The 115,094-nt window shown below is 53.4% G+C and carries 113 protein-coding genes and 1 pseudogene (1 of these 114 cut by a window edge); 54 read left to right on the top strand and 60 right to left on the bottom strand.

Annotation, left to right across the window (positions count from 1 at the left end; translation table 11 throughout):
- Both N5923_RS24050 and N5923_RS24045 read right to left on the bottom strand, forming a co-directional pair.
- Positions 1-617 carry the 5' portion of a phosphatase PAP2 family protein gene (locus N5923_RS24050; RefSeq protein WP_267144240.1) on the bottom strand. 136 nt of this gene lie to the left of the window's left edge, so 617 of the gene's 753 nt are visible here — the first part of the coding sequence; the start codon lies at positions 615-617; its stop codon lies beyond the left edge, outside the window.
- Between the two features lie 231 nt (positions 618-848).
- Positions 849-2,537: an aspartate:alanine antiporter gene (locus tag N5923_RS24045; protein WP_267144241.1), complete on the bottom strand. Its 1,689-nt coding sequence runs from the start codon at positions 2,535-2,537 to the stop codon at positions 849-851.
- Positions 2,538-2,808: 271 nt separating this feature from the next.
- On the opposite strand from N5923_RS24045, the gene ybjM reads away from it, so the two are divergent.
- Complete coding sequence (gene ybjM, locus N5923_RS24040) at positions 2,809-3,183, top strand: inner membrane protein YbjM (RefSeq protein WP_267144242.1); 375 nt, start codon at positions 2,809-2,811, stop codon at positions 3,181-3,183.
- A 62-nt stretch (positions 3,184-3,245) separates the two neighbouring features.
- On the opposite strand, the gene N5923_RS24035 is transcribed toward ybjM, so the two are convergent.
- Positions 3,246-3,509 carry a GrxA family glutaredoxin gene (locus N5923_RS24035; protein ID WP_017802418.1) on the bottom strand — a complete coding sequence of 88 codons (264 nt, stop codon included), beginning with the start codon at positions 3,507-3,509 and terminating at the stop codon, positions 3,246-3,248.
- Positions 3,510-3,818: 309 nt separating this feature from the next.
- Between N5923_RS24035 and N5923_RS24030 the strand changes: the two genes are divergently transcribed.
- The 10 genes from N5923_RS24030 (at position 3,819) to N5923_RS23985 (ending at position 11,539) form a co-directional block, all read left to right on the top strand.
- On the top strand, positions 3,819-4,109 hold the full coding sequence (locus N5923_RS24030) for a YbjC family protein (RefSeq protein ID WP_267144243.1): 291 nt from the start codon (positions 3,819-3,821) through the stop codon (positions 4,107-4,109).
- Positions 4,093-4,815 (top strand): oxygen-insensitive NADPH nitroreductase, encoded by a 723-nt coding sequence (gene nfsA / locus N5923_RS24025; RefSeq protein WP_267144244.1) that lies wholly within the window; start codon positions 4,093-4,095, stop codon positions 4,813-4,815. The genes N5923_RS24030 and nfsA overlap by 17 nt, the downstream gene beginning before the upstream one ends.
- Positions 4,816-4,836: 21 nt before the next feature.
- Complete coding sequence (gene rimK, locus N5923_RS24020; protein ID WP_267144245.1) at positions 4,837-5,739, top strand: 30S ribosomal protein S6--L-glutamate ligase; 903 nt, start codon at positions 4,837-4,839, stop codon at positions 5,737-5,739.
- 88 nt (positions 5,740-5,827) lie between these two features.
- Positions 5,828-6,307, top strand: coding sequence for a YbjN domain-containing protein (locus N5923_RS24015; RefSeq protein WP_267144246.1), 480 nt, complete (start codon positions 5,828-5,830; stop codon positions 6,305-6,307).
- Between the two features lie 20 nt (positions 6,308-6,327).
- Positions 6,328-6,573 carry a hypothetical protein gene (locus N5923_RS24010; RefSeq protein WP_267145276.1) on the top strand — a complete coding sequence of 82 codons (246 nt, stop codon included), beginning with the start codon at positions 6,328-6,330 and terminating at the stop codon, positions 6,571-6,573.
- Between the two features lie 121 nt (positions 6,574-6,694).
- Entirely contained in the window at positions 6,695-7,804 is a 1,110-nt protein-coding gene (gene potF / locus N5923_RS24005; RefSeq protein WP_267144247.1) for a spermidine/putrescine ABC transporter substrate-binding protein PotF, read from the top strand.
- Between the two features lie 184 nt (positions 7,805-7,988).
- A complete protein-coding gene (gene potG / locus N5923_RS24000; RefSeq protein ID WP_267144657.1) occupies positions 7,989-9,122 on the top strand; it encodes a putrescine ABC transporter ATP-binding subunit PotG in 1,134 nt (377 codons plus the stop codon).
- Between the two features lie 12 nt (positions 9,123-9,134).
- The gene (gene potH, locus N5923_RS23995; protein WP_323372747.1) at positions 9,135-10,097 is read left to right on the top strand and encodes a putrescine ABC transporter permease PotH; all 963 of its coding nucleotides are present in this window, start codon (positions 9,135-9,137) and stop codon (positions 10,095-10,097) included.
- Positions 10,094-10,939: a putrescine ABC transporter permease PotI gene (potI, locus tag N5923_RS23990; RefSeq protein ID WP_267144248.1), complete on the top strand. Its 846-nt coding sequence runs from the start codon at positions 10,094-10,096 to the stop codon at positions 10,937-10,939. Before potH ends, potI begins: the two co-directional genes overlap by 4 nt.
- Positions 10,940-11,059: 120 nt before the next feature.
- Positions 11,060-11,539: a YbjO family protein gene (locus tag N5923_RS23985; protein WP_267144249.1), complete on the top strand. Its 480-nt coding sequence runs from the start codon at positions 11,060-11,062 to the stop codon at positions 11,537-11,539.
- A gap of 97 nt (positions 11,540-11,636) precedes the next feature.
- Here N5923_RS23985 and N5923_RS23980 read toward each other — a convergent pair whose 3' ends face one another.
- The 6 genes from N5923_RS23980 to N5923_RS23955 form a co-directional block, all read right to left on the bottom strand.
- Positions 11,637-12,368, bottom strand: a complete 732-nt coding sequence (locus tag N5923_RS23980) for an arginine ABC transporter substrate-binding protein (RefSeq protein ID WP_267144250.1) — start codon at positions 12,366-12,368, stop codon at positions 11,637-11,639.
- A gap of 126 nt (positions 12,369-12,494) precedes the next feature.
- On the bottom strand, positions 12,495-13,163 hold the full coding sequence (gene artM, locus N5923_RS23975; protein ID WP_267144251.1) for an arginine ABC transporter permease ArtM: 669 nt from the start codon (positions 13,161-13,163) through the stop codon (positions 12,495-12,497).
- The gene (gene artQ / locus N5923_RS23970) at positions 13,163-13,879 is read right to left on the bottom strand and encodes an arginine ABC transporter permease ArtQ (protein ID WP_267144252.1); all 717 of its coding nucleotides are present in this window, start codon (positions 13,877-13,879) and stop codon (positions 13,163-13,165) included. Before artQ ends, artM begins: the two co-directional genes overlap by 1 nt.
- 4 nt (positions 13,880-13,883) lie before the next feature.
- Complete coding sequence (artJ, locus tag N5923_RS23965) at positions 13,884-14,615, bottom strand: arginine ABC transporter substrate-binding protein (RefSeq protein ID WP_267144253.1); 732 nt, start codon at positions 14,613-14,615, stop codon at positions 13,884-13,886.
- A 14-nt stretch (positions 14,616-14,629) separates the two neighbouring features.
- Positions 14,630-15,358, bottom strand: coding sequence for an arginine ABC transporter ATP-binding protein ArtP (gene artP, locus N5923_RS23960; protein ID WP_267144254.1), 729 nt, complete (start codon positions 15,356-15,358; stop codon positions 14,630-14,632).
- Positions 15,359-15,572: 214 nt separating this feature from the next.
- The gene (locus N5923_RS23955) at positions 15,573-16,103 is read right to left on the bottom strand and encodes a lipoprotein (RefSeq protein ID WP_267144255.1); all 531 of its coding nucleotides are present in this window, start codon (positions 16,101-16,103) and stop codon (positions 15,573-15,575) included.
- A gap of 100 nt (positions 16,104-16,203) precedes the next feature.
- On the opposite strand from N5923_RS23955, the gene N5923_RS23950 reads away from it, so the two are divergent.
- Positions 16,204-16,524 (top strand): heavy metal-binding domain-containing protein, encoded by a 321-nt coding sequence (locus tag N5923_RS23950; RefSeq protein ID WP_267144256.1) that lies wholly within the window; start codon positions 16,204-16,206, stop codon positions 16,522-16,524.
- Positions 16,524-17,345, top strand: coding sequence for an N-acetylmuramoyl-L-alanine amidase (locus N5923_RS23945; RefSeq protein WP_267144257.1), 822 nt, complete (start codon positions 16,524-16,526; stop codon positions 17,343-17,345). Before N5923_RS23950 ends, N5923_RS23945 begins: the two co-directional genes overlap by 1 nt.
- A 78-nt stretch (positions 17,346-17,423) precedes the next feature.
- Here N5923_RS23945 and ltaE read toward each other — a convergent pair whose 3' ends face one another.
- From ltaE to cspD, 4 genes are all read right to left on the bottom strand, one after another.
- The gene (ltaE, locus tag N5923_RS23940; protein ID WP_267144258.1) at positions 17,424-18,425 is read right to left on the bottom strand and encodes a low-specificity L-threonine aldolase; all 1,002 of its coding nucleotides are present in this window, start codon (positions 18,423-18,425) and stop codon (positions 17,424-17,426) included.
- 60 nt (positions 18,426-18,485) lie between these two features.
- Positions 18,486-20,207, bottom strand: coding sequence for a ubiquinone-dependent pyruvate dehydrogenase (gene poxB / locus N5923_RS23935; RefSeq protein WP_267144259.1), 1,722 nt, complete (start codon positions 20,205-20,207; stop codon positions 18,486-18,488).
- Between the two features lie 135 nt (positions 20,208-20,342).
- Positions 20,343-21,242: a lysine exporter LysO family protein gene (locus N5923_RS23930; protein ID WP_267144260.1), complete on the bottom strand. Its 900-nt coding sequence runs from the start codon at positions 21,240-21,242 to the stop codon at positions 20,343-20,345.
- A 306-nt stretch (positions 21,243-21,548) separates the two neighbouring features.
- Positions 21,549-21,776: a cold shock-like protein CspD gene (gene cspD, locus N5923_RS23925; RefSeq protein ID WP_017802441.1), complete on the bottom strand. Its 228-nt coding sequence runs from the start codon at positions 21,774-21,776 to the stop codon at positions 21,549-21,551.
- A 319-nt stretch (positions 21,777-22,095) separates the two neighbouring features.
- Here cspD and clpS point away from each other — a divergent pair, with 319 nt between their 5' ends.
- Both clpS and clpA read left to right on the top strand, forming a co-directional pair.
- Entirely contained in the window at positions 22,096-22,416 is a 321-nt protein-coding gene (clpS, locus tag N5923_RS23920) for an ATP-dependent Clp protease adapter ClpS (RefSeq protein WP_017802442.1), read from the top strand.
- Positions 22,417-22,474: 58 nt separating this feature from the next.
- Positions 22,475-24,751: an ATP-dependent Clp protease ATP-binding subunit ClpA gene (clpA, locus tag N5923_RS23915; protein ID WP_267144261.1), complete on the top strand. Its 2,277-nt coding sequence runs from the start codon at positions 22,475-22,477 to the stop codon at positions 24,749-24,751.
- Positions 24,752-24,961: 210 nt separating this feature from the next.
- Here the strand turns inward: clpA and infA are convergent, their stop codons facing one another.
- From infA to trxB, 5 genes are all read right to left on the bottom strand, one after another.
- Positions 24,962-25,180, bottom strand: a complete 219-nt coding sequence (gene infA, locus N5923_RS23910) for a translation initiation factor IF-1 (RefSeq protein WP_002211347.1) — start codon at positions 25,178-25,180, stop codon at positions 24,962-24,964.
- A gap of 360 nt (positions 25,181-25,540) precedes the next feature.
- On the bottom strand, positions 25,541-26,233 hold the full coding sequence (gene aat, locus N5923_RS23905; RefSeq protein WP_267144262.1) for a leucyl/phenylalanyl-tRNA--protein transferase: 693 nt from the start codon (positions 26,231-26,233) through the stop codon (positions 25,541-25,543).
- Positions 26,234-26,269: 36 nt separating this feature from the next.
- Positions 26,270-28,000 (bottom strand): heme ABC transporter ATP-binding protein/permease CydC, encoded by a 1,731-nt coding sequence (gene cydC, locus N5923_RS23900; RefSeq protein WP_267144263.1) that lies wholly within the window; start codon positions 27,998-28,000, stop codon positions 26,270-26,272.
- Positions 28,000-29,769, bottom strand: coding sequence for a heme ABC transporter permease/ATP-binding protein CydD (cydD, locus tag N5923_RS23895; protein WP_267144264.1), 1,770 nt, complete (start codon positions 29,767-29,769; stop codon positions 28,000-28,002). The genes cydC and cydD overlap by 1 nt, the downstream gene beginning before the upstream one ends.
- Before the next feature lie 156 nt (positions 29,770-29,925).
- On the bottom strand, positions 29,926-30,894 hold the full coding sequence (gene trxB / locus N5923_RS23890; protein WP_267144265.1) for a thioredoxin-disulfide reductase: 969 nt from the start codon (positions 30,892-30,894) through the stop codon (positions 29,926-29,928).
- 512 nt (positions 30,895-31,406) lie between these two features.
- Between trxB and lrp the strand changes: the two genes are divergently transcribed.
- From lrp to N5923_RS23855, 7 genes are all read left to right on the top strand, one after another.
- A complete protein-coding gene (lrp, locus tag N5923_RS23885; protein ID WP_006118610.1) occupies positions 31,407-31,901 on the top strand; it encodes a leucine-responsive transcriptional regulator Lrp in 495 nt (164 codons plus the stop codon).
- Between the two features lie 119 nt (positions 31,902-32,020).
- Complete coding sequence (locus N5923_RS23880; RefSeq protein WP_267144266.1) at positions 32,021-35,347, top strand: DNA translocase FtsK 4TM domain-containing protein; 3,327 nt, start codon at positions 32,021-32,023, stop codon at positions 35,345-35,347.
- 130 nt (positions 35,348-35,477) lie between these two features.
- Entirely contained in the window at positions 35,478-36,089 is a 612-nt protein-coding gene (gene lolA, locus N5923_RS23875; RefSeq protein WP_267144267.1) for an outer membrane lipoprotein chaperone LolA, read from the top strand.
- A gap of 7 nt (positions 36,090-36,096) precedes the next feature.
- Positions 36,097-37,440 (top strand): replication-associated recombination protein A, encoded by a 1,344-nt coding sequence (locus N5923_RS23870; RefSeq protein ID WP_267144268.1) that lies wholly within the window; start codon positions 36,097-36,099, stop codon positions 37,438-37,440.
- A 103-nt stretch (positions 37,441-37,543) separates the two neighbouring features.
- On the top strand, positions 37,544-38,836 hold the full coding sequence (gene serS / locus N5923_RS23865) for a serine--tRNA ligase (protein ID WP_267144269.1): 1,293 nt from the start codon (positions 37,544-37,546) through the stop codon (positions 38,834-38,836).
- Positions 38,837-39,278: 442 nt separating this feature from the next.
- Positions 39,279-40,430 (top strand): MFS transporter, encoded by a 1,152-nt coding sequence (locus tag N5923_RS23860; protein ID WP_267144270.1) that lies wholly within the window; start codon positions 39,279-39,281, stop codon positions 40,428-40,430.
- Between the two features lie 136 nt (positions 40,431-40,566).
- Complete coding sequence (locus tag N5923_RS23855; RefSeq protein WP_267144271.1) at positions 40,567-41,472, top strand: LysR family transcriptional regulator; 906 nt, start codon at positions 40,567-40,569, stop codon at positions 41,470-41,472.
- A gap of 76 nt (positions 41,473-41,548) precedes the next feature.
- Here N5923_RS23855 and leuD read toward each other — a convergent pair whose 3' ends face one another.
- The 5 genes from leuD to N5923_RS23830 all read right to left on the bottom strand — a co-directional run bounded on the left by leuD (position 41,549) and on the right by N5923_RS23830 (position 47,374).
- Positions 41,549-42,160, bottom strand: a complete 612-nt coding sequence (leuD, locus tag N5923_RS23850) for a 3-isopropylmalate dehydratase small subunit (RefSeq protein WP_267144272.1) — start codon at positions 42,158-42,160, stop codon at positions 41,549-41,551.
- Between the two features lie 2 nt (positions 42,161-42,162).
- The gene (leuC, locus tag N5923_RS23845; protein WP_267144658.1) at positions 42,163-43,581 is read right to left on the bottom strand and encodes a 3-isopropylmalate dehydratase large subunit; all 1,419 of its coding nucleotides are present in this window, start codon (positions 43,579-43,581) and stop codon (positions 42,163-42,165) included.
- Between the two features lie 236 nt (positions 43,582-43,817).
- Positions 43,818-45,161 carry an MFS transporter gene (locus N5923_RS23840; protein WP_267144273.1) on the bottom strand — a complete coding sequence of 448 codons (1,344 nt, stop codon included), beginning with the start codon at positions 45,159-45,161 and terminating at the stop codon, positions 43,818-43,820.
- A 127-nt stretch (positions 45,162-45,288) separates the two neighbouring features.
- Positions 45,289-46,128, bottom strand: a complete 840-nt coding sequence (locus tag N5923_RS23835; RefSeq protein WP_267144274.1) for a fumarylacetoacetate hydrolase family protein — start codon at positions 46,126-46,128, stop codon at positions 45,289-45,291.
- 82 nt (positions 46,129-46,210) lie between these two features.
- Entirely contained in the window at positions 46,211-47,374 is a 1,164-nt protein-coding gene (locus tag N5923_RS23830; RefSeq protein WP_267144275.1) for a mandelate racemase/muconate lactonizing enzyme family protein, read from the bottom strand.
- Positions 47,375-47,576: 202 nt separating this feature from the next.
- Here N5923_RS23830 and N5923_RS23825 point away from each other — a divergent pair, with 202 nt between their 5' ends.
- Positions 47,577-48,506, top strand: coding sequence for a LysR family transcriptional regulator (locus N5923_RS23825; protein ID WP_267144276.1), 930 nt, complete (start codon positions 47,577-47,579; stop codon positions 48,504-48,506).
- Positions 48,507-48,543: 37 nt separating this feature from the next.
- Here N5923_RS23825 and pflA read toward each other — a convergent pair whose 3' ends face one another.
- The 4 genes from pflA to ycaO all read right to left on the bottom strand — a co-directional run bounded on the left by pflA (position 48,544) and on the right by ycaO (position 54,830).
- Positions 48,544-49,284, bottom strand: a complete 741-nt coding sequence (gene pflA / locus N5923_RS23820; protein WP_267144277.1) for a pyruvate formate lyase 1-activating protein — start codon at positions 49,282-49,284, stop codon at positions 48,544-48,546.
- 166 nt (positions 49,285-49,450) lie between these two features.
- Positions 49,451-51,733 carry a formate C-acetyltransferase gene (pflB, locus tag N5923_RS23815; protein WP_267144278.1) on the bottom strand — a complete coding sequence of 761 codons (2,283 nt, stop codon included), beginning with the start codon at positions 51,731-51,733 and terminating at the stop codon, positions 49,451-49,453.
- Positions 51,734-51,821: 88 nt separating this feature from the next.
- Positions 51,822-52,685 carry a formate transporter FocA gene (focA, locus tag N5923_RS23810; protein WP_267144279.1) on the bottom strand — a complete coding sequence of 288 codons (864 nt, stop codon included), beginning with the start codon at positions 52,683-52,685 and terminating at the stop codon, positions 51,822-51,824.
- 387 nt (positions 52,686-53,072) lie between these two features.
- Positions 53,073-54,830 (bottom strand): 30S ribosomal protein S12 methylthiotransferase accessory factor YcaO, encoded by a 1,758-nt coding sequence (gene ycaO, locus N5923_RS23805; RefSeq protein WP_267144280.1) that lies wholly within the window; start codon positions 54,828-54,830, stop codon positions 53,073-53,075.
- Positions 54,831-55,138: 308 nt separating this feature from the next.
- Between ycaO and serC the strand changes: the two genes are divergently transcribed.
- The 12 genes from serC to N5923_RS23745 all read left to right on the top strand — a co-directional run bounded on the left by serC (position 55,139) and on the right by N5923_RS23745 (position 69,341).
- Complete coding sequence (serC, locus tag N5923_RS23800) at positions 55,139-56,224, top strand: 3-phosphoserine/phosphohydroxythreonine transaminase (protein ID WP_267144281.1); 1,086 nt, start codon at positions 55,139-55,141, stop codon at positions 56,222-56,224.
- 135 nt (positions 56,225-56,359) lie between these two features.
- Positions 56,360-57,643 (top strand): 3-phosphoshikimate 1-carboxyvinyltransferase, encoded by a 1,284-nt coding sequence (gene aroA, locus N5923_RS23795; RefSeq protein WP_267144659.1) that lies wholly within the window; start codon positions 56,360-56,362, stop codon positions 57,641-57,643.
- Between the two features lie 226 nt (positions 57,644-57,869).
- Positions 57,870-58,559 (top strand): (d)CMP kinase, encoded by a 690-nt coding sequence (gene cmk / locus N5923_RS23790; RefSeq protein ID WP_267144282.1) that lies wholly within the window; start codon positions 57,870-57,872, stop codon positions 58,557-58,559.
- 126 nt (positions 58,560-58,685) lie between these two features.
- On the top strand, positions 58,686-60,359 hold the full coding sequence (gene rpsA / locus N5923_RS23785) for a 30S ribosomal protein S1 (protein ID WP_017802461.1): 1,674 nt from the start codon (positions 58,686-58,688) through the stop codon (positions 60,357-60,359).
- Between the two features lie 88 nt (positions 60,360-60,447).
- On the top strand, positions 60,448-60,732 hold the full coding sequence (gene ihfB / locus N5923_RS23780) for an integration host factor subunit beta (protein WP_017802462.1): 285 nt from the start codon (positions 60,448-60,450) through the stop codon (positions 60,730-60,732).
- Between the two features lie 215 nt (positions 60,733-60,947).
- Positions 60,948-63,209 (top strand): ComEC family protein, encoded by a 2,262-nt coding sequence (locus N5923_RS23775; RefSeq protein WP_267144283.1) that lies wholly within the window; start codon positions 60,948-60,950, stop codon positions 63,207-63,209.
- Between the two features lie 35 nt (positions 63,210-63,244).
- The gene (gene msbA / locus N5923_RS23770) at positions 63,245-64,993 is read left to right on the top strand and encodes a lipid A ABC transporter ATP-binding protein/permease MsbA (RefSeq protein ID WP_267144284.1); all 1,749 of its coding nucleotides are present in this window, start codon (positions 63,245-63,247) and stop codon (positions 64,991-64,993) included.
- Positions 64,990-65,979, top strand: a complete 990-nt coding sequence (gene lpxK, locus N5923_RS23765; protein ID WP_267144285.1) for a tetraacyldisaccharide 4'-kinase — start codon at positions 64,990-64,992, stop codon at positions 65,977-65,979. Before msbA ends, lpxK begins: the two co-directional genes overlap by 4 nt.
- Before the next feature lie 137 nt (positions 65,980-66,116).
- Entirely contained in the window at positions 66,117-67,334 is a 1,218-nt protein-coding gene (locus N5923_RS23760) for a winged helix-turn-helix domain-containing protein (protein ID WP_267144660.1), read from the top strand.
- A 34-nt stretch (positions 67,335-67,368) separates the two neighbouring features.
- On the top strand, positions 67,369-67,551 hold the full coding sequence (locus tag N5923_RS23755) for a Trm112 family protein (RefSeq protein ID WP_017802467.1): 183 nt from the start codon (positions 67,369-67,371) through the stop codon (positions 67,549-67,551).
- Entirely contained in the window at positions 67,548-68,294 is a 747-nt protein-coding gene (gene kdsB, locus N5923_RS23750) for a 3-deoxy-manno-octulosonate cytidylyltransferase (protein WP_267144286.1), read from the top strand. Before N5923_RS23755 ends, kdsB begins: the two co-directional genes overlap by 4 nt.
- 153 nt (positions 68,295-68,447) lie before the next feature.
- Positions 68,448-69,341 carry a YcbJ family phosphotransferase gene (locus N5923_RS23745; protein ID WP_267144287.1) on the top strand — a complete coding sequence of 298 codons (894 nt, stop codon included), beginning with the start codon at positions 68,448-68,450 and terminating at the stop codon, positions 69,339-69,341.
- Here the strand turns inward: N5923_RS23745 and elyC are convergent.
- Positions 69,321-70,106, bottom strand: coding sequence for an envelope biogenesis factor ElyC (gene elyC / locus N5923_RS23740; RefSeq protein ID WP_267144288.1), 786 nt, complete (start codon positions 70,104-70,106; stop codon positions 69,321-69,323). The two genes, N5923_RS23745 and elyC, sit on opposite strands and share 21 nt — an antisense overlap.
- 124 nt (positions 70,107-70,230) lie before the next feature.
- Here elyC and cmoM point away from each other — a divergent pair, with 124 nt between their 5' ends.
- The 7 genes from cmoM to N5923_RS23705 all read left to right on the top strand — a co-directional run bounded on the left by cmoM (position 70,231) and on the right by N5923_RS23705 (position 80,897).
- Positions 70,231-71,016, top strand: a complete 786-nt coding sequence (cmoM, locus tag N5923_RS23735; protein WP_267144289.1) for a tRNA uridine 5-oxyacetic acid(34) methyltransferase CmoM — start codon at positions 70,231-70,233, stop codon at positions 71,014-71,016.
- Positions 71,013-72,335, top strand: coding sequence for a chromosome partition protein MukF (gene mukF / locus N5923_RS23730; RefSeq protein ID WP_267144290.1), 1,323 nt, complete (start codon positions 71,013-71,015; stop codon positions 72,333-72,335). The genes cmoM and mukF overlap by 4 nt, the downstream gene beginning before the upstream one ends.
- Positions 72,316-73,047, top strand: a complete 732-nt coding sequence (gene mukE, locus N5923_RS23725) for a chromosome partition protein MukE (RefSeq protein ID WP_267144291.1) — start codon at positions 72,316-72,318, stop codon at positions 73,045-73,047. The genes mukF and mukE overlap by 20 nt, the downstream gene beginning before the upstream one ends.
- The gene (gene mukB / locus N5923_RS23720; RefSeq protein ID WP_267144292.1) at positions 73,044-77,519 is read left to right on the top strand and encodes a chromosome partition protein MukB; all 4,476 of its coding nucleotides are present in this window, start codon (positions 73,044-73,046) and stop codon (positions 77,517-77,519) included. The genes mukE and mukB overlap by 4 nt, the downstream gene beginning before the upstream one ends.
- 155 nt (positions 77,520-77,674) lie before the next feature.
- Positions 77,675-79,486: a L,D-transpeptidase gene (gene ldtD / locus N5923_RS23715; RefSeq protein ID WP_267145275.1), complete on the top strand. Its 1,812-nt coding sequence runs from the start codon at positions 77,675-77,677 to the stop codon at positions 79,484-79,486.
- Between the two features lie 186 nt (positions 79,487-79,672).
- A complete protein-coding gene (locus tag N5923_RS23710) occupies positions 79,673-80,221 on the top strand; it encodes a YcbK family protein (RefSeq protein ID WP_267144294.1) in 549 nt (182 codons plus the stop codon).
- Between the two features lie 46 nt (positions 80,222-80,267).
- On the top strand, positions 80,268-80,897 hold the full coding sequence (locus N5923_RS23705; RefSeq protein WP_267144295.1) for an MBL fold metallo-hydrolase: 630 nt from the start codon (positions 80,268-80,270) through the stop codon (positions 80,895-80,897).
- 81 nt (positions 80,898-80,978) lie between these two features.
- Here N5923_RS23705 and N5923_RS23700 read toward each other — a convergent pair whose 3' ends face one another.
- The 4 genes and pseudogenes from N5923_RS23700 to pncB all read right to left on the bottom strand — a co-directional run bounded on the left by N5923_RS23700 (position 80,979) and on the right by pncB (position 86,488).
- A complete protein-coding gene (locus N5923_RS23700; RefSeq protein ID WP_267144296.1) occupies positions 80,979-82,169 on the bottom strand; it encodes an amino acid aminotransferase in 1,191 nt (396 codons plus the stop codon).
- Positions 82,170-82,350: 181 nt separating this feature from the next.
- Positions 82,351-83,411: pseudogene (ompF, locus tag N5923_RS23695) on the bottom strand (porin OmpF).
- A gap of 303 nt (positions 83,412-83,714) precedes the next feature.
- On the bottom strand, positions 83,715-85,115 hold the full coding sequence (asnS, locus tag N5923_RS23690) for an asparagine--tRNA ligase (protein WP_267144297.1): 1,401 nt from the start codon (positions 85,113-85,115) through the stop codon (positions 83,715-83,717).
- Between the two features lie 167 nt (positions 85,116-85,282).
- Positions 85,283-86,488: a nicotinate phosphoribosyltransferase gene (gene pncB, locus N5923_RS23685; protein ID WP_267144298.1), complete on the bottom strand. Its 1,206-nt coding sequence runs from the start codon at positions 86,486-86,488 to the stop codon at positions 85,283-85,285.
- 260 nt (positions 86,489-86,748) lie between these two features.
- Between pncB and pepN the strand changes: the two genes are divergently transcribed.
- Positions 86,749-89,361 carry an aminopeptidase N gene (gene pepN, locus N5923_RS23680; RefSeq protein WP_267144299.1) on the top strand — a complete coding sequence of 871 codons (2,613 nt, stop codon included), beginning with the start codon at positions 86,749-86,751 and terminating at the stop codon, positions 89,359-89,361.
- A 161-nt stretch (positions 89,362-89,522) separates the two neighbouring features.
- Here the strand turns inward: pepN and ssuB are convergent, their stop codons facing one another.
- Genes ssuB through ssuE form a run of 5 tightly spaced genes read right to left on the bottom strand, consistent with a single transcriptional unit; the run spans position 89,523 to position 93,792 of the window.
- A complete protein-coding gene (gene ssuB, locus N5923_RS23675) occupies positions 89,523-90,311 on the bottom strand; it encodes an aliphatic sulfonates ABC transporter ATP-binding protein (RefSeq protein WP_267144300.1) in 789 nt (262 codons plus the stop codon).
- Entirely contained in the window at positions 90,308-91,099 is a 792-nt protein-coding gene (gene ssuC, locus N5923_RS23670; protein WP_267144301.1) for an aliphatic sulfonate ABC transporter permease SsuC, read from the bottom strand. Before ssuC ends, ssuB begins: the two co-directional genes overlap by 4 nt.
- Before the next feature lie 9 nt (positions 91,100-91,108).
- Complete coding sequence (gene ssuD / locus N5923_RS23665; RefSeq protein ID WP_267144302.1) at positions 91,109-92,254, bottom strand: FMNH2-dependent alkanesulfonate monooxygenase; 1,146 nt, start codon at positions 92,252-92,254, stop codon at positions 91,109-91,111.
- An 11-nt stretch (positions 92,255-92,265) separates the two neighbouring features.
- Positions 92,266-93,228, bottom strand: coding sequence for a sulfonate ABC transporter substrate-binding protein (locus N5923_RS23660; RefSeq protein WP_267144303.1), 963 nt, complete (start codon positions 93,226-93,228; stop codon positions 92,266-92,268).
- Positions 93,229-93,240: 12 nt separating this feature from the next.
- Positions 93,241-93,792 carry an NADPH-dependent FMN reductase gene (gene ssuE, locus N5923_RS23655; protein WP_267144304.1) on the bottom strand — a complete coding sequence of 184 codons (552 nt, stop codon included), beginning with the start codon at positions 93,790-93,792 and terminating at the stop codon, positions 93,241-93,243.
- Between the two features lie 258 nt (positions 93,793-94,050).
- On the opposite strand from ssuE, the gene pyrD reads away from it, so the two are divergent.
- Positions 94,051-95,061 carry a quinone-dependent dihydroorotate dehydrogenase gene (gene pyrD, locus N5923_RS23650; RefSeq protein WP_267144305.1) on the top strand — a complete coding sequence of 337 codons (1,011 nt, stop codon included), beginning with the start codon at positions 94,051-94,053 and terminating at the stop codon, positions 95,059-95,061.
- 195 nt (positions 95,062-95,256) lie between these two features.
- On the top strand, positions 95,257-95,802 hold the full coding sequence (locus N5923_RS23645) for a cell division protein ZapC (protein WP_267144306.1): 546 nt from the start codon (positions 95,257-95,259) through the stop codon (positions 95,800-95,802).
- Positions 95,803-95,850: 48 nt separating this feature from the next.
- On the opposite strand, the gene N5923_RS23640 is transcribed toward N5923_RS23645, so the two are convergent.
- A complete protein-coding gene (locus tag N5923_RS23640; protein WP_267144307.1) occupies positions 95,851-96,960 on the bottom strand; it encodes a YcbX family protein in 1,110 nt (369 codons plus the stop codon).
- Positions 96,961-97,108: 148 nt separating this feature from the next.
- Between N5923_RS23640 and rlmKL the strand changes: the two genes are divergently transcribed.
- The 6 genes from rlmKL to rmf all read left to right on the top strand — a co-directional run bounded on the left by rlmKL (position 97,109) and on the right by rmf (position 105,077).
- Complete coding sequence (gene rlmKL / locus N5923_RS23635) at positions 97,109-99,226, top strand: bifunctional 23S rRNA (guanine(2069)-N(7))-methyltransferase RlmK/23S rRNA (guanine(2445)-N(2))-methyltransferase RlmL (RefSeq protein ID WP_267144308.1); 2,118 nt, start codon at positions 97,109-97,111, stop codon at positions 99,224-99,226.
- A 5-nt stretch (positions 99,227-99,231) separates the two neighbouring features.
- Positions 99,232-101,142, top strand: a complete 1,911-nt coding sequence (locus N5923_RS23630; protein WP_267144309.1) for an ABC transporter ATP-binding protein — start codon at positions 99,232-99,234, stop codon at positions 101,140-101,142.
- A gap of 20 nt (positions 101,143-101,162) precedes the next feature.
- Positions 101,163-102,431 carry a membrane integrity-associated transporter subunit PqiA gene (gene pqiA / locus N5923_RS23625; protein ID WP_267144310.1) on the top strand — a complete coding sequence of 423 codons (1,269 nt, stop codon included), beginning with the start codon at positions 101,163-101,165 and terminating at the stop codon, positions 102,429-102,431.
- Positions 102,418-104,058, top strand: coding sequence for an intermembrane transport protein PqiB (gene pqiB, locus N5923_RS23620; RefSeq protein WP_267144311.1), 1,641 nt, complete (start codon positions 102,418-102,420; stop codon positions 104,056-104,058). The genes pqiA and pqiB overlap by 14 nt, the downstream gene beginning before the upstream one ends.
- Positions 104,058-104,627 (top strand): membrane integrity-associated transporter subunit PqiC, encoded by a 570-nt coding sequence (pqiC, locus tag N5923_RS23615; RefSeq protein WP_267144312.1) that lies wholly within the window; start codon positions 104,058-104,060, stop codon positions 104,625-104,627. The genes pqiB and pqiC overlap by 1 nt, the downstream gene beginning before the upstream one ends.
- 279 nt (positions 104,628-104,906) lie before the next feature.
- Positions 104,907-105,077 (top strand): ribosome modulation factor, encoded by a 171-nt coding sequence (gene rmf / locus N5923_RS23610; RefSeq protein ID WP_071590539.1) that lies wholly within the window; start codon positions 104,907-104,909, stop codon positions 105,075-105,077.
- 89 nt (positions 105,078-105,166) lie between these two features.
- Here rmf and N5923_RS23605 read toward each other — a convergent pair whose 3' ends face one another.
- Entirely contained in the window at positions 105,167-105,520 is a 354-nt protein-coding gene (locus tag N5923_RS23605) for a hypothetical protein (protein WP_267144313.1), read from the bottom strand.
- 565 nt (positions 105,521-106,085) lie between these two features.
- Here N5923_RS23605 and N5923_RS23600 point away from each other — a divergent pair.
- On the top strand, positions 106,086-107,330 hold the full coding sequence (locus N5923_RS23600; protein WP_267144314.1) for a tyrosine-type recombinase/integrase: 1,245 nt from the start codon (positions 106,086-106,088) through the stop codon (positions 107,328-107,330).
- Here N5923_RS23600 and N5923_RS23595 read toward each other — a convergent pair.
- The 19 genes from N5923_RS23595 to N5923_RS23505 all read right to left on the bottom strand — a co-directional run bounded on the left by N5923_RS23595 (position 107,300) and on the right by N5923_RS23505 (position 113,790).
- Complete coding sequence (locus N5923_RS23595; protein ID WP_267144315.1) at positions 107,300-107,551, bottom strand: helix-turn-helix transcriptional regulator; 252 nt, start codon at positions 107,549-107,551, stop codon at positions 107,300-107,302. The genes N5923_RS23600 and N5923_RS23595 overlap by 31 nt on opposite strands.
- Before the next feature lie 83 nt (positions 107,552-107,634).
- On the bottom strand, positions 107,635-108,111 hold the full coding sequence (locus N5923_RS23590) for a class I SAM-dependent methyltransferase (RefSeq protein ID WP_267144316.1): 477 nt from the start codon (positions 108,109-108,111) through the stop codon (positions 107,635-107,637).
- Positions 108,108-108,323, bottom strand: coding sequence for a hypothetical protein (locus N5923_RS23585; protein WP_267144317.1), 216 nt, complete (start codon positions 108,321-108,323; stop codon positions 108,108-108,110). Before N5923_RS23585 ends, N5923_RS23590 begins: the two co-directional genes overlap by 4 nt.
- A 14-nt stretch (positions 108,324-108,337) precedes the next feature.
- Positions 108,338-108,556: a hypothetical protein gene (locus tag N5923_RS23580; protein WP_267144318.1), complete on the bottom strand. Its 219-nt coding sequence runs from the start codon at positions 108,554-108,556 to the stop codon at positions 108,338-108,340.
- Positions 108,557-108,714: 158 nt separating this feature from the next.
- Positions 108,715-108,981: a hypothetical protein gene (locus N5923_RS23575; protein ID WP_267144319.1), complete on the bottom strand. Its 267-nt coding sequence runs from the start codon at positions 108,979-108,981 to the stop codon at positions 108,715-108,717.
- Positions 108,978-109,181, bottom strand: a complete 204-nt coding sequence (locus N5923_RS23570; protein WP_267144320.1) for a hypothetical protein — start codon at positions 109,179-109,181, stop codon at positions 108,978-108,980. Before N5923_RS23570 ends, N5923_RS23575 begins: the two co-directional genes overlap by 4 nt.
- On the bottom strand, positions 109,178-109,570 hold the full coding sequence (locus N5923_RS23565; protein WP_267144321.1) for a hypothetical protein: 393 nt from the start codon (positions 109,568-109,570) through the stop codon (positions 109,178-109,180). The genes N5923_RS23570 and N5923_RS23565 overlap by 4 nt, the downstream gene beginning before the upstream one ends.
- Positions 109,567-109,728, bottom strand: a complete 162-nt coding sequence (locus N5923_RS23560) for a hypothetical protein (protein ID WP_267145274.1) — start codon at positions 109,726-109,728, stop codon at positions 109,567-109,569. Before N5923_RS23560 ends, N5923_RS23565 begins: the two co-directional genes overlap by 4 nt.
- 1 nt (position 109,729) lies before the next feature.
- Positions 109,730-110,143 (bottom strand): hypothetical protein, encoded by a 414-nt coding sequence (locus tag N5923_RS23555; protein ID WP_267144322.1) that lies wholly within the window; start codon positions 110,141-110,143, stop codon positions 109,730-109,732.
- 10 nt (positions 110,144-110,153) lie between these two features.
- Complete coding sequence (locus N5923_RS23550; protein WP_267144323.1) at positions 110,154-110,504, bottom strand: hypothetical protein; 351 nt, start codon at positions 110,502-110,504, stop codon at positions 110,154-110,156.
- Between the two features lie 20 nt (positions 110,505-110,524).
- The gene (locus tag N5923_RS23545; RefSeq protein ID WP_267144324.1) at positions 110,525-111,139 is read right to left on the bottom strand and encodes an ERF family protein; all 615 of its coding nucleotides are present in this window, start codon (positions 111,137-111,139) and stop codon (positions 110,525-110,527) included.
- The gene (locus N5923_RS23540; protein ID WP_267144325.1) at positions 111,126-111,284 is read right to left on the bottom strand and encodes a hypothetical protein; all 159 of its coding nucleotides are present in this window, start codon (positions 111,282-111,284) and stop codon (positions 111,126-111,128) included. The genes N5923_RS23545 and N5923_RS23540 overlap by 14 nt, the downstream gene beginning before the upstream one ends.
- The gene (locus N5923_RS23535; RefSeq protein ID WP_267144326.1) at positions 111,281-111,475 is read right to left on the bottom strand and encodes a hypothetical protein; all 195 of its coding nucleotides are present in this window, start codon (positions 111,473-111,475) and stop codon (positions 111,281-111,283) included. The genes N5923_RS23540 and N5923_RS23535 overlap by 4 nt, the downstream gene beginning before the upstream one ends.
- Entirely contained in the window at positions 111,472-111,648 is a 177-nt protein-coding gene (locus N5923_RS23530) for a hypothetical protein (RefSeq protein WP_267144327.1), read from the bottom strand. Before N5923_RS23530 ends, N5923_RS23535 begins: the two co-directional genes overlap by 4 nt.
- Before the next feature lie 20 nt (positions 111,649-111,668).
- Positions 111,669-112,673 (bottom strand): hypothetical protein, encoded by a 1,005-nt coding sequence (locus N5923_RS23525; RefSeq protein WP_267145273.1) that lies wholly within the window; start codon positions 112,671-112,673, stop codon positions 111,669-111,671.
- A gap of 112 nt (positions 112,674-112,785) precedes the next feature.
- Positions 112,786-112,971 (bottom strand): hypothetical protein, encoded by a 186-nt coding sequence (locus N5923_RS23520; protein WP_267144329.1) that lies wholly within the window; start codon positions 112,969-112,971, stop codon positions 112,786-112,788.
- Between the two features lie 21 nt (positions 112,972-112,992).
- Positions 112,993-113,265 (bottom strand): hypothetical protein, encoded by a 273-nt coding sequence (locus tag N5923_RS23515; protein ID WP_267144330.1) that lies wholly within the window; start codon positions 113,263-113,265, stop codon positions 112,993-112,995.
- Positions 113,262-113,420, bottom strand: a complete 159-nt coding sequence (locus tag N5923_RS23510) for a hypothetical protein (RefSeq protein WP_267144331.1) — start codon at positions 113,418-113,420, stop codon at positions 113,262-113,264. Before N5923_RS23510 ends, N5923_RS23515 begins: the two co-directional genes overlap by 4 nt.
- 217 nt (positions 113,421-113,637) lie before the next feature.
- Positions 113,638-113,790 (bottom strand): hypothetical protein, encoded by a 153-nt coding sequence (locus N5923_RS23505; protein ID WP_267144332.1) that lies wholly within the window; start codon positions 113,788-113,790, stop codon positions 113,638-113,640.
- 149 nt (positions 113,791-113,939) lie between these two features.
- Here N5923_RS23505 and N5923_RS23500 point away from each other — a divergent pair, with 149 nt between their 5' ends.
- Entirely contained in the window at positions 113,940-114,104 is a 165-nt protein-coding gene (locus N5923_RS23500) for a hypothetical protein (RefSeq protein WP_267144333.1), read from the top strand.
- Here the strand turns inward: N5923_RS23500 and N5923_RS23495 are convergent, their stop codons facing one another.
- Complete coding sequence (locus N5923_RS23495; RefSeq protein WP_267144334.1) at positions 114,105-114,266, bottom strand: hypothetical protein; 162 nt, start codon at positions 114,264-114,266, stop codon at positions 114,105-114,107.
- A gap of 2 nt (positions 114,267-114,268) precedes the next feature.
- Positions 114,269-114,529 (bottom strand): transcriptional antitermination N peptide, encoded by a 261-nt coding sequence (locus N5923_RS23490; protein WP_267144335.1) that lies wholly within the window; start codon positions 114,527-114,529, stop codon positions 114,269-114,271.
- Positions 114,530-114,907: 378 nt separating this feature from the next.
- Here N5923_RS23490 and N5923_RS23485 point away from each other — a divergent pair, with 378 nt between their 5' ends.
- On the top strand, positions 114,908-115,084 hold the full coding sequence (locus tag N5923_RS23485; RefSeq protein WP_267144336.1) for a hypothetical protein: 177 nt from the start codon (positions 114,908-114,910) through the stop codon (positions 115,082-115,084).
- The last annotated feature ends 10 nt before the right edge of the window (positions 115,085-115,094 follow it).

Here is a 115,094-nt window from a genome sequence, read left to right as displayed (position 1 = left end):
TGACCAAAGCCCATCAGCAATCCCAGCAGCACCGCGACAGACCAGCAACTCCATGCCAGCCTGGCTCGTTGCGGGCGGAACAGAAAAAACAGCGCCATCAGACTAAAACCGCTGGAGGCATGACCGCCGGGAAAGCAACGGCCGGGTCCGCTGTTTTCCGGTACCTGACCAAACAGCGGATAAGAGAACGCCTGACCGCCAAATTCCACCAGATCCCACGGGCATGAATGGGCGCTGCTGGCTTTTAGTACACCGACAGCCAGTGAGCCAACGCCAATCAGCAACGCCACCAGAATCAGTTGTGGCTGGCGGCGCAACAGCCCCTTGAACAGCAACATCACACCAGTCGCGATCACCAGATATTTCAGCAGGCGATGGTTGATCACATCCAGCCAGAGGCTCTCTTTCCACGGAAACTGCCGGGTGATGGGATCAAACCAGATACGTGTCAGCATCATGTCCAGCGTTTCGCTGCGTGAGAACCAGGTAAACAGCACGGCAAAAAAAGCCAGCAAAACGAACTGGATAGCGTAGAAGCGCGGTGGTAACAGGTAAATGGAGTTTGTCTTAATCGGCAAGCACGTTGTGCTTTTGTTTAACTTTGATGTCAGATTCATGACGTTTTTATGCGCAGGGGGAACAATAAGGGTAATGATGAAAGGTTTCGCTTAAGGAAACATTAAGTGGAAGCGAGGGTAAATAATAAGAAAACGAACGCTTTCAGCATAAAAAAACCCGCTAATCATAAGATTAACGGGCTCCACAATTGGGGGATTTCAAAGAAAAGCAGTGGCATTAATTAAGACTGTGACCCTGAATAAAAGTTCTGAACAATTAATAATTATTTTCTAGCTATGTAAAATTGGCCAGATAATCACAATCAGGGTGCCGGCGAGGGTCAGCAACACATTGGCAATGGCATAGGTTCCGGCATAACCCAGCGCCGGGATATTGCTGCGCGCGGTATCACTGATGATCTCCATCGCCGGGGCGCAGGTTCGTGCGCCCATAATCGCGCCAAACAGCAGGGCGCGGTTCATCCGCAGTACCCAGGCGCCAAACAGGAAGCAGATTACTACCGGCACCAGACTGACCGCCAGCCCGGCAACCAGCATCTGCCAGCCCGCGCTGCCGAGGCCATGCGTAATGCCGCTACCGGCACTCAGCCCGACGCCAGCCATAAATACCATCAGGCCAAACTCTTTCACCATGGTCAGCGCACCCTGCGGAATATAACCAAAGGTCGGATGGTTGGCGCGTAAGAAGCCAAGCATAATACCGGCAAACAGCAGACCCGCCGCATTACCGATACCAAAACTGAAGCCGCTAAACTGGAAGGTGATCATGCCGATCATCAAACCAATAATAAAGAAAGAGCAGAATGCCAGCAGGTCGGTAAGCTGACTGTGGATCGAAATAAAGCCGATGCGGTCAGCGACGGTTTTTACCCGGCGCGCTTCGCCGCTGACCTGCAGCACATCACCCTTATTCAGCATAATGCTGTCATCGATCGGCATCTCGATCTGGCTGCGGATCACCCGGTTCAGGAAGCAGCCATGGTCAGTCAGCTTTAACTGGCTCAGGCGTTTGTTCACCGCATTGTTGTTTTTAACCACAATCTCTTCGGTGACGATACGCATATCCAGCAGGTCGCGATCGAACACCTCTTTACCGTTACGGAAACTGGTATCCAGTCGCGAATGGGCATCCGGGTAGCCGACCAGCGAGATCTCATCGCCTGGCTGCAGTACGGCATCACCATCCGGGCTGGCCAGAATACCGTTGCGGCGAATGCGCTCGATATAGCATCCGGTCGCGCGATAAATTCCCAGCTCGCGCAGGTTTTTGCCATCGGCCCAGGCCACCAGCTCCGGGCCGACGCGGTAGGCGCGGATCACCGGCAGGTAGACTTTACGTATGCTGTCGGTATCCAGACCGCGTTCGCGCGCAATCTGCTGCGCGCAGGTGGGCAGATCCTGATGTTGCAGCTTTGGCAGATAGCGCGCGCCAAAGATCAGGCTGACCAGTCCTACCAGGTAGGTGAGGGCGTACCCGAGGCTGAGGTTATCCTGCATACGGCTCAGGGCTTGCGGATCGCTGATGGTCTGACGCAGGGTATCGCCGGCGCCCACCAGTACCGGGGTGGAGGTCATCGAACCTGCCAGCATTCCGGCGGTTAAACCGATATCCCAGCCCAGCAGTTTGCCGAGGCCGAGCGCCATTATCATCGCGCTGAGCACCATCACCACCGCCAGCATCAGATAATTTTTGCCGTCGCGGAAGAAGATCGAGAAAAAGTTAGGCCCGGCTTCTACGCCGACGCAAAAAATAAATAACATAAACCCGAGATTAAGCGCCTCCGTATTTATTGAGAAGTGTTGTTGCCCCAACAGCAGAGAGACCACCAAAACGCCAATGGAATTACCCAGTTGTACAGATCCTAAGCGTAACTTTCCTAAGCACAGACCCAATGCCAATACTACAAATAATAACAGGATGTAATTCCCGCTTAACAATTCGGCGACGTTTATGTTCACGGATTAACTTCTTGTTTACCAGCAAGTTGTTGATAGAAATAAATTTATGCGCTAACGTTTATCTGACTGTAAGCGAACGCGACGCGGCTTTAGCGCCCGGTAGCGGAATGTATGCAGGGATAAATTAAAGCGGGAATATTTTAATCACTTATTTATTTTTCAGCCAGTAAAAACAACGCGTTTTTAAATTTTTGGCACACTCTTTTTTTTGAATTAATACGCTGGTTAATTCAACGGCAGGCTATCGAACTAAATCAGCTGAGGACCCGCTATGTTGTTACAGGGCGTCCGATTATCGGGCGTATTGACTTGTGTCATGGTGTTTTGTGCGGTGTTTATCATCGTACGTTTCGGTATGGCCATGGATAGTCCCGGCGAAATCCGGGTTCAGCCCGGCTTGCTGCTGTTTATGCTTCCCGGCGTACTGGCCGGTGTCACCGCCCGTGAGGCACCGCTCGTGGTTGCCCTTGGTGGCGCGTTGCTGTCAATCCCGCTCTGTCTGCTGTTGTCGCATACGCGCTTTATTGTTGCAGCGAGTTTCTGGCAGGAGCTGGCGTGGTATGCCAGTGCGCTGTTCTGGTGTGGATCCGGCGCGCTGGTGGTGATGCTGTGGCGGGCAATGTTTGGTCCCCGGCCACGCTCATAGTGGAATGACAGCCATAAAAAAACCGGGTATCGCTACCCGGTTTTTTTTGTCTTACGCCTGAATTACTGAAACAGATTCAGGTTTTCTTTGGCATAAGCTTCAAAATCAGTGCAACCGCCGATATGTTTCTGATCGAGGAAAATCTGCGGCACGGTTTCCACCGGTTTACCCACGGTTTTCTCCAGGTCAGCTTTACTGATGCCTTCAGCGTGGATATCGATATAGCGGAAGTTAAAATCTTCACGCTCTTCGGTCAGTTTTTCAGCCAGCTCTTTTGCGCGCACACAGTAAGGGCAGCCCGGACGTCCAAAGATCACTGCAAACATAGGTAACTCCTCAAAGGTTAGATTCTGTTCTGTGATTAACATCACAGTTTATCGCTCAATGGGCTTATGATGCCCGCTTCGTTTGCTGAAAGGAAGAAGGAATTGCCTGTTAATCTGATTTGCACAGACTATGCAGAAGGAGGTTGATTAGGCTTTAATATGTGGCCGCCGACAAGAACGCCGCTCCGATGTTTCCTTTGTAGGGGAGCCGTTATCGGCTCCCGTCCTGATGGCTGGCACGGGCGGCGAGAACGCCGCCCCTACACTAAGAGGGACGTCGTTATTGGCCCTCGCGTAACGGAGATTAACATGCGTGCTTTTGCTCAATTACCTAAAACGGTGCTGGTACTGGAAGTGCTGGGCATTGTACTGCTGGTGCTGGCGATGCTGTCGGTGAACCAGTGGCTGATGCTGCCCGTCTGGCTGAGTGGCAAAGCTGCCGCTACGCTGATGTTTTTTGCCGGTGTATTGTTAATGCTGCCCGCAGCCGTCACATTGATGTGGCGCACCGCGCAGGCGCTGGCGCCCCAGCTGCTGGGCAGCGGCAGGCACCAAAACAAATCCACCAAAACCGGAGATTCTGATGACGCCGACCATTGATTTATTGCGTTCACATCGCTCGATTCGTGCTTTTAACGAACAGCCGATTACCGACGCACAACGCGAGGCGATTATTACCGCCGCGCAGTCGGCTTCGACCTCAAGTTTTTTACAGTGCTCGTCAATTATTCGCATTACCGATCCTGAACTGCGCCAGCAGCTGGTAGAGCTGAGTGGCGGCCAGAAGTATGTCGCGCAGGCGGCGGAGTTCTGGGTATTCTGCGCTGATTTCCATCGCCATCTGCAGATTTGTCCGGATGCGCAGCTGGGGCTGGCGGAACAGCTGCTGCTGGGCTGTATCGATACTGCCCTGATGGGGCAAAACGCGCTGGTCGCGGCCGAGTCGTTAGGACTGGGCGGCGTATTTATCGGCGGCATCCGTAACAATATTGCGGCAGTCAGTGATTTACTTGAAGTACCCCAGCATGTGCTGCCGCTGTTTGGACTGTGCCTCGGCTGGCCGGATCAGCAACCGGATGTGAAGCCACGCATGCCGGCCAACATGCTGGTGCATGAAAACCGCTATCAGCCGCTGGATAACAGTGTGCTGGATGAGTATGACCAGCAGTTGCTGGATTACTATCAGCAGCGTGACAGCCATCGTCGCACTGATACCTGGAGCGCCCATATTCAGCGCACCATCATTAAAGAGAGCCGCCCGTTTATTCTCGATTTTCTGCATAAACAGGGCTGGGCAACACGTTAAAATTGTCTGTGAGGCTTGCTGGTGAAAATTGCGATTCTATCCCGCGACGGTAATCTCTACTCCTGCAAACGCCTGCGCGAAGCTGCGCAGGCGCGCGGGCATCAGATCGAGATTATTGACCCGCTCTCCTGTTATATGAATATTAATCCGGCCTCGGCGGCGCTGCATTATCGTGGCCGCCCCCTTGGCCACTTTGATGCGGTGATCCCACGGATTGGCCCGGCGACCACCTTTTATGGCATGGCGGTGCTGCGTCAGTTTGAAATGTGCGGCAGTTATCCGCTCAATGAGTCAGTGGCGATTACCCGCGCCCGTGACAAGTTACGCTCGTTGCAGCTGCTGGCGCGGCAGGGGATTGATATGCCGGTCACCGGCTTTTCCCATTCGCCGGATGACAGTCGCGATTTAATCGATATGGTGGGCGGCGCGCCGCTGGTGGTCAAGCTGGTAGAAGGGACGCAGGGGATTGGCGTGGTGCTGGCGGAAACCCGTCAGGCGGCGGAGAGCGTGATTGAAGCCTTTCGCGGGCTTAACGCCCATATCCTGGTGCAGGAGTATATCAAGGAAGCACAGGGCTGCGATATTCGTTGTCTGGTGATTGGCGATCAGGTGGTCGGCGCGATTGAACGTCAGGCCAGGGAGGGGGATTTCCGCTCCAATCTGCATCGCGGCGGCACTGCCCGGCGGGTGGAAATCAGCGAACGCGAGCGGGAAATGGCGGTAAAAGCCGCTGCCACGCTGGGTCTTGATGTGGCCGGTGTCGATATTTTACGCGCGGCACGCGGGCCGCTGGTGATGGAAGTTAACGCGTCGCCGGGTCTGGAAGGGATTGAAAACATTACCGGGCTGGATATCGCCAGCCTGATGATTGAGTGGATTGAGCGCTACGCCCGCCCTGGCTTCTGTCTGAAAACCGGCGGTTAAGTGCCATATTTCACTCATCGGCGTAGTGTTTGCGACACTTTTTCCGTAAGCTGTGCGCTCTTTAATTGGCGGCATGAGGCAGTAGGTTATGGATTCACTCGTCGTTCCAGATATTGACGTGTTACGACGTTGGCTGGATCAGCAAAGTATCACCTGGTTTGAGTGCGATGCCTGCCAGGCGCTTCATCTGCCGCATATGCAAAATTTTGATGGCGTTTTCGATGCCAAGCTCGACCTGGTTGATGACGTTATTCTGTTTTCCGCGCTGGCCGAGGTGAAGCCTACCGCGTTGATCCCGCTGGTGGCCGATCTGTCGCAGATCAACGCCAGTTCGCTGACGGTGAAAGCGTTCCTCGATATTCAGGATGATAATCTGCCGAAACTGATTGTCTGCCAGTCGATAGCCATCACAGCGGGTGTCACCATGGGACAGTTTTCGCACTTTATGAAACAGAGCGAAGAGCAGATTTCGATGGTGATCCTTGAGGCGTTCGCCAACAATTTATTAGTGGTTGGCGAGGATGATGATCGCACGGCGATTGTCACGCGGCAGTCAATGTTGCACTAAAGCGGTTCGCCGCTGTTTAAATGCCGCTTTTTGCGGCATTTTTCATTTTTGACCCACCACTTTTTATTCTGCATTTTGCCCTTGATTGCCAGATATTTCGCGTGGCTTATGCCATATCTGGCGTATCACATAGAAGAAACATGCATAAAAAATCGATAAAAGGCGTTTTTTACGCTGAGGGCTGGCCTGTGCCTGCTGGTGGGGCTATTCTTGCGGGGCTGCATTTCGCGTGCAACACCCGCGCAGGTATAGGTTTTTTCTATTAAACAGCGCGTGAATATTGATTCATTGTAAGCCAGTAATTTTTACCTTAAATGATCAGCGATAGGGTGTTTGTCAGTCGCTTGTTCTGCATAACCGTTTGGCCTGTTCAGGAGGAAGTAAAACATGTTCAACCAACGTAAAAAATGGTTGTCAGCCGTGGTTGCCGGGGTGTTGATGGCGGTTTCCGCCGGGACGATGGCAGAACAAAAGACGCTGCACGTCTATAACTGGTCAGACTATATCGCGCCGGATACGGTGGCGAATTTTGAAAAGCAGACCGGCATCAAAGTGGTCTATGACGTATTTGACTCCAATGAAGTGCTGGAAGGCAAACTGATGGCCGGCAGCACCGGTTATGATGTGGTGGTGCCTTCCTCCAGCTTCCTTGCGCGTCAGCTGGAATCCGGCGTGTTTCAGCCGCTGGATAAAAGCAAACTGCCAAACTACAAAAACCTCGATCCTGATCTGATGAAAAAGTTAGAGCAGCACGATCCGGGGAATAAATATGCGATCCCGTATCTGTGGGCGACCACCGGTATCGGCTATAACGTCGCAAAAGTGAAAGCGGCGCTGGGCAAAGATGCTCCGGTCGACAGCTGGGATCTGGTGCTGAAACCTGAAAACCTGGAAAAACTGAAAAGCTGTGGCGTCTCTTTCCTCGATGCACCGGAAGAGATTTTTGCGACCGTGCTGAACTATCTGGGTAAAGATCCTAACAGCAGCGACGCCAAAGATTACTCTGGCGCAGCCACTGATCTGCTGCTGAAGCTGCGTCCGAGCATCCGCTATTTCCACTCTTCGCAGTACATTAACGATCTGGCTAACGGTAATACCTGTGTGGCCATCGGCTGGGCAGGGGATATTCTGCAGGCGAAAGATCGGGCTATCGCAGCTAAAAATGGCGTCGATATTGCCTACAGCATTCCAAAAGAGGGCGCGCTGGCATTCTTCGATATGCTGGCGATTCCAAAAGATGCGAAAAACGTCGATGAAGCCTATCAGTTCATCAACTATCTGATGGAACCGAAAGTGATCGCTGAGATCTCTAACAAGATGTTTTATGCCAGCGGCAATAAAGCCTCTGTGCCACTGGTTGACGCTGATGTCCGTAATAACCCGGGGATCTATCCAACCGAAGCAGCGATGGCCAAACTGTTTATCCTGAAAGTGCAGGAACCAAAACTTGACCGTGTGCGCACTCGTGCATGGACTAAAGTTAAAAGTGGTAAGTAATCGTTAACAGCGGGCGGCGTGAACGCTGTCGCTGGACGGTTGCAGATATGCCTCTGCAGGGGCGGCGTTTTCGCCGCCCGTCAGAAAGGTAACAGACAAAACAACAGAGGCTCTGTTTCGGCCTCTGTTGTGTCATTTAACGGCCTGGCCGTTTATTCCCGCTTCGCACCGGAGAGTAATGTTAGTGAACGACGCGATCCCCCGTCCGCAAAATAAAACCGCAAAGGCGTTAACGCCGCTGCTGGAAATCCGCAATCTGACCAAATCTTTCGATGGTCAGCACGCTGTTGATGATGTCAGCCTGACCATCTATAAAGGCGAAATCTTTGCCCTGCTTGGCCCGTCCGGCTGCGGCAAGTCGACCTTACTGCGTATGCTGGCCGGTTTTGAGCCGCCAACGCAGGGCACCATCTGGCTCGACGGACAAGATCTGTCGCACGTTCCGCCGTATCAGCGCCCGATCAATATGATGTTCCAGTCCTATGCCCTGTTTCCGCATATGACGGTGGAACAGAATATCGCCTTTGGCCTGAAGCAGGACAAACTGGCGCGCGGCGAGATCGCCAGCCGGGTTGAAGAGATGCTGGCGCTGGTGCATATGCAGGAGTATGCCAGACGTAAACCGCATCAGCTCTCTGGTGGTCAGCGTCAGCGTGTGGCGCTGGCGCGCAGCCTCGCCAAGCGGCCGAAATTGCTGCTGCTGGATGAGCCGATGGGTGCGCTGGATAAGAAACTGCGTGACCGCATGCAGCTGGAAGTGGTCGATATTCTTGAGCGCGTTGGCGCCACCTGTGTGATGGTGACCCACGATCAGGAAGAGGCGATGACCATGGCGGGGCGTATTGCGATTATGAATCGCGGTAAGTTCGAGCAGATTGGTGAGCCGGAAGAGATTTATGAGCATCCTACCAGTCGTTACAGCGCCGAATTTATCGGTTCAGTCAACGTGTTTGAAGGCCTGCTGCGCGATCGTCAGGAAGATGGCCTGGTGATTGACAGTCCGGGGCTGATTAACCCGCTGAAAGTCGACTCTGACGCCTCGGTAATGGATAACGTGCCGGTGTTTATTGCGCTGCGCCCGGAAAAAGTGATGCTGTGCGATCAGCCGCCCGCCGATGGCTGCAACTTTGCCGTCGGTGAAGTGGTACATATTGCCTATCTCGGTGACCTGTCGATTTATCATGTGCGCTTACGCAGCGGGCAGATGATCTCTGCCCAGTTGCAGAATGCCCATCGCTTCCGCAAAGGTGCGCCAACCTGGGGTGATGAAGTCCATCTCTGTTGGGATACTGACAGCTGTGTGGTGCTGACGGTCTGAGTTGAGGGAAGTATGAGCCAATATCACGAAACACCCACTAAACCACCGGCAGTCGCTGCGCAGGCAACTCATGGCCTGCCAGGCCGTGTGCTGCTGAAACATGGCCGTAAGCTGGTGATCGCACTGCCTTATCTGTGGCTGACTCTGTTATTTTTACTGCCATTTTTAATTGTGCTGAAAATCAGTTTCGCCGAAGTGGCGCGCGCCATTCCGCCGTATACCGACCTGATTAGCTGGGCTGACGATCAGTTTAGCCTGATTCTTAATCTCGCCAACTATTTGCAGCTGACCGAGGATCCGCTCTATTTCGACGCTTATATGCAGTCGCTGAAGCTGGCGGGTGTATCGACCATTATCTGCCTGTTGATTGGCTATCCGCTGGCGTGGGCGGTGGCGCAGAGTAAACCCTCGATGCGCAATATTCTGCTGCTGCTGGTGATTCTGCCGTCATGGACCTCATTCCTGGTGCGCGTTTACGCGCTGATGGGACTGCTGAATAACAACGGTATTCTCAATCGTTTTCTGATGTGGACTGGGGTGATCGACCATCCGCTGGAAATCCTTTACACCAACATCGCGGTGTATATCGGCATTGTTTACTGCTATCTGCCGTTTATGGTGCTGCCGATCTATACCGCGCTGACGCGCATCGATTATTCGCTGGTAGAAGCCTCGCTGGATCTCGGCGCTGGGCCGCTGAAAACCTTCTTTAAGGTGATTGTCCCGCTGACCAAAGGCGGCATTATTGCCGGTTCAATGCTGGTATTTATTCCGGCGGTCGGTGAGTACGTGATCCCGGAACTGCTCGGCGGCCCGGACAGTATTATGATTGGCCGTATTATCTGGCAGGAGTTCTTTAACAACCGCGACTGGCCGGTGGCTTCGGCGCTGGCGGTGATTATTCTGCTGATCCTGATCCTGCCGATTATCTGGTTCCATAAGCATCAGAATAAAGAGATGGGAGACAAAGCATGAATAATCTTCCTGCCGTGCGTTCGCCATGGCGCACCGCGATTCTGCTGGTGTGTTTCAGCCTGCTGTATGCGCCGATGCTGTTGCTGGTGATCTACTCATTTAACCGTTCTCAGCTGGTCACAGTGTGGGAGAGCTTCTCCTTCCACTGGTACAAGGTACTGTTCCAGGATGACGCGATGATCAGCGCCGTCACCCTGAGCCTGTCGATTGCGGCGCTGGCTGCTACTGCTGCCGTGGTGCTGGGCACCATCGCCGCGGTAGTGATTGTTCGCTTTGGCCGTTTTCGCGGTTCAACCGGCTTTGCCTTTATGCTGACCGCGCCGCTGGTAATGCCGGATGTGATCACCGGTTTGTCTTTGCTGCTGCTGTTTGTGGCGATGGGGCACGCCATTGGCTGGCCGGGCGATCGCGGGATGCTGACCATCTGGCTGGCGCATGTCACGTTCTGTACCGCCTATGTGGCGGTGGTGATTAACTCGCGTCTGCGTGAGCTGGATCGTTCCATCGAAGAAGCCGCGATGGATCTGGGCGCCACGCCGTTAAAAGTGTTCTTTGTGATTACCGTACCGATGATTGCGCCAGCGATTGTTACCGGCTGGCTGCTGGCCTTTACCCTGTCGCTGGATGACCTGGTGATCTCCAGTTTTGTTACCGGCCCGGGGGCAACCACGCTGCCAATGCAGATCTTCGCGACGGTACGTCGTGGGGTGAATCCGGAAATCAACGCACTGGCGTCGCTGATTCTGTTTGTGGTCGGGATTGTCGGCTTTATTGCCTGGCGCTTTATGGCCCATGAAGAAAAGCAGCGGGTCCGCGATATTCAGAAAGCAAGACGTGGCTGAAAGCACAATATTTTGCCAAAATAGTGATTAGCGAAAGGGATAAACCTTAAGGAGCGGCCTTTTTGGCCGCTCTTGTTGATCACTGGTCTGATAGCACCGGGCCTGCAGGAGAGAAAGTGGATGTCGGATCTGTTCAGAGCGGGGAAAAGTATGACTGAACCGCGCTCAGCGATTCCTGTACCGGTATTGATTGCCGGCAGTGCAATTATCGCCACCCGCTGCCTTAGCGTGCTGCTGCTGGCGAATGAACTGGGTTATGAAGAGATTGCTGATTTTGTGCACCGCAGTGCTCAGGCGTGGGACTCTACGCTGATCTTTATCGCCAGCCAGCTGATTTTCCTGATCGAGTTGCGTTGTGCCATCGTACTGATGCGTGGCGCCAACTGGGGGCGCTGGGGTTATGCCATTACCCAGATGGTGGTGATGCTGTATATGCTGGTGGCGTCGCTGGGCTGGGTCTATCCGGAAATTTTCAGTATTAGCGGCGCCACCAATACTGAGATTATCCATACCCTGATACTGCAAAAAATTCCCGATCTGCTGGTGCTGATATTGCTGTTTGTCCCTGCCAGCAGCCGGGCGTATTTTCGCAAAGAATAGTGCTTTCATCCCCGTCGTATTTCAGGCGATTACAGCTACATTACACAGGCTTTATCATGCAGGTCGCGCCTGCCAGACTATCGTATCGGGCGGATGCTTACTGCGGGAACCAGCGATCGCTGATTTTCTGGTAAGTGCCATCCGCTTTAATCGCCTTCAGCGCACCATTCAGTTTCTCCAGCAGCGCTTTATTGTCCGGGCGCACTGCAATCCCTAAGCCGGTGCCAAAGTATTGTGCATCGGTGACATGATCGCCGACGGTGGCGAGGTTTGGATTGCTTTTCAGCCACTCATTAACCACTGCCGTATCGCCAAATACGCCATCCAGACGACCATTTTTCAGATCGAGAATCGCGTTCTGGTAGCTGTCATAAGCGACTGCCGTGACTTCCGGGTGCTTATCCTGCAGGTATTTCTGATGGGTAGTGCCGTTTTCCATCCCCACGCGTTTGCCTTTCAGATCTTCCAGACGGCTGAATTTGCCTTTCTGCGCAATCACCACCGCCGAGTTGGCGTAGTAGGGCTGACTAAAGGCCACCTGCTTGCTGCGCTCAGGAGTGATATCCATACCGGAGATCACCGCATCGTAGCGACGGAATTTCAGCGCCGGAATCAGACTGTCAAATGGATTATTGGTAAAGCTGCACTCGGCCTGCATTTGCTGACACAGCGCTTTAGCAAGGTCGATATCAAAACCGACGATTTGGTTATTACTGTCCAGAGACTCAAACGGCGGATAGGTAGCGGAAGCAGCAAAGCGAATTTTTTCGGCTGCGCTGGCGCTAAAGGCGACACTGGCGAGTAAAGCGGTGAGTAGTAATTTTTTCATCGGTCAGGCTCCTGTTCTCATTATCATTTCTCTGCCCTGAGGCGATAAACAAGATGCCACTAAATGAATTAATATGCAATATTTGTGTATAAATAATGACAAAGGCGCGATATACGCGCCTTTTTATTAGTTTCTATGCTCGAAAGCTAATGCCCGCCGTTCGATCAGACGCATCAGCAGCGTCAGCAAGCCGTTGACCACCAGATAGATTAAACCGGCGGCGGCAAACACCGTTACATCATAGGTGCGGCCATACAGCAGCTGTCCGTGGCCCATCACTTCCATCAGGGTAATGGTGTAGGCCAGCGAAGTGCTTTTAAATACCAGCACCACCTCATTGGAATAGGAGGAGAGGGCGCGTTTAAAAGCATAGGGCAGCAAAATGCGCAGTGTGTCTTTGCGGTTCATCCCCAGCGCCGCGCAGGATTGCCACTGGCCGGAGGGAATGGCGCGCACCGCGCCGTGGAACAGCAGCGTGGTGTAAGCGGCGCTGTTCAGCGACAGCGCCAGCAGTGCGCACAGCCACGGCTGCGAGAGAAAATGCCATAACCACGGGATCTGCTGAATCGACGGGAACTGTCCCGGGCCGTAGTAGATCAGGAAGATCTGCACCAGCAACGGCGTACCGGTAAACAGCGTGATATAGCCTTTTACCAGCTGGCTGAGCAGCGGCACTTTTAGCGCCAGCACCACAGTGAAGATTAACGACAATATCAGCGCCAGAATCAGCGAGGTGACGGTTAGTGTCAGGCTGGTATGCAGGCCTTTGAGCAACTCAGGTAAATACTCAAGCATCAGCTATTTCCCTGTTCAAAGCGCGTGGTGCGCAGCTCAATGCGCTTCAGCACAAACTGACTGAACAGCGTAATCAGCAGATAGATCGCCGCCGCCGCCATATACCAGGTAAATGGCTCCTGCGTGCGGGTGGCGATGCTTTTGGTCTGCAACATAATATCGTTAACGCTGATCAGCGACACCAGCGCGGTATCTTTCAGCAGCACCAGCCACTGGTTGCCCAGGCCCGGCAAAGCATGACGCCACATCTGCGGCATAATCAGCCGGAAAAATATCGCCGCCTTTTTCATTCCCAGCGCCTGTCCCGACTCCCACTGTCCCGCCGGCACCGCTTTCAGCGCACCGCGCAGCGTTTGCGAGGCATAGGACGAGTAGAGGATCGACAGAGCAATCACCCCGCAGAGAAACGGGCTGACATCGAAGTTTTCGATTTCCATCTGCACCGGCAGCTGAAACAGACCGAAATTAACGGTAAAACCGTCCGACAGGGTCAGCAGCAGCTGTGAGGCGCCAAAATAGATAAACAGCACCACCAGAATTTCCGGCAGGCCGCGAAACAGCATCACCAGACCAGTACCGAGCCAGGCCACGGGACGCCAGCGGGCCGATTCCCAGACAGCGAAAATCATCGCCAGAATCAGCCCGACAATTAAAGCACAAACGGCAAGGCCGACGGTCATCGCCGCGGCGCTTGCCAGAGGAGTGAGTTCGCTCATCTAATTACTGCTGAAACCATTTTTCGTAGATTGTTTTGTAAGTGCCATCGGCTTTCACTTTATCCAGCGCGGCATTAAATTTGCTCTGCAGAGCGGTGTTGCCCTGACGCAGTGCAATGCCGAGACCGGTGCCGAAGTAGGCTTTATCGGTCACTTTATCACCCAGCGCTGCCAGGTTTGGATTCTGTTTCAGCCACTCGTTAACCACGGCGGTGTCACCAAATACTGCATCAATACGACCATTTTTCAGATCGAGAATCGCATTCTGATAGCTGTCATAAGGCACGGTAGTGACATCGGTCTGTTTTTCTGACAGGTATTTCTGATGTGTGGTGCCGTTCTGTACGCCAACACGTTTACCTTTCAGCGCCGACACATCCGCTACTTTGCCTTTCTGCACGATAAAGGTCGCAGAGTTATCGTAATAAGCTTTGGTAAACAGTACCTGCTTTTCACGCTCCGGGGTGATATCCATACCGGCCATCACCGCGTCGAAGCGGCGGAATTTCAGGCTGGGGATCAGGCTGTCAAACGCCTGATTAGTAAAGGTACATTCAGCGTCGATCTCTTTACATAGCGCATTAGCCAGATCAACATCGAAACCCTGGATTTTGTTGTCAGAATCAACGAACTCAAACGGAGGGTAGGAAGCTTCGGTGGCGAAACGGATCGTCTGCGCAGCGGTCGCGCTCAGGCTCATTCCGGCTAACAGGGCGGCAAGTACCACTTTTTTCATCATTATGTCCTGAATCAGTGCGAAAGATAGTTGGCAAACGCATCGGTTTGCGGCTGTGTAAAGCGGCTGGCATCGCCCTGTTCCACCACATAGCCATTTTCCATATACACCACCCGGCTGGCGGTCTTACGGGCAACTTCGACTTCGTGGGTGACGATAACCTGAGTAATGTTGGTCTGCGCCAGTTCGCGAATAATGGTGACGATCTGAGCAGTGATTTCCGGATCCAGTGCGGCGGTCGGTTCATCAAACAGCAATACCGCCGGTTCCATCATCAGCGCACGGGCAATCGCCACGCGCTGCTGCTGACCACCGGAGAGATGCAGCGGAAAACGATCGACAAACTTTGTCAGGCGCAGGCGATCCAGCAGCTTATCGGCGCGCGCGCGTGCCTGATCTTTACTCAGACCCAGCACGCGGCAGGGCGCTTCAATCAGATTCTGCATCACGGTTAAGTGAGGCCAGAGATTATATTGCTGGAATACCATGCCGACGTTCTGGCGCAATTCGCGAATGGCACTGTCGCCAGGGGCTTTACTGAAGTCGAAATTATTGCCTGCGATACTCAGGGTGCCGGAACGCGGCATCTCAAGTAAATTCAGCACGCGCAGCAGCGAGCTCTTGCCGGCGCCGCTAGGGCCGAGCAGAACCAGAGTTTCACCTTCAGGACATTCCAGTTGAATATCGAACAGCGCCTGATGGGCGCCGTAAAAGCAGTTAATACCGTTTAGTTGAATACTCATGCGCAAATAGTGAATAGCAATTGATGTCGTGAATCTTAACGTCGACAGCATAGTTATGCAATCTTCGTGCGTTGAAATTTATTTATGATAAGTGATGTTAATAAAGCGTAGCACAAGATAGCGCAATGCAGTGCTGAAGCGGGCTAGCGGTGATGAATTTTCGTGAGGAGATCATGGTAACGCGCCGCATTGTCGCGGCACGCTTAAGAATGCATTATTTTTCAAGCGTCTGACTGAGACTGCCACCAGCCGGATGCTGCCAGTTAGCAACATAACGGATATCATCCACCGCCCAGCAGCTGCCTTCCTGCACCATCAGCACTTCATCCTGCCACTGCACTGCTTTGTCACCTTCGCGGCTTAAACTGACACGTAACGGAATATTGCGCGCATCACGATTGGGAATGGTGGAGGCATCCGCCACGCTGGCGGAGGTGGGGCCTGCCGGCAGGCTGGAGAACAGATCGCCCGCAGGTTTATCACTTTGCGTACTGGCCTGCACTAATTTCTGATACAGCGCATCACTCAGATAGGGGCGGTACTGCGCCAGCTGTTGCGTATTGGGTAATCCCTGAGTGGGTTGTTCGGTTCGCAGGTCATAAAATTTTTGCGCCACCGTATCCGGCCCGCCATCGACGCAGGCACCGAGGCGGCTGCCATTATCTTTATAAACCGGTTCAACCGTGGTGCAGGCGCTTAGCAATAGCGCAGCCGGTAAAAGTACGGCGAAGGCTCTGTTTTTCATTTCGATTTCCTTATTGTTAACTGGCAAGTCACTATTTTTAGCATAAAGTATAGCCACGGTTTTTCACCCTACGGGCCATGAAGCACAAAAGGAGAGCACGATGAAATTTTCCACCACCCCAACGCTGGAAGGACAACCGATTACTGAGTATTGCGGCGTCGTGACCGGCGAAGCGATTCTGGGGGCCAATATTTTCCGTGACTTCTTCGCCGGTATCCGCGATATCGTTGGCGGACGCTCGGGCGCATATGAGAAAGAGCTGCGCAAGGCGCGCCAGCTGGCTTTTCAGGAGATGGAGGAGCAGGCGCAGACACTGGGCGCCGATGCCATCGTCGGCATAGATATTGATTATGAAACCGTGGGTAAAGACAGCAGTATGCTGATGGTCAGCGTCAGTGGCACGGCGGTTAAGACCCGCTAATGCGCTACTGGATAATGCTACTGGTGATATTGCTCAGCGCCTGTTCAACGCCCGGCATCGAGCAACGCGAAGGTTACCAGGTGGATACGCGCCATGCGGCGCTGGGCGCGCGTCCACGGATTAAAGTGCTGGTTATCCATTATACGGCGGAAGATTTCTCCCGTTCATTGGCCACTCTGACTGACCGCGAGGTCAGCGTCCATTATCTGATCCCGGACCGTCCACCGCTGAAACGGGGCGAGCCGCTGATCTGGCAGCTGGTGCCGGAATCACAACTGGCGTGGCATGCCGGTAGCAGCTTCTGGCGTGGCGCGACGCGAATCAATGACACCTCAATTGGCATCGAACTGGTGAATGCCGGTCCGCTACGCCATCTTACCGGCCCGGCGTGGACACCGTTTACCGCGCAACAGATTGCCGTGCTGCAACCGCTGATGCGCGACATTGTGCAGCGCTACCAGATCCCGCCGGAAAATATTGTCGGTCACAGCGATATTGCCCCGCAGCGCAAACAGGATCCTGGTCCGCTGTTTCCCTGGGCGATGCTGGCGCAGCAGGGTTTAGGCGCCTGGCCTGATGCGGCGCGGGTGCGTTTCTGGCTGAATGGACGTGATGCGCAGCAGCCCGTGCCGGTTGATAAGTTGCTGGAGTTGCTGGCGCGCTATGGCTATCAGGTGGCGGTGGGAATGAGTGAAAGGCAGCAGCAGCGAGTGATTGCCGCCTTCCAGATGCATTTCCGTCAGACGGATTATCGTGGCTTGCCGGATGCGGAAACCGAGTCGATTGCGCAAGCGCTGGTGGAGAAGTATCCGGGGGATTGATGACGGGGAAATGGTGCAAGCTATTAATACGGGCGGCGATAACGCCGCCCCTGGATAAGACCGAAGCCCGTGGCATCTTTAGCCGGCTAAAAAAGCTTTCCAGTGCGCCACCAGCTGCTCCAGCGCATGACGATCGACATCAAGATGGGTCACCAGCCGGGTAACCGGCCCGGCGCTGATGATAATCCCACGCTCCTGCAGATAGCTTTGCAGCGGTTGCACCTGCTCCGCCGCAAGCCGCACAAATACCATATTGGTATCCTGACGACGTACATCGGCGCCGATAGCGGTCAGCTGCCCGGCCAGCCAGCGGGCATTGTCGTGATCCTGCTGTAAACGTGCGACATTATGCTCAAGGGCATACAGTCCCGCCGCCGCCAGAATACCGGCCTGGCGCATACCGCCACCGGTCATTTTGCGCCAGCGCCGTGCGCGTTTGATATAGTCAGCATTGCCACACAGCAGTGAACCGACCGGCGTACCCAGACCTTTGGAGAGACAGATGGTCAGGGTATCGCAGTAACGGGCGATCTCTTCCAGCGTGACATTCAGCTCCACCACCGCGTTAAAGATACGCGCGCCATCAATATGCAGCGCCAGCTGATGCTGGCGGGTGAACTCCCACGCCTGTTGCAGATATGCCAGCGGCAGTACTTTGCCATTATGGGTATTTTCCAGGCTCAGCAATTTAGTGCGGGCAAAGTGGGCGTCATCGGGTTTGATCACTGAGGCGACAACATCCAGCGGCAGGCTGCCATCAGCGGCGGCGAGGATCGGCTGTGGCTGGATGCTGCCCAGCACCGCCGCGCCGCCCGCTTCATATTTGTAGTTGTGTGCCAGCTGGCCGACGATATATTCTTCGCCGCGCTCACAGTGACTGAGTAACGCCACCAGGTTAGCCTGGGTGCCAGTCGGCAGAAACAGCGCGGCCTGTTTGCCGCTCAGTCGCGCGGCTTCTGCTTCCAGCGCATTCACCGTTGGATCATCACCGTAAACATCATCACCGGTTTCTGCAGACATCATCGCAGCCAGCATGGCGGCGCCCGGGCGGGTCACCGTATCACTGCGTAAATCGACCACTGTTGCTCTCCTTAATAAAAACGGACGCCGCGGCGTCCGTAACAGATACCCAACAATGTTTTACCGCAGCCAGTTAGTTTTCGCCAGCTCCACCACTTCATCCCCGCGACCGCTGATAATTGCGCGCAGCATATACAGGCTAAAGCCTTTGGCCTGCTCCATTTTAATCTGCGGCGGCATCGCCAGCTCTTCGCTGGCGGTAATCACATCCACCAGCACCGGTCCGTCGTGGGCAAATGCCTGTTCCAGCGCGGCATCAACCTCCGAGGCTTTTTCCACCCGAATGCCTTTTACCCCGCAGGCGGCGGCAATCGCGGCAAAGTCAGGGTTTTCCAGCTCTGTACCGTCGGTAAGATAGCCGCCAGACTTCATCTCCATTGCCACAAAACCCAGCGAACTGTTATTGAATACCACAATCTTCACCGGCAGCTGCAACTGCGCAATGGTCAGGAAGTCGCCCATCAGCATGCTAAAACCGCCATCGCCGCACATCGCTACTACCTGACGGTGGCGATCCAGCGACTGTGCACCGAGCGCCTGCGGCATGGCATTGGCCATCGAGCCATGATTAAAGGAGCCGATCAGACGACGTTTACCGTTCATCTGCAGATAACGCGCCGCCCAGACGGTCGGGGTGCCGACATCGCAGGTAAAGATCGCCTCTTCACTGGCATGCTGGCTGATCTGTTGCGCCAGATATTGCGGGTGAATCGCCCGTTTATCATTGGCATTAGCCAGATCGTCCAGCCCTTTACGCGCATCGACATAGTGCTCCAGCGCCTTATCGAGGAAATCGCGATCGGCTTTGTCCTCCAGCTGCGGTAGCAGGGCGCTCAGCGTAGACTTGATATCACCGACCAGCGCCATATCGACGCGGCTATGGGCGCCAAGGCTGCCGGGATCAATATCAATCTGAATGATTTTCGCATTCTCCGGATAGAAAGCGCGATACGGGAAGCGGGTGCCGAGCAGCAGCAGCGTATCGGCATTCATCATCGCGTGGAAACCAGAGGAGAAACCAATCAGCCCGGTCATGCCGACGCTGTAGGGGTTGTCGTACTCGATATGCTCTTTGCCACGCAGCGCATGCACCACCGGCGCTTTTAGGGTTTGCGCCAGCTGCACCACTTCATCATGCGCATCGGCGCAGCCGTTGCCGCACATCAGAGTAATATTACCGGCGCCGTTTAGCGCCGCCGCCAGTTCCGCCAGCTGCTCAGCCGGAGGCAGGACTTTTGGTGGCTGCAGCGGATACCAGTCAGCACTGGCGCCTTCCGGGGCAGCCTGCAACGCCACATCGCCAGGCAATACCACTACCGATACACCACGATTAAGAATTGCTTTGCGCATCGCAATCGCCAGCACCTGCGGCAGCTGCTCAGGATTGGATACCAGTTCACAGTAATGGCTGCATTCGCGGAACAGCTCCTGCGGATGAGTCTCCTGGAAATAACCGCTGCCAATTTCGCTGGAGGGAATATGCGCGGCGATCGCCAGCACCGGCACCCGGTTGCGATGGCAGTCAAACAGGCCGTTAATCAGATGCAGGTTGCCGGGACCACAGGATCCGGCGCAGACTGCCAGTTCGCCACTGATCTGTGCTTCTGCGCCCGCAGCAAAGGCGGCGACCTCTTCATGGCGGGTTGGCATCCATTCAATGGTACCCATGCGATTCAGGCTGTCGCTCAGGCCGTTCAGTGAGTCCCCGGTCACACCCCAGATGCGTTTAACGCCCGCGCTTTCGAGGGTTTGTGCCACTAACGCCGCTACGGTTTGTTTCATCCCTTACCTCCTGATTATTTTCAATGCTCGAAAAAGCATAGTCGACAGGAACAAAACGGGACTGGCGTCTGAGAGGGAAAAGTGTGAAGGGATATTGTCACTGCGGAGCCAGCTGGCCCCGCAGCGGATGGCGGATTATGACGAGAATAGCGCGATCAGGATCGGTGCCAGCAGGCTGAGAATAAAGCCATGCACAATCGCCGCCGGAACGATCTCAATGCCGCCACTGCGTTGCAGCACCGGCAGGGTAAAGTCCATCGAGGTGGCGCCGCACAGACCGAGCGCGGTGCAGCGATGCTGACGAATCAGCCCGGGAATCAGCATAATCGCCAGCAGTTCGCGCAACAGGTCGTTAAAGAACGCGGCGCTGCCAATCACCGGTCCAAAGGCTTCCGTCATCAGAATGCCGGAGAGTGAATACCAGCCATAACCGGACGCCATCGCCAGTCCGGTTTTCAGCGGCAGCCCCAGCAGCACGGCGGCGATCAGGCCGCCCAGCAGCGCGCTCAGCGCCACCACTACCGCCACCATCATGCCACGGCGGTTCAGCACAATCTGACGCAGGGTCATACCGCTGCCGCGCAGCTGCATGCCGACCAGAAACAGCAGCAGGATCAGCGCATATTCACTGGCCTGTGAGGCATAGTGCAGCGGCGGCCATTCAGTGAGTCCCAGCGCAAAACCAATCACCACCACGCCGCACAGCTTCAGTGACTCCAGCGCCATATGCAGGCGCGATGGCAGTGTTTGCTGTTTATGCTGATGTGTCCAGGGGGCGCGACGTTCCAGCATCCACAGCGCCAGCAGGTTGCAGAGAATGATGCAGATGACGCTGACCGCGGCATAGTGAAAAATCGCCAGCAGATTGCTGCTCAGGTTATCGAGAAACGCCAGGCTGATACCCATAAAAAACAGAATCACATACACCATCCAACTCAGCAGACGGTTAATCATGCGTAATAAGGCGGGGCGCTTAAACGGCAGTAAATAGCCAATAATCAGTGGCAGAAGAATAATCAGTAATCCCGAATACATGGCGCCGGGTCATCCTTGTCAGATCAAAAAGTGGCAACACGCTAGCCAAAATAGTTCGCAGAGTAAAGTAATGTTCGATAGCCAGCCTTGACCTGCTTAGTGGTTGCAGCCATTCTCGACTACGAGCGGGGGACATGGCGGGGATAAATCGCTGCTGGCGCGTGGTCAGGTGGATCACATGCAGGCTTGAAAAGCGTAAAACCGCCCCAATTCTATTCTCAGGGCGTAAATATCGTCAGAAAAAAAATGCCAGCTTCTGTGGCTGGCATTTTTCAGTAGGGTTGTACAGAATGAGTAAGAAAGTGGTCAGGCACTGACTGTTGCCGCCATTTCTACCGGAACGATAAGGCTGGCATGATTGCCCTTTGGCCCTTCATGCACATCAAACTGGACTTGTTGCCCGGCTTTCAGCGTTCTGTAACCGTCCATCTGAATCGTCGAGTAGTGCGCGAAGATATCATCGCCGCCACTGACAGGACAGATAAAGCCGAAGCCTTTGGCGTTATTGAACCATTTAACAGTACCCGTCTCCATGCTTCTACATCCCTCGCAAGACATTTTATAGGTGAGGTGATCTGGCTTTCAGGCCAGGCTGTTTAAAACTCAATCAGCTTCTGCCTGTACAATGTAGAGAAACTGGCCTTAGCGTCAAGCTAATGGCCCTGTGAGACGGGGATCAAATCCTCAAAATTTGAGGCAGTTAACGCTATTGCGAATTTTGTGATGAAGGTCGCGCATAAGGTTATTCGGATAAAATTTCATCCACGCTGGACAAATGGTCGGGCGTGTTAAACTAAAGGCATGGCATGATAATTTTATGCCAGCACGTAACGTACAATGATGACGGGTTACTATGGCACACAATAATGATTGGCTTAACTTTGAACATCTTGCAGAAGATAAGCTGCGGGAAGCGCTGAAGCCGCCTTCTATGTATAAAGTTATACTCAATAATGACGATTATACGCCTATGGAATTTGTTATTGACGTACTACAAAAGTTCTTTTCTTATGATGTTGAACGTGCAACGCAACTGATGCTTACGGTTCACTATCGCGGTAAGGCTATTTGCGGCGTTTTTACCGCCGAAGTCGCTGAGACGAAAGTCGCCCATGTGAACCAGTACGCGAAAGAAAACGAGCATCCGTTGCTTTGTACGCTGGAAAAGGCGTGATCGGTTTTCCGCTCTATTCGGGAGTGGTCCGTCAGGCCGTAATTGGGGGAGGTGCCTAATGCTCAATCAAGAACTGGAACTCAGTTTAAATATGGCTTTCGCCAGAGCGCGCGAGCACCGTCATGAGTTTATGACCGTCGAGCATCTGTTGCTGGCTTTGCTCAGCAACCCGTCGGCCAGAGAGGCATTGGAAGCCTGCACGGTAGATATTGTTGCCCTGCGTCTTGAACTCGAAGCCTTCATCGAACAGACCACTCCGGTGCTGCCAGCCAGTGAAGAGGAGCGTGATACACAGCCAACGCTCAGCTTCCAGCGCGTATTGCAGCGCGCGGTATTCCATGTTCAGTCATCGGGACGCAGTGAAGTCTCGGGCGCGAACGTGCTGGTGGCGATTTTCAGCGAACAGGAATCGCAGGCGGCTTATCTGTTGCGTAAGCACGAAGTGAGTCGTCTGGATGTGGTGAATTTCATCTCCCACGGTACGCGTAAAGATGAACCGGGCCAGGCGCCAGGTTCAGAAAATCCGGTAAACGAAGAGCAAGCAGGCGGGGAGGAACGTATGGAAAACTTCACCACCAATCTTAATCAGCTTGCTCGCGTAGGCGGTATCGACCCGCTGATCGGGCGCGATAAAGAGCTGGAACGTGCTATTCAGGTCTTATGCCGCCGCCGTAAAAATAACCCGCTGCTGGTGGGTGAGTCCGGCGTCGGAAAAACCGCGATTGCCGAAGGACTTGCCTGGCGCATCGTGCAGGGCGACGTACCGGAAGTGATCAAAGAGTGCACCATCTACTCGCTGGATATCGGTTCACTGTTAGCCGGCACCAAATACCGTGGTGACTTTGAAAAACGCTTTAAAGCGCTATTGAAGCAGCTGGAGCAGGATACCAGTAGCATCCTGTTTATCGATGAAATCCACACCATTATCGGTGCGGGCGCGGCATCCGGTGGCCAGGTGGACGCGGCAAATCTGATCAAACCGCTGCTTTCTTCCGGCAAAATTCGCGTAATGGGTTCCACTACTTATCAGGAATTCAGCAATATTTTTGAGAAAGATCGTGCGCTGGCGCGCCGTTTCCAGAAAATCGATATCACCGAACCATCGATTGATGAAACCGTGCAGATTATCAATGGCCTGAAGCCGAAGTACGAAGCGCATCACGATGTACGCTACACCGCGAAAGCGGTACGTGCGGCGGTGGAGCTGGCGGTGAAATATATTAATGACCGCCATCTGCCAGATAAAGCGATTGATGTTATCGATGAAGCTGGCGCGCGCAGCCGACTGATGCCGGTTAGCAAGCGTAAGAAAACCGTCAATGTCTCGGATATCGAGACCGTGGTGGCGCGTATTGCGCGTATCCCGGAGAAGAGTGTTTCAGCGACCGACCGTGATACGCTGAAAACCCTTGGCGACCGCCTGAAAATGCTGGTATTTGGGCAGGACAACGCCATCGAAGCCTTAACCGAAGCGATTAAAATGAGTCGCGCCGGTCTGGGTCAGGATCGCAAACCTGTTGGTTCGTTCCTGTTTGCCGGTCCAACCGGTGTCGGTAAAACGGAAGTCACCGTGCAGCTGGCCAAAGCGTTGGGTATTGAGCTGCTGCGTTTCGATATGTCTGAATATATGGAGCGCCATACCGTTAGCCGTTTAATCGGTGCGCCTCCGGGTTATGTGGGCTTCGATCAGGGTGGTCTGTTAACCGATGCGGTAATTAAACATCCGCACGCGGTGTTGCTGCTGGATGAGATTGAGAAAGCGCACCCGGACGTCTTTAATCTGCTGTTGCAGGTGATGGATAACGGCATGCTGACCGATAACAATGGTCGCAAAGCGGACTTCCGCAATGTGATCGTGGTGATGACTACCAACGCCGGGGTGCGTGAAACCGAGCGCAAATCCATCGGTCTGATCCATCAGGATAACAGCACCGATGCGATGGAAGAGATCAAGAAAATGTTCTCGCCGGAATTCCGCAACCGTCTCGACAATATTATCTGGTTCAAACATCTGTCGGCAGAGGTTATTCATCAGGTGGTCGACAAGTTTATTGTTGAGTTGCAGGCGCAGCTGGATCCGAAAGGCGTGTCGCTGGAAGTCAGTGACGAAGCCCGCGCATGGCTGGCGGAGAAAGGCTACGACAAAGCGATGGGCGCCCGTCCGATGGCGCGCACCGTACAGGAGAGCCTGAAGAAACCGCTGGCCAACGAGCTGCTGTTTGGTTCGCTGGTGGATGGTGGCTCAGTGTCGGTCGCGCTGGATAAAGAGAATAACCAGCTCACTTATGAGTTCGTCAGCGCCGAGAAGCGTAAGACGGAAGGGGCGGCGCACTAATTCGGGAGCCGGAAACGGCTTCCCTACAATGAAGTAGGGGCGGCGTTATCGCCGCCCGTGCTGATGAATGCACTGGCTGTAATGACGGCGTTATCGCCGCCCGTGCCGATGATATGCACCGCCATAAACAATAAAGGCCGGATAATTAAATTATCCGGCCTTTTTTTATACGTGTCGCTGGCTTAACGCGGCAACACGGGGTGGGGCAAATCAGCGACTACGGAAGACAATGCGGCCTTTGCTCAGGTCGTACGGGGTCAGCTCTACAGTGACTTTGTCGCCCGTCAGGATGCGGATATAGTTTTTGCGCATTTTACCGGAGATATGTGCGGTAACCACGTGCCCGTTTTCCAATTCAACGCGGAACATGGTGTTAGGTAGCGTATCCAGTACGGTACCCTGCATTTCAATATTGTCTTCTTTGGCCATCGAATCCTCTGGGTATGACTACCTTTATTTTAACCGGCAAGATAATGCCGAATTTCAGGTATTATGTAAACAATTGTCGGTGATATCACCAGCACTTACCGCTCTGTACGCACATGACGCAGAGAGCAGCAGGTGAATAATTTTGGGTGTGATGACGTCAGCGGGGGAATAGCGGGCTAAGAATCTGTTTTAAGTCTGCATCAGTCGCACAATTAAAACAGTTCTGAAACGGTGCGTTAAGATTCCCAGCCTGGTAATTCCGGCTCACTGTTTTAGTGCAGCGAACAGCGGACGACATACCAAACGCGCATATTATAGCACTGTTATCAGCAAATGCGTGGAAAACCTCATTTTCAGCCATTAAAAAAGCCGCTGTCCCTGCCAGCACTGCTCGCTAACCGGTTGTTGCGCCAGCGTATGCAGCCATGCCAGCCAGCTGACACGCGGGATCTCTTCAGCGCCCAACGATGCGGTATGGGGATTTAACACCTGACAATCAATCAGCTTGCCGCCATGCTGATGAAAATGCTGACTGAACACCAGCAGCGCGGTTTTGGAGGCATTTTCGCTGCGGCTGAACATCGATTCCCCGCAGAATATCTGGCCCAGCGCCATACCGTACATGCCACCAACCAGTTCATCGTCGCGCCAGACTTCAACCGACTGCGCATGCCCCATCTCAAACAGCTTTAACCAGGCGCGTTTTACTTCCGGGGTAATCCAGGTGCCTTCCTGACGGTCGCTGGCGCAGCCTTCAATCACTGCATAAAACGCCTGATTCAGCGTAACGCGATAGGGAGAGTGGCGATGAAAACGCTTCATGCTGCGGCTGAGATGAAACTGTTCGGGCAATAACACCGCTCGCGGATCCGGCGACCACCAGAGAATCGGATCGCCAGGCGAAAACCACGGGAAGATGCCGCGATGATAGGCATTGAGCAGGCGCGCAGGACTGAGATCGCCGCCCATCGCCAGCAGGCCATTCGGCTCGCGCAGCGCCATTTCCGGCGGCGGGAAATTAAGTGATTCGCGTGAGAGTTGGATCAGTCTCATGGTCTCTTTCATTCTCACTGGGCTACAAAGCTAAGACTATAGCGTAAAGCGTTGCTGAAAATGCCAGTATCGACCGCGTTTTGAGATTAATTCGACATGATTTCCCTGCTCAATCATCTGTCCCTGATCCATCACGCAGATGCGATCGAGCTGTTCCAGTCCCTGCAGGCGATGGGTCACCATAATCATGGTTTTATCGCGGCTCACCTGCCATAACAGTTCGAGGATCTGACGCTCGGTTTCCGCATCGAGGCCTTCAGTCGGCTCATCCAGCAACAGCAGATCGCCGTCGTGCAGCAGCGCGCGGGCAATACCGAGACGGCGCAGTTCGCCACCGGACAGCTGGCGACCGCCTTCACCCAGCCAGGCATTCAGCCCCTCTTCATGCTCCAGCAGCTTGCCGAGTCCAACCTGCAGTAATACTGCGCGCAGAGCGTCATCATCGCGCTGTGGCGAGGCCAGCAGCAGATTATCACGCAGCGTCTGGCTAAACAGGTGCACGCGCTGGCTGACCACGCTGGTCGCCGCGCGCAGCGAGGCTTCATCCCAGTCGCTCAATGCCCGGCCATTCAGCTGAACAGTGCCGCTCTGGGGATCCCAGGCGCGGGTCAGCAACTGAAGCAGGGTTGATTTACCACAACCGGTGCGGCCCAGCAGGGCAATCTTTTCCCCGCGCTTAACCGTCAGTGACAGCTTATCGATCGCCGGACTACTGGCCGCCGGATAACAAAAACTGACCTCGTGCAGTTCAAGGGCTGCGCCCGCGCCAGCCTTGATCGGCTGCGAATTAAACTTTACCGCCGCAGGCTGCTCGATAATCTGATTGACGCGTAACGCCGAGGCGACCACCTGACCGAGGTGCTGAAAAGCCGGGGCAACCGGCGCCAGCGCTTCGAAAGCGGCGAGAGTGCAGAAGACAAACAGCGCAATCAGCGCGCCAGGCTGGGCCGTCTCACCGACGCCTGCGGCACTCAGCCACAGCAGCAGGGTGACGGTGGCGCCGCTGATCAGTAGCATCAGCGCCTGTGACAGCCCCCCCAGGCTCGCCTGACGGCGTTGTGCCTGCTGCCATTGCTGCTCGGTATGATCCAGCTGCGCACGGAACGCCGCTGCGGCGCCATAAATTTTCAGCTCGGCGCAACCCTGCAGCCAGCTGGTCAGCTGCTGACGGTAGTCGCCACGCAGTCGGGTAATGGCTTCACCGGCCGGACGTCCGGCGCACCAGAATAATGGCGGCAACAGCAGCAGTGTCAGCAACATAATCAGTCCGAGAGTCAGGGCAAGCTGCATATCGACAAAACTCAGGGCGAAGGTGACCACCAGGATCACCATCAGGGCGCCGACCAGCGGTGAAATCACCCGCAGGTAGAGATGGTCGAGCGTGTCGACATCGGCGACCAGTCGGTTAAGCAATTCACCCTGACGAAAACGGGCGATACCAGCAGGGGAGAGCGGTAGCAGTTTACTGAAGGTGAATACCCGCAGATGTTGCAGCACGCGGAACGTCCCGTCGTGACTGACCAGACGCTCAAAATAGCGCGCGGCGGTACGCGAGATGGCTGCGCCGCGTACTCCGGCAGCGGGCAGCATATAGTTAAAACTGTACAGGCCAGCAAAACCCGCAAGGGAAGAGGCAGCTAAAAACCAGCCGGACAACGTCAGCAGGCCGATACTGGCCAGCAGCGTAATAATCGCCAGTATCACGCCGAGCGTCAGCAACAGAAAATGACGGCGGTAAAGTTTCAGAAACGGCAGAAGCGCTTTCATTATGCAATCTCTCCCTGGCGCTGCGCTAGCAGCTCGGCAAAAGGACCCGCTTGCGTCATCAGTTCAGCATGGCTGCCTTGCTGGATCAGCTGCCCCTCACGCATCACCCAGATTTCATCCCACTGTGCCAGCTGGTTTAACTGATGGGTGACCAGCAGCGTAGTTTGCTGATGGGACGCCTGCTCCAGCGCGCGCATCACATGTTGTTCGCTGTCGCTGTCGAGGCTGGCCGCCGGTTCATCCAGCAGCAGCAGTCTGGCCGGTTTCAGCAGCGCACGCGCCACCGCAATACGCTGCGCCTGGCCGACTGACAGACGAGCAGCCTGATCCCCCAGCTCGGTATCCAGTCCCTGCGGCAGGCGGGCTAAAAACTCATTGACTCCTGCCTGCTCCAGCGCATCGTTAAGCCTTGATTCCGCGATATTGTTATCCGACAGCAGGTTCTCGCGAATTGTGTTTGCCGGCAACTGCGGATGCTGTCCGACCCAGGCCAGCTGCTGTTGCCAGTTTTCGGCCTGCAGTTCGCGCAGTTCAATGCCGTTTACCGTCAGCGACCCCTGGTAGGGCAGAAAACCGGAGAGCAGATTCAGCAGCGAACTTTTGCCGGCGCCGCTCTGTCCCACCAGCGCCACACGCTGACCGGGGTGCAGGGTAAACGACAGCGGCCCGGCCAGTACTGTGCCGTCAGGCGCGGTGATCACCAGCTCCCCGGCCACCAGCGTCAGCGGCGCAGGGTTCTCCAGCAGGCGATCGCCCTGCGCGAGGGTGATTTCATCGCTGTGGCTGAGAAAGGTGTGCAATGCATCAGCAGCGCCAACCGCCTGCGCTTTGGCATGATAGAAGGTGCCGAGATCGCGCAGTGGCTGAAAGAACTCAGGCGCGAGGATCAGCACCAGGAAACCGGCAAACAGCGTGACGCCTGCGCTGTAATGACCAAAGTTCAGTTCGCCTAAATAGGAAAAACCAAAGTAAACCGCCACGATAGCAATCGACAGCGAAGCAAAAAACTCCAGTACTGCCGAGGAGAGAAACGCCAGGCGCAGTACTTCCATGGTGCGGCGACGGAAACTTTCGGAGGCGATGCGGATATTGTCGGTTTCCGCGCTGGCACGATGGAACAGGCGCAAGGTTTCCAGGCCGCGCAGGCGGTCAAGGAAATGGCCGCTCAGACGTGACAACGCAAGGAAGTTACGTCGGTTGGCATCAGCGGCCCCCATGCCGACCAGCGCCATAAACAGCGGGATCAGCGGCGCGGTGGCCAGCAGGATCACGCCCGCCGCCCAGTTAATCGGGAAAATGGCGATCAGAATAAAACAGGGGATCAGCACAGCCAGCGACATCTGTGGCAGATAGCGCGCATAGTAATCCTGCATATCCTCAATTTGTTCCAGCAGCAGGGTGGCCCAGCTGCCTGCCGGTTTACCCTGAATCCACGCCGGACCCAGCGCGTCGAGGCGGTCTAATACCGTTTTACGCAGCGTGTGGCGAATCGCCTGACCACAATAAAAACCGACACGTTCGCGCAACCAGCTAATCAGCGCGCGGGCGACAAAACAGCCCAGCAGCAGTATGAAATCAGCGATCAGCGCATTGCGCGGCAGTTGCCGGGCGATCAGGTCATCCAGCAACGAGGCCAGCAGCCAGGCTTGCGCAATAATCAGCAGTGCACTGGCAAGCCCAAGCAGAAAAGAGAGACGTAACCAACGGCGCGCATGCACACTCTGTTGCTTCAGCCAGTGGGTAAGTTGTTGTTGACGTGTCTTGTTCATCAGTTGCCGTTCTTGCAGAAAAACGAAACTGGCAGCCGTCTGGCAGCGCCATATGAATGACCCAACGATCAGTCGCTGGCAATGTTACATGGCGGAGAAAAAAAAGGCGACTGATGAGCAGTCGCCTTAAGAAAATTCGATCAGCTTTTTAACAACTTACTTATCGTTTTTAACTAAGCCGTCGAGATAACGTTCTGCGTCCAGCGCCGCCATACAGCCGGTACCGGCAGAGGTGATCGCCTGGCGATAAATATGATCCATCACATCACCGGCAGCAAATACACCCGGAATACTGGTCTGGGTAGCGTTGCCATGAATGCCGGACTGCACTTTGATATAGCCGTTTTCCAGCTCCAGCTGACCGTTGAAAATACCCGTGTTCGGACTGTGGCCGATGGCGACAAACAGACCGGCAACATCCAGCTGTTCGATCTCTTCGCTACCAGAAACAGCGCGCAGGCGCACGCCGGTGACACCCATCTGATCACCAACCACTTCTTCCAGTGTTCGGTCAGTGTGCAGCACGATATTGCCGTTGCGCACTTTTTCCATCAGCCGATCGATCAGGATCTTTTCAGCACGGAAGCTGTCACGACGATGAATCAGGTGCACTTCAGCGGCGATATTCGCCAGATAGAGCGCTTCTTCAACCGCAGTATTACCGCCGCCGATCACCGCGACTTTCTGCTGGCGATAGAAAAAGCCGTCACAAGTGGCGCAGGCAGAGACACCCTTGCCTTTAAACGCTTCCTCTGACTCCAGGCCGAGATAACGTGCTGATGCGCCGGTGGCGATAATCAGCGCATCGGCGGTGTACTCATCGCTGTCGCCAATCAGACGGAACGGACGCGTCTGCAGATCGACCGTGTGGATATGGTCAAAAATAATTTCGGTATTGAACTTCACCGCGTGTTCATGCATCCGTTCCATCAGCAACGGACCGGTTAACTCGCTGGGATCGCCAGGCCAGTTTTCAACGTCAGTGGTGGTGGTCAGCTGACCGCCTTTTTCCAGACCGGTAATCAGCACCGGGTTCAGGTTAGCGCGCGCCGCATACACCGCAGCGGTATAACCTGCCGGACCAGAGCCCAGAATTAATAATTTACTGTGTTTGGCCGTGCTCATGAGACCCTCATTTGTTAACTGGCAAACATGAGCTGGGATTGTAGGGAATTTAACGCCGCAAAAAAAGCGTTCTGCAATTTTGTTAGCAATCGGTGCAAGAGATTTTACCAATGGATCACCGTCACGCTGCTTTTTGCCGCAAAATTAGCGTTGAAAGGCGATGAACAAAGCAAAAATACCCATTAAAAAACAGTAACGCAGCTGACCTTTTGGCATGTTGTACTGATTTTGTGTGTTTTACTTTGACAATCAGCTGTGCTTTTGCGAAAACATTGTAGGAAGCAGAGGGTTTTCAGGCCAGCTCAGCAGGGTTTAATGCCATGCAGAGAGTATTTGGCCGCATAAACTCAGTCTGGCATTGGTCATGACGCATGGTGTGGACAGACAACATGCGTCATACAGATGGCGCTGAAAGGCAACAGACTCGATGTCTTCACTTCGAACAACCCTGGCACAGTGATGTTGTGCAGGGTGTGGCAGGCAAAGGGAAGGAATTAAGAGAGACAATAATAATGGTAGACAATAAAAAACGCCCCGGTAAAGATCTCGACAGAATTGACCGTAATATCCTGAATGAGTTGCAGAAGGATGGACGTATTTCTAACGTCGAGCTTTCCAAACGGGTTGGCTTATCACCAACGCCGTGTCTTGAGCGCGTTCGCCGTCTGGAACGTCAGGGTTTTATTCTTGGCTATACTGCGCAGCTGAACCCGCATTATCTTGATGCCTCACTGCTGGTTTTCGTTGAGATTACTCTGAATCGTGGCGCGCCCGATGTGTTTGAGCAATTTAACGCCGCAGTGCAAAAACTTGAGGAAACTCAAGAGTGTCACCTCGTTTCTGGCGATTTCGACTATCTGTTGAAAACGCGTGTGCCGGACATGTCAGCCTATCGCAAACTGCTGGGTGAAACCTTGCTGCGACTGCCTGGTGTGAACGATACGCGTACCTATGTGGTCATGGAAGAAGTGAAACAAAGTAACCGCTTAGTGATTAAAACGCGGTAACACAGGGCAGGTGCAAAACCTGATAGATTTCGGTACACTCCTGTGAATTCATACAGGTTCAGCGTCGGGCTTGCCCGGCGCTGTTGCCTTCTTATTTTACAGGCACCTGGAGAGTACTCTTGAGCCAGGAATATACAGAAGATAAAGAAGTTTCCCTGCAGCCGCTAAGTAGTGGACGTCGTCTGCTTGAAGCGCTGTTGATCATTGTTGCTCTTTTCGCCGTCTATTTGATGGTGGCTTTGCTGAGCTTCAATCCTTCCGATCCCAGCTGGTCACAGACCGCCTGGCACGAGCCGATTCATAATCTCGGCGGCGGTGTTGGTGCGTGGCTGGCCGACACGCTGTTGTTCATTTTTGGCGTGATGGCATACGCCATTCCTCCGGTGATCCTCGGTTTGTGCTGGATTACTTTCCGTCAGCGCGATCATCAGGATTACATCGACTACTTTGCGGTCGCCCTGCGTCTGATTGGCGTGCTGGCGCTGATTATTACTACCTGTGGTCTGGCGGCGATTAACGCTGACGATATCTGGTATTTTGCTTCCGGCGGCGTCATTGGCAGCCTGGTAAGTAACGCCATGGCGCCATATTTTAATGGCGCAGGCGGCACTTTAACCCTGCTGTGTCTCTGGGCGGCGGGCTTAACGCTGTATACCGGCTGGTCCTGGTTAACTATCGCCGAGAAAATCGGCGGCGCGGTGATGGGCGTGCTGACGTTTGCCAGCAACCGTTCGCGTCACGAAGATCAGTGGCGTGAAGAGGATGATGATGAGCATGACGCCGCGCCAGTGAAAGCACTGCCTCGCGATAATGATGAAGACGATGTGCTGTTGACCGCGCCGAATCACCTCAGTGATGCGCTGACGGATGACGAAGAGCAGGATCCCTTATTAGCGAAAGCGGCGGCAGCAACAACTGCGGCGCTGGCGGCCACAGCGGTTGCTGCGGAACGTAGCGCTGCGGCAGTCACTTCTCCGGCGACGCCGCCGGCGGCAGTCAGCCCGGCGGCAGCGCCTGCGCCTCAGCCTGAAGCACCACCGGTATACCGGTTTGAGATGCCGGAAGAGACCCCGACGCCATCGCAGCCGGTTCAGCAGGATGACGATGACGGTCCGCATATGGGCAACTGGCGCGATACGCCGTCGTCGGCCTCTTCGCCATTTGATTTCTCCACGCCGCAGCATGATCCGGGCGCTATCCCGGTCAATGCGCCGCAGGGTAACGGCTTGAGCGCTGCAGCCAAAACAGCGGCTGTCGCTGCGACAGCCGCGCCATTTATGCCGGGCTTTAGCGCCACCAGCGGTGACACTAATCCGCAGGTGAAGCAGGGGATTGGACCGGAACTGCCACGTCCGAACCCGGTTAAATTACCGACGCGACGTGAACTGGCCTCTTACGGCATTAAGCTGCCATCACAACGGATGGCGGAAGAAAAAGCTAAAGAGGACGATCTGCAGCAGGCGATGCCATCTTCAACCGCTACATTTGAGCAGGTTGATGAAGATGAACAGGCGCAGATGCAGGAGTCACAGTTACGCGAAGCCTTTATGACGCAACAACAGCAGCGTTATGGCGAGGAATTTGCGGCTGAACCAGACGATGAGGAAGCGCTGCAGCAGGCGATGCTGGCGCGTCAGTTTGCTGAGCAGCAACAGCAGCGCTATGAGCCGGAAGCAGAGCAAAAGTCCACCTTTACGCTGGATACGTCCAATGCATTCGACTTCTCACCAATGGATGACCTGGTGGATGATGGCCCGTCAGAGCCGCTGTTTACGCTCGATGCCAGCCATGAAGCGGAAGCTGCACCTTATCAGCCCGCGCCAGCGCCACAACCGGCCCCGCCTGTTCCGCAACAGCCAGCGGTGCAGCCTGTCGCCGCTGTGGTCAGGCCGCAACCACCGGCTGCTGACAGCCTGATCCACCCGTTCCTGATGCGACATGAGCAGCCGACGCATAAGCCATTGACGCCACTGCCGACGCTCGATCTGCTGACTTCACCGCCAGCAGAAGAAGAGCCGGTTGATATGTTTGCCCTTGAACAGACTGCCCGTCTGGTGGAAGCCCGTCTGGCGGATTACCGGGTAAAAGCGGAAGTGGTGGGTATCTCGCCGGGGCCGGTGATTACCCGCTACGAGCTGGATCTGGCGCCGGGGGTAAAAGCAGCGCGTATTTCCAACCTGTCACGCGACCTTGCCCGTTCACTGTCCGCAGTGGCGGTACGTGTGGTGGAAGTGATTCCGGGTAAACCTTATGTCGGTCTGGAACTGCCAAACAAGCATCGTCAGACCGTCTATCTGCGTGAAGTGCTGGACTGCGCTAAGTTCCGTGATAATCCATCGCCGCTCTCCATCGTGCTGGGTAAAGATATTGCCGGTCAGCCAGTGGTGGCCGATCTCGGTAAGATGCCGCATCTGCTGGTGGCTGGTACTACCGGTTCCGGCAAATCGGTTGGCGTCAACGCCATGATTATCAGCATGCTGTATAAAGCCACGCCGGAAGAAGTGCGCTTTATTATGATCGACCCGAAAATGCTTGAGCTGTCGGTATACGAAGGTATTCCGCATCTGCTGACCGAAGTGGTTACCGATATGAAAGATGCGGCCAATGCGCTGCGCTGGAGTGTGGGTGAAATGGAGCGTCGCTATAAGCTGATGTCGGCGCTTGGCGTACGTAATCTGGCTGGTTACAACGAGAAAATTGAGCAAGCTGCAGCGATGGGCCGTCCGATTCCCGATCCGTTCTGGAAACCGGGCGACAGCATGGAAACCACGCCGCCAGTGCTGGAAAAACTGCCTTATATCGTGGTGATGGTCGATGAGTTCGCCGATCTGATGATGGCAGTGGGTAAAAAGGTCGAAGAGCTGATTGCGCGTCTGGCGCAAAAAGCGCGAGCGGCGGGGATCCACCTGGTGCTGGCTACCCAGCGTCCATCGGTGGATGTGATTACTGGTCTGATTAAGGCCAATATCCCGACGCGCATCGCCTTTACCGTATCGAGTAAAATCGACTCGCGCACTATCCTTGATCAGGCCGGTGCGGAATCACTGCTGGGGATGGGTGACATGCTGTATATGGCGCCTAACTCCTCAGTGCCGATCCGTGTGCATGGCGCCTTTGTGCGTGATGAAGAGGTGCATGCGGTAGTGCAGGACTGGAAAGCGCGTGGACGTCCGCAATATATCGACAGCATCACTGCCGGTGAAGAGAGCGAAGGTGGCGGTCTGGGACTGGATGGCGATGAAGAGCTGGATCCACTGTTCGACCAGGCGGTGGCGTTTATCGTCGATAAGCGACGCGCCTCGATCTCCGGTGTGCAGCGTCAGTTCCGCATTGGCTACAACCGTGCGGCGCGTATTATTGAACAGATGGAAGCGCAGGGCATTGTCTCGTCGCCTGGTCATAACGGTAACCGTGAGGTGCTGGCGCCGCCGTCGCATGAGATGTAATAAACTGCCGGTTTTGTTGTCCTAATCCCCGGGAGCCGCTGACGGCTCCCCTACACAGGTTCTGCGTAGGGGCGGCGTTCTCGCCGCCCGTGCGGATGGTTTCCCCGATACGTAATAACGGAATTGATTAATGAAAAAATTATTACTCTCTTGCTGCCTGATGACTGCGCTGACTTCAGCGGGTGCAATGGCTGATGCGTCCGGTGATTTGCAGCAGCGTCTGGATAAAGTGAAAAGTTTTCATGCCAGCTTTACCCAGAAAGTGACCGATGCAACCGGCTCCTCCGTACAGGATGGTGAGGGTGAACTTTGGGTGCAGCGTCCAAACCTGTTTAACTGGCATATGACTGCACCGGACGAAAGCGTGCTGATCTCCGATGGCAAAACCCTGTGGTTCTATAACCCGTTTGTCGAGCAGGTCAGCGCCAGCTGGCTGAAAGATGCCACCAGCAATACGCCATTTATGCTGATTGCGCGTAACCAGTCCAGCGACTGGCAGCAGTACAATATTAAGCAGAAGGGCGATACCTTTGAGCTGACGCCAAAAAGCGCCGCCGGTAATCTGAAGCAGTTCACCATTAACGTTTCAGCGAATGGCACTATTAATCAGTTCAGTGCCATTGAGCAGGACGACCAGCGCAGCGCCTATACCCTGAAAAGTCAGCAAAATGGGGCGATCAGCGCCGACAAATTTACATTTACACCGCCTCAGGGTGTGACGGTTGACGATCAGCGTCAGTGAGGTCTGAGTGAGTAATCTGTCTCTGGATTTTTCCCATAACGAGTTCCAGCCGCTGGCCGCGCGGATGCGGCCTGCCACGCTGGCGCAATATATTGGTCAGCAACATCTGCTGGCGGCGGGAAAACCGTTGCCGCGGGCGATTGAGGCCGGTCATCTGCACTCGATGATTTTATGGGGACCGCCGGGGACAGGTAAAACCACGCTGGCGGAAATTATTGGTCACTACGGTAATGCTGATGTGGAGCGTATTTCAGCCGTGACATCCGGGGTGAAAGAGATCCGCGAAGCGATTGAGCGCGCGCGTCAGAATCGTAACGCCGGCCGCCGCACTATTCTGTTTGTCGATGAGGTGCATCGCTTTAATAAAAGCCAGCAGGATGCTTTCCTGCCGCATATTGAAGACGGCACTATCACTTTTATTGGCGCCACCACCGAAAACCCCTCGTTTGAGCTTAATTCCGCACTGCTGTCGCGTGCACGCGTCTATCTGCTGAAGTCGCTGACCACCGATGATATTGCGCAGGTGCTGGATCAGGCGATGAATGATGATCAGCGTGGCTATGGCCAGCAAAATATCGTGCTGCCTGATAACACCCGCAATATGATCGCTGAACTGGTCAATGGCGATGCGCGTCGCGCCCTGAATACCCTTGAGATGATGGCCGATATGGCCGAAACCAACGCCCAGGGTAAACGCGAGCTGACGCCGCAGTTATTGAATGAAGTTTCCGGCGAGCGCAGCGCCCGTTTCGACAATAAAGGCGATCGCTATTACGATTTGATCTCAGCGCTGCATAAATCGGTACGCGGCTCCGCGCCCGATGCGGCGCTCTACTGGTATGCGCGCATTATTACCGCCGGTGGTGACCCGCTGTACGTGGCGCGCCGTTTGCTGGCGATTGCCTCCGAAGATATCGGCAATGCTGATCCGCGTGGCATGCAGGTGGCGATTGCCGCCTGGGACTGCTTTACCCGCGTCGGCCCGGCGGAAGGTGAACGCGCCATTGCGCAGGCGATAGTCTATCTGGCCTGTGCGCCGAAAAGTAATGCGGTCTATAACGCGTTTAAGGCTGCGATGCGTGATGCGCGCGAGAATCCTGACTATGATGTACCGGAACATTTGCGTAACGCCCCGACCAAACTGATGAAAGAGATGGGACTGGGCGCCGGGTATCGCTATGCCCATGATGAAGCCAATGCCTACGCTGCCGGTGAGAACTATTTCCCGCAACAAATGGCACAAACACGCTATTATCAGCCCACTTCCCGTGGTCTTGAAGGCAAAATTGCTGAAAAGCTCGCCTGGTTGACTGAACAGGATCAAAATAGCCCGACAAAACGCTACCGCTAATTCAGACGTTGCGGTAAGGTTAGTAATGATTTCAACGCATTCGCCTTAGCTGCGGGTGCGTCCGTCCAATAATTCACTCACTCACTATAAGCACAGGATAAGCATGCTCGATCCCAATCTGCTGCGTAACGAGCCAGACGCAGTCGCTGAAAAACTGGCACGCCGGGGATTTACCCTGGATGTGGACCGGCTGCGCGCCTTAGAAGAGCGTCGCAAAGTCTTGCAGGTCGAAACTGAAACTTTGCAGGCTGAGCGTAACTCCCGATCCAAATCCATCGGTCAGGCTAAAGCGCGTGGGGAAGATATCGAGCCGTTGCGTCAGGAAGTTAACGTTCTTGGCGAACGCCTGGCAGCGGCCAGCGCTGAGCTGGATGCACTGCAAAATCAGATCCGCGATTACGCGCTGACCATGCCAAACCTGCCAGCGGACGAAGTTCCACTGGGTAAAGATGAGACTGAAAACCAGGAGATCAGCCGCTGGGGTGAACCGCGTCAGTTCGATTTCCCGGTGCGCGACCATGTTGATCTGGGTGAGCTGGCGCAGGGGCTGGATTTTGCGGCGGGCGCTAAGCTGACCGGTTCCCGTTTTGTAGTGATGAAAGGGCAGATTGCCCATCTGCATCGCGCACTAAGCCAGTTTATGCTCGACCTGCATACTGAACAACATGGCTATCAGGAAACGGTGGTGCCTTATCTGGTAAACCACGCGTCTCTGTATGGCACCGGTCAGCTGCCGAAGTTTGGCGAAGATCTGTTCCATACCCGTCCGCTGGAAGAAGAAGCCGAAAGCAGCAGCTATGCGCTGATCCCGACTTCGGAAGTACCACTGACTAACCTGGTGCGTGATGAGATTCTGGAAGAGGAATCTCTGCCAATCAAGCTGACCGCCCATACGCCATGTTTCCGCTCCGAAGCGGGATCTTATGGCCGTGATACCCGTGGTCTGATCCGTCAGCATCAGTTCGATAAAGTTGAGATGGTGCATATTGTCCGCCCGGAAGAGTCCATGCAGGCACTGGAAGAACTGGCAGGTCATGCTGAGAAAGTGTTGCAGCTGCTGAATCTGCCATACCGTAAAGTGTTGCTGTGTAGCGGCGATATGGGCTTTGGCGCGACCAAGACTTACGATCTGGAAGTCTGGTTGCCAGCGCAGAACACCTACCGTGAAATCTCATCCTGCTCCAATATGTGGGATTTCCAGGCGCGCCGCATGCAAGCACGCTGCCGCAGCAAAACTGAGAAGAAAACCCGTCTGGTGCATACTTTGAACGGTTCCGGTCTGGCGGTTGGTCGTGCGCTGGTTGCGGTACTGGAAAACTATCAGCAGGCTGATGGTCGTATTCAGGTGCCGGAAGTGTTGCGTCCTTATATGCGCGGGCTGGAATTTATCGGCTGATACTTGCGGGCGGCGAGAACGCCGCCCCTGCATAGACCGTAGATGCGTTGGCCGCACCTGCTCACCCCGGTCACATTGTTATCTATGCTCCGGGGGATTCGCGGGCTTGCCGCCTTCCTGCAGCCCGAATTATTTCGGCTATCCTTTATCAGTCTCAACAAAAACCGTCGGTAAACACCGGCGGTTTTTTTTCGTTTTTAGCGCCGGATATCCAGTAAAAAAAATCATGGATCATCGGGCGGTTAATATTTCTAAATATGATTAAAATCATAGTGATAAGCAGGTTGTGAGCCGTAGCACATTCGGCGCTAAGCTGTTGTAGATAAAAAAATTAAATCGGACGCTGGCAAATCGTGCGGCGGTCGAATTTTGCGCGTTGACATTAAAATTGGTAATGGCAATATGCGCGCAAAATCTCTCGGTTATTTTGGCACTTGCCCCTATGTCCACCTGGTCTCGCCCTGTCATTTTGCTGCTCTGCGGCTTATTGTTATTGACGGTTTCTATTGCCGTGCTCAATACCTTAGTTCCTCTCTGGTTAACGCACGATCGATTGCCTACCTGGCAGGTGGGGCTGGTCAGCTCATCATATTTTACCGGTAATCTGCTGGGTACGCTTGGCGCAGGCTGGCTGATTAAACGTCTCGGCTTTAATTATACTTACTATCTGGCGACGCTGGTGTTTGCGCTGGCCACCGTCTGGCTGGGGATGAGCAGTGGATTTTTCGCCTGGAGCCTCGGACGTTTCGCTGCCGGTATGGGCTGCGCGCTGATTTGGGTGGTGGTTGAGAGCGCACTGATGCGCAGCGGCACCGTGCGTAATCGTGGGCAGCTGCTGGCCGCCTATATGATGGTTTACTACCTGGGCACCGTTATCGGGCAACTGCTGGTCAGTAAAGTTTCTACCGAGCTGATGAGCGTGCTGCCATGGGTCACTGCGACAGTGATGGCCGGGATCCTGCCGCTGGTGTTTGCCAAAGTTACCGCACAGGACGAGGATGAAGAGGCGGCGCCTGGCCATATGTGGCCAATGCTGCGTCGTCGTAATGCACGTCTCGGTATTCACGGCTGTATTATCTCTGGCGTGGTGCTGGGCTCATTATATGGTCTGATGCCACTGTATCTTTCCCATCAGGGAATGAGTGATGCATCGGTCGGCTACTGGATGGCGCTGCTGGTGAGTGCCGGTATTGTCGGACAGTGGCCGGTCGGACGTCTTGCCGACCGCTTTGGCCGTCTGCTGGTGTTGCGAGTGCAGGTGTTTGTAATGATCGTTGGTGCCATCGCCATGCTTAGCGATGCGGCCATGGCGCCAGCGCTGTTTGTGCTGGGCTGTGCCGGTTTTACACTCTATCCGGTGGCGATGTCCTGGGCCTGTGAAACTGTTTCGCATCATGAGTTAGTGGCGATGAATCAGGCGCTGCTGCTGAGCTACACCATAGGTAGTCTGGCGGGTCCGAGTATGACTTCACTGCTGATGCAGCACTACTCCGATAATTTGCTGTTTGTGATGATTGCGGTGGTGGCGCTGGTCTATCTGGTGATGCTGTTGCGTAAAGCCGATCAGCACGCCACGCCAATTGCCCATGCCTGATCCCTCCTGATTTTCAAAGCAGTAAACTGAAATCAACCCTCTGTCACCACAGTGGGTTTTTTGTTTAAATCTTAGCAACCCGCTAAAGGGTGTTATATTATCCAGTGGTAAAAAGCCGTGGAGATAAGAGAAAACAATGAAACCTAAATGGCCGCAGATTGAAGATTTCAATGTTTTTTTGACGGTGATTAGAAATAATAGTTTTTCCGGCGCTGCGGTGGAGTTAGGCCTGTCGAATGCTTACATTACTAAACGGATTGGCATTCTTGAAGATGTCCTGCAAGTGAAACTCTTCTATCGCAACACGCGTGACATAAAATTAACTACCGCAGGTGAGGTGACGAAACATCAGGCCGAACAGTTGCTAAGAACCGCGCGAGGGGTGATTGAAAAAGTTCAGGATGTAAAAAATGACGTCACAGGAAGCCTGCATATCTGCAGTTCTTTTGGTTTCGGAAAAAATCACCTTACCCGCCCACTATCCCTGTTCGCCAAAAGTAACCCTAAGTTAAAAATAAAATTCACTCTAACTGATATCAAACTGGATTTGGTTAAAGAGGGGGTTGATCTTGAAATTATGGTGGGTGATGCATTTAATGATCGCTACTATGCCAGGCGCATCGCCGATAATAAAAGAGTTCTTTGCGCATCACCTGATTATTTTGACAACAACGATATCCCCAACGTTCCGGAGGATCTTTCATCACACAGCTGCCTGTTTCTACAGGAAAAAGGGGAGCCATTTGGTGTGTGGCAGATGAAAAATGATGATAGGTTTGCAACGATCAGGGTGAGTGGCGATTTATCGTCTAATAATGGTGAAGTGATTATGCAGTGGGCGCTGGATGGTCATGGGATTGCATTCAGGAGTCAGTGGGATGCCAGAAAATATATTGAATCGGGGCAATTAATCCAGATTCTGCCTGATTATTACCAGCAGGCATCAGTCTGGGCGATTTATCCGCAGAAATTAGACGATTCAATAAAGACCAGGAAATGTGTTGAGTTTCTGGACGAATATTTTCGACATATCCATTTCTAAGTAGCCGCGAAGTGCGACTGCATAAGGCTATTACGGTTGATGTGCCGCCTGTTTATATTAAAATCTGCGAAAATGGCTAAGTGACTTTTTGCCATGGGTTTTCAGCGAAGTATTTATCTTCAAACTGAAGGATCTTATCTTTAAATGATAGCGTCAATCCAATTGCATCCAGTCCATTTACCAGCATGTCCTTTTTTAAATCATCAACGCTGAAGTTAAAGCTGGCATTTGCAGCATTTATAATCTGATTCTCAAGATCAATTGCGATGATATTGCTGTCGCCCGCAGAGACTCTGTCAGCGAGAGCTTTTAACTCAACCTCATTGAGGCAGAGGGTTAATACGCCATTGCGCAGGCAGTTATCATTGAAAATACCCGCAAAGGAGGTGCCAATCAGCGCACGGATGCCCAGCTGCTTCATCCCCCACACGGCGTGTTCGCGACTGGAGCCGCAGCCAAAATTCGGACCGACAATCAGGAATTTAGCCCCTCGACACTGCGGTGTATTCAGAATAAATTCCGGATTTTCACTGCCATCACGGTTAAAACGTAAGTCATAAAACAGCCCCTTATCCAGTCCCTGTCTGTCGATGCCCTTCAGGAATTGTTTAGGCATAATGACATCGGTGTCGATATTTGCCGCCATCATCGGCGCAGCGATGCCTGAAATTGATGTAAAAGGTTCCATTATTAAACTCCGGTACAAACTCTGACGTCGGTTAAGTGGCCGGCGACAGCTGAAGCCGCCACCATTGCCGGGCTCATAAGATGCGTACGGGAACCGGCGCCTTGTCTTCCGGCAAAATTGCGATTAGTGCTGGAAGCGCAGCGATCACCCGGTAAAAGTACATCCTCATTCATCGCCAGGCACATTGAGCAACCGGATTGTCGCCATTCAAATCCTGCATCAATAAAGATTTGCGCGAGTCCTTCCTGTTCCGCTTTCTCTCTCACCAGCGTAGAGCCAGGAACAATCATGCCCCTGACATGGGAAGCGACTTTCTTGCCGGCAACCACTTTGGCAACTTCACGCAAATCTTCGATTCGGCTGTTGGTACAGGATCCAATAAAAGCGTGAGAAATCTTAATTTCAGTAAAAGGCGTGCCAGGTTGCAGATCCATATATCTGAGCGCGGTAATGGTGGCTTTCTTTTTCTGCTCATCGCTGATTTGCGCCGGGTCCGGGATGCAGTCATTGATCGGTCCAGCCTGGTCCGGGCTGATTCCCCAGGTCACATAGGGTTCCAGCTCAGAAGAATCGATATAAATTTCTTTATCGAATTTTGCACCGGTATCGGTTTTTAACTGCCGCCAGCTATTAACTGCCTTTCGCCACATTTCCCCTTTAGGGGCGCGTGGGGTATTTTTCAGATAAGCGAAAACTTTGTCATCAGGCGCCATAAAAGCACCACGCGCCCCGGCTTCAACGGCCATATTACAAATGGTCATACGCGCTTCAACACTCAAATTATCGATAACACTGCCACAAAATTCGATGGCGTAACCTGTGGCGCCATCTGCGCCAATGCGGGCAATTAACGCCATAATTACATCTTTAGAGGCAACACCCAGGCCGAGGGTGCCTTCCAGAGTGACGCGCATATTCTTTAATTTTTTATATACCAGCGTCTGAGTTGCCAGCAGGTGCTCAATTTCTGAGGTGCCAATACCGAAACCCAAAGCCCCCAGCGCGCCATAGGTGGTGGTGTGACTGTCACCGGCCGCGATGACCATCCCCGGCATTGCCAGTCCTTGTTCATGGGCAACAACATGTTCAATACCCTGGCGTTTATCCATCACATCAAATAGCTCAATGGCGAAATATTGACTATTTTCACGGAAAAAGTTTACCTGTAAGGATCCTCCCGGATCGGTCATATTTTGATCGCGGACAGGCCGGGTAGGGTTTACATGATCCACATTCAACAGAATCGACTTTGGATTCCATACTGAGCGTTTATTTTCCCGCAGTCCATTGAATGCCTGGGGGCTGGTATATTCATTCAGGATAGAGCGATCAATATATAAAAGAACATTGCCTTCATTATCGAATTTTTTAACGGTGTGGGAATCAATATGCTTATCATAAAGTGTTCTACTGGCGCTCATACTTATACCTGCATTGCTCACTGGTGAAGTTGATAGCAGTATAATCATTGTGGTAATCATGACTATCCATTGCGGCGGTCAGGCGATGAGAAACACTTTTTACAAAGCGTAAAATGGTGACTGATCGTAATTAAATCAATAACTTCAGGCATCGACCTCGGTTTTATGGCGGGATGCTGGAACAACGACCGGCCTTATCAGGACTGGTCGTTTTTTTCGTTACGGCTTAACAGAGATTAATCTTCAACTGGCTGGGTGCAGCGCCGGACCAGTTTGAACGCGGCTTTTATATCCCAGATGCTTTCACCTTTGCCCACCGCCAGCGCAAACAGCAGGCCACCGACAATTGAGAATGTACCCAGTACTACCCATGACAGCGTCATATCTGTGCCTCCTCCCAGATGTTTGAGATAGCCCGCAATAATCGGGCCGCCAAACTGGCCGATAAAGTTGCTGCAACCTCCGACAAACGCGACGGCGGGAACGGCTTTACTGGTTGGCAGGATTTCGGTTAAGCGGACATAAACCAGCGGCACCATCATTTTCATGGTCAGCCCAACGAACATAAACAGGGCGATCTGCAGGTAGTAATAGTGCAGAGGAACGAAAGCTGCGGCGGCCAGCGCAATGCCGGTCAGCACGGTTGGTATGGCCGCATGCAGTCGTCTCTCCTGATTGTATCTATCCGAGCGACGGGTGATATACCAAATTCCCACCATGGTCATCAGAAATGGCACGCCAGTGATGGCGCCGACGGTGAATTCGCTTAGTGTGCCGTAGTTTTTCAGCGCAGTAGGCAACCAGAGCGTAAAGCCGTAGGCGAGCATACTGTGCAATGAATATCCCGTCAGCATTAACCACAGGGCAGGGATTTTGAGAATTGTCCACCAGGGATCGGAAGCCTGCTTAATATGGCCTGCCTGTTCGGCTTGTAGTTCGCGCTGGATCACCCCGCGGTGTTCTGCTGTCAGCCATCTTGCCGACGCCAGGTTTTTAGGGATCATCACAAACCAGAGCAGACAAAATAGCCAGGCGGGCGCGCCCTCGATAATCATCATCATCCGCCAGTCGTGGTGCGCCAGAATCCAGCCGGAGATCGGCCCGGCGAGAAATGCGCCTGCACCGAGGCTGAGGTTCCAGATGCCAAATGCGCGGCCGCGTTCTTGTTTGATAAACCACTGTGCCAGAAACATCGCGGTTGCGGCCTGAATGGGTCCTTCCGACAGCCCCAGTAACATGCGCACCGCCACCAGCTCATAGAAGTTGCTTGCCAGGCCAGTTGCCATCGCACAACCACCGAACAGGAACAGGCTGATACCGATAATTCTGCGCGAGCCAAACCTTAGCGCCAGAAAACCGGCAGTAAATTGCGTCACGACGTAGCCCCAGGCAAATGCTCCGCCAAGCCAGCCAGCTTCTAATGGGGTTAAATTCAGTTCAGCAACAATATGTGGTAATGCCATGCCAATATTGACACGATCAAAAAAGGAGATAGTGTACATAATAAAAACGGCGGGTAATATAATGGTCCAGCGTGATTTTCCAATTGTTGTTTCACTATTTACAGGATGTTCACTCATGGTAACTTCCTTCTGGATGCTCTAATTATCAGGGTAGGTTTATTACAGAAGTACAGGAAATGTTATCGGTATTATTTTTTATAAACATCTTATCTTATACCGACTATTTGCAGGTGAAGGTCAGGGTTCAGGCGCCAACGACAGTGTTGGTTAAGCGGCCGATGGATTCTATTTCAACCTCAATAACATCACCTTTTTTAAGATAGAGTGGCGGCGTGCGCGAATGACCTACGCCCCCTGGTGAACCGGTTAATATGACATCCCCCGGCGATAACTGCGTAAAGGTACTTATGTAGCTAATCAGCTCGCTTACCGGATGGATCATTTGCGAAGTATTTTCATTCTGGACAATTTCCCCATTTAGCAGGGTTTTGATATTCAGGTTTTGCGGGTCGCCAGTTTCATCTGGCGTGACCAGCCAGGGGCCAAACCCACCGGTTTTGCTCCAGTTTTTTCCGGCGGTGAACCAGGTATACTGCCAGTCTCTTACCGAACCATCCATATAGCAGGAGTAACCCGCAATATGGTTACAGGCGTCTTCTGCACTGATATTAAGACCTGCTTTACCGATAATCAGAACCAGCTCCCCCTCATAATCCAGCTGTTCGGTAAATGAAGGTTTAACAATCTCATTAAGATGAGCGGTCTGAGAGTCAGAAAAACGGATAAATATTGTAGGCGCCGTGGTGCTTGCACCGAACTCCTCTCTTTTGGCCTGATAATTCATGCCGACGCAGAGGATTTTCCCGGGGTTTTCAATTACCGGTAAGTAAATTATTTCATCCGCGCGAAAATCAACAGGCGCAGATAAATATTGCCGGGCGGCGGCAACACCTTTTACCCGAATAAAATTCTTAAGGTCCGGCGTATCCAGCCCGGTCTTATTACGCAGGTCGATAATCCCTTTTTCAGTGATAATTCCATAGCTTTTAACGCCGTCAGGCTTTATATAACTTAACAGTTTCATATAAATGGCTCCAGAACCCCCTCCTGCAATAATGGCAAAAGGGGAATGAGTTAAAAATGCCAAACAGGTATCAGATCAGTTTTTATTCGGCCAGCTCGCGCATCACTGTAATCAGGTCGGATTTGCCTTCGAAACCAATGCCCGGTAATTCAGGCATAATAATGTGCCCGTCTTCGACTTTCACTGAGTCAGGGAATCCGCCATACGGCTGGAACAGATCCGGGTAGCTTTCGTTACCCCCGAGGCCAAGGCCGGCAGCGATATTCAGTGACATCTGGTGGCCACCGTGGGGCACACAGCGAGACGGGGACCAGCCAAACTGTGCCAGCACATCCAGCGTGCGCAGGTACTCAACCAGACCATACGAAAGCGCGCAGTCAAACTGCAGATAATCACGGTCAGGACGCATGCCGCCATAGCGCAGAAGGTTTCGCGCATCCTGATGGGAGAAGAGGTTTTCGCCGGTGGCCATTGACCCCGGATAGAATTCAGAGAGAGCAGCCTGAAGTGAGTAGTCCAGAGGATCGCCGACTTCTTCATACCAGAACAGCGGATAGTCGCGCAGCATTTTGGCGTAGGCAATGCCGGTTTCCAGATCAAAGCGGCCATTTGCATCAACCGCCAGACGCGCTTCGCTGCCGATTTCATCCAGCACCGCTTCAATGCGGCGGCGGTCTTCCTCCAGTGATGCGCCACCAATCTTCATTTTAACCACGTTATAACCGCGATTCAGATAGCCACGCATTTCCTGGCGCAACGCCCCCAGATCTTTGCCCGGATAGTAATAGCCGCCTGCGGCATAAACAAAGACACGCGGATTCGCTTCCCTGCCTTTTAGCTCAGCCAGCAGGCGGAACAGCGGTTTACGGGCAATTTTGGCGGTGGCGTCCCAGATAGCCATATCCAGCGTACCGACCGCTACTGAGCGTTCACCGTGTCCACCAGGCTTCTCGTTTGACATCATCGCACTCCAGATACGATGTGGGTCGAGGTTATCGCCTTTATCATTCAGCAACGAGCCATCTTCTGCCTGCAAAATACGATCGCGGAAACGCTCCCGAATCAGGCCGCCCTGACCGTAGCGTCCGTTAGAATTAAAGCCGTAGCCAACGACACGGCGGCCTTCAACTTCAACATCAGTGACGACGGCCACCAGGCTGGCGGTCATTTTGCTGAAGTCGATATACGCATTTCTAATTGGCGAGGCGATAGGTTTGGTGATTTCAACAACATCAATAATACGCATTTTTACACTCCGAACATTATTCTCATTAGGGAACCGAGATAACCATGCCGCTGATCCGTCGGGCGCTATGCAAAAAAAAGAGTTATGCCGTTTGGTACGCGGATTTCCTGTTGGTTCTCAGTAACAAAGCGATTCTTGCCTTGTTAAATGCCATAATATGCGCTTAAATTTTCCTCTTCTAATGCGAATTGAGTTGTCTGTAATGCAAAATCGGCATCACCTGGAGCTAACCTGGCTTGAGGACTGCGTTGCACTGGCAGAAACGCTAAGTTTCTCGAAGGCATCAGCATCTCGTTATGTGACACAGCCAGCATTCAGCCGGCGAATTCGCTCGCTGGAAGAGTGGATTGGCACGCCGCTTTTTGAGCGAAATCGGCGAGGCGTACATCTGACAAGGGCCGGGGAAGTTTTCAGCCAGCAGGCCCCCGATTTGATCCGGGCGCTCTATTCGCTGAGAAGCGAAACCATGGATGTTTCAGGTAATTTGCAGCCGGATGTGATTTTTTCGGCTACCCATGCGCTCTCATTTTCATTTTTCCCTAATCTGCTGAGGACTCATGAAAAAATCGTCAGAATGGGTTCATTTCGTCTTTTATCGGATACGCTGCGCGCCTGTGAAAGATCCCTTATTCAGGGAGAAGCGCAGTTTTTGCTCTGTCATTATCATCCCCATATGCATTTGCTGCTGGATCAGAACAAGTTTCTTAGCGTGAAGCTGGGTACGGACTGGCTTACCCCCTACAGCAAGGTTGCGCCTGAAAGCAGACTACCAGTGTGGCGCGTCGGCGATAAAAAGAAATTCCCTTATCTATCATTCAGCAATGAATCTGGTCTGGGGAGGATTATCTCGAATACTGCTGCAATAAATCATGTTAAGCGCGGGATGGATGTGGCGTTTATCTCGGATCTGGCCGCCACGTTGCTGGCGATGGTAAGAACGGGGGAGGGCGTCGCGTGGCTGCCTCAGACGCTGGCGGAAGAGGATGTTAAAAGCGGGGCAATCTGCGTTGCGGCAGATCCAAAGGCGAATCTCAGTATCCCGGTGGAAATCCGTCTGTACCGGCCGGCGAACAGGATGTCTAAGGCTGTTGAGGCGTTATGGCAGGTTTTTGTGGCGGGGCAGCTAAGGTAAACCGCTGAGGGGCGGGATAATTCCCGCCCGCCATGAATTAATACATTACTTTATGACCATAGCCTTCGAGAATATGTTTGACCCGATCCATGGTGTCAGCTTTCGGCGGTTTAACCCCTTCCAGCTTGTACTCTTCGCCCATCGCAATCCATTTATGTTTGCCCAGCTCATGGTAGGGCAGCAGCTCAATTTTCTCGACGTTGCCCATCTCGCGGGTGAACTCGCCTAGTTTATGCGCTGAATCATCATCATCGGAATAGCCGGGCACTACCACATAGCGGATCCAGGTGCGGATGCCGCGCTTCGCCAGATAACGCGCAAAGTCCAGCGTACGGTGATTCGAGACGCCAACCAGATTCTGATGGATATCATCATTCATCTGTTTCAGATCCAGCATCACTAAATCTGTGACATCCAGCAGCTCATCAATCACCGGGTCGTAGCGACGCACAAAACCATTAGTATCAAGGCAGGTGTGGATACCTTCGGCATGGCAGGCGCGGAACCAGTCACGCACAAACTCCGCCTGCAGAATCGCTTCGCCGCCAGAAGCGGTCACGCCACCGCCGGAAGCGTTCATAAAGTGACGGTAGGAGACCACGTCGGCCATCAGTTCTTCAACTGTGATCTGTTTACCGCCGTGAGTGTCCCAGGTGTCGCGGTTATGACAGTAGAGGCAGCGCATCAGGCAGCCCTGGAAAAAGGTGATAAAACGGATGCCGGGACCGTCAACGGTTCCGCAGGACTCGAAAGAGTGGATACGTCCGATAGCTGACATTGCGATGAGTTCTCCATGGTAAACCTGCTATTTGCAGGCTACGCAGTCTCTGTTTGCTGCGTTAGATAAGTCTGTTTTGCCAGATACCTTAGGTGTAGATCGCTGGCAAAGCAGGCTGGTGGTAAAAAGGCTCCTGCAACGGAGCCTTTTGCGGGTGCAGATTAACTTACAGCGATTTAGTAAAGGTACGTGTAATCACGTCCTGCTGCTGTTCTTTCGTCAGCGAGTTGAAACGTACCGCGTAGCCAGATACACGGATGGTCAGCTGCGGATATTTTTCCGGATCTTCCATCGCTTCCAGCAACATTTCACGGTTCATTACGTTGACGTTAAGGTGCTGACCGCCTTCGATGCTGGATTCATGATGGAAATAACCATCCATCAGACCGGCAAGGTTGGTTTTACGCACGTCGTCATCTTTACCTAATGCGTTTGGCACGATAGAGAAGGTGTAAGAGATACCATCTTTCGCGTAGGCAAACGGCAGTTTCGCCACTGAAGTCAGTGAAGCGACGGCGCCTTTCTGGTCACGGCCATGCATTGGGTTAGCACCAGGTCCGAATGGCGCGCCGGCACGGCGACCATCCGGGGTGTTACCGGTTTTCTTACCATATACCACATTTGAGGTAATGGTCAGTACAGACTGAGTTGGCACCGCATCGCGGTAGGTTTGCAGCTTCTGAATTTTCTTCATAAAGCGTTCAACCAGGTCACAGGCCAGGTCATCCACCCGTGGGTCATTGTTACCGAACTGCGGGTATTCACCTTCGATTTCGAAATCAATCGCCAGGCCGTCGGCATCACGCACAGGTTTCACTTTGGCATATTTGATTGCGGACAGTGAGTCAGCCGCCACGGAAAGACCGGCGATACCACAGGCCATGGTGCGATACACATCACGGTCATGCAGCGCCATCAGTGAAGCTTCGTAGCTGTATTTATCGTGCATATAATGGATGACGTTCAGCGCGGTCACATACTGTTTTGCCAGCCAGTCCATAAAGTGATCCATGCGGTTCAGGACGGTGTCGAAGTCCAGTACTGAATCCAGAATCGGCGCCTCTTTCGGACCGACCTGAATTTTCATTTTTTCATCCATGCCACCGTTAATCGCATACAGCATGGTTTTCGCCAGGTTTGCACGGGCACCGAAGAACTGCATTTGTTTGCCGACCAGCATTGGGCTGACGCAGCAGGCAATGGCGTAGTCATCGTTATCGAAGTCCGGACGCATCAGATCATCATTCTCATATTGCAGAGATGAGGTATCGATCGAGACTTTTGCCGCATATTTTTTGAAGTTCTGTGGCAGTTTTTCAGACCACAGAATGGTCATATTTGGCTCAGGTGACGGGCCCATGGTGTACAGGGTATTGAGGAAACGGAAGCTGCTTTTTGACACCAGCGTACGACCATCCACACCCATACCTGCCAGAGACTCGGTTGCCCAGATTGGGTCACCAGAGAACAGCTCATCGTACTCAGGAGTACGCAGGAAGCGTACCATACGCAGTTTCATCACCAGGTGGTCGATCAGTTCCTGTGCTTCCTGCTCGGTGATTTTGCCCGCTTTCAGGTCGCGTTCGAAATAGATATCGAGGAAGGTGGAGACACGACCGAAGGACATTGCTGCGCCGTTCTGTGATTTCACCGCCGCCAGATAGCCGAAGTAAGTCCACTGCACCGCTTCCTGCGCGCTGGTTGCCGGACCGGAGATATCACAGCCATATTTGGCCGCCATCTCTTTAATCTGTGACAGCGCATGATGCTGATCGGCAATCTCTTCGCGCAGACGGATAGTGGCTTCGAGGTTCACGCCATTTTCCAGATCGCTCTGCAGTGAAGTGAACTGCGCAAACTTATCTTTCATCAGGTAGTCAATGCCGTACAGGGCAACACGGCGGTAGTCACCGATAATACGTCCGCGGCCATAGGCATCAGGCAGACCGGTCAGCACACCGGATTTACGGCAACGCAGGATATCCGGGGTATAAACATCAAACACACCCTGGTTATGAGTTTTACGGTATTCGGTAAACACTTTTTTCAGTGATGGGTCCAGCTCACGGCCATACACTTTACAGGAGCCTTCCACCATTTTGATGCCGCCAAACGGAATCAGTGCGCGTTTCAGTGGCGCTTCAGTTTGCAGACCGACGATTTTTTCCAGGTTTTTATTGATATAACCGGCATCGTGAGAAGTAATGGTTGAAGCAAGATCGGTATCAAAATCAACCGGCGCATGGGTGCGGTTTTCAATTTTGATGCCTTCCAGAACATTGTCCCACAGAGCGGTTGTCGCGTCGGTCGCACCCGCGAGGAAAGACTCGTCGCCTTCATACGGCGTATAGTTTTTCTGGATAAAGTCGCGGACGTTAACGCTATTCTGCCATTCGCCTGCGGCGAAGGTTTCCCAGCCTGCGGCCAGTTTGTTATTAAGCTCGGTCATTTGATACCTACCTTATTTGTGGAGTTCTTTCGCGGATCCGGTCGGGTCAACACGCGACCGGCTCTAAATTCGTGTTCAGCTGCGATAACTAGTTTTGGTGCTGGTCACCGCTGCGCAGATAAATTACCCAATAGGTTAAGCCGACCATTACGCCGCCACCGATGATATTGCCGATGGTCACCGGAATCAGGTTATCAACAATAAAGTTGCTGACGCTCAGGCTGGAGAAGTGCTCAGCGGTAGTGCCAGCCGCCTGCCAGAAGTCTGCTGAGGCAAAATCACGGATAACGATAGCCATCGGGATCATAAACATATTGGCAATGCTGTGTTCAAAGCCGCTGGCAACGAACATGGCAACCGGCAGAACCATTGCTAACATTTTGTCGGTCAGGGTGCGGCCGGAATAACTCATCCACACCGCCATACACACCATCAGATTCGCCAGGGTGCCGAGGCAGACGGCTTCAATAAAGCTATGGTGCATTTTATGGTCGGCGGTTTGTAATACGTTTAGCCCCCATGCGCCATTTGCCACCATATGTTCGCCGGAGAACCAGATCAGGCCGACAAAGAACAGGGCGCCAATCAGGTTGCCGAAATAGACGTTTATCCAGTTACGCGCCAGCTGCCCCCAGGTGATGCGACCACTGGCTTTAGCGACCACGATTAATACGGTAGAGGTAAACAGGTCAGCGCCGCAGACCACAACCAGCATTAAACCGAGTGAGAAACAGATCCCGCCCACCAGTTTGGCCAGACCATAAGGTACTGCGCCGGTGCCGGTGGTGGCGGTGATATAGAAGACAAAGGCGATAGAAATAAACACACCAGCAGTGATCGCCAGAAAGAAAGTGGTTAAAGGATGTTTAGTTGCTTTATATACTCCAGCCTCTTCAGCGACTTTTGCCATCGCGGCCGGTAATAATAGATCGAATGGATTGTCAGCTTTCACTAACGTTCTCCTGAAATTTGTCAGCAACTGAATACTAACAAAGGAGTATAGGGGACAAATTGATATGGATCATATTAGGGCCGAACCCGGGGGCTTGTAACCTTATTAAGTTTAGGGTTTATTGATGTATATAACTGATTTTTATCAATAAAAATTATTTTAAAATCTACGATAAAAGTTGAAAAGCACACGTTTTGCTAAAGCCAGGGCAGGATATTACGCGCGGGGATTTATATAAAATTCCATCTTTCTGGAATATGGGTGCCAGATGATGACTGGTTATTAGCTTTTGTTTTTCAAAGCTGGTTTAAGCCACTAAATTCAGTCGGTACAGAGCGGGAAAGGGCTATTTCAGACCAGAAAACTGACTGAAATAGCCCGGTCAGCTTATTTCCAGTACTGGCGTTTTGCGCGCTGCAATTTCTCATAAGCGGCCAGCAGTGACTGATGCGCCGGGAACGCCGCCAGATCGCTGTCTGATGCTTGCAGGCCATAGAATGGTGTTTCACCACTGATGGCGGCAGAAGCCGCTTCAACCGCATCGCTACCGTACATACGGACAAAAGCATTGTGATACTGCAGTGGATCGCGGCCCTCTTCCTGCGCCAGCAACAGCAGGGTCTGCAGGCAGCGGTAGTAGTTAGCGCGTTCAGCACTGACCACGGAACTGTTGAATTCCATGGTCCACTCGGTCCAGATCAGCGCCTGATCGAGATCGCCACCGGCCAGTGCCAGCATCGCTTTCAGCTCGCCAATACGCAGGGTATACCAGCCGTTATCTTTGCCCGTAGCAATACCCAGCAGCTCACGCACGCGGGTAAAGTCATCATGGCCGTCTTCATCCAGCTGAGCGATCATCGCCAGATAATCTTCTTTGTCCCACTGGCTGCCCGGTAACGACAACACGGTTTCACGCAGATAAGCGCCCATGCTGTTGTTAGCCAGCAGCAGGTCTTCCGCCGGATAGATATCGGACATGCCAGGCACCAGGATACGGCAGGCATAGACGTCGAGATGCTGATAGTCAGCGATATAAACTTCTTTATCTTCCGCCTGGAAGATCGCCATCAAGGTCGCAAACTCTTCTTCGGTAGTGCCGTCAAAACGCCAGTCAACAAATGGATAGTCAGCGTCATCTTTAAACATATCCCAGGAGATCAGACCGCTGGAATCGATAAAGTGGGTTTCGAGGTTGGCGTGCTCTGCTACTTCTTCGTCATCGAAGGTTGGCGGCGTAAAGACGTCGAGATCTTTCAGGCCGCGACCCTGCAGCAGCTCGGTAACGGTACGCTCAAGAGCGACGCCGAAATCAGGATGCGCGCCGAAAGAAGCAAAACAGGTGCCGTTTGCCGGGTTGAACAGCACTACGCAGATGACCGGGTATTTACCGCCCAGCGAGGCATCGTAAGAGAGAATCGGGAAACCTTCCGCTTCCAGACGCGCGATGGCTTCAACGACGCCAGGGTAGCGGTTCAGCACCTCTTGCGGGATTTCCGGCAGGCTGATCGATTCGGCAATAATGCGGTTTTTAATATAACGCTCAAATACTTCCGACAGCCCCTGCACACGGGCTTCGTTCGCGGTATTGCCCGCTGACATGCCATTAGAAACATACAGGTTGCCGATAATATTCATCGGAATATAGACGGTCTGATTGTCTGACTGACGGGTAAACGGCAGGGCGCAGATACCGCGTTCGGCATTGCCGGACTGCAGATCAATCAGCTCGCTGGCGCCCAGCTCATTTTCCGGATCGTAGAATTTACGCAGACGTGCATCGAGAATGCCTTCTGGCAGGCTCTCATCTGCCGGCAGCGGGAACCACTTCTCGTTAGGGTAGTGGACAAAATCGCCATTGCCGATGGTGTCGCCTAGCCAGAAATCGGCGAAGAAGTAGTTGGTCGACAGACGTTCGAAATATTCACCCAATGCAGAAGCCAGCGCCGCTTTTTTGCTGGCGCCTTTGCCGTTGGTGAAACAGAGTGGGCAATCGCGGTCGCGAATGTGTACTGACCAGACGTGCGGGACAGGATTCAGCCAGGATGCTTCTTCAATATTGAAGCCCAGATCCTGCAGTTTTAGCTGAAAGCGTGCGATGGAATCTTCCAGCGCGGCGTCTTTGCCAGGAATATAAGTTTGAGTCATGTTGCCCACTATTTATTGATTGTGCGTAAAGCGCGCAATGATACGGGTTTTGTCCCTTAATCGCTATGCAGCGGCGATAATTTCTCATGGCCGCGGAGCGGAATTTCAGTTAGCACGGCTGTAGCGGCAGCGTTCTCACCGTCAGTATCGAGCAAAATAGCGTGGTTGTTTGCAATTGCCCTACAAGCTGTTGCGGCGCATCCCCTGAAATCTGCACCAGACCCGGATAAATGATTGCAGCATCAGGGACGCAGTGATAAAACCGATAGCAGATTCATAACCGATAGATATGACAGTGGTGAGGGGAAATGACTCAGGTTTTCAATTTTAGCTCAGGCCCGGCAATGTTGCCGGTAGAAGTGCTTCGTCGTGCAGAGCAGGAACTGTGTAACTGGCAGGGACTGGGCACCTCCGTAATGGAGATTAGTCATCGCAGTAAAGAGTTTATTAAGGTCGCAGAGGATGCGGAACAGGATCTGCGCGATCTGCTGAAAATCCCCTCCAACTATAAAGTTTTATTCTGCCACGGTGGCGCGCGCGCGCAATTTGCAGCGGTGCCGTTAAATCTGCTGGGACAGGCTAAAACCGCTGATTATGTTGATGGTGGCTACTGGGCCCACAGCGCAGTTAAAGAGGCGCTGAAATATTGCACACCTAACGTGATTGACGCCAAAACCACCGTTGAGGGTTTAAGCGCCATTACGCCAATGAGCAGCTGGGCGCTCAGTGATGATGCGGCCTATGTGCATTTCTGCCCGAATGAGACCATTGATGGGCTGGCGATCAATGAAGAGCCGGACTTTGGCGACAGAGTGGTAGTGGCCGATTTATCCTCCACCATTCTTTCGCGTCCGATTGATGTCAGCCGTTATGGCGTGATTTACGCCGGTGCGCAGAAAAACGTCGGCCCTGCCGGCCTGACGCTGGTGATTGTACGTGAAGACCTGCTGGGTAAAGCGCGCCAGGAGCTGCCGTCGATTCTCGATTACAAAGTGCTGGCGGAAAATGACTCGATGTTCAATACGCCTCCGACCTTTGCCTGGTATCTCTCCGGGCTGGTGTTTAAGTGGCTGAAAGAGCAGGGCGGCGTCAGCGAAATTGATAAGCTGAACCAGGCGAAAGCCGATCTGCTGTATGGCGTGATCGACAACAGCGATTTCTACCGCAATGGCGTGGCGCTGGCGAACCGCTCACGTATGAACGTGCCGTTCCAGTTAGCGGATTCATCACTGGACAGCGCTTTCCTTGAAGCATCATTCGCTGCCGGTCTGCATGCATTGAAAGGTCATCGTGTGGTTGGCGGCATGCGTGCTTCCATTTACAATGCGATGCCACTTGAAGGGGTGAAGGCCCTGACCGACTTTATGGTCGACTTCGAGCGCCGCCACGGGTAATTAGCCGTCATACTTTGCGACGCCTTCCAGCGACGCGAAGTATTTTGGGTAAATTTTAGTTATTACTTAATACTGAAACCTCGCCTTAGCGCGAGGTTTCATTGCAATTGTTTTATGGAGAATAGGTTTCGCATGCTGGAATCCCTGACGTTACAACCCATCGCTCGTGTCGACGGCACCGTTAATTTACCGGGCTCAAAAAGCGTCTCTAACCGTGCACTGTTGCTGGCTGCGCTGGCTAACGGCACCACGCGTTTAACCAATCTGCTGGATAGCGATGACGTTAAACATATGCTTAATGCTCTGAGCGCGTTAGGTGTCAGCTACACGCTTTCTGCCGATCGTACTCAGTGTGAAGTGGTGGGCGGCGGTGGGCCGCTGCATGCGGATAAAGCCCTTGAGCTGTTCCTCGGCAATGCCGGCACCGCGATGCGCCCGCTGGCCGCTGCTCTTTGCCTCGGCAATAATGATATTGTCCTCACCGGTGAGCCACGGATGAAAGAGCGTCCGATTGGTCATCTGGTGGATGCCCTGCGTCAGGGCGGCGCCCAGATTGACTATCTGGAACAGCAGGATTACCCGCCAGTGCAGATCAAAGGCGGCTTTGTCGGTGGCGAAGTGGCAGTGGACGGAAGCGTCTCCAGCCAGTTTCTGACCGCGCTGCTGATGACTGCGCCGCTGGCAAGCCAGGATACGCGCATTGTGATCAAAGGTGAGCTGGTATCGAAGCCGTATATTGATATCACCCTCAACCTGATGAAAACCTTTGGCGTGGTGGTGGAAAACAATGGTTATACCAGCTTCGATATTCGTGGCAATCAGCAGTACCAGTCGCCGGGTGACTATCTGGTAGAAGGCGATGCCTCTTCGGCCTCCTATTTCCTCGCCGCTGCGGCGATTAAAGGCGGCACCGTGCGGGTGACCGGCATTGGCCGTAACAGCATGCAGGGCGATATCCGTTTTGCCGATGTGCTGGAGAAGATGGGCGCAACCGTTGAATGGGGTGATGACTTTATCGCCTGTACGCGTGGCGAACTGAATGCCATCGATCTCGATATGAACCATATTCCTGACGCCGCTATGACCATTGCTACTGCGGCGCTGTTTGCGCAGGGTACCACGGTGATGCGTAATATCTACAACTGGCGCGTCAAAGAGACTGACCGTCTGGCGGCGATGGCGACTGAGTTGCGTAAAGTGGGCGCGGAAGTCGAAGAGGGGCATGACTATATTCGTATCACGCCACCTGCATCGATTAACTATGCCGAGATTGGCACCTATAACGATCACCGCATGGCGATGTGTTTCTCGCTGGTGGCGCTGTCATCCACTGCGGTAACTATCCTCGATCCAAAATGTACGGCTAAAACCTTCCCTGACTACTTTGAGCAACTGGCGCGCATCAGCCAGCTGGCCTAAACTCATCGGTAGTCTGAAAGATAAATACTCGTCGCCTTGACTGGCGGCGAGCTAATTTTCTCTCCGTTTTGCCGCTACCGTCGCACTGACTGTTCTGAATCTGCTGTTTATTTTGCTCAAGTCTATGCTTTAGGGTAACGATCGCGGTTATTGCAGCGTATAATGCGCGGCGATATTTGTCTGACATGCAGGCAGCCACGGAAATTTCCAGCAACAGGAGAGAGAGATGACGGCAATAGCCCCGGTTATCACCATTGATGGGCCAAGTGGTGCGGGTAAAGGCACGCTTTGTAAAGCGATGGCTGAAGCACTGCAGTGGCACTTGTTGGATTCTGGCGCAATTTATCGCGTGTTAGCACTTGCGGCGCTGCATCATCAGGTTGATATCGCGTCTGAAGAAGCACTGGTTCCGATTGCTGCTCATCTGGATGTACGCTTCATTTCCACCAATGGTGAACTGGAAGTGATCCTTGAAGGCGAAGATGTTACCTCGGAGATCCGTACGCAGGATGTCAGCAATACCGCTTCAAAAGTTGCCGCGTTCCCACGCGTGCGTGAAGCGCTGTTGCGCCGCCAGCGAGCCTTCCGCGAAGCGCCAGGTTTAATCGCTGACGGACGCGATATGGGCACGGTGGTTTTTGTTGATGCGCCGGTGAAAATTTTTCTCGACGCCAGCTCTGAAGAGCGCGCGCACCGCCGTATGCTACAGTTGCAGGAGAAGGGCTTTAGTGTTAACTTTGAGCGCCTTTTATCTGAGATAAAAGAGCGTGACGATCGCGATCGTAACCGTGCAATTGCGCCTTTAGTTCCGGCTAAAGATGCTCTGGTGCTGGATTCAACCAGTATGACCATTGAGCAAGTGATTGAAAAAGCGTTACACTATGCCCGCGAAAAACTGGCGTTACCCGAAAAGTGATTCGGTAAGTCACGCAGAAAGAGATCCCTTAACCCTGTGATATGGATGTCATGGGGCATGTGAAACAACCCCATCCGGCAGGACGTCAGATGGACGTTAAATTGAAGAATCCATAAGATTATCAATATGACTGAATCTTTTGCTCAACTATTTGAAGAATCCCTGAAAGAAATCGAAACCCGTCCGGGTTCCATCGTTCGTGGTGTTGTTGTCTCTATCGACAAAGACATCGTGCTGGTTGATGCGGGTCTGAAATCTGAATCTGCAATTCCTGCAGAGCAGTTCAAGAACGCAGCCGGCGAACTGGAAATCCAGGTGGGTGACGAAGTTGACGTTGCGCTGGACGCAGTAGAAGACGGCTTCGGTGAAACCCTGCTGTCTCGTGAAAAAGCTAAACGTCACGAAGCATGGATCACGCTGGAAAAAGCTTACGAAGATGCTGAAACTGTTACCGGTGTTATCAACGGCAAAGTGAAAGGTGGCTTCACAGTTGAGCTGAACGGTATTCGTGCGTTCCTGCCAGGTTCACTGGTTGATGTTCGTCCAGTGCGCGATACGCTGCACCTGGAAGGCAAAGAGCTTGAATTCAAAGTAATCAAGCTGGATCAGAAACGTAACAACGTGGTTGTTTCACGTCGTGCGGTTATCGAATCCGAAAACAGCGCAGAGCGCGATCAGCTGCTGGAAAACCTGCAGGAAGGCATGGAAGTTAAAGGTATCGTTAAGAACCTCACTGACTACGGTGCATTCGTTGATCTGGGCGGCGTTGACGGCCTGCTGCACATCACTGACATGGCATGGAAACGCGTTAAGCATCCAAGCGAAATCGTCAATGTTGGCGATGAAATCAATGTCAAAGTACTGAAATTCGACCGCGAGCGTACCCGTGTATCACTGGGTCTGAAGCAGCTGGGCGAAGATCCATGGGTTGCTATCGCTAAACGTTATCCAGAAGGCACCAAGCTGACTGGTCGCGTGACCAACCTGACTGACTACGGCTGCTTCGTTGAGATCGAAGAAGGCGTTGAAGGTCTGGTTCACGTTTCAGAAATGGATTGGACCAACAAAAACATCCACCCATCCAAAGTTGTTAACGTTGGTGATGTTGTGGAAGTTATGGTTCTGGATATCGACGAAGAACGTCGTCGTATCTCCCTGGGTCTGAAGCAGTGTAAATCTAACCCATGGCAGCTGTTTGCAGAAACCCACAACAAGGGCGACCGTGTTGAAGGTAAAATCAAGTCAATCACTGACTTCGGTATCTTCATCGGCCTGGACGGCGGCATCGACGGCCTGGTTCACCTGTCTGACATCTCCTGGAACGCTACCGGAGAAGAAGCAGTTCGTGAATACAAGAAAGGCGACGAAATCGCTGCTGTGGTTCTGCAGGTTGACGCAGAGCGCGAGCGTATCTCCCTGGGCGTTAAGCAGCTGGCAGAAGACCCGTTCAACAACTATATCTCTCTGAATAAGAAAGGTACTATTGTTAACGGTAAAGTGACTGCAGTTGACGCTAAAGGTGCTACAGTTGAATTAGCAGACGGCGTTGAAGGCTACCTGCGTGCTTCTGAAGCTTCAGTTGACCGCGTTGAAGACGCAACTCTGGTTCTGAATGTTGGCGACGATGTTGAAGCCAAATTCACCGGTGTTGACCGTAAAAACCGCGTTGTTAGCCTGTCTGTTCGTGCGAAAGACCAGGCTGATGAGAAAGAAGCCATCGCTACTGTTAACACCAAGCAGGAAGAAGGTAACTTCTCTAACGCTATGGCTGAAGCGTTCAAAGCTGCTAAAGGCGAGTAATCGTCCTGTGAATTCGGGTAGCGCAAGTTACCCGAATTCTGTAGTAAGCTGTCAAAACCTTTTCCATTAGGGATTAACCGGAGGATTTATGACCAAGTCAGAACTGATTGAAAGACTTGCAGGCCAGCAGTCTCATATTCCGGCGAAAGTCGTTGAGGATGCGGTTAAAGAGATGCTTGAGCATATGGCCACTACACTGGCTGAAGGCGAGCGTATCGAAATCCGGGGATTCGGCAGCTTTTCTTTGCACTACCGTGCACCTCGTACTGGCCGTAACCCGAAAACGGGTGACAAAGTGGATCTGGAAGGTAAATACGTTCCCCACTTCAAACCAGGTAAAGAGTTGCGCGATCGCGCAAATATCTACGGTTAAGCAGCCGCGAAGCGGAAACAGAAGTGAAATGAACAGAACGACACTTTCGAGTGTCGTTTTTTTTTGCTTTTTTTTGTGCATTCGCTCGCAATCTTTTGTTACCTGTTGAACCCCTGATTTATTGCTCTGAAGCTATTTCCCGTTTCGTCTAATCCGTTGCTGCGTCAGTCAGTCACTTGCGCCACACTTGTTGCTAAGGCTAACAAGGAGTGGTTATGGCAACCTCAGTTACACAGCTCTCATGGATGATGATCTGCGCGGCTTTACCTCTCTGTTTTCTGCCGACCTTACCCAGTCAGCAACAACTGTACGCGCTGGGTGTACTGGCGCTGATATTGCTGATGATCCGCTGGCGTCATGGTAAAACTCTGGCGCTGTTGCTGCTGCTGTTTATCTGGTGCTGTTTTGCCGGGCGGCAGGTATTGGATCAAATCACCCGCCTCAGCACAACGCCGGTGACAGCTGAAGTGCAGATTGAACATATCAGCGGGGAAGGGCAGCGCCTCAACGTGCGACTGCTGACGGTGCAGCAGCAGCAGCTGTTTCCGCCGTTATACGCCACTCTCAATGGTGCGGGCTGGGTAAACAACGCCTGTGTCGGACAGCGCTGGCGGATGACGCTGAACCTAAGGCCGGTTCATGCCCGGCTTAATCAGGGGGATTTCGATCTGCAGCGCCAGGCGCTGGCAAACCATAGCCCGCTTAATGGCCGAATTTTAGCTGCCGAACCTTTGCAACAGAGCTGTAGCTGGCGGCAAAGTATTATCGCCATGAAACAGCCCGGATATCAGCAACTGCCCTGGCAGGCGGTTATCAGCGCGCTGGCCTTTGGCGAACGTGGCGAGATGCCGGCAGAGATGACTCAGCTGCTACGTCAGACCGGTACCGCGCATCTGATGGCCATCTCCGGCATGCATATCGGTCTGGCGGCGCTGTTCGGCTGGCTGATGGCGCGCGGCGCGCAGTTCTTTTTTCCGGCTCACTGGATAGGTTATCGCTTTCCTCTGTTTGTCAGCCTGCTGGTGGCGCTGCTGTACGGCTGGCTTTCCGGTGCCAATCCGCCTGCCGTTCGCGCTATGCTGGCATTAATCATTTGGGGCTTGCTGCGTCTGTCAGGGTTGCGCTGTAGTGGCTGGCAGGTGTGGAGCCTGTGCGTTGCTGTGATCCTGTTTTTCGACCCGCTGACTATTCTCTCTGACAGCTTCTGGTTGTCTGCACTGGCGGTGGCGGCACTTTTGCTCTGGTATCACTGGTTTCCGCTGCCTGCGCGATTTATGGTGCAACGGCGCTGGTTACTCTTGCAGTTACTGCATCTGCAGCTCGGAATGATGCTGCTGCTAATGCCGGTACAAGCATATATCTTTCATGGCGTCAGTTTCAGCGCCTTAGTGGCCAATCTGATTGCGGTGCCGGTGGTTTCGCTGGTCAGCGTGCCGTTAATCCTGCTCAGCCTGTTGATCCCCGTCAATTTCCTGAGCCAGCCGCTGTGGTGGCTGGTGGATCGTTCGCTGGCGCTGGTGATCAACAGCTTACAGCTATTACCGGATGGCTGGCTGATGCTAAGCGAAGCAGGGGCACTAAGTTGTCTGCTGTGCTGGCTGCTGCTGGTAGTATGGCGATTTAACTGGTGGCGCTCCTCGCCAGTAACGGTTATCAGCCTGATGGTGACGCTGGTTTACTGGCGACAAAGTCTGCCTGCGCCCGACTGGCGTATCGATATGCTCGATGTCGGCCATGGCCTGGCGGTGGTGATTTCACGTGAGGGCAAAGCGGTTATTTATGATACCGGCAATCGCTGGCCCGGCGGTGATGCGGGAGAGAGGATTATTGCGCCCTGGCTGCGCTGGCAGGGGATTGAACCGCAGCAGGTTATTATCAGCCACGCCCACCTTGACCATATTGGCGGGCTGGCAAGTTTACAGCGTGCCTGGCCGCAACTGACGGTGAGAAGTGCGCTGGATAAAGAGGGGCATTTGCCCTGTTATCAGGGGGAGCGCTGGCAATGGCAGCAGCTGAATTTTCAGGTGTTATGGCCTCTGATGGGCAATCAGCGTGGCGCGAATAATGATTCTTGTGTGCTGCTGGTCGATGATGGCCGTTATCGCGTTTTACTGACCGGCGACCTCGAAGCCCCGGCCGAAAGAGCGTTAGTGGCACACTATCAGACAGCATTACGCGCCGATATTATCCAGGTGCCACACCATGGCAGTAGCACCTCGTCGACCGCATTGTTGTTACGTCATGTGCAGGGGAGTGCGGCGCTGGCTTCGGTGGCGCGCTTTAACAGCTGGCGTTTGCCGGCAAAACAAATTATTCATCGCTATCAGGGTAATGGCTATCAATGGCATGACACCGCGCTCTCCGGGCAGCTGAGTGTGCAATTTAGCAACGAAAACTGGCAGGTCAGAGGGTTAAGAGAGCAAATATTGCCCCGTTGGTACCATCAGTGGTTTGGCGTACCCAGGGAATCCAGGTAGAATGAGCGGCTACTTCATCTCAAGCTGGTTATATAATGCATCTGGATAAAGATCTCTCAACATGGCAGACATTCCGTCGCCTCTGGCCGATGATCGCGCCGCACAAAGCAGGTTTGATCGTGGCTGCGGTTGCACTAATCATTAATGCGGCTGGCGATACTTTAATGCTGTCACTGCTGAAACCTTTACTCGATGATGGTTTTGGTAAAGCAGATAGCTCGGTACTGCTGTGGATGCCGCTGGCAGTGATTGGCCTGATGTTAATGCGTGGTATCTCAGGGTTTATTTCCAGTTATTGCATCTCCTGGGTCTCTGGCAACGTGGTGATGAATATGCGCCGCCGTTTGTTCAGCCATATGATGGGCATGCCGGTTGCCTTTTTCGATCAGCAGTCGACTGGTACTTTGCTGTCGCGTATCACCTACGACTCCGAGCAGGTTGCTTCATCCTCTTCCAGCGCGCTGGTCACCGTGGTGCGCGAAGGTGCATCGATTATCGGCCTGTTTATCATGATGTTCTACTACAGCTGGCAGCTGTCGTTGATTCTGATTGTACTGGCGCCGATCGTGTCGATTGCGATTCGCCAGGTTTCCAAACGCTTTCGTAATATCAGCAAAAATATGCAAAACACCATGGGTGAGGTCACCACCAGTGCTGAGCAGATGCTGAAAGGCCATAAAGAAGTACTGATCTTTGGCGGTCAGGAAATCGAAAGTAAGCGCTTTGCCTCAGTCAGCAATAAAATGCGTCAGCAGGGTATGAAGCTGGTGTCAGCTTCATCAATTTCCGATCCGATTATTCAGTTAATCGCCTCTATGGCGCTGGCATTTGTGCTGTATGCCGCCAGCTTCCCGAGTGTGATGGCGACCTTAACCGCCGGTACGATTACCGTGGTGTTCTCCTCAATGGTGGCGCTGATGCGTCCGCTGAAGTCACTGACCAACGTCAACGCCCAGTTCCAGCGCGGTATGGCGGCCTGTCAGACCCTGTTCTCAATTCTCGACAGTGAGCAGGAAACCGACACCGGCAAGCGCGAAGTTGAACGCGCGAAAGGCGATATCGAGTTCCGCGAGGTGACGTTCACCTATCCGGGACGCGAAACGCCCGCGCTGCGCAATATTAATCTGGCAATCCCCGCCGGTAAAACTGTGGCGCTGGTTGGCCGCTCCGGTTCCGGGAAATCGACTATTGCCAGTCTGCTAACGCGTTTTTATGATATTCAGCAGGGCGAAATCCTGATGGATGGTCACGATCTGCGTGAGTACACCCTGAGCTCCCTGCGTAATCAGGTGGCGCTGGTGTCGCAAAATGTGCATCTGTTTAACGACACAATTGCCAATAATATCGCTTATGCCCGTAGTGAAAAGTACAGTCGCGAAGAGATTGAGAAAGCCGCAGTAATGGCGCATGCGATGGACTTTATTAATAAAATGGATCATGGCCTGGATACGGTGATTGGGGAAAATGGCGTGCTGCTCTCTGGCGGTCAGCGCCAGCGTATCGCTATTGCCCGTGCTCTGCTGCGCGACTGTCCTGTTCTGATCCTTGACGAGGCTACCTCAGCGCTGGATACCGAATCAGAACGTGCAATTCAGTCGGCGCTGGATGAGTTGCAGAAAAACCGTACTTCACTGGTGATTGCCCACCGTCTGTCGACCATCGAAAAAGCGGATGAGATTGTGGTGGTCGAAGATGGTTATATCGTGGAGCGTGGTTCACACGACCAGCTGCTGAGTGAGAAAGGCGCCTATGCTCAGCTGCATAAAATGCAGTTTGGCCAATGATTGAGCGCATCTGGAGCGGACGTTCGCTCCTGTATATCCTGCTGCTGCCGCTGAGCTGGCTGTACGGGCTGATCAGCAATGGCATTCGCCTGAGCTATCAGCTTGGCTGGCGCAAGGTATGGCGCGCTTCGCTGCCGGTCGTAGTGGTAGGTAACCTTACTGCGGGCGGCAATGGCAAAACGCCGGTAGTGATCTGGCTGGTCGAGGCGTTGCAGCGCCAGGGATTGCGTGTCGGTGTCGTTTCCCGCGGATATGGCGGTAAAGCTGCGCGCTATCCGTTGTTGCTCAATGCGGATACCACTACGGCGGAAGCGGGTGATGAGCCGGTATTAATTTATCAGCGTACCCGAGCACCGGTGGCGGTTTCGCCGTTGCGCCGTGAGGCGGTAAAAGCCTTGCAGGATGCGGGCAATATTGACCTGATCGTTACCGATGATGGTTTACAGCATTATGCTCTGGCGCGCGATTTTGAAATTGTGGTCATTGACGGTGTACGTCGCTTTGGTAACGGCTGGTGGTTGCCTGCCGGACCGATGCGTGAACGGGCGGCGCGCCTGTCCAGCGTCGACGCGGTGATTGTTAATGGCGGCGTGGCGCGCGACCATGAAATTGCCATGCAGTTAACACCTGCGGACGCCATCAATCTTAAAACCGGTGAGAAAAAAGCGCTGACGGCCTTTGATCAGGTGGTCGCCATGGCCGGTATTGGTCATCCGCCGCGCTTCTTCACCACGCTGAAACAGCAGGGGATTACCCCGGTGAAAGAGCAAGCGTTTGCTGATCATCAGGCCTTGAGCGAAGCGGAACTGCGCGCGCTGACCACTGCCGATCAGGTGCTGATGATGACGGAAAAAGATGCGGTTAAATGTCGCGCCTTTGCGGCAGAAAACTGGTGGTATCTGCCGGTTGATGCTGAGTTAACCGCCGCACCAGCGGCAGAACTGCTTGATAAAATTAAGGCCTTGTGTCTTCCTGATATAATATAGGGGCGGTGTTCTCGCCGCCCGTGCTGCTGATTTGCACGGGAGCCGAAAACGGCTCCCCTACAGTATTGCAGATACCCGTATCGCCTTAAAACCTCGTCCTTCAGGGCGGGGAGGATGTCAATATTCAGGATGTCATGATGCCCGCGATTGAACTCTCCCTGAGCACCGCCCGTAAACTGCACCTTGCCGCGCAAAAACTGCTGAAGTCGCCGGGTCGCAAAGCGCAATATCCCGATGTACTGAGCGCAATCCGTGAGATGTCGCTGCTGCAAATCGATACGATTCATGTGGTGGCGCGCAGCCCTTACCTGGTGCTGTTCAGTCGCCTTGGCAGTTATCCGCAATCCTGGCTGGAGCAGACGCTGGCCGAAGGCAAACTGTTTGAATACTGGGCGCATGAAGCCTGCTTTATTCCTGCCGAAGATTATAAATTGTTGCGCCATCGCATGCTTGATCCGGTGAATCTTGGCTGGAAATACAGTGCTGACTGGGTGCAGCAGTATGCGCAGGATATCGAAGAGCTGTTGCGCCATATTGAACATCATGGCCCGGTGCGATCCGCCGACTTCGCTACCGCTGCCGATCACAAACCAGGCTGGTGGTCATGGAAGCCGCATAAACGCCATCTGGAGAATCTGTTTACCGCAGGTGAACTGATGGTGATTGAGCGGCGCAATTTTCAGCGGGTGTATGATCTGCGCACGCGGGTATTACCGCACTGGGATGACGACCTGCATATGCTGACTGAGCAACAGGCAGTGCAGCAGATGTTGCATAACAGCATGCGCAGCCTCGGTATTTTCCGTGCGGAATGGCTGGCCGACTATTACCGCCTGAAACGCGCGCCGGTGAAGCCGGTGCTGTCGCAGGCACTGGAGAGCGGTGAGATTGTCACGGTGCAGGTGCAAAAGCTGGGAGAGATGTATCTGCACCATGCATTGCTGCCCCTGTTGGAAAAACCGTTGCAGGCCAGCCACAGCACGCTGTTATCACCATTTGATCCGCTAGTCTGGGATCGACGACGTGCGCTGGAACTGTTTGATTTTGACTACCGTATTGAGTGTTACACCCCGGAAGCGAAGCGTAAGTTTGGTTATTTTGTGCTGCCGATTTTACACCGCGGCGCGCTGAAAGGCCGTCTTGATGCAAAAATGCTGCGTAAACAGCAGATTCTGCAAGTCAAAGGAATCTGGCTGGAGCAGGGGGTAAAAGTGAGTGCGACGCTGATCAGGGATCTGACCCGGGCATTAAATGATTTCGCCCGCTGGCAGGGCGCGGCGCAGATTGTGATCGATCAGGCACCAGACGGGTTAAGGGCCAGTTGGGGAGAGGGCTGGCGCTGTGATATGCTTTAAATTCTGATATTACCAGGTTCATTACGGAGGAACCATGGATCATCGTTTACTCGAAATAGTGGCTTGCCCGGTTTGTAACGGCAAACTTTACTACAACAAAGAGCAGCAAGAGCTAATCTGCAAGCCAGATGGCCTGGCCTTCCCGGTGCGCGATGGTATTCCGGTGCTGCTGGAGACCGAAGCCCGCACTATGACGCTGGAAGAGACTAATCCATGAGTTTTGTTGCCATTATTCCGGCGCGTTTTGCGTCGACGCGTTTGCCTGGTAAGCCGCTGGTGGATATCCACGGCAAACCGATGGTCGTGCATGTGATGGAGCGGGCACTGGAGTCGGGCGCCGACCGGGTGATTGTCGCTACCGATCATCCTGATGTCGCGGCAGCGGTTAAAGCAGCGGGTGGGGAAGTCTGCATGACCCGCGCCGATCATCAGTCGGGCACCGAGCGCCTGGCAGAAGTGATCGATCACTACCAGTTTTCTGATGAGACGATTATCGTCAATGTGCAGGGCGATGAGCCGCTGATCCCGCCGGTGATTATTCGTCAGGTGGCGGAAAACCTGACGCGTTCAGTTGCCGGTATGTCCACGCTGGCGGTACCGATCGAGAGTGCGGAAGAGGCGTTTAATCCCAATGCGGTGAAAGTGGTGATGGATGCGCAGGGCTATGCGCTCTACTTCTCGCGTGCCGCTATTCCGTGGGATCGGGAACGTTTTGCCCGCTCACGCGAAGTCATTGGCGACACTTTCCTGCGCCATATTGGTCTCTATGCTTATCGCGCCGGTTTTATCCGTCGCTATGTGCGTTGGGAGCCGAGTCAGCTGGAGCAAATCGAACTGTTAGAGCAGTTGCGGGTGCTGTGGTACGGCGAAAAGATCCATGTCGATGTGGCGAAAGCGATTCCCAGCGTCGGTGTGGACACCCCGGAAGATTTGCAGCGCGTACGTGCTGCCATGCAGTAAAATCTGCGGGGCTGTTCTGGCCCCGCCATTGTTTTGCTCGCCTCCGTTATTTTCCTGCCAGCGATTTTTTTGCCCCATATTTGATCTGTAACGGTGAAACCTGGCGCGACGACGCCCATGATAGTCACCGTGCTAACGAAAACAGGAGATACCATGGAACTGTTGCGCGCTGAGCTGGCGCTGGTTCTGGGTGAAAAAATCAGCCGACTGGTGCCGGTTTCCGAACAACCGAATGCCACGCTGTTTGCGCTGTATGACAAATCCGGCCATGCCATGTCGCTGGTGGCGAAGTGCTATCGCAATAGCGGGATGGCGGCACAGGAAGCGTATAAGCTGTCGATGCTGGCGCGCGAAGGCACCGTCAGGCTGCCGACGGTGTATGGTGTGGTGCTCAGCCAGCAGAAACCGCAGCATGAGGTATTACTGATTGAACGCATGGGCGGTGTCTCCGCTGAAGCCCCAACGCGCACGGCGCAGCGCTGGGCTGAACTGCAACAGCAGATTGTGGAAAGCATGCTGGCCTGGCATCGTATCGACAGTCACGGGCTGGTGGGTAGCGTCGACAGTACGCAGGAAAATCACTGGTCAGCCTGGTATAAACAGCGGGTGGAAGTGCTGTGGGCGACGTTAAGCAATCTGACGCCGCCGCAGCTGACGCCCGACGATCGGCGTATTCTTTATCGCAGCCGCGAACAGCTACCGCAGCTGTTCCACGGCTTCGATGATAATTGCGTGCTGGTGCATGGCAATCTGACGCTGCGCAACATGCTGAAAGATGCGCGCAGCGACCAGCTGCTGGCGATGATCAATCCCGGTCCTGTGCTCTGGGCGCCACGCGAATATGAGCTGTTCCGTCTGATGGATGGCGGCGCTGCTGAGTCACTGCTGTACCGTTATCTGGAGCATGCGCCGGTGGCGGAAGCCTTTATCGGCCGGCGCTGGCTCTATCAGCTCTGGGAAGCGGTCGCCACCATGGTCGACAGCGGCAAGTTCGACCGCGTCCAGTTCAGCACGGCCTCTGCGGCATTACTGCCCTGGCTCTACTGAAGGCTGGTCACCCTTCAGCCACTGCCACGCCAGCCCTAAAGACTCATACCAGACGCGTTCACTGTGGCCCAGATACAGCGCGGCAGGAATCGCTTTTTCCCACCAGTTTAACGGTGAGTCAATCGCCATCTGATTGGCGGGAGCAGCAATCGGCGTCAGGCCCTGCGCATGGAAAAAGTTCATTGCCCGCTGCATATGGCTGGCGGAAGTGACCAGCAGCAGGGGCTGACTGCCTGTCACCTGTTTCACTTCAAACGCTTCTTCTTCCGTATCGCGCGGTTTGCTCAGGGTGATAATCGCTTCCGGCGGCACGCCCAGGGTTTGCGCCACGCGCGCGCCCGCTTCGGCAGTACTGACCGGATTGCCATTGGCGGCATAGCCGGTAAAGATCATTTTTGAACCCGGATTGTCGCGCCACTGGCGTACGCCTTCAACCAGCCGCGGCAGACTGTTATTGATCAGATTAGATCCCGGCGCCCATTCAGGATTCCAGGTATAGCCACCACCCAGTACCACGATATAATCCACCTTCTTGCCGCCGTTCCAGGTCGGATAGTGCTGTTCAATTGGTTTTAACAATCTGTCGGCGACCGGCTGCAGGCTGATTAACAGCAGGATTAACCAGGCGGAAGAGAGTATAATTTTGCCGGTTTTCTGCCAGCGGCTAAACCACAGCAGTAAAATGCCGATTGCCATCACAATAAGCAGGAAAGGCAAGGGCAGCAGCAGACCGCCAGTGACTTTTTTAAGGGTGAAAAGTAGCAAAAAGCTCTCCTTTTGTCTGAAAAAACATCACCTAAAAGCGAAGCGATGAGTGAAAGGTTCATTCTCCGCCAGTGTATGCCAAAATAGCCGCATTATTAACGGCATTAACTCCGGAGCCGAGGTTATGCAGGATCGCAACTTTGATGATATCGCCGAGAAATTCTCGCAAAACATTTACGGTACCACCAAAGGGCGTATCCGTCAGGCTATCCTGTGGCAGGAGCTGGATGCACTGTTAACCACCTTGCCTGCGCGTCCGCTTGCAGTGCTTGACGCCGGTGGCGGCGAAGGACAAACCGGTTGTGGCCTGGCGGCACGCGGTCATCAGGTGCTGTTATGCGATCTGTCCGGCGAGATGTTACAGCGCGCACGCGCTCATGCTGAAGAAAAAGGTGTGAGCGATAACATGCAATTCAAACAAATTAGCGCCCAGCAGGTCGGTCAACATTTGGATAAGCCGGTTGATCTGGTATTGTTTCACGCTGTGCTGGAGTGGGTGGCGCACCCGCAAGAGGTACTGGCGGCGCTCTGGGATACGCTGGCGCCGGGTGGCGTGCTGTCGCTGATGTTTTACAACCTGCATGGTTTAACCATGCGCACGCTGACCCTTGGCAATTTTGGCTATCTGCAGGCTGATTTACGTAAGCGCAAGCGTAAGACTTTATCACCCGACTACCCGCGCGATCCGCAGCAGGTCTATGGCTGGTTAAGCGAGCTTGGCTTTATTATTGAGCAGCGTGCCGGGATCCGCGTATTCCATGACTATATGCGCGACAAAGAGAAGCAGATCGAAAGATTCGAGGAAGTGCTGGCAATGGAGCAGCGTTATTGCCGGCAGGAACCATTTTTAAGTTTAGGGCGTTACATCCACGTCACAGCGCGGAAACCCATTCAGAAGGACGAGCTATGAGTGAATTTTCCCAGACGGTACCGGAACTGGTTGCCTGGGCGCGGAAGAACGATTTCTCCGTCTCTTTACCGACCGAACGTCTGGCATTTTTGCTGGCCATCGCCACCCTTAACGGCGAGCGAATGGACGGTGAAATGAGTGAAGGCGAGCTGATTGATGCTTTTCGTCATGTCAGTAAGGCTTTCGATCAAACCAATGAAACCGTGCTGGTTCGTGCCAATAACGCCATCAATGATATGGTGCGTCAGCGCCTGCTTAACCGTTTTACCAGTGAAATTACCGAAGGCAATTCAATCTATCGCCTGACGCCGCTGGCGATCGGCATTACCGATTACTATATTCGCCAGCGCGAGTTCTCTACCTTGCGTCTGTCGATGCAGCTGTCGATTGTGGCGGGTGAGCTGAAACGCGCGGCGGATGCCGCGGATGAAGATGGCGACGAGTTCCACTGGCACCGCAATGTGTTTGCGCCGCTGAAGTACTCGGTGGCGGAGATTTTCGACAGTATCGATATGACCCAGCGCATTATGGACGAGCAGCAGCAGGCGGTAAAAGATGATATCGCCCAGCTGCTGAACCAGGACTGGCGTGCGGCGATCTCCAGCTGTGAGCTGTTGCTGTCGGAAACATCCGGCACGCTGCGCGAGTTGCAGGATACGCTGGAGGCAGCGGGCGACAAGCTGCAGGCGAATCTGCTGCGCATTCAGGATGCGACCATGAACAGCCCGGATCTCGGCTTTGTCGACAAGCTGGTATTCGACCTGCAAAACAAACTCGACCGTATTATCAGCTGGGGCCAGCAGGCGATTGACCTGTGGATCGGTTACGACCGTCACGTGCATAAATTTATTCGTACCGCGATCGATATGGATAAAAACCGTGTGTTTGCCCAGCGTTTACGTCAGTCAGTGCAGAACTATTTCGACAATCCATGGGCGTTAACCCATGCCAATGCCGAACGTCTCTACGATATGCGCGATGAAGAGCTGACGCTGCGCAGCGAAGAGGTGACCGGCGAGCTGCCTTCTGAGCTGGAATACGAAGAATTTAATGAAATTCGTGAACAGCTTGCAGCAATGATTGAAGAAGCTTTACAGATTTACAAAGCGCAGCAAAAACCGCTCAACTTAGGGACGGTAATGCGCGATTATCTGGCGCAGTATCCGCGCGCGCGTCATTTTGACGTGGCGCGTATTGTCGTCGATCAGGCTGTGCGTTTAGGTGTGGCCGAAGCAGATTTCTCCGGCCTGTCAGCAGAATGGCAGGTCATTAATGATTACGGAGCCAAGGTGCAGGCACATGTCATCGACAAATATTGAGCAAGTGATGCCAGTTAAAATGGCCCAGGCGTTGGCCAATTCGCTGTTTCCGGCGCTGGATAGTCAGTTACGTGCAGGACGCCATATTGGCATCGAAGAGTTAGATAATCATGCTTTCCTGATGGATTATCAGGAATTTCTGGAAGAGTTCTATGCGCGCTATAACGTCGAGTTGATCCGTGCGCCGGAAGGCTTCTTCTATCTGCGTCCGCGCTCGACCACGCTGATCCCGCGTTCGGTGCTCTCTGAGCTGGATATGATGGTAGGAAAAATCCTCTGTTATCTCTATCTCAGCCCGGAACGTCTGGCTAACGAAGGTATTTTTACCCAGCAGGAATTATATGACGAGCTGCTGAGCCTTGCCGATGAAAGCAAGCTGCTGAAGCTGGTAAACCAGCGCTCCACCGGTTCTGACCTGGATCGGCAGAAGCTGCAGGAGAAGATGCGTGCCTCGTTAAACCGCCTGCGTCGTTTAGGCATGTTGTGGTTTATGGGCAACGACAGCAGCAAGTTTCGCATCAACGGATCGGTGTTCCGTTTCGGCGCTGATGTGCGCAGTGGTGACGATCCGCGCGAAGCTCAGCTGCGTATGATCCGTGATGGCGAAGCGATGGCGATTGAAACCGGTCTGGCGCTCAATGATGAAGCTGATGATAACGAGAACGACAGTGACGGCATAACGTCAGATAATGCGGAGGATGAACAGGCATGATTGAACGCGGAAAATTTCGCTCGCTGACGCTGATTAACTGGAACGGTTTTTTTGCGCGCACCTTTGATCTCGATGAGCTGGTCACTACGCTGTCGGGTGGTAACGGCGCCGGTAAATCCACCACCATGGCGGCATTTATTACTGCGCTGATCCCCGATCTGACGCTGCTGCACTTCCGTAACACCACCGAAGCTGGCGCGACATCAGGCTCGCGCGATAAAGGCCTGCACGGTAAGTTACGCGCCGGGGTCTGTTACTCGACGCTGGATGTGGTGAACTCGCGCCATCAGCGTGTGATTGTCGGTGTGCGCCTGCAACAGGTGGCCGGACGCGACAAAAAAGTCGATATCAAGCCGTTCAGTATTCATGGGCTGCCGTCGGCGATGAACCCGACGGAAATTCTGACCGAGACGCTGAACGATCGTCAGGCACGTGTATTGCCGCTGAGCGAATTAAAAGATCGCCTTGAAGCGATTGAAGGCGTGCAGTTCAAGCAGTTTAACTCGATTACCGATTATCACTCGCTGATGTTCGATCTGGGCATTGTGGCGCGTCGTCTGCGCTCCGCGGGCGATCGCAGTAAATATTATCGCCTGATTGAAGCCTCGCTGTATGGCGGTATCTCCAGCGCGATTACCCGCTCGCTGCGTGACTATCTGTTACCGGAAAACAGCGGCGTGCGTAAAGCTTTCCAGGATATGGAAGCGGCGCTGCGTGAAAACCGCATGACGCTGGAAGCGATTCGCGTTACCCAGTCGGATCGCGATCTGTTTAAGCATCTGATCTCCGAAGCCACCAGTTACGTCGCCGCCGACTATATGCGTCACGCCAACGAGCGTCGCATTCATCTCGATGGTGCGCTGGTGCTGCGCAACGATCTGTTTAGCAGCCGCAAACAGCTGGCGGCCGAGCAGTTCCGTCATATCGAAATGGCGCGTGAACTGGCTGAACACAATGGCGCAGAAAACGATCTGGAAACCGATTACCAGGGCGCCAGCGATCACCTGAATCTGGTGCAAACCGCGATGCGTCAGCAGGAGAAAATCGAGCGCTACGAAGGCGATCTTGATGAGCTGACCTACCGTCTGGAAGAGCAGAATGAGGTGGTGGCCGAAGCGCGCGAGGTGCAGGAAGAGAATGAAGCCCGCGCCGAAGCCGCCGAACTGGAAGTGGATGAGTTAAAAAGCCAGCTGGCCGATTACCAGCAGGCGCTCGACGTGCAGCAAACCCGCGCCATTCAGTATCAGCAGGCGTTGCAGGCGCTGCAACGTGCACAGGAGATCTGTCGCTTACCTGAGCTTTCCGTGGACAATGCCGAAGAGTGGCTGGAAACCTTCCAGGCGAAAGAGCAGGAAGCCACCAGCCGTTTATTAATGCTGGAACAGAAAATGAGTGTGGCGGACGCCGCGCACAGTCAGTTCGAACAGGCATTTGATCTGGTCAACAAAATTGCCGGTCCGGTTACCCGTAGCGAAGCCTGGCAAACCGGCCGTGATTTGCTGCGCGAAGCCGCTAATCAGCGCCATCACGCAGAACAACTGCCGTCGCTGCGCCTGCGCCTGAGCGAGATGGAACAGCGTTTGCGCGAACAGCAGGAAGCAGAACGTCTGCTGAATGAGTTCTGCAAACGTCAGGGCCAGCAGTACGATCCGCAGGAGCTGGAATCGCTACAGCGTGAACTGGAAGCGCAGATTGAACAGCTGTCGCAGAGCGTTGCTGACGCAGGCGAACGCCGCATGATGATGCGCCAGGAGCTGGATCAGCTGCGTGAGCGAATTTCTACGCTGACCGCCCGTGCCCCGCACTGGCTGGCGGCGCAGGAGATCCTGACGCAGTTAAGCGAACAGACCGGACAGCCGCTGGAGAACAGCCAGCAGGTTACGGAGTTTATGCAGCAGCTGCTGGAGCGTGAGCGCGAAACCACCGTTGAGCGTGATGAAGTCGCCGGGCGTAAGCGTGATATTGAAAAGCAGATCGAAAGACTTAGCCAGCCGGGCGGTGCCGAAGATGCACGCCTGAACAATCTCGCCGAACGTTTTGGCGGTGTGCTGCTCTCTGAAATCTATGATGACGTCACCATTGATGATGCGCCTTACTTCTCGGCGCTGTATGGTCCGTCGCGCCATGCCATCGTGGTGCCGGATCTGTCGCTGGTGCGCGAGCAGCTCGACGGCCTCGAAGATTGCCCGGAAGATCTCTATCTGATCGAAGGGGACCCGCAATCCTTCGATGACAGTGTGTTTGGCGTCGAAGAACTGGAAAAAGCGGTAGTGGTGAAAGTCGCCGATCGTCAGTGGCGCTATTCCCGCTTCCCGAAAATCCCGTTGTTTGGCCGTGCTGCGCGTGAAAACCAGCTGGAACTGCTGCATAACGAACGCGAGCAACTGGCGGAAACTTACGCCACGCTGTCGTTTGATGTACAGAAAACCCAGCGTCTGCATCAGTCGTTCAGCCGCTTTATCGGCAGCCATCTGGCGGTGGCGTTTGAAGACGATCCTGAAGCGCAGATCCGTCAGCTTAATGCCCGACGTACCGAGATTGAGCGTGGGCAAAGCAGTCATGAAAATGACAATCTGCAGCAGCGTCAGCAATACGATCTGGCGAAAGAGGGCGTAGCGCAGCTTAACCGCCTGCTGCCGCGTGTCACCTTGCTGACTGACGAAACCTTGCAGGACCGTTGTGAAGAGATTCGTGAACGTCTGGACGAGGCGCACGAAGCGTCGCGCTTTATCCAGCAGCATGGCAACAGCCTGACGCGGCTTGAACCGATTGTCTCGGTATTGCAGAGCGACCCCGAGCAGCATGAACAGCTGAAGACCGATTATCAGCAGGCGCAACAAACGCAGCGCGATGCCCGTCAGCAGGCATTTGCCTTAACCGAAGTGACGCAGCGTCGTGCCCACTTTGGTTATACCGATTCTGCTGGCATGCTAAACGGCAACAGTGATCTTAATGAGAAGCTGCGCCGTCGTCTGGAACAGGCGGAGTCGGAGCGCGCCCGTGCGCGTGATCAGTTGCGTCAGCATCAGGCGCAGCTGACCCAGTATTCACAGGTGCTGGCTTCGCTGAAAAGCTCGTTTGACGCCAAGCGCGACATGCTAAAAGAGCTGAACCAGGAGATGCAGGATATCGGTGTGCAAGCCGATGCCAGCGCTGAGGAGCGCGCCCGTATTCGTCGTGACGAGCTTTACAGCGCTCTGAGCAACAACCGCGCACGTCGTAATCAGCTGGAGAAACAGCTGACCTTCTGCGAAGCGGAAATGGATGCCCTGCAGAAGAAATTGCGTCGACTGGAGCGTGATTACCACCAGAATCGTGAGCAGGTAGTGTCGGCGAAAGCGGGCTGGTGTGCGGTGATGCGGATGGTGAAAGACAATGGCGTCGAACGCCGTCTGCACCGCCGTGAACTGGCTTATCTTGGCGGCGATGAATTGCGTTCGATGTCGGATAAGGCGCTGGGTGCGCTGCGTCTGGCAGTGGCCGATAACGAACATCTGCGCGACGTGCTGCGCCTGTCGGAAGATCCGAAACGGCCGGAACGTAAGATCCAGTTCTTTATCGCGGTTTACCAGCATCTTCGTGAACGTATTCGTCAGGATATTATTCGTACTGACGATCCGGTTGAAGCCATCGAACAGATGGAGATTGAGCTGAACCGTCTGACGGAAGAGCTGACGGCGCGCGAACAGATGCTGGCCATCAGTTCACGCAGTGTGTCGAACATTATTCGTAAGACCATTCAGCGTGAGCAGAACCGTATTCGCCAGCTGAACCAGGGTCTGAACAGTGTCAGCTTTGGTCAGGTGCGCAGCGTTCGTCTTAACGTCAACGTGCGTGAAGCGCATTCCACTCTGCTGGATGTGTTGTCGGAGCAGCATGAGCAACATCAGGACCTGTTTAACAGCAATCGCCTGACCTTCTCTGAAGCGCTGGCTAAACTCTATCAGCGCCTGAACCCGCAAATCGATATGGGCCAGCGTACGCCGCAAACCATCGGCGAAGAGCTGCTGGATTATCGCAACTATCTTGAGATGGAAGTGGAAGTGAACCGTGGTTCCGATGGCTGGTTGCGTGCGGAAAGTGGCGCGCTCTCGACCGGTGAGGCGATCGGTACCGGGATGTCGATTCTGGTTATGGTGGTACAGAGCTGGGAAGAAGAGTCACGTCGACTGCGCGGTAAAGATATTTCACCTTGCCGCTTACTGTTCCTTGATGAAGCCGCTCGTCTTGATGCGAAATCGATCGCTACTTTGTTCGAACTGTGCGACCGTCTGGAGATGCAGCTGATTATTGCGGCACCAGAAAATATCAGTCCGGAAAAAGGCACCACGTATAAACTGGTGCGTAAAGTCTTCCAGAATACCGAGCATGTGCATGTTGTTGGTCTGCGTGGCTTCTCGGCTGAACCTTCTCCGGCGAGTAATGCAGACTCTTCGGATGGTGAAACAGAAAAATCACAAGCACAAATGTAGTAAATTTTCTGCTCACGCATTAATCTGGTCACGGCATTTGCTTCAGTTCAGGCAAATGCCGTTTTTAGTTTCTATACTTAGAACAAAGAGTAATAGCCCAGCGGGTGAAAGTTTCTTTGTCTGTTACGGCTAATTGAATACACAGGGGGCAAGGGATGTTGCTGGCAAATTTTGTTACGTTGAAGAAAACGACGTTAGGGTGTTGTATCGTACTTCTCTTCGCCCAGGTGTATAGCGCTACCGCCGCCATAAATTCACCGTTGCCAGCCACGGCGCCGGCAGGTGTGATGAGTGTCACAGAGAGTCAGTCGCAAATCCTTGCGGCGCTTCCTCATACGGCAAAACCTTTTTATCTGGCTTCGCTGGCGTCGATTTATGCTGCGCGCGATATGCGTCCGCTGTGGCAGGATCGTGATGCGGTACAACAATTTCAGCAGCAGCTGGCTGAAGTGGCGATCTCAGGCGTACAGCCGCAGTTCACCCAGTGGGTGCAGCAATTAACCGATCCGGAAATAACCGGACTGGCGCGCGATATTGTGTTGTCAGATGCGATGCTGGGTTACTTACAGTTTGTCTCCAGCGTACCGGCGCAGGGTGAAACCTGGCTGTACAGTACTGTGCCGTATAAAATGGCCCTGCCGCCAATCTCAGTGATTAATCAGTGGCAGACGGCAGCCGATGCGGGCGGCTTAAATGCCTTTGTTGTTTCGCTGACGCCACAGCATCCGCAATATGTGCGTATGCATCAGGCGCTGAAAGCCATGCTGGCAGATAATCGTCCATGGCCGCAGCTGACGGACAAACAGACGCTACGCCCGGGTCAGGTCAGTCAGGATGTTCCGGCGCTGCGTGAAATCCTGCAGCGTACCGGCATGCTTAATGATCTCTCCCTGACGCCGCAGCCGCATCAGGATGCAGTACCAACAGCACCGGTGCCGGTTACTGAAAGCGATACATCGGTGGCGGTTAGTCCGTCGGCGACGAGTGTTGCTGATCTGCCGGTGCAGACGCCGGAAAATGCCGGCAATGTGCAACCTGCCGCCGCTGCCAGCAGCGATAACGTCTATACCCCGGAGCTGGTGGAAGGCCTGAAACGTTTCCAGCAATGGCAGGGGCTGGCATCAGACGGCGCGATTGGTGCACGAACCCGCCAGTGGCTGAATGTCTCTCCACAGTTGCGTGCTTCACTGCTGGCGCTCAATATTCAGCGCCTGCGGCTGCTGCCGGATGATATGCATAATGGCATTATGGTGAATATCCCCAATTATTCGCTGATCTACTATGTCGGCGGCAATGAAATCCTCTCTTCACGAGTGATCGTCGGCCGACCTGATCGCAAAACGCCATTAATGCGTAGCGCATTAAATAACGTGGTGTTAAATCCGCCATGGAACGTGCCGACCACGCTGGTGCGTCAGGATATTATTCCAAAGGTGAAGCAGGATCCGACGTATCTTTATAAGCATAATTACACCTTGTTGTCCGGCTGGAGTGATGACGCCTCGGTGATCGACCCGACGATGATTGACTGGAGTATGGTCTCAGCTGCCTCATTCCCGTATCGCATACGTCAGGCGCCAGGCAGCGCCAACTCGTTGGGACGTTATAAATTTAATATGCCGAGTTCTGATGCGATCTATTTGCACGATACGCCGAACCATAACTTGTTCCAGAAGGATATTCGCGCGCTAAGTTCCGGTTGCGTGCGGGTGAATAAAGCATCGGATTTAGCCAACCTGATGCTGCAGGATGCGGGCTGGAACGATACGCGTATTTCCAGCACTCTTAAAGAGGGCAACACCCGCTATGTGCCGATTCGTCAGCGTATCCCGGTAAACCTCTATTATCTGACCGCCTGGGTGTCTGACGACGGTAAACCGCAATTTCGCACAGATATTTACAATTATGATGCTACCGCGCGTTCCGGCTCTCAGGTGCTAACCCAGGCTGGACAGTTGCTTCTCTAATTATTGAAAATTAAGTAAGAAACAGTGCCGGGTAATGTCCCGGCATTTTTTTGCCTGCCAGCGACTGCTGCGCGTGCGCTTCCAGTTTTTTCTTTAATGGGTTGACGGATAACAATACGGCAGTTATGGTTCGACCTTGTGCACTTTTTGCTCATTCAGACATTTTTTTGCAGGTAACAGTATTTGATGGATAAATTCGACTCTCATCGCCGTAAGCTACTGGCATTTGGTGGAGCAGCTCTTGGCTTATCGCTTCTGCCGGGCCAGGCTTTCGCCACACTTTCTACCCCCCGTCCTCGCGTTCTGACCCTAAATAATCTGCATACCGGTGAAACTCTGAAAACCGAGTTTTTTAACGGTACCAGCTATGACAAGGATGAGTTATCGCGTCTGAATCACTTTTTCCGTGATTATCGGGCAAACAAAGTGAAGAGTATCGATCCCAAACTTTTCGATCAGCTTTATCGTTTGCAGGCGATGCTGGAGACCCGTAAACCGGTACAGCTTATTTCCGGCTACCGTTCACGTGCCACCAACAACGAACTGCGCGCGCACAGCAGAGGGGTGGCGAAACATAGCTACCATACTCTCGGACAGGCAATGGATTTCCATATTGAAGGCATTTCTCTGAGCAATGTACGCAAAGCGGCATTAAAAATGCGCGCAGGTGGTGTAGGATATTACCCCAGCAGTGACTTTGTACATATTGATACCGGTCCGCTAAGAAACTGGTAACGAAGAGAAATTCCGGCAGCCCTGTGTTAGCCGGTAACGGAGTGTTATGGACTATCACATTATTCCGGTGACGGCATTCGCGCAGAATTGTTCGTTGATTTGGTGTGCGGAAACGCAACAAGCTGCCATTGTTGATCCGGGTGGCGATGCCGAAAAGATTATCCGCGCGGTGACAGAGCAGGGCGTTAATGTCACGCAAATTCTGCTGACTCATGGTCACCTCGATCATGTCGGTGCTGCCGCAGAGCTGGCGGCGCATTATGCGGTGCAGATTATTGGTCCGCAAAAGCTGGATGCCTTCTGGCTGGAAGGATTACCCGCGCAAAGCCGGATGTTTGGTTTAGCGGAGTGCCCACCGGTAAACCCGGATCGCTGGCTGGAAGAGGGTGAAAGCGTGCAGCTTGGCAATATCACGCTCGAGGTGCTGCACTGTCCGGGACATACGCCGGGACACATTGTGTTTTTCGACCGTGCTGGCCGCCTGCTGGTTTCTGGCGATGTGATTTTTAACGGTGGTGTAGGCCGCAGTGATTTCCCGCAGGGTGATCATCAGGCGCTGATTGACTCGATTATCACTAAATTGCTGCCGCTGGGCGATGATGTGACCTTTATTCCCGGACACGGACCGATGTCGACACTCGGTTATGAACGGGTGAGTAATCCTTTCCTGCAATAATCCTGTCTTTACGGGTGGCGATAACGCCACCCCTACGATTATGCTGGCCCAGGGGCGGCGTAATCGCCGCCCGTTTAAACATTACAGTACCGCGACAATCGCTTCGCACAGTGGCGCCATATTATCCGGCGTCATCCCCGCGACGTTAACACGTCCCGAATTCACCGCATAAACGCCAAACTCCTCGCGCAGACGGACAACCTGATCTTTAGTCAGACCGCTGAATGAGAACATGCCGTTCTGGTTAATAATAAAGCTGAAATCACCTTTGGCGCCTTTCTCCTGCAGGGTGTTCACAAACAACTGACGCATACGATGAATACGCTGGCGCATATCGGTCAGTTCCTGCTCCCAGATAGCACGCAGCGCGTCATTACCCAGAATAGTGGCAACCACTGCCGCACCATGTGCCGGTGGGTTAGAGTAGTTGGCGCGAATGGTGGCTTTAACCTGGCTAAAGGAGACATCTGCAACAGCAGCTTCAGTGGCGACCAGCGTAAAGGCGCCTACGCGCTCGTTATAGAGGCCAAAGTTTTTTGAGTAGGAACTCGCCACCAGCAGCTCTTTATGGCTGTCAGCGAAGATACGCAGGCCTTCCGCGTCCTCTTCCAGCCCACGGGCAAAGCCCTGATAGGCGAAATCAAACAGGGGCAGCCAGCCGCTTTTCAGCGATAGCTCAGCCAGCTGCGCCCACTGTTCGGCGGTCGGATCGATACCGGTTGGGTTATGACAGCAGCCATGGAACAGCACGACATCACCAGCTTGCGCTTTCGCCAGGCTGGCGATCATGCCGTCGAAATTCAGCTGATGATTCGCAGCGTCGTAATAATCGTATTCACATACTTCCAGACCGGCAGATTCGAATACATTTTTATGGTTTGGCCAGCTTGGGTTGCTGACCCAGATACGTTTTACTGGCGTCTGGTTAGCCAGAAAATCGGCAGCAACACGCAACGCACCGGTACCACCAGGGGTCTGCGCCGTGCGGGCGCGTTTGCTGGCAATAATCGCGTTACCTTTACCAAACAGCAGTTCCTGCGTGCAGTGCGCGAAATCGGCGAGGCCGTCGATGCTCAGGTAGTTTTTGGTGGTTTCGTTTTCCAGCAGAAATTGTTCCGCTTTTTTCACGCTGGTCAGCACCGGCGTTTTGCCGGTTTCATCTTTATACACACCAATCCCGAGATTGATTTTGTTTGGGCGGTCATCGGCGCGGAAAAGATCGGCTAAACCAAGAATAGGGTCGGCGGGTGCAGCTGCAATGTTTTCAAACATAGAAGAGGGTCCGTAAGCTTAAACTAAAGCGAATTGAGACCTCAGGTTAACGCCAGAATGGATAAATGCCAACCGTTTGCGACAAAAAGAAAAGCCCATATCGCATAAATAAAAACGGAGCCTTGCGGCTCCGTTTTTATGCGGCTGTGAGGGGCGATAACTCGCGCATCACGCCAGGCAATTAGAACTGGTAAACCAGACCAACTGCTACAGTATCATCAGAGGCAACACCCAGGGCGTTGTCGCTGTCGATCTGGTTGATGATGTAATCAACATAGGTAGACATGTTTTTGTTGAAGTAGTAAGTCGCGCCCACTTCGAAGTATTTAACCAGGTCAACATCGCCGATACCTTCGATATCTTTGCCTTTGTTCTGCACATAGGCGATAGATGGACGCAGGCCGAAGTCGAACTGGTACTGAGCCACTAACTCAGTGTGTTAGCAAAACCTCTGTTGTCACCGATACGGGTTGCGTTACGGCCTTCAGCATAGGTTGCTGCCAGGTAGATGTTGTTCGCGTCATATTTCAGACCCGCACCCCAGAACTCAGCGCGGTCGCCTTCGCCGAACTCAGCACCGTTCTGTGAATTAGTACGATCCTGCGAGCTGTAGGTACCCACAACGCCAAGGCCGATTGGTGAAACGTAAGAAGTGGAGAAGCCGTAGCCGTCACCATTAGCGCGTTCCAGTTCGTCACGATCGTTTTTGCCCTGGTACTGAGCTGCGAAGTCCCAGCCATCTACCAGACCAAAGAAGTTGCTATTACGGTAAGTCGCCACGCCGCCGCTACGGCCGGTCAGGGTATCAGTCTGTGCTGAGTCGCCACCGAACTCTGGCAGCATATCAGTCCAGCCCAGTACGTCATAGGCAATGGCGTAGTTGCGACCGTAGTCGAATGAACCCGCATCGCCGAATTTCAGACCAGCAAAGCCCAGACGGGTTTTGTTGCCAGACTGCGCATCAGCATCACTTTCAGCGTTGTTAGCGTTGAACTGGTATTCCCACTGGCCGAAACCGGTCAGCTGGTCGTTAATCTGGGTTTCGCCTTTAAAGCCTAAACGCGCATAAGACTGATCGCCGTCACCAGCATAACCATCTTCATCAGAGAAGTAGTGCAGACCAACAGCTTTACCGTACAGATCCAGCTTGTTGCCATCTTTGTTATAAACTTCTGCAGCGTTGGCCGCACCAGCAGCTAACAGAGCTGGGATAACTACTGCAAGAATGTTGCGCTTCATCATTTATTTATTACCCTCATTGGAGTTTATTCGGACACCTGCCACTGCCGTCAATAATTCTTTACAGAACTCTGAAGATAGTTTGGTGTCTTCCTGTGTCTGAACGCATCTTTCCATTCCGGGCTCGCTTAATCTACCTCGAAAATGATACAAATCTCGCAATCTTGTTTCAGCAGGAAAATATGTATTACAAAATGTAAAAAATACGGAACTTTGTGAGACATCTCTAAATTTACAAAAATAAAAAAAAGGCCAGCGAGGCTGACCTTAATATATATATGAATTTCTTATGTTTAATGCAGAAAATCAGAAACTCGCATTGCGTGGCGTACGAGGGAAGGGGATAACGTCTCTTACATTTTGTACGCCGGTGACATAGGCGATTAATCGTTCGAAACCTAATCCAAAGCCTGAGTGTGGCACTGTGCCGTAGCGACGCAGATCACGATACCACCAGTAATCTTCTTTATTCAGACCCATCTCAGCAAGGCGTGCATCCAGTACATCAAGACGCTCTTCACGCTGTGAACCACCAATAATTTCACCAATACCTGGTGCTAAGACATCCATTGCGGCGACCGTTTTGCCATCGTCATTCATACGCATATAGAAAGCTTTAATGTCTTTCGGATAGTTTTTTACCACCACCGGCGCTTTAAAGTGTTTCTCCGCCAGATAGCGTTCGTGCTCAGAAGAGAGATCGATACCCCAGGAGACATCGTTTTCAAATTTCTGGCCCGAGGCAATCAGGATATTCACCGCATCGGTGTAATCGACCTGGGCAAAATCAGCCGTTACAAAACGTTCCAGGCGAGAAATCGCATCTTTGTCTACGCGTTCGGCAAAGAACGCCATATCATCGGCGCGCTCGTCCAGCACCGCTTTAAACACATATTTCAGCATCGCTTCCGCCAGCGCCGCCGCATCATCAAGTGAAGCGAAAGCGATTTCCGGTTCCAGCATCCAGAATTCCGCCAGATGGCGGCTGGTGTTGGAGTTTTCCGCACGGAAAGTCGGGCCGAAAGTGTAGATTTTTGACAGGGCGCTGGCGTAGGTTTCGCCATTCAGCTGGCCGGAAACCGTCAGGAAAGCCTCTCTGCCGAAAAAGTCTTCACTGAAGTCCACTTTACCCTGCGGGTCACGCGGCAGGTTTTCCAGATCCAGCGTCGACACGCGGAACATTTCACCGGCGCCTTCAGTATCGGAAGCAGTGATCAGCGGCGTCGACACCCAGAAGTAACCATTTTCATGGAAGAAGCGGTGCAGCGCCTGCGCCAGAGTATGACGTACGCGGGTGACCGCGCCGATAAGGTTAGTGCGCGGACGCAGGTGCGCCACTTCACGCAAATATTCGATGCTGTGACGTTTCGCCGCCATCGGATAGGTATCAGGATCGTCCACCCAGCCAATCACTTCTACTGCGGTGGCCTGGATTTCAAACTGCTGGCCTTCACCCGGCGACGCCACTACTTTACCGGTGATAATCACCGAGCAACCGGTGGTCAGACGTAAAACTTCATCCTGATAATTATTCAGAGAATTATTTATAACAGCCTGAACGGGATTAAAGCAGGAGCCGTCATATACGGCGACAAATGAAATACCGGCTTTTGAATCTCTTCGGGTACGTACCCAGCCGCGTACGGTGACTTCGCTGTCAACCGCGACCCGGCCATGCAGTACATCCGCTACAGGCGCTACGCTCATAAATTTCTCTCTTTAATTGATCTGATTTGAAAATTAATCGTCCCGGATTTGGGACTATTGCTATGTTACTTGCCGTCAGACAGGACACAAGCAGAATTAGTGGCAGAAGATAAGATTTCTTAAGGGGATAGGTGGTGCAGGGGCAATCGTGGTTGCCCCCGACGGGCTTAACTGGCTTTTTTCACCAGTGGCAGATCAAAGGCTTTGCGCAGGGCGCGGACAAAAGCCTGATCCTGGCAGATAGTTTTCCCCGGGCTGTCGGAGAGTTTTGCCACCGGCTTGCCGTTGCATTCCACCAGCTTGATTACGATATTCAGCGGTTTTACCTGCGGAATATCACAAGTCAGGCGCGTGCCAATGCCGAAGATCACATTCACGCGCTGGCCAAAGTGGCGATACAGACTGACTGCCTTATCGAGGTCCAGATTATCGGAGAACACCAGCGTTTTGCTGAGCGGGTCGATATCCAGCCGTTGATAATGGGCAATCGCTTTCTCCCCCCACTCCAGCGGATCGCCGGAGTCATGGCGCAAACCCTGGTAACGGCCGGCAAAACCCGCACCGAAATCACGCAAGAAAGCATCCATGGTAATGCAGTCAGTTAACGCAATACTGAGCTGATCGTCATACTCATCCAGCCAGGCCTGCAATGCCGCACGCTGACTGTTGGCCAGCACCGGACTGATCTGCTGATGCGCCTGGAACCACTCATGCGCCTGGGTACCCACCGGCGCGATACCAAGTTTACGGGCGATATCGTAGTTACTGGAGCCCACCAGCCACGGGAACTGCTGTTGCAGCGTACTGACAATCGCCAGCTGCACGTCACCAGAGAAGCGGCGGCGGGTGCCGAAATCCATCAGTTTAAAGCGTGACATATCGAGATCGCCGGTCAGCGTGTTAAACGCTGTCAGCTTACTCTGCAGATGTTCGACCGCCATTTCCGTGGTCACCTGCGGCGAGCGGTGACGATGCACCACTTCACTGATCAGCGCCAGCAGCGGAACTTCCCACATAATCACTTCGCGCCACGGGCCGGTGATGCGAATATCAAGTTTGCCCTGATGATTACGTACCCGCACCTGAGCAGGGTCGTAGCGGAAATCACGCAGCCAGTCGAGGTAGTCCTGTTTAAAGAACGGCAGGCCAGCGAGGTAAGCGTACTCCTCGTCGTTCAGCGCCAGTGAAGCCATCAGAGCAATTTGCTGAGAGATCTCATCAGCATAAATGCCCAGCAAATCGTCACCCCGGCAGCGGAACTCAGCGGCAACGGCAACGTTGTGATAGCGATGAAACACGGCTTGCTGCATATGGAGTTTGTAGGCATCCGTATCCAGCAACGTCGTCAAAATCGGGGAAGCGTGTCGTGTCATGGTGCGTTTCAGCATCCTCTCGCGCAGAGCGTTATCCCTGGTAATAAGTAATATGTCTCAATCAAGAGGCGAAGTATAACCGGATATTATATTTAATGAACCTCATCTCAGCACAATTCAGACTGTCGGGTCGAGGTTAAAAAGTGCCATTGTTAATGAAATGTATCAATTATTGCGATTGATACTATTCTGCGTGGCAACATGCGCACAACAGGAATAGACTTGAATGGATTAACTTTTTATGACGTGAGAAGGGTTCTATGACGCAACAGCCTCAAGCTAAACATCGCCATGATTATCGTGCGCCTGATTACACCATTACAGATATCGATCTGACATTTAACCTTGATGCCGCGACCACGCAGGTGACAGCGGTGAGCCGCATCAAGCGTCTGGGTGCCAGTGATGCTGCCTTGCGCCTGGATGGCGAAGACCTGACGCTGATTTCGCTGGAGATTGATGACCAGCCGTGGAGTCACTATCAGCTGGAAGAGGGTGCGCTGGTGATTGAACAGCTGCCTGAAACCTTTACGCTAAAAATTGTTAACGACATTCACCCGGATAAAAACAGCGCGCTGGAAGGACTGTATAAGTCCGGCGAAGCGCTCTGTACCCAGTGTGAAGCGGAAGGATTCCGTCATATCACCTGGTATCTGGATCGCCCGGATGTGCTGGCGCGCTTTACCACCACCATTATTGCTGACCAGGCGCTTTATCCGTTCCTGTTATCCAACGGCAATCGGCTCGACAGCGGTAAGATGGAAGATGGCCGCCACTGGATGAAGTGGGAAGATCCGTTCCCGAAACCTTGCTATCTGTTTGCGCTGGTGGCCGGTGATTTCGATGTGCTGCGTGACAGCTTTACCACCCGTTCTCATCGCGATGTGGCGCTGGAGATCTATGTTGATCGCGGCAATCTCGATCGCGCAGACTGGGCGATGACCTCGCTGAAAAACAGTATGAAATGGGATGAGGAGCGTTTTGGCCTCGAATACGATCTCGATATCTTTATGATCGTCGCCGTAGATTTCTTCAATATGGGGGCGATGGAGAACAAAGGCCTGAACGTCTTTAACTCCAAATATGTGCTGGCGAAAGCGGAAACCGCCACCGACAAAGATTACCTCGGCATTGAAGCGGTGATCGGCCATGAATATTTCCATAACTGGACCGGCAACCGTGTTACCTGCCGCGACTGGTTCCAGCTCAGTCTGAAAGAGGGACTGACCGTATTCCGCGATCAGGAATTCAGTTCCGATCTCGGTTCGCGCGCGGTCAACCGTATCGATAATGTGCGCATTATGCGCGGTTCCCAGTTTGCCGAAGATGCCAGCCCGATGGCGCATCCGATTCGTCCCGAGCAGGTTATCGAGATGAATAACTTCTATACCCTGACAGTGTATGAAAAGGGCTCGGAAGTGATTCGCATGCTGCATACGCTGCTGGGCGAAGCGAACTTCCAGAAAGGCATGCAGCTCTATTTTGAGCGCCACGATGGCAGCGCCGCCACCTGTGATGATTTTGTGCAGGCGATGGAAGATGCTTCCAATATCGATCTGTCGCAGTTCCGTCGCTGGTACAGCCAGTCCGGCACCCCGGTGCTGTCGGTTCGTGACGACTATAATCCGGAGCTGGAACAGTATACGTTGCATGTCACCCAGATGACGCCGCCAACCGCCGATCAGAAAGAGAAGCTGCCGCTGCATATTCCGCTGAATATTGAGCTGTACGACGGCGAAGGCAAAGTGATCCCGCTGCAGCATAATGGGCATGCGGTCAACAACGTGCTGAATATTACCGAAGAGTTCCAGACCTTTGTTTTCGATAATGTCTACTTCCAGCCGGTGCCTTCACTGCTGCGTGAGTTCTCGGCGCCGGTGAAGCTCGACTATAAATGGAGCGATGCGCAGCTGACCTTCCTGATGCGCCATGCCAGCAATGATTTCTCCCGCTGGGATGCCGCACAGAGCCTGCTGGCGACTTATATCAAGCTGAATGTGGCGCGTCAGCAGCAGGGACAACCGCTGTCACTGCCGCTGCATGTCGCGGATGCTTTCCGCGCGGTGCTACTGGATGAGCATAGCGATCCGGCGCTGATGGCGCTGATCCTGACGCTGCCAGGCGAAAACGAAATCGCCGAACTGTTTGAAACTATCGATCCGAATGCCATCGCGGCGGTGCGGAGCGCATTGATGCGCACGCTGGCCACCGAACTGGCTGACGAACTGCTGGCGGTGTATCACGATAATCACAGCGGTGAGTACCGGGTCGAGCATGCGGAGATTGGTAAGCGTGCGCTGAAAAACGTCTGCCTGAGCTATCTGGCGCTGGGCGATGCCGCGCTGGCGGAGAAGCTGGTGACCGCACAATATCAGCAGGCGAACAATATGACCGATGCGCTGGCCGCGATGTCCGCCGCCGTTGCCGCCCAGCTGCCGTGCCGTGAAGCACTGCTGAGCGCCTTTGACGAGCGCTGGCATCAGGATGGTCTGGTGATGGATAAGTGGTTTATTCTGCAGGCCACCAGCCCGGCGGCAGATGTGCTGTCACGGGTACGTGAACTGCTGCATCACCGTTCATTTAGCCTGAGCAATCCAAACCGCATTCGTTCACTGATTGGCACCTTTGCCTCGGCGAATCCTTCAGCGTTCCATGCCATCGATGGCAGCGGCTATCAGTTCCTGGTGGAGATCCTCAGCGATCTTAACACCCGTAACCCACAGGTTGCGGCGCGGATGATTGAGCCATTGATTCGCCTTAAACGCTACGATGCGACCCGTCAGGGCTTAATGCGTCAGGCGCTGGAACAGCTGAAAGGGCTGGATAATTTATCCGGGGATCTTTATGAGAAGATTAGTAAGGCGTTAGCGTAAAAGGAAGCAGGGCGGTTTTAACTCCGCCCATTTTTTACTTCAGCTTCTGGCAACGATAAAACCTGGATTTCGGGGAAACATTCCGATGGCTCTGGAGCGGCCTGTCCGCGGAAGACCTCGGGATGGTCGCCCCGGGTATCTCGATCGGACAGCCGACGTTTTTACCGCTGCGCAAAACGTTTTTCAGGCTCAACCGGCGGGCGCTTCATCACCCGATCCAGCACCTCTGCTTCCAGCTCCGCCAGCTTTGCCGAGCCGCGACGTCGTGGACGTGGCAGATCGACCAGTAGATCCAGCCCGACATTCCCTTCCTCAATCAGCAGCACCCGGTCCGCCATCGCCACTGCTTCGCTGACATCATGCGTCACCAGCAGCACGGTAAAGTGATGTTGTTGCCACAGCGATTCGATTAACTCCTGCATTTCAATACGCGTCAGCGCATCCAGCGCGCCTAACGGTTCATCCAGCAGCAGCAGACCCGGACGATGGATCAGCGCGCGTGCCAGCGCCACACGCTGCTTCTGACCGCCGGAAAGGGCGGCAGGCCACTCCTGCGCACGATCGGCCAGACCCACCGCCTCCAGCGCTTCCAGCGCCGAACTGCGCCAGGCTTTACCGCGTAATCCGAGGCCGACATTATCAATCACGCTTTTCCACGGCAGTAGTCTGGCATCCTGGAACATCAGACGCGTATCGTCGCGTGCATCACTGAGCGGCGCGCTACCGGCCAGCAGTTCACCGGCGCTGGTGGTTTCCAGCCCGGCCAGCAGACGCAGCAGGGTGCTTTTGCCACAGCCGCTACGGCCGACCACCGCCACAAACTGGCCGGAGGGAATATGCAGATTGATATTATTAAGAATGCTGCGTCCGCTGTACTGCTTGCTGACGCCGTTGATCACCAGCGGCGTACCACTATTCAGACGCGCCGGAGAAGCTGGTAATTCACTCATGCGTTTTCCTCCTTCAGTTGATAGGCCGGATGCCAGCGCAGCCAGACGCGCTCAAGCAACAGCGCACTGACATCCGCCAGTTTACCGAGCAGGGCATAGAGAATAATCGCTACCACTACCACGTCGGTTTGTAAAAATTCACGGGCGTTCATCGCCAGATAGCCGATGCCGGAGTTGGCGGAAATGGTTTCTGCCACAATCAGCGTCAGCCACATCAGGCCGAGACCAAAGCGGACGCCGACCATAATCGACGGCAGGGCGCCTGGCAGGATCACCTGCACAAACAGGCTCCAGCCTGACAGGCCATAGCTGCGCGCCATCTCCACCAGCCCGCGATCGATATTGCGGATGCCGTGGTAGGTATTCAGGTAGATCGGGAATAGCGTACCGAGCGCCACCAGGAAGATCTTCGCCGCTTCATCAATGCCGAACCACAGGATCACCAGCGGGATCAACGCCAGATGCGGCACATTGCGCAGCATCTGCACTGAGGTATCCAGCAGGCGTTCGCCCCAGCGCGACATCCCGGTGATCAGTCCCAGCAGCAGGCCAATCGAGCCGCCGATGCTGAAGCCAATCACCGCGCGCCAGCCGCTGATCGCCAGGTGTTGCCACAACTCGCCGCTGGAGGATAAGCGCCAGAAGGTAATGACGATATTTTCCGGTGACGGCAGAATGCGCGTCGACAGCAGGCCGGTTTGTGAAGCAATCTGCCATATCACCACTAATAATACCGGCAGCGCCCAGGGGGCGAGCTGGTGAGCCAGTCGGGTGCGTTTATTGCTCATAATGACCTCTTAGCTCTGCGAGACTTTCTGCGGTGCAAAGCCGTGGGCCACAGCTTCGCCATGGGCAGAGATTTTGCCCGGCTGTGGGATCTCCGGCACGTTCAGATCCAGATGCGGGAACAGCAGCTCGCCAACCCGGTAGGCCTCTTCCAGATGCGGATAGCCGGAGAGGATAAAGGTCTCAATGCCGAGGTCGGCATACTCCTGCATCCGCGCCGCAACGGTTTCGCCATCACCCACCAGCGCGGTGCCTGCACCTCCGCGCACCAGACCGACACCGGCCCACAGATTCGGGCTGATTTCCAGCTTGTCACGTCGCCCGCCATGCAGTGAGGCCATCCGTTGCTGACCCACCGAGTCAGTGCGGGCAAAGGCCTGCTGCGCTCTGGCAATAGTGGCATCGTCAAGGTGGGAGATCAGTCGTTCCGCCGCCTGCCACGCTTCTTCATTGGTTTCGCGCACAATCACATGCAGGCGAATACCGAAACGCACGGTGCGGCCCTGTGCTGCCGCTTTGGCGCGCACGGTCTCAATTTTCTCTTTAACCAGCGCCGGTGGTTCGCCCCAGGTGAGATAGACATCAACCTGTTCGGCGGCAAGATCCTGCGCCACATCGGAGGATCCGCCAAACCACAGCGGCGGACGCGGTTGCTGCACCGGTTTAAACATCAGCCGGGCGCCGCGGACGTGGACATGTTTACCCTCATAATCGACGGTTTCTCCCTCCAGCACCCGGCGCCAGACGCGGGTAAATTCCGCTGACTCTTCATAGCGTTCGCGGTGGTCAAGGAACACGCCATCGCCTGCCAGCTCTTCCGGGTCGCCACCGGTTACCAGATTAAACAGGGTACGGCCATTGGAGAGACGATCGAGCGTCGCGGCCTGGCGCGCAGCCTGGGTAGGTGAAATAACCCCCGGACGCAGTGCTACCAGAAAACGCAGGCGTTGCGTCACCGGGATCAAGGACGCGGCCACCAGCCATGCGTCCTCACAGGAGCGGCCGGTGGGGATCAGTACCCCACTAAAACCAAGACGATCAGCGGCCTGCGCTATCTGCTGCAGATAGCCGTGGTCGACCGGACGTGCGCCTTCATCGGTGCCCAGATAGTGGCCATCACCGTGAGTTGGCAGAAACCAGAAAACAGAAAGACTCATGATGTGCTCCTTTATTGAGTGACCGGCGCGTCATGCCAGATACGATCGGCGATATTAACTTTTACCGGCATTAGATGGTTTTGATAAAACAGATCAGCAGTCTCCTGCTGGGCTTTCGCGGTCTGTTCGCTGACCGGCGCAATGGTGGCAGGCGGGCGGTGACTGAGATAACTGGCCAGTACCGGTTTCGGTAATCCCATCGCCTTCGCCAGTAACTCGATGCTCTCTTCGGTATGCGAGCGGGTCAGCGCATCAGCTTCGGTAAAGGACTCCAGCACCTGACGAATAAAGCCGCCATTCGCATTGGTAAAGCTGCGGGTGGCGAGATAGAAAGAGCCGGTGCGCGTCAAATCGCTGCCATCTTTTAACACCCGCACATCCCCCTGCAATAACGCGGCAGAGTAGTAAGGATCCCAGATAGCCCAGGCATCAACGTCACCTTGCTGGAAAGCGGCGCGCGCATCGGCCGGCGTGAGATAAGTGGCTTTAATATCGTTAAAGCTCAGACCGGCCTGCTGCAGGGCGCGCAGCAGTAAATTGTGCGAGCTGGAGCCTTTCTGAAACGCCACTTTATGCCCTTTCAGATCGGCAACGGTTTTCAGCGGGCTGTTCTTCGCCACCAGAATCACTTCCGCCTGCGGTTTTGCCGGTTCGGAACCGACATACAGCAGGTCAGCACCGGCTGCCTGGGCAAAAATCGGTGGAATATCGCCGGTGCTGCCGAGATCAATACTGCCGACATTAAGCGCTTCCAGCATTTGTGGTCCGGCCGGGAATTCGACCCATTTAATCTGAGTGTGCGGGAATTTCTTCTCCAGCAGCTGATGCGATTTCGCCAGCACCATGCTGACCGAACCTTTCTGGTAGCCAATGCGGAACTGGGCAGGTGCAGCCTCGTCGGCACTGGCCTGACCGCTAATCGCCAGCAGCGCGGTGAGTGCGGCGCCGGAAAGCAGAGTACGTAATCCTTTCATTATTCTGCTTCCTTATACTGCAGTGGCCAGCGCATGGTGACGACGTGATAACGCATGCCAGAATGTGTCCAGCGATTCATCCAGTCGCGAAGCCAGCAGCGGGCTGACTTCAGGATGACGGTCGTAATGGCTGATTTGCGTGTCATCGGCAAATACGCCGTGCAGCACTTCCTGTGCTTTCAGTGCATTCAGCACCGGCTTCAGGGCGTAATCCACCGCCAGCATATGGGCGACGGTGCCGCCGGTCGCCAGTGGCAACACCACTTTATGCTCCAGCGCACGCTCTGGCAGCAGATCCAGCAGGGTTTTCAACGCGCCTGAGAAAGAAGCTTTATAGATTGGCGTGGCGACAATCACCCCGTCGGCCCCTTCCAGATCCTGTTTCAGCGCCAGCAGCGCCGGAGAGTCAAAACGCGCGTAGAGTAAGTCTTCAGGCTGGAAGTTATGCAGATTCCATGGAATTACTTCGACACCACGCTTTTCCAGCGTCGCCTGGCAGAGGGTTAACAGCGCCGTGGAGCGTGATGGATAGCGAGGGCTTCCCGCCAGAGTAATAACGCGCATTACAGACTCCTTATAACTAAAAGTTATTGATTAATCTTACTTCAGAACTGATGGAGTTATCCTGACAGAGGCGCGGGAGGGGTTTAAATGATTTATCCGGCAAATCTAAGCCAGAATTCAGATAAGAAGGGCGATTAACGTTATGCGGCGGGTAAACGTTTGCGTTTATTTTGCCTGATTTGTCTCAGATCCTGTTTTTTCTTCTGTTTATCCCGGATAATACCGCCCCGATTTGCCACCGGGAATTCAGGAGTATGCATGTACTATCCTTTCGTTCGTAAGGCGCTGTTTCAGCTCGATCCAGAGCGCGCGCATGAACTGACTTTTCAGCAGTTACGTCGCCTTTCCGGCACCCCTTTTGAAGCCTTAATCCGGCAGAAATTACCGTCCAGGCCGGTAAAATGCATGGGGCTGACCTTTAAAAATGTATTAGGACTTGCCGCAGGGCTGGATAAAAATGGCGAATGCATTGATGCGCTGGCTGCGATGGGCTTTGGCCATATTGAAGTGGGTACCGTTACGCCGCGTCCGCAGGCCGGTAATGATAAGCCACGTATGTTCCGCATTATTGCCGCTGAAGGGATCATCAACCGCATGGGGTTCAATAACCTCGGCGTCGATCATTTAGTCGAAAACGTAAAAAAAGCGCATTTCAGCGGTATTCTCGGCATTAATATCGGCAAAAATAAAGACACGCCGGTTGAGCAGGGCAAAGACGATTATTTAATTTGCATGGAGAAGGTCTATCCCTATGCCGGTTATATCGCCATCAATATCTCTTCGCCGAACACCCCAGGATTACGCACGCTGCAATATGGTGAAGCACTGGACGACCTTCTCGCCGCGATTAAATTAAAGCAGAAGGATCTGGAAAGGATCCATCATAAATATGTGCCGGTGGCGGTAAAGATCGCGCCGGATCTTTCTGAAGAAGAGCTGATCCAAATAGCGGAAAGTTTGCTGCGCCATAATATTGATGCGGTTATCGCCACCAATACCACGCTCGATCGATCGCTGGTTGCCGGTTTAAAACATTGTGACGAAGCGGGAGGGCTTAGTGGCCGTCCGGTACAGTTACGCAGCACTGAAGTCATCCGCCGGCTGTCGCAGGAGCTACAAGGTCGCATGCCGATTATCGGTGTCGGCGGGATAGATTCACTGGTTGCGGCGCGCGAGAAAATCGCTGCGGGCGCCACGCTGGTGCAAATATATTCCGGCTTTATCTATAAAGGTCCGCCGCTTATTAAAGAAATCGTGACGCAATTGTGACCCGCCTCTGATACATTTCTGTGCTAATTCAGCCAGGGGCTTTATTTCTGCCTCTGGCTCGTTTATATTTTATCCCATTGAGTCATTATTTAGTCTATTATTCATTTTGCCGCTGCGTTTCTTCCTGCTTCAGCCATAATTTTTGCAGAACAGACTTGAGGCAATAGTAACAATTTATTTCTTAAAGGGCATACCATGAGAATTAAACCTGACGACAACTGGCGTTGGTTTTTTGACGCAGAGCACGATCGAATGATGCTCGATCTGGCGGATGGTATGCTATTCCGTTCCCGTTTCCCGCGTAAAATGCTAACCCCTGATGCCTTTGCCGTTTCAGGTTTTTGTGTTGACGATGCGGCGCTATTTTTTACCTTTGATGAAAAGTGCCGCCTGGCGGATCTGAATGCCGATCAGCGCGCCGAGCTGGTGCTGAATGCACTGGTGGCCACCCGCTTCCTGAAACCGCTGATGCCGAAAAGCTGGCATTTCGAAAGCCATCACCACGCGGAATGGCGTCCGGGTGAGGGCGATATGGTGAAAGTGCAGCTGTGTGAGAGTGGCGAGCAGGCGCGTTTGCTGGTGGTGGAAAGTGGTGAGAGTGCGGCGCTCTGTCTGCTGGCGCAGAGCCAGTTAACCCTGGCTGGCCGTAATATGGTGCTGGGTGATGCGATCAAAATTATGCACGATCGTTTGGTGCCCCAAAGTAAAAAAGAGTCGCTGCGTTACGATCAGGCGGTATAACACCTTACATCCTTCCAGGGGCGGCGTTTCTCGCCGCCCGCCTGAAAATCAGGCCAGTTCGATATCGCCAGCCGGAATACAACTACATGCCAGAATAGTGCCGTCCTGACGAATGGCGCTCTGCTTCATTGCCTTAACCTCTCCGGAAACCAGCGTCATTTTGCAACTGCCACAAATGCCGGCGCGACAGGAGTAGGGGATATTGTGTCCCTGCATCTCTAACTGCTCCAGTAGCACCTGCTGATTATTACCGCTGAAACTGTCGCCCAGATAACCGATGGTAACTTTACCGGCCGTCTGCGCCTGAACCTGCAGGGTTTCTACCACTTTTCCGGCGCCGTAAGGACGCGGCGGCTTGTTTTTCAGCACTTCAAGCGTGTCGCCAACGCGGACAACGCCACTGTTGCGGGCGATAAGATTCAGACCGAAGTCGACATCACCGCTGCCATCCAGTGCGCTACGGAAGGTTTGCAACGTGGCCAGCGGCTCGCCGCTCGGGTGTTTACGTCCGCGTTCCGGGCTGACGGTAGTGAAGATGCAGCGGCTGCAAGGCTTCGGCACCTCAAAAGTGATATCGCCGATGCGTATCACTGACCAGCTGTCTTCCGCCCATGGCGTAGCGCCGGTGACGACCAGGTTGGGGCGAAACTGCTCCATTTTGACGCTGGCCGGACAACGCTGTTGCAGATCGAACAGTGACGCTTCATTAACCAGCAAAAATGGATAGCCGTCGGCAAAACCGAGAGGCACTGCCGGTTTTTTCTTTACCCGTCGCGTCATTTCCGCTCCAACCCAGCGCAGCTGCACCGGGCGCGGAAAGAACTCGCTGAGCCAGTTATTAATCATCTCGGGGGCGATCATGGCGCTGAAGTGCGTGCCCCAGACTTCCGTTGGCGAGGCTTCAGTAGTGAAATCGGCAAAGCGAATGGTGGCGCTGCTGCCGTCTGGCGCGCTGAGAAACAGACCATCAACCGTCAGCGCCGGGGTAAACAGCACCATCTCCGGAAACTGGCGGGCAGTAATAAATTTACCATCCGCTTCGGTGATCATAAAAATACGATCAAACGCCAGACCACTCTCCAGCACCTGAGCGTGGGAAAGTTGCAGTCCACGCATCGACTTAACCGGATGAATAAACAGGCGCGACAAGCTAATCATGGGGGCTCTCCATGCTGTGACATACTATTCTGGACATCACTCGGACGAAATCACGACAAATCGTCGGACTAAAAGAAGCTAACTTTATGACATGCGTCTGTGATTAGCTATAATGCGCAACAATTTTCTCAGGACAGTAAGTGACGATATGAATTCTCTGTTTGCCAGTACGGCACGTGGGCTCGAAGAGCTATTAAAAAGTGAACTGGAAGCGCTGGGTGCGCATGACTGTCAGGTCGTCCAGGGCGGCGTGCATTTTCAGGGAGACGATCGTTTACTCTATCAGAGCCTGATGTGGAGTCGGCTGGCGTCACGCATTCTGCTGCCATTAACGGAATGTGGCGTTTACAGCGACCTCGACCTCTATCTTGGCGCCCAGGTTATCGACTGGACCGCGATGTTTGACAGTGACCGTACCTTTGCGGTGCATTTCAGCGGCACCAATGAGGTGATCAACAACAGCCAGTACGGCGCGCTGAAAGTGAAAGATGCGATTGTAGACAGCTTTACGCGCAAAAATCTGCCGCGTCCAAATGTCGATCGTGAACAGCCGGATATTCGCGTTAATGTCTGGTTGCATAAAGATACTGCCAGTATCGCGCTGGATCTCAGCGGCGACGGCCTGCATATGCGTGGTTATCGCCAGCAGGCTGGGCAGGCGCCGTTAAAAGAGACGCTGGCGGCAGCGATTGTGATGCGCTCCGGCTGGCAGGCGGGTACGCCGCTGATCGATCCGATGTGCGGTTCCGGCACCTTGCTAATTGAAGCGGCGATGATCGCCACCGATCGCGCGCCTGGTCTGCATCGCACGCATTGGGGCTTCCTCGGCTGGAATAAGCACGACGATGCGCTGTGGCGTGAAGTGACCAGCGAAGCGCAGGTGCGTGCGCGCCGTGGCGTGCAGGAGACCACTTCGCGCTTTTACGGTTATGACAACGATTCGCGGGTGATGGAGCGTGCGCGCGCCAATGCGCGTCGCGCCGGGCTGGCCGATCTGATCAGCTTTGACGTGCAGGATGTAGTAAAGCTGACGAATCCACTGCCGGAAGGTCCGACAGGTACAGTATTAAGTAACCCGCCATACGGTGAACGTCTGGAAAGTGAACCGGCGCTGATCGCGTTGCACAGCCAGCTGGGTCGCATTATGAAAAACCAGTTTGGCGGCTGGAACCTGTCGCTGTTTAGCGCCTCGCCTGAACTGTTGAGCTGCCTGTCGCTGCGTGCCGAGCGTCAGTTTAAAGCGAAAAATGGCCCGCTGGATTGCGTGCAGAAAAACTATCAGCTGGTGGCCAGCACCTCACCGAATGGCGCGGGTCAGATTGCCGAAGATTACGCGAATCGCCTGCGCAAGAATCTGAAGAAGCTGGAGAAGTGGGCGAAACAGGAAGGTATCGAGTGCTACCGTATTTATGACGCCGACCTGCCGGACTACAACGTGGCGGTCGATCGTTACGGTGACTGGGTGGTGATTCAGGAGTATGCTGCGCCGAAAACCATCGATCCCAATAAAGCCCGTCAGCGCCTGTTTGATGTGATCTCCGCCACGCTGAGCGTGCTCGATCTGCCAGCCAATAAGCTGGTAATGAAAACACGCGAAAAACAGAAGGGCAAAAGCCAGTATCAGAAGCTGGATCAGAAAGGCGATTTCTTCGAAGTTTCTGAATTCGATGCCAGATTGTGGGTCAATCTGACCGACTATCTCGACACCGGTCTGTTCCTTGATCACCGCGTTGCCCGTAAGATGCTGGGCCAGATGAGTAAAGGCAAAGACTTCCTCAATCTGTTTGCTTACACCGGTAGCGCCAGTGTGCATGCCGGACTGGGCGGTGCGCGCAGCACCACCACCGTTGATATGTCACGTACCTATCTGGAGTGGGCGGAACGCAACTTACGCCTCAACGGACTGACCGGACGTCAGCACCGTCTGATGCAGGCCGACTGCCTCAGCTGGTTGCGCGAAAGTAATGAGCAGTTCGACCTGATCTTTATCGATCCGCCGACCTTCTCCAACTCAAAACGCATGGAAGAGAGCTTTGATGTGCAGCGCGATCATCTCGCGCTGATGACCGACCTGAAACGCCTGTTGCGTAAAGGCGGCACCATTATGTTCTCCAATAACAAGCGCGGATTTAAAATGGATCATCAGGGTCTTTCTGACCTCGGTCTCCAGGCGCAGGAAATCACGGCGAAAACCCAGTCCCAGGATTTTGCCCGTAACCGTCAAATTCATAACTGCTGGCTGATTACTCACGCTGGTAAGGAATAAGTTTTATGTCACTGATCAGTATTCATGGCGCTTACCTGTCATTCAGCGATGCGCCGCTGTTGGATAACACTGAGCTTCATATCGAAGAGAATGAGCGCGTCTGTCTGGTAGGCCGTAACGGCGCCGGTAAATCGACGCTGATGAAGATTATCAACGGTGAGCAGCCGCTGGACGATGGCCGTATTATTTACGAACAGGATCTGGTAGTGGCGCGTCTGCAGCAGGATCCACCACGTAATGTGCAGGGCACGGTGTATGACTTTGTCGCCGAAGGCGTAGCGGAGCAGGCCGAGCATCTGAAGGCGTATCACGCCATCTCCCATGTGGTGATGGAAGATCCCAGCGATAAAAATCTTAATGAGATGGCGCGTCTGCAAACCATTCTCGACCATCAGAATCTGTGGCAGCTGGAAGGACGCATTAATGATGTGCTGGAGCAGATCGGCCTCGAAGCCGATGCGCCACTCTCTTCGCTCTCCGGTGGCTGGCTGCGTAAAGCGGCGCTGGGTCGCGCGCTGGTCAGTAACCCACGGGTGCTGATGCTCGATGAGCCAACTAACCACCTTGATATCGAAACCATTGACTGGTTGGAAGGCTTCCTGAAAACCTTCCAGGGCAGCATCGTGTTTATTTCCCACGACCGCTCCTTTATCCGCAATATGGCGACACGTATTGTTGACCTCGATCGCGGCAAGCTGGTCTCGTGGCCGGGCGATTACGATCAGTTCCTGCTGGGTAAAGAGGAAGCGCTGCGCGTCGAAGAGATGCAGAATGCCGAGTTCGATCGCAAACTGGCGCAGGAAGAAGTGTGGATCCGTCAGGGCATCAAAGCGCGCCGTACGCGTAACGAAGGCCGCGTGCGTGCGTTAAAAGCGTTGCGCCGTGAGCGTTCTGAGCGCCGTGAAGTGATGGGCAAAGCCAATATGTCAGTGGGAGAAGCGACCCGCTCAGGCAAAATTGTCTTTGAACTGGAGAGCGTTAACTACAGCGTCTCCGGCAAGCAGCTGGTGAAAGATTTCTCCGCGCAGGTACAGCGTGGCGACAAAATCGCGCTGGTGGGACCGAATGGCTGTGGCAAAACCACGCTACTGCGCCTGATGCTGGATCAGCTGAAAGCCGACAGCGGCCGTGTGCATATTGGCACCAAGCTGGAAGTGGCCTATTTCGACCAGCATCGCGCCGAACTGGATCCGGATCGTACGGTGATGGATAACCTCGCCGAAGGTAAACAGGAAGTGCTGGTCAATGGTAAACCGCGCCATGTGCTCGGTTATCTGCAGGACTTCCTGTTCCATCCAAAACGTGCGATGACCCCGGTGCGCGCACTGTCGGGCGGCGAGCGCAACCGCCTGCTGCTGGCGCGTCTGTTCCTGAAACCCAGCAACCTGCTGATTCTCGATGAACCGACTAACGACCTCGATGTGGAAACGCTGGAGCTGCTGGAAGAGTTGATCGATGGTTATCAGGGCAGCGTGCTGCTGGTCAGCCACGATCGTCAGTTCGTTGATAACACCGTGACCGACTGCTGGATCTTCGAAGGTAATGGCGAGATCGGCTGTTTTGTTGGTGGCTACCACGATGCGCAGCTGCAGCGTGCGGCTTACAAACAGACCCGTGCGGCCAATAAGCCGGTTAGCGCGCCAAAAGCTGATACGGTTAAAAGCGAAACTGTTAAACGTCCGGCAAGCAAACTAAGCTATAACCTCCAGCGTGAGCTGGAACTGTTGCCGCAACAGCTGGAAACGCTGGAGAAGAGGATTGTCGATCTGCAGGCGCAGATGGGTGATGCCAGTTTCTTTAACCAGCCACATGACAAGACCCAACCGGTGCTGGATGCGCTGGCAAATACCGAGCAGGAGCTGGAAACCGCCTTTGAGCGTTGGGAATACCTTGAATCCCTGAAAAATGGCGCCTGATACTACGGGAGAAAAAGGGTATGTGTTCGTCGGACCACGCGCATCACTGGATGCTTTGTCCCCAATGTGACCTGATGACACAGCTGCCGGTGCTACAGCCCGGCAGCAAAGCGAGCTGTCCACGCTGTCATACCACATTAGTCTCGAGCTGGGTTGAGCCGCGTAAGCGGCCAACAGCTTACGGGATCGCCGCGCTGTTTATGCTACTGCTCGCCAATCTCTTCCCCTTTATCAATATGCAGGTTGCCGGCCTGAGTAGTCAGATTACCCTGATGCAGATCCCGCGGGTGATGGTGTCTGAAGACTACAGCAGCCTGGCCACCCTGTTTCTGCTGTTTGTGCAGGGCGTTCCGGCGTTCTGTATGGTGGCAATTTTGCTGCTGGTAAACCAGGTGCGGATGCCGGAAGGATTACGTCGCTGGATGGCGCGTATTCTGTTCCAGCTGAAAAGCTGGGGCATGGCGGAGATTTTTCTCGCTGGTGTGCTGGTCAGCTTTGTGAAACTGATGGCTTATGGCGATATTGGTATCGGCAGCAGTTTTGTACCCTGGTGCCTGTTTTGTCTGTTACAGCTGCGCGCCTTCCAGTGTGTCGATCGACGCTGGTTGTGGCAGCGTGTGGCGCCCATGCCAGCACTGCCGCTAAAACCGCTGGCGGGTATCAGCGGGCTGCGTCAGGGCGTGCGTTCCTGCCGCTGCTGTACCGCGATTCTGCCTGTCGACCAGCTTCACTGCCCACGCTGTGGCGCTGCCGGTCATGCGCGGCGTAAACACAGCCTGCAATGGACGCTGGCGCTGCTGATTACCTCAATCGTGCTCTATTTTCCCGCCAATTTGCTGCCGATTATGGTCACTGAAGCACTGGGTAACCAGATTAGCTCGACCATTATGGCCGGGGTGATTTTACTCTGGAGTGACGGATCTTATCCGGTGGCGCTGGTGATCTTTATTGCCAGTATTATGGTGCCGACGCTGAAGATGATTGCCATCGCCTGGCTGTGCTGGGATGCGCAGGGCTATGGCCGCCGTGACGGTGAAAAGATGCATCTGATCTATGAAGTGGTTGAATTTGTCGGACGTTGGTCGATGATCGACGTATTTGTGATTGCCGTACTCTCTGCGCTGGTGCGTATGGGGCGGTTAATGAGTATTTATCCCGCAGTGGGCGCGTTATTGTTTGCGATGGTGGTGATACTGACCATGTTCGCAGCAATGACCTTTGATCCGCGCTTAACCTGGGATCGAGTACGTGAAAAAAGTATTGAGGAGCCGAGCGTTGACGGAAAATAATCACGGCGTCGCCAAAGTCGAGCAGATCAAACGCTGGTCGCCCGTCTGGATCATTCCCATTGTCACCATACTGATTGGGGCGTGGATCCTGTTTTATCACTTCAGCCATCAGGGGCCGGAAGTTACCCTTATCACCACCAATGCTGAAGGCATTGAAGGTGGAAAAACTGCGATTAAAAGTCGTAGCGTCAATGTCGGCGTCGTCGAGAGTGCGGTACTGAGCGACGATCTGAAACACGTTGAAATTAAAGCCCGCCTGAATTCCGGCATGGAGAAGCTACTGCATGGCGATAGCGCCTTTTGGGTAGTGAAGCCGCAGATCGGTAGCGAAGGCGTGACCGGTCTGGGCACGCTGCTTTCTGGCGCTTATATCGAACTGCAGCCCGGTAATCAGGGTGAGCAGCCCGAGCGCTATGACCTGCTCGACGCGCCACCGCTGGCGCCACCCGATGCGAAAGGTATCCGCATTACGCTCGACAGTAATAAAGCGGGCCAGCTGAATGCGGGCGATCCGGTGCTGTTCCGCGGCTATCGCGTGGGTTCTGTGGAGACCAGCAAATTCGATGCGGACAAGCGTGCGATGCGTTATCAGCTGTTTATCGCCGCGCCTTACGATCGCCTGATCACCAGTAATGTGCGTTTCTGGAAAGACAGCGGTATTGCCGTTGATATGTCTGCCTCCGGCATGCGGGTGGAGATGGGCTCTCTGACCACGCTGTTTAGCGGCGGCGTCAGCTTTGATATCCCGGATGGCCGGGAACTGGGTGTGCCGGCGGAAAACAATGCTGAATACCAGCTGTTCGACGACCAGCGCAGTATCCAGGATTCGCTCTACACCGATCATGTCGATTTTGTCATGTTCTTTAGTGATTCGATCCGCGGCCTGCAGCCGGGCGCGCCGGTAGAATTCCGTGGCATTCGTCTCGGCACGGTGGCGCAGGTACCGTTCCTGGTGCCGGGCACTAATCAGAAGCTGAATACCGATTATCGCATTCCGGTGCTGATCCGCATTGAACCTGAGCGCTTCCTCAACCGTTTAGGCGAGGATTTCAATCTTGAACAGCATCTGCAGGAAGGCAAGCAGCGCGGACTGCGGGCATCGCTGAAATCCGCTAACCTGCTGACCGGTTCACTGTATATCGATCTCGACTTCTACGATGGCATCAAGCCTTACACCGGGCCGAATAAGATTGGCGGCTATGAGATTATCCCGACCACCAGCGGTGGCCTGAGTCAGATTCAGCAGAAACTGATGGCGGCACTGGATAAGGTCAACGCGTTGCCGTTGAACCCGATGATCAATGAAGCGACCGGCACTCTGGCAGAAAGCCAGCGCACGCTACGCGAACTGCAGAAAACGCTGGATAACCTGAATCAGATCACCTCCAGTCAGTCGATGAAGGATCTGCCACAGGATATGCAGCAGACGCTGCGTGAACTCAATCGCAGTATGAAGGGCTTCCAGCCAGGTTCACCGGCTTACAGTAAAATGGTGGGTGATATGCAGCGTCTTGACCAGGTCATGCGTGAACTGCAACCGGTACTGAAGACCCTGAACAGTAAGAGCAATGCGCTGGTGTTTGAAGCGAAACCCGGTCAGGACCCACAGCCGAAGAGGGCGAAATAATGATGAAATGGATCCCGCTGGCGATGGCGCTGGCGTTAAGCGCCTGTAGCAGTACGCCAGAGACCACTTACTATCAACTGCCGGCCACCGCCGCCGGCCAGTCTGCCAGCAGTAGCGACAGCCCGCAGGCAGTGCTGTGGGTGGAGCATGTTTCGGTACCGGATTATCTGGCGGGGAATGGTGTGGTCTATCAGACCAGCGATGTGCAGTACGTTATCGCCGCGAATAACCTGTGGGCCAGCCCACTGGATCAACAGTTGCAGCAGACGCTGGTCAGCAATCTCAGCGCCGCATTGCCGCAGTGGATTGTTTCCGCCTCTCCCCTCGGCGAGCAGCATGACACGCTAAATGTTAATGTCAGCGGTTTCCATGGCCGCTACGATGGTAATGTTATCGTCAGTGGTGAGTGGATTTTGCAACATAACAACCAGTTGATTAAGCGCCCATTCCAGCTTTCTCTGCCGCAAAATGAAGATGGTTACGATGCGTTAGTAAGAACGCTGGCTAAAGGATGGCAGCAGGAAGCGCAGCAAATCGCTAATGAATTATCACGCTTAAATCAGAAGTAATTTTTCTTTAGTGCTAAGTCCTTGATTGTCAGATAGCAGCATTGTCTGAGGATCAGGGACTTTTTATTTGTTTTTTCAGTGAGATAAAAAGAGTATTTGTGATTCAACAGCCTGGCGGAATTTATAATTTTAGCTCACATTTATGACATTGGCGTGAATATTGCGCATTGATCTTTCCAGTTTAAGAATGTAGAACTTAAGTGTGGCTGCACATTCTGTAACCACTGTTTTCTTTGATACCAAATTCCAGCAGACCTAAAATGAGGGAAACGAGGCATGATGAAGAGACAGAAACGTGATCGCCTGGATCGCGCGCATTCACGGGGTTATCAAGCGGGGATCTCTGGACGCTCAAAAGAGATGTGTCCCTATCAGTTGATTGATCAACGATCTCACTGGTTGGGAGGTTGGCGACAAGCCATGGAGGACAGGGCGGTTACTGCAGCGTAACTGGCTGTCCACTGTTTTAAGGAAGTTAACCTCCGCTAAGCGCGGAGGTTTTCGTTTCTGGAGCTGAGAGGCTGTGCAGGCGAGAGTAATTACTTTGTGATAAGCGGGGTTATTAACGCGATAACCACAGGGATAATTAAAGATGTTAACAGGATGCCCAATAACCATCTCTGGAATGAATCAAACCGCCCCTGCAATGAATCAAACCGCCCCTGGAATGAATCAAACCGCGTATTCATTGCATCAAACATGGCGCTGAATTTGGTGTCCATTGCATCAAACCTGGCACTGAATTTGGTGTCCATTGCATCAAACTTGTTATCCATCTTTTCTTCTAATGTCTTAACATCAGAACGAAGCTCACGAATATCCTGCTTCATATCCGTCAGGGTAGTATTGATATGTCTGACATCTGACTCAAACCTTGTCACTCTGGATTCCATGCTATACCCTCCGCCATCCCGGCTATGTTTTGCGACCTTCCAGTTACTTACTGTTGATATCGTCAGATTACTGCGCATATTTTACCCGCCACTTCCTTTCTTGTCATCGCTATCTCTCCACTGAAAAACAGGGCGTACAGAAAAATTATCACCGTTACTGCCATTGAGTACGGTTTGATGGCGCTTATCTTATCCAGGCCAGAGCGGAGAGCAATAAAATGATCTTTTTTTTACAAAGAGTAAAATATTCAAGTAACTCAGTTGGTTAATAAGGATGTCACCGTGGGCGTGGCAATTAAGCAGGGAGGTGGAACGCAGCGTAATGAAGGTTGGAACAGAGGATTTTATAGGTCCTGACAACATTGTATCAGGACCCCGAAAGCTTGCTTTAGAAAGCGGTGGTAACTCTAACTAACTATTCACCACAGATCACCACCATTCATATCTCATCGCACCAAATCCCGCCAAACCAACACATTTCACAAAATAACTTGTCACCAGCAATCACTGTCGTTCATCATCTTTCACTAAATCGTGTATCACGGCGTATATCACGCGCGAGGCAGTGATGGGTGAGATCAATAAATTAAGCGATAAGAAGCTCAAAACCTACCTTGGTAGCCCGAGGGAAAAAGAAATAACCGTGGCCGATGGCAAAGGATTATCAATCCGGGTCAGTAAGTCTGGTCATGTCAGCTGGGTTTATGCTTACCGCTTGGGTGGGAGGGGAAGCCCGCTTGAGCGCATTTCTCTTGGCGCCTACCCGGACGTCAGCCTTAAGCTGGCAAGAGAAAAAAGGGATGAATGCCGGACGTGGCTTGCTGACGGACACAATCCAAAGGCGAAGATTAAAGAAAGCAGAGACGAGAGGCTTACGCCGGTCACTGTAAAAGATGCTCTGGAATACTGGCTAACTGAATATGCAGCAACAAATCGCTCCGACGAGAAGGATCGGCGCGCGCAGTTCTCTAAACACATTTATCCATTTATTGGCGACATGCCACTTAAGGATACCGAAACACGTCACTGGCTGACGTGCTTAGACCGTGTAAAAAGAAAATATCCGGTGGCATCTGGAACGATACTGGTTGCAGCTAAGCAGGCTATGAAATTTTGCAGGGTAAGAAATTATGCAGTCTCTGAGGCCTTGGATCTGCTTTCGGTGCCGGATGTTGGAAAGATGGCAAGCAGGAGGGCCAGAACGCTTAAGGATAAAGAGCTTGGCGAATTGTGGCGCGCTGTTAACTCCGAAGGAATAACGCCTTACCATAGCAGGACGCTTAAGCTACTTGCCTTATTTGGTTCTCGCACCCAAGAGGTAAGACTATCAACCTGGAAAGAATGGGACTTTGATGAATCTTTGTGGACGGTTCCTGTATTGCACAGCAAAAACAGTGAAGAGATCATCCGGCCAATACCTGATGGCATAGTTTCGTGGCTTAAAGAATTGAAGGGCGATGCTGGCCGGGACGACCTGATACTCGGAGAGTTAAAATCGGGCGAGGCTGTGAGCCAGATGTGCAGGCACATTTACGCCCGACTGGGGCACGATGATCCATGGACACCTCACGACCTCCGCCGCACCTTTTCAACCAAAATGAATGATCTTGGCATCGCCCCCCATGTGGTAGAGCAGCTGATCGGGCACAGACTTGGCGGCATAATGGCTGTATATAATCGCAGCCAGTATATACCAGAGAAAAGGCGGGCTATGGAGGTTTGGTTGGAAAGGTTAGAGTTGCTGGGCGGGAATGCTGAGAACGTTGTTTTATTGAACACCTACGCGGCCCGTAAGTCCGCCATGGGTTGATTGTGAACCCAGTGCAATAATTCTGACAACAGCCATCCGCATTTTTTGCCATACATGCGACGTGCCGGATATTTTCCATCCTGCTCCAGATAGTACGAGTAGGTGCGGCAAATGCCGGTTATCTTTCGGCGCTCTGCTTCGTAGATGACACGGTCATATTTTTCACCGTAATGGGTGAGCATTAGCCGCGCCTGCTCAGGCTCAACATTATATCGGTCCATTTTTACCTCTGATTAAAGTCTGGCGAATAACGCCCAGATGATGATTACGATTACTGCAGCTATGAGAATGTGGGGAAGGGTGATCATGATGCTTTCAGGAAAATTACCCAGTGCGTTTTATCGGCTTTGCCGGTGCGTTGCCAGATAGTCGGTTTCTGGTCAGTAAGGGCGATCACCTGGCTTACCGGTATCTGCGTTTCATTCCATTTGAATATCAAAGTGCCGTGTGGCCGCAACACGCGGAATGCTTCATTGAACCCGGCGCGGATGTCATCCCGCCACGTTGATTTATCAAGGGCGCCATATTTTTTACGCATCCAGCTATTTTCCCCGGCGCGTTCAAGGTGCGGCGGATCGAAGACCACCTGTGCAAAAGAGCCATCGGCAAAGGGCAGGTGTCGAAAGTCTGAAATAACGTCCGGGCTAATTTGCAGCGCGCGACCATCGCAAAGAATATGCGACTCGTCTCGCTTATCGGCGAAAACTGCCCGGCTATCCTTCTTATCCATCCAGAACATGCGGGAACCACAGCACATATCCAGAATGCTAATTTCGGTCATAATCTCTCCTTCAGAACGCCATTAAGCACGCCAATGCACCACAGCAAATCGACGAACCGATATACCGGCTCGATCCGCTTATAGTGCGCCTGAATGATTGGTCTGCTGATGTCGTCGCGGTTAACTTTGGGATTGGCCTTAATGGCGTCTTTGATTTCCTGATTGCACTGCCGGGCGACAGCGCGCAAAGCATTACTCTGCTCTGGCGTCATGCTCCTTCACTCCGTTATGCCACTCTCCGCTGGCTAATCGCCCACAGTTCGCGCTCATGATCTTCCCGGCATTCAGGGCAGCAATAGCTTGTGCCGGTAAGCGACTTCTCGCCGCAATCGCCATTCAAACAGACCGGTGACGGCGGCGGCGCTGGCTTCTTGTTCCTGAGTGCAATCTCAATTTGCAGCTCTGCGAGGGCTGCTGCTTCATCTACCGGATCGGCGTAGTTCATGGGTAACTCCTCGATTTTGGGCGTAAAAAACCGCTCTCGGCGGCATGTTTGCTAATGCTTAATCTGCTTTTTCATCTTCTGGTGAGTGTATAAACCACCATGTATGAAGCCGAGAAGATAGGCAGCAGGGAAGACTAAGGCGATGATGGCGATTGTGGTCATTCTGCCACCTTGTAAGGGATATTGGCCGCCTTAAGTGCTGCCATTATGCGTGTCAGGTAGCCTTCCTTATCGTCTGCATAGAGGTAAGGGTGAGGCAACGCAACCGGCTCAGCCTGAAGCGCTGACAGGGCGATTTGCTGGCGCTCCAGCTTGCTTTCATGATACGCAACCCAGCCTTTGCCGTATGTGGTAAGGCATTTCTGTATTTGAGTAATTTCCTCTTTGGCATCAGCAATCAACGCCAGGCGTTTTTCTTCGGTCATGGTTTCACCTTCCCGTAAGCAGCAGCTTGTTCAATCAACTCCTCGGCGTCTACAGTGAAGGTGTGAACAGTTTCCATGCCACCAACTTTCCCGCCTGCAAGGCGATGACCGGTATTATCATCGCCAATGCAGAGGGAGAAGCCCCCAGACTGGCTGTGGCAAACCTCAATCCTGACCTTGCCTTTTGCAAGCTTGCTCATGGCTGCTCTCCCGCGCGCAAACAGTCGGTGATTTTCCAGTAACCCTTCCTTTTCATGTAGTCCGGCACTGACTTTAGCAAGCTATTGTCTGGGTTGGATATTTTTAGCGCGTGGACTAAACGTCGAATTTGCATAGACAATTCGCCCACTTCGGCGCGCTGCGCCTCAACCAGATTCCCCACCTTTTCAGAGTGAAAATTAATCTGGTCCTGCATACAGTCAAACTGCAATGTGGCTGAGTCACGCTCAGCTTCCAGCGCCTGAACCTGCTGATGCAACTCGGCGAACTTACGTACCAGATAAGCCGGGATGCCTTCGCTAACCTTGATGTCGCCAGGTAGCGCTTTCCCGAGGATTATTCCGCGCATTTTGTGTTCGGTTATTTTCATCGGCTGGCTTCCTTCTGCTGCTCCCACGCCTTATCCATAAACCCTTCGCTAAATTCCATTTCAGGAGCCTGCGCAAAAGCGATATACGCCTCTTCCTGACAGTTCGTGCAGTAACCAGAGCGGATTCTGCATCCGCAATTTTCGCATTCTTTACTCATCTCATAGCTCCGTTATCCATAGTCCAGCCTTTATCAATCGCGCACGCCGCTGTGCTGCCAGAATATTTTCCTGACGCTGCTCTTCGCCCGATTCAGCAAATGCTTTCCAGCTGACGACGATAGTTTTCTTCGGGGTGACTTTTGGCGCGATGCGTTTAGGGCTGGCGGTGAGGGTGTAGGTTCGGTCGCGATTCCCTTCGCTGTCGGTAGTCCATTCGGTGGCGGTTATTGTGGCTACTTTGGTGCGGTCAAAGTGAGAGCCTAAGGCTTTATGCAACTCGCGCGGTTCCATCCTGAATATCGCGGCCAGCTCCTTGCCGGTCATTGGGACTTTGCTGAGTTGCCAGGCTACTTTCTCCCTTAGCCCGTCATTGGGGCAGCCACGGCCACGGCGATACATGGCTATTTTTCGCATGACTATCTCCTTATTCCTGCCTTGCGGCGCCACCCAAACCAAAGCGTCGGTCTGTGTAATCGGAGTAAACTTCTCGGATTTCTGCCGGGTCAGTGACGATGATTTTCGGCTGCTTAGGCCAGAAGGATGATTCGAGCGCCAGCAGGGAAGTCCGCTTCCTCTTCGTTTTAATCTTCATCTGGTTAAGCCGGTCATGCTGTTCGCCGCGTTTAGCCGCCGACCATGCAGCCACCACGCCAGCCAAAACTTCCTGTTTCTGCGCCTCCATGCGGTTATCTGATTCATACATCCTTATCAGGCGCGCTCTGCTTTCTTCCGGGCATAGCGATACCGCCTCTGTCTGACGAGGTGTTAGCTGCACAGTGGGTTTCCTGTCGTTAGTTAGGCGGCTTGTTTCAGCTCGGCCAGGCGAATGCCGGTGATGTCTTTGCACTTCATTTGATGATCGGGGTGACCATTCAGTGCTGACCATGCCTTTTTGTACTCACTCTGAAGGGTGGCTTTGTCGGACTCTTTCCCGGCGTACTCGGTGAATTGAGATAAAATAGCGTCGGCGTTTTGAGGGGTTACGTTATGCACCTCCGAATCAGCGTCAATTGCCGTCTCTTCCGTAGGTATGCAGAATGCCTGAAATGCAGCGTATTTGTAGGCGATAGACATTGCCTTATTGGTGGCTTTGTCGCCGCTATCCATCGCTTCACCGTAGGTGACAACCGTATGCTTGCTGCCGTCTTCCGTGGCGACAAAATCAAACTCAGCTTTAACGACAACATAAAACAGCACGCCGCCTTTCTGCGTGACTCGCTCCGTCACTGTTCGCTCGGTAATCCGGGGGAGAATAACCAGGCCATGTTTCGCCAGCATCGGCGCGAGCGCGTTATATACCTGGTCGATGCCTCTAAACTGAAACCCCTGCTGCACGTTCTTCCTGTCCTTGCTGATGCCTTTTTCTGCCATATCCCTGGCGACATTACTGATAGCCTCATAAACCTTCATAGAAGCCTCCCATCATCATATCCTGCTGCTCCGTGCGATGATCGGCGTTAGCTTCCTGCTGCGCCAGTTCGAATGTCATTGGTTCGATGACTGCGGCCATCAGGCTGATAAAACATGCATCAGCCTCGGTATCTTCCAGTGTCACGCTACGGCCTCCTGAGTGACTATGTAGCCCTGCTCGTTGAGCCACTCGAAAACTTCCTTGATGTCGATCTGCCCCAACAACTCCTTGTCTGAGAATTTTTGCAGAGTTACATCGTGTATCTCTGCCACCATCATCCCGGGTCGATAACCGGCGCGGGTGGTGATATCGCTGCATTCAATGGTGATTTTCACGGTCTGCCCTCCGAACGAAGAAATTCGACCAGCTTATCCAGCAAGCTTTTACGCGGTGGCGGGGTGAAGCTTGCGCTGGTCAGGATGTTGGATGGGTGAAACTGGATAGATTTAAACGCGTCAAAACTGGAGCCACCCACGCGGGTAGCCCCTGCAATAGCTAACTGTTGCATGGGTGATTCCTTAAATTTGATTAGTAGGTGATGCTGGTATGCGGGATGTTGCCGTCTTTGATTTGCATCAGAACATCAATGGACTGGACGCGAGTTAGGCCAGCGTTCGCCATAAGAGCGTTAACAACGGCAGTGCCAACGGACTTACGGTGCGCTTCGTTAGCTGCGCGGGCGGCAGCTTCATCGGCTACGCGTTTCTCTTCAGCCAGGCGGGAGGCTTCTTTCTGCTCAGCTTCGAGCTTAATGCGATCGGCTTCCTGTTTTGCCTTCAGCTGCTCGGCTGCAATGGCTTCATTTTTTTCACGCTCGACGCGCTCAGCTGTTTCTTTCTTTTCACGTTCAGCTCGTTGATCCGCTTCAATGCGGTCATTCTCTGCTTTCTCAGCTGAGGCTTTAAGTGCTGCTTCGCGCTGTGCCGCTGCCTCCAACTCAAGGCGTGCTGCTTCAGCCACTTCGCGTTTGGCCTTATCTGCTGCCTGCTGCTGTAACTCCTGTTCGTAAGCAATCCGTTTGCGCTCGGCTTCGGCTTTAGCATCGGCGGCATCACGGTCGAATTTGTCATTCATGAGCAGGGCGACTTCGTAATCGGCTTCGAAACGCTCAGCCAGCGCTTTGTCGAAATCGGCATTCAGCGTCAGCGCTTCTTCGTGCCAGGCTTCCATTTCCGCTACCGCTTTTAAGCGATCCTGCTCGGCTTCCCACTCAGTCAGTGGCTGGCGTGTTGCATCGCGCAGTTCGTCACAGGCATCAACGAATCGCTTTATTTCCACTTCAGCTGGCTTCATAGCCTCTTTCAGGCGCTTCAGGTACTCACGTCCCGGCTTTTCTATTGCCGTCTTGCTGCGTGATACCTGCGCCGCCAGTGATGCCACGCGGGTGCGGCCTTTGGTGGTGCTAAGGTCAGGCACCTCGTTAACCTGCTGACGAATGATTTCGAGGTAAGCATCAAGCCCGTTTGGAACATAAAGCGCTGGTGCCTGGTCAGGCTTAATTTCGATAACTGCAATATCCGTTGTCTCTGTCATATTCCTCTCCTGTGGGCATAAAAAAGCCCTCACGAAGAGGGCAAAGAAGTGTCATGGGTGATGTGGGTCACATCGTCAGCCGCTATCGGTTAATAACGGCTTGCGGTGTCACTCAGATGGTGCATTCATAAAGAGGAGTCCACGCCTTCACGTCATAAATCCGCTCGTCCCAGTCTAAGTCAGAAAAATCTCCAGCATCCTCCTGATAGACCGCCGTTTTATATTCGCCATCATCCGTGAACACTACGCAGCGCTGCTCATCTTCAGGCGTCTGCTTTTCTAAATCTATCCACTCCATTCTCATCTCCTTAAGCAGCTGTTATTGGCCGAGCGCCTTGGCAATTGCGGCTTTAGCTTTTGTGATCGGATGGTCGCCTGAATACTCAACATTGTGACCGTGCATCGTTGTTGCCCACACTTCAATGCGCTGAAGTGCCTCGAATAGTTCAGGGGCAGCAGCCATTAGCTGGCCGTTTTCATCCTCTTTTCCGTTAACTATCAGATCAGCAATAAGCCCTCCTTTATCGCTGATTATTTCACCCAGCGGACCCTGATAACTCCACTTTTCCTTTGTGCCTTTAAACTCACTCATCCTTCCTCCCATTTCTTCAGCTGTTCAGCATTCATCGTCTTGCTGGTTACCTTTCCTGCAAAGACTCCGTAGCCCTCTATTAAATCTGCACGCCACAGATAGCCGCAGAACAGCTTTGTGACGCGCCATTTACCATCCTTGCGTTCGACTATCATGTTTCACCTGGCGTAAAAAAGCCCCGCATGTGCAGGGCAGAAAGTTTGCGTATTCGCCCGTCGGCGTTGCGATTCACATAACCCGCCCTCCGGTAGCGCGCCAGATTAAATGTGGTGGCTGGCTCCACCTCTGCGATGTAAGCACGATACTGAGCGTCATAGCCGAAGCTGATACCCAGATGCCGCACCAAAGATTTAGGCAATAAAAAAGGCCGCGTTACGCGACCGTTTCGGAAAGTTTAAAGTTAATGTCAGGGTGAGCAGTACTATTAAGCATGGCAACTGTTTCCTCTGCCGCTTCGTCATCGTCAGCTGCAATGTGAAACGAGAACACCTGGTGATCATCTTCAAATGCCACTACTTCATGCATTTCTCACCTCACTATATGAACCGCATTGCGGGGTAGGGGGGAAGTGTGCCGGGATATTTATCCACGCCCGGCGCGTGCCTTCCCGGCTTTCCACAGTCAAAGGAAAAGGATAGACTGCTGTTTCTACAGTCAAAATAAGGAAATAATAAATGTCAGACATTGCTAACCCATCAGCTAATTCTAAAATTGCCGCCCAGCAAATTATCGTTGAGCTAATTCGAGCGGGTAAGCTGGGTGCGGGTGATAGTGGCGACCAGATAATCGCTATTTACGAAAATCTTGTAGCGCAATATGACCGCATAAGCAGAAAGTAATTACTCGTAAAGCTTAACGAAAGCCTCACGGACGGTTTCGGCAATTTCTTTAGATTTATCCGTCCGATTTACAAACCCCAAACTATCATAATGCACCAGTTGTTCGCTTAACAATTCAGCTGCCACTTCCTGCACATTTTCTGGTATCTCGCTAAATTTCATCACTACCTCGCTGTGACATTCTCTGATTTACGATGGCCAGCGGCGTATATCGCCACCTGCGGTAAGCAGATGTTGTCTGCGCTCGGGTAATACTTCGTGGTCTGCACCGCGATAGCCTTTTCAACCCGGTCAACCGCTTTACGATTAAGAATAAGCACCTGGCGAACTGGCTTAGCCTTCACGCCAACCGACAAGGGGTTAGCTTGCTTCCATGCTGCCTGCTTCTCAGCGCGGGCTTTACGGCGTTTTTCTTGTGCGTTCATACATCCTCCTGTCAGTTAGCTTTGGTACAGGCGCTGGAACCTATTTCAATTTCCAGATTTCAAGTCGCTTCTCAGTCCAGCCCGAGTGGTTATGGGCCTTAGCTCCACGACACGCCTGTCCAAAGCTTTCTGCTTTGTATGTTTGCGCTTTTTCAGCGCCTAATTTTAATGAGCTTCGAACTCTGTTCCGTGTTCGGTTTGTTGCTTCAGCGTCCTGCTGATGGAATTAATGTACACAAAACGTGATTATATAGTCAAACACAAATTGTGTATAAATCATATGAAACACGATATGTGTATGTATTTTCTGTGTTTATTTTTTTATTTTGGCGATATTAAAGGGCGTGGTAATTTAAAATTCCAAGCTAAGGAGGCTGTATGGACATGGAAAAGGCGCATGAAGCCATTGTGAAGGTGATCGGCGAGGCTGTGGTTCAGATACTGGCAGAGGAAAGGGCGGTTACTAACGAGGCGATAATTGAGATGATTGGGCTGCTGTCAGATGGTGAGCCTAACCTGGCTGTGGTGTTCGCAATAGATTTGCTGGATCGGTAGGCACAAAAAA

Origin of the sequence: Winslowiella arboricola (assembly GCF_025527015.1) — a bacterium.
Classification (GTDB): domain Bacteria; phylum Pseudomonadota; class Gammaproteobacteria; order Enterobacterales; family Enterobacteriaceae; genus Erwinia; species Erwinia arboricola.
This window is presented reverse-complemented; position numbering and strand designations above follow the sequence as displayed.

Coding starts and splice junctions, on each gene's coding strand:
- N5923_RS23755 (WP_017802467.1), top strand. CDS start 67,369: ATGGATCATCGTTTACTCGAAATAGTGGCTTGCCCGGTTTGTAACGGC.
- ssuB (WP_267144300.1), bottom strand. CDS start 90,311: ATGAGTGAATTACCAGCTTCTCCGGCGCGTCTGAATAGTGGTACGCCG.
- ihfB (WP_017802462.1), top strand. CDS start 60,448: ATGACCAAGTCAGAACTGATTGAAAGACTTGCAGGCCAGCAGTCTCAT.
- N5923_RS23830 (WP_267144275.1), bottom strand. CDS start 47,374: ATGCGTATTATTGATGTTGTTGAAATCACCAAACCTATCGCCTCGCCA.
- N5923_RS23500 (WP_267144333.1), top strand. CDS start 113,940: ATGTCAGACATTGCTAACCCATCAGCTAATTCTAAAATTGCCGCCCAG.
- N5923_RS23575 (WP_267144319.1), bottom strand. CDS start 108,981: ATGACCGAAGAAAAACGCCTGGCGTTGATTGCTGATGCCAAAGAGGAA.
- lolA (WP_267144267.1), top strand. CDS start 35,478: ATGAAAAAATTATTACTCTCTTGCTGCCTGATGACTGCGCTGACTTCA.
- cmoM (WP_267144289.1), top strand. CDS start 70,231: ATGCAGGATCGCAACTTTGATGATATCGCCGAGAAATTCTCGCAAAAC.
- mukF (WP_267144290.1), top strand. CDS start 71,013: ATGAGTGAATTTTCCCAGACGGTACCGGAACTGGTTGCCTGGGCGCGG.
- rlmKL (WP_267144308.1), top strand. CDS start 97,109: ATGAATTCTCTGTTTGCCAGTACGGCACGTGGGCTCGAAGAGCTATTA.
- pqiC (WP_267144312.1), top strand. CDS start 104,058: ATGATGAAATGGATCCCGCTGGCGATGGCGCTGGCGTTAAGCGCCTGT.
- pflB (WP_267144278.1), bottom strand. CDS start 51,733: ATGACCGAGCTTAATAACAAACTGGCCGCAGGCTGGGAAACCTTCGCC.
- potI (WP_267144248.1), top strand. CDS start 10,094: ATGAATAATCTTCCTGCCGTGCGTTCGCCATGGCGCACCGCGATTCTG.
- kdsB (WP_267144286.1), top strand. CDS start 67,548: ATGAGTTTTGTTGCCATTATTCCGGCGCGTTTTGCGTCGACGCGTTTG.
- N5923_RS23595 (WP_267144315.1), bottom strand. CDS start 107,551: ATGGACCGATATAATGTTGAGCCTGAGCAGGCGCGGCTAATGCTCACC.
- N5923_RS23525 (WP_267145273.1), bottom strand. CDS start 112,673: ATGACAGAGACAACGGATATTGCAGTTATCGAAATTAAGCCTGACCAG.
- N5923_RS23775 (WP_267144283.1), top strand. CDS start 60,948: ATGGCAACCTCAGTTACACAGCTCTCATGGATGATGATCTGCGCGGCT.
- N5923_RS23510 (WP_267144331.1), bottom strand. CDS start 113,420: ATGATAGTCGAACGCAAGGATGGTAAATGGCGCGTCACAAAGCTGTTC.
- N5923_RS23760 (WP_267144660.1), top strand. CDS start 66,117: ATGCCCGCGATTGAACTCTCCCTGAGCACCGCCCGTAAACTGCACCTT.
- clpA (WP_267144261.1), top strand. CDS start 22,475: ATGCTCAATCAAGAACTGGAACTCAGTTTAAATATGGCTTTCGCCAGA.
- N5923_RS23570 (WP_267144320.1), bottom strand. CDS start 109,181: ATGAGCAAGCTTGCAAAAGGCAAGGTCAGGATTGAGGTTTGCCACAGC.
- N5923_RS23560 (WP_267145274.1), bottom strand. CDS start 109,728: ATGAGTAAAGAATGCGAAAATTGCGGATGCAGAATCCGCTCTGGTTAC.
- N5923_RS23955 (WP_267144255.1), bottom strand. CDS start 16,103: ATGAAAAACAGAGCCTTCGCCGTACTTTTACCGGCTGCGCTATTGCTA.
- pncB (WP_267144298.1), bottom strand. CDS start 86,488: ATGACACGACACGCTTCCCCGATTTTGACGACGTTGCTGGATACGGAT.
- N5923_RS23980 (WP_267144250.1), bottom strand. CDS start 12,368: ATGAAAAAATTACTACTCACCGCTTTACTCGCCAGTGTCGCCTTTAGC.
- leuD (WP_267144272.1), bottom strand. CDS start 42,160: ATGGAACCTTTTACATCAATTTCAGGCATCGCTGCGCCGATGATGGCG.
- N5923_RS23930 (WP_267144260.1), bottom strand. CDS start 21,242: ATGTATTCGGGATTACTGATTATTCTTCTGCCACTGATTATTGGCTAT.
- serS (WP_267144269.1), top strand. CDS start 37,544: ATGCTCGATCCCAATCTGCTGCGTAACGAGCCAGACGCAGTCGCTGAA.
- N5923_RS23555 (WP_267144322.1), bottom strand. CDS start 110,143: ATGCGAAAAATAGCCATGTATCGCCGTGGCCGTGGCTGCCCCAATGAC.
- leuC (WP_267144658.1), bottom strand. CDS start 43,581: ATGAGCGCCAGTAGAACACTTTATGATAAGCATATTGATTCCCACACC.
- N5923_RS23700 (WP_267144296.1), bottom strand. CDS start 82,169: ATGTTTGAAAACATTGCAGCTGCACCCGCCGACCCTATTCTTGGTTTA.
- N5923_RS23945 (WP_267144257.1), top strand. CDS start 16,524: ATGCGCTACTGGATAATGCTACTGGTGATATTGCTCAGCGCCTGTTCA.
- N5923_RS23495 (WP_267144334.1), bottom strand. CDS start 114,266: ATGAAATTTAGCGAGATACCAGAAAATGTGCAGGAAGTGGCAGCTGAA.
- N5923_RS23520 (WP_267144329.1), bottom strand. CDS start 112,971: ATGGAGTGGATAGATTTAGAAAAGCAGACGCCTGAAGATGAGCAGCGC.
- rmf (WP_071590539.1), top strand. CDS start 104,907: ATGAAGAGACAGAAACGTGATCGCCTGGATCGCGCGCATTCACGGGGT.
- potF (WP_267144247.1), top strand. CDS start 6,695: ATGTTCAACCAACGTAAAAAATGGTTGTCAGCCGTGGTTGCCGGGGTG.
- serC (WP_267144281.1), top strand. CDS start 55,139: ATGACTCAGGTTTTCAATTTTAGCTCAGGCCCGGCAATGTTGCCGGTA.
- ssuD (WP_267144302.1), bottom strand. CDS start 92,254: ATGAGTCTTTCTGTTTTCTGGTTTCTGCCAACTCACGGTGATGGCCAC.
- msbA (WP_267144284.1), top strand. CDS start 63,245: ATGCATCTGGATAAAGATCTCTCAACATGGCAGACATTCCGTCGCCTC.
- ldtD (WP_267145275.1), top strand. CDS start 77,675: ATGTTGCTGGCAAATTTTGTTACGTTGAAGAAAACGACGTTAGGGTGT.
- cmk (WP_267144282.1), top strand. CDS start 57,870: ATGACGGCAATAGCCCCGGTTATCACCATTGATGGGCCAAGTGGTGCG.
- N5923_RS23835 (WP_267144274.1), bottom strand. CDS start 46,128: ATGAAACTGTTAAGTTATATAAAGCCTGACGGCGTTAAAAGCTATGGA.
- nfsA (WP_267144244.1), top strand. CDS start 4,093: ATGACGCCGACCATTGATTTATTGCGTTCACATCGCTCGATTCGTGCT.
- N5923_RS23840 (WP_267144273.1), bottom strand. CDS start 45,161: ATGAGTGAACATCCTGTAAATAGTGAAACAACAATTGGAAAATCACGC.
- N5923_RS23645 (WP_267144306.1), top strand. CDS start 95,257: ATGAGAATTAAACCTGACGACAACTGGCGTTGGTTTTTTGACGCAGAG.
- mukE (WP_267144291.1), top strand. CDS start 72,316: ATGTCATCGACAAATATTGAGCAAGTGATGCCAGTTAAAATGGCCCAG.
- N5923_RS23515 (WP_267144330.1), bottom strand. CDS start 113,265: ATGAGTGAGTTTAAAGGCACAAAGGAAAAGTGGAGTTATCAGGGTCCG.
- N5923_RS23825 (WP_267144276.1), top strand. CDS start 47,577: ATGCAAAATCGGCATCACCTGGAGCTAACCTGGCTTGAGGACTGCGTT.
- N5923_RS23490 (WP_267144335.1), bottom strand. CDS start 114,529: ATGAACGCACAAGAAAAACGCCGTAAAGCCCGCGCTGAGAAGCAGGCA.
- pqiA (WP_267144310.1), top strand. CDS start 101,163: ATGTGTTCGTCGGACCACGCGCATCACTGGATGCTTTGTCCCCAATGT.
- clpS (WP_017802442.1), top strand. CDS start 22,096: ATGGCACACAATAATGATTGGCTTAACTTTGAACATCTTGCAGAAGAT.
- N5923_RS23950 (WP_267144256.1), top strand. CDS start 16,204: ATGAAATTTTCCACCACCCCAACGCTGGAAGGACAACCGATTACTGAG.
- N5923_RS23590 (WP_267144316.1), bottom strand. CDS start 108,111: ATGACCGAAATTAGCATTCTGGATATGTGCTGTGGTTCCCGCATGTTC.
- N5923_RS23705 (WP_267144295.1), top strand. CDS start 80,268: ATGGACTATCACATTATTCCGGTGACGGCATTCGCGCAGAATTGTTCG.
- N5923_RS24015 (WP_267144246.1), top strand. CDS start 5,828: ATGGATTCACTCGTCGTTCCAGATATTGACGTGTTACGACGTTGGCTG.
- trxB (WP_267144265.1), bottom strand. CDS start 30,894: ATGAGCACGGCCAAACACAGTAAATTATTAATTCTGGGCTCTGGTCCG.
- N5923_RS23605 (WP_267144313.1), bottom strand. CDS start 105,520: ATGGAATCCAGAGTGACAAGGTTTGAGTCAGATGTCAGACATATCAAT.
- N5923_RS24010 (WP_267145276.1), top strand. CDS start 6,328: ATGCCGCTTTTTGCGGCATTTTTCATTTTTGACCCACCACTTTTTATT.
- N5923_RS24030 (WP_267144243.1), top strand. CDS start 3,819: ATGCGTGCTTTTGCTCAATTACCTAAAACGGTGCTGGTACTGGAAGTG.
- artQ (WP_267144252.1), bottom strand. CDS start 13,879: ATGAGCGAACTCACTCCTCTGGCAAGCGCCGCGGCGATGACCGTCGGC.
- poxB (WP_267144259.1), bottom strand. CDS start 20,207: ATGAAACAAACCGTAGCGGCGTTAGTGGCACAAACCCTCGAAAGCGCG.
- lpxK (WP_267144285.1), top strand. CDS start 64,990: ATGATTGAGCGCATCTGGAGCGGACGTTCGCTCCTGTATATCCTGCTG.
- N5923_RS23485 (WP_267144336.1), top strand. CDS start 114,908: ATGGACATGGAAAAGGCGCATGAAGCCATTGTGAAGGTGATCGGCGAG.
- N5923_RS23530 (WP_267144327.1), bottom strand. CDS start 111,648: ATGCAACAGTTAGCTATTGCAGGGGCTACCCGCGTGGGTGGCTCCAGT.
- aat (WP_267144262.1), bottom strand. CDS start 26,233: ATGAGACTGATCCAACTCTCACGCGAATCACTTAATTTCCCGCCGCCG.
- potH (WP_323372747.1), top strand. CDS start 9,135: ATGAGCCAATATCACGAAACACCCACTAAACCACCGGCAGTCGCTGCG.
- lrp (WP_006118610.1), top strand. CDS start 31,407: ATGGTAGACAATAAAAAACGCCCCGGTAAAGATCTCGACAGAATTGAC.
- pyrD (WP_267144305.1), top strand. CDS start 94,051: ATGTACTATCCTTTCGTTCGTAAGGCGCTGTTTCAGCTCGATCCAGAG.
- N5923_RS23710 (WP_267144294.1), top strand. CDS start 79,673: ATGGATAAATTCGACTCTCATCGCCGTAAGCTACTGGCATTTGGTGGA.
- N5923_RS23545 (WP_267144324.1), bottom strand. CDS start 111,139: ATGAAGGTTTATGAGGCTATCAGTAATGTCGCCAGGGATATGGCAGAA.
- N5923_RS23660 (WP_267144303.1), bottom strand. CDS start 93,228: ATGAAAGGATTACGTACTCTGCTTTCCGGCGCCGCACTCACCGCGCTG.
- pepN (WP_267144299.1), top strand. CDS start 86,749: ATGACGCAACAGCCTCAAGCTAAACATCGCCATGATTATCGTGCGCCT.
- artM (WP_267144251.1), bottom strand. CDS start 13,163: ATGCTTGAGTATTTACCTGAGTTGCTCAAAGGCCTGCATACCAGCCTG.
- ssuE (WP_267144304.1), bottom strand. CDS start 93,792: ATGCGCGTTATTACTCTGGCGGGAAGCCCTCGCTATCCATCACGCTCC.
- pflA (WP_267144277.1), bottom strand. CDS start 49,284: ATGTCAGCTATCGGACGTATCCACTCTTTCGAGTCCTGCGGAACCGTT.
- artJ (WP_267144253.1), bottom strand. CDS start 14,615: ATGAAAAAAGTGGTACTTGCCGCCCTGTTAGCCGGAATGAGCCTGAGC.
- cspD (WP_017802441.1), bottom strand. CDS start 21,776: ATGGAGACGGGTACTGTTAAATGGTTCAATAACGCCAAAGGCTTCGGC.
- N5923_RS23860 (WP_267144270.1), top strand. CDS start 39,279: ATGTCCACCTGGTCTCGCCCTGTCATTTTGCTGCTCTGCGGCTTATTG.
- N5923_RS23585 (WP_267144317.1), bottom strand. CDS start 108,323: ATGACGCCAGAGCAGAGTAATGCTTTGCGCGCTGTCGCCCGGCAGTGC.
- N5923_RS23505 (WP_267144332.1), bottom strand. CDS start 113,790: ATGCATGAAGTAGTGGCATTTGAAGATGATCACCAGGTGTTCTCGTTT.
- mukB (WP_267144292.1), top strand. CDS start 73,044: ATGATTGAACGCGGAAAATTTCGCTCGCTGACGCTGATTAACTGGAAC.
- ssuC (WP_267144301.1), bottom strand. CDS start 91,099: ATGAGCAATAAACGCACCCGACTGGCTCACCAGCTCGCCCCCTGGGCG.
- artP (WP_267144254.1), bottom strand. CDS start 15,358: ATGAGTATTCAACTAAACGGTATTAACTGCTTTTACGGCGCCCATCAG.
- N5923_RS23565 (WP_267144321.1), bottom strand. CDS start 109,570: ATGAAAATAACCGAACACAAAATGCGCGGAATAATCCTCGGGAAAGCG.
- N5923_RS24035 (WP_017802418.1), bottom strand. CDS start 3,509: ATGTTTGCAGTGATCTTTGGACGTCCGGGCTGCCCTTACTGTGTGCGC.
- N5923_RS23630 (WP_267144309.1), top strand. CDS start 99,232: ATGTCACTGATCAGTATTCATGGCGCTTACCTGTCATTCAGCGATGCG.
- cydD (WP_267144264.1), bottom strand. CDS start 29,769: ATGAACAAGACACGTCAACAACAACTTACCCACTGGCTGAAGCAACAG.
- cydC (WP_267144263.1), bottom strand. CDS start 28,000: ATGAAAGCGCTTCTGCCGTTTCTGAAACTTTACCGCCGTCATTTTCTG.
- ycaO (WP_267144280.1), bottom strand. CDS start 54,830: ATGACTCAAACTTATATTCCTGGCAAAGACGCCGCGCTGGAAGATTCC.
- N5923_RS23855 (WP_267144271.1), top strand. CDS start 40,567: ATGAAACCTAAATGGCCGCAGATTGAAGATTTCAATGTTTTTTTGACG.
- ybjM (WP_267144242.1), top strand. CDS start 2,809: ATGTTGTTACAGGGCGTCCGATTATCGGGCGTATTGACTTGTGTCATG.
- N5923_RS23985 (WP_267144249.1), top strand. CDS start 11,060: ATGTCGGATCTGTTCAGAGCGGGGAAAAGTATGACTGAACCGCGCTCA.
- rpsA (WP_017802461.1), top strand. CDS start 58,686: ATGACTGAATCTTTTGCTCAACTATTTGAAGAATCCCTGAAAGAAATC.
- asnS (WP_267144297.1), bottom strand. CDS start 85,115: ATGAGCGTAGCGCCTGTAGCGGATGTACTGCATGGCCGGGTCGCGGTT.
- N5923_RS23640 (WP_267144307.1), bottom strand. CDS start 96,960: ATGATTAGCTTGTCGCGCCTGTTTATTCATCCGGTTAAGTCGATGCGT.
- infA (WP_002211347.1), bottom strand. CDS start 25,180: ATGGCCAAAGAAGACAATATTGAAATGCAGGGTACCGTACTGGATACG.
- N5923_RS23580 (WP_267144318.1), bottom strand. CDS start 108,556: ATGAACTACGCCGATCCGGTAGATGAAGCAGCAGCCCTCGCAGAGCTG.
- N5923_RS23745 (WP_267144287.1), top strand. CDS start 68,448: ATGGAACTGTTGCGCGCTGAGCTGGCGCTGGTTCTGGGTGAAAAAATC.